This window comes from Burkholderia sp. MSh2 (genome assembly GCF_000731655.1).
GTDB classification, from domain to species: domain Bacteria; phylum Pseudomonadota; class Gammaproteobacteria; order Burkholderiales; family Burkholderiaceae; genus Burkholderia; species Burkholderia paludis.
The window spans coordinates 1-113,757 of sequence record NZ_JPGM01000026.1; the positions used below are offsets into that span (position 1 = coordinate 1).

Genomic DNA, 113,757 nt, shown 5'->3' on the forward strand with positions numbered 1-113,757 from the left:
CCGATGCCCGCCGCCAGCGCACTGCCGCCGGTCGCGCCATCGTTGTTGTAGTTGCCCTGCTGCGTGCCGCTGTCGTTCACGCTGTAATACTGAGCATGTGCGGGCAGCGCCGCGGCCGCCACCGCGATCGCCAGCGCGCAGATCGTCACCGGCTTCGCCCCGCCCTTTCCGCCGGCCCTCGTCAACTCCGATGCCACGACAAGCTTGCCCCGCGCCCGGTTCCACACAACGTTGTATACCTTGTTCATGCCTACTCCCCTACTAGATTCCTCGACCTCAACTCATTCATCAGCACACCGAATCGACCGGGCTCAGGCATATACCCGCTGCTTCGGTTACGTGCGCCATCTTCACTATCTCGGTGCTCGCTCCGCGCGAGAGCGGCCGTGCATCGCGCCGTCAGAGGATCTCGATCTCGACACGACGGTTCGGTTGCAGGCATTTCTCGAGCACGTCGTGCGGCTCGACGCGATCGCACGTCACGACCGGCCGCGCCGCACCTTCGCCTGCAGTCCTGATCTTCGAGCCGTCGAGGTCCTGCCGGATCAGCAGCGCGCGAACGGTACGCGCACGCGCCAGCGACAGGGCGGCGTTGTACGCGTCGGTACCCAGCCGGTCCGTGTACCCCGTGACGACGATCTCCCGGTAGCCCGGGAAATCACGCTTGATCGCTCCGGCAACCTGCACGATCTGTTCGCGCCCGGCAGGCAGCATGTCCGCCTCGTCCGCGCCATCGAAACGAAACAGGCCGTCGGAGCTGAGCGTGACCGCGTCGCCATGCCGCGCGGCTGCGTCCTGCGGCATCGGACGAACCTCGGGCGGATTCGCACGCAGCGCGCAATCGGGCTCCTTCCAGTAGGTCGCCGCCACGCGCGAGTGGTCATCGAAGCGGATCTGGTACTGGCAGGTCGCGACCTCGTTGTCGTGCCCGATGCGAAAGTCGAAGACGTAATTCCAGGTACGCACGAAGAACACGCCTTCGTCGAAATGCGGCGGCCCGATCAGCGCATAGATCTGATCCTTGCTCATGCCCGGCCCGATCTGCCGCAGGTTGGCAACGTTGACGAACGCCCCTTCCTTCATCCACGACGAATCGCGCGCCGGAAACGTCGGCGTGCCGTTCGCGCCCGGGCCAGCTGCGCCGCAACCCGCCAGCAGGCATCCCGACGTGATTAAGGCAATCATCAGCTTTATTTTCATGGTCGCTCCCAGCCCGAATATACGGAATTGCATGGTTCACCAACTCGGACTTTTTATATTCCAGGACCCGATATCGATTAATTCGAATTCGGCGCGTCCCGCTCGTCATTCAGGTTTTGCCAGCTCCCGCGATGCCGCCGGATCGGCACCCTCAGCCCGGACCCGCTCCGGCCGGAGAACCCAGCCCGACGGAAGATACAGACGTTTCCCGACCAGCCATTGACGACGCGAGAATTTGTCAGAATCTCGACCACATTTAACAAAATCAAAAACTCTCACCAATGCTCGAATGTAATTTCGTAATACAAATAAAGAAGCGCGGCAATCGCCAATTTATAGGAAGTGCATTCCAAATTAACAATCATTGGCAATTATCGAATTAACCCGCTGCTACGATTTGCGACTCTGTGTTGTCAGCCGGAAACGATGCGATGCGTATCGCCATCCTCGAAGACGAACCGACCCAGATGGAATATCTGGTTCACGCGCTCGAGCAACAGCTCGCGTCGTGTTCGCCCCCCCTCACCTGCGTGCGCTTCGGAATGGGCGAAACGCTGCGTCGCGCACTGCGCTCGGATACCTTCGACCTGCTGGTGCTCGACTGGAACGTGCCCGATCTCGACGGGCTCGACCTGCTGCAGTGGGTACGCAAATTTCGCGAAAGCAGCGTGCCGATCATCATGCTGAGTTCGCGCGGCTCGGAATGCGACGTCGTGCAGGCGCTCGCCGCGGGCGCCAACGACTATCTGGTCAAGCCGTTGCGGCCGCTCGAACTGGCGGCCCGCATCCGCAACCAGTTGCACCAGCTTCAGCCGCAAGCCCAGCAACGGCCGGTCGAACGCTTCGGCCACTGGGAATTCGATCGCACGAGTTCCATCGCACGGCTCACGCATGCGTCGAACGTCTCCGATATCGAGCTTACCGAGCGCGAGTTCCGGCTTGCGCTCGCGCTGTTCGGCAATCTGGGACAAACGGTGTCGCGCAGCTACCTGATGGAGCGCATGGGCATCAACGGCGAATCGCCGAGCCGCTCGCTCGACAGCCAGATCTACCGGCTGCGCACGAAGCTGGGCCTGCGCCCCGTGCACGGCGTGCGGCTGCAGACGATCTATGGACAAGGCTACCGGCTGGAAGCCGTCAACGAACACGCATCATGAACCCGTCATTCGCACGGCGCCGGCCGACCGTCCGGCGCAGCCTGCTTCGGCTCGTCCTGCCGCTTGTCGCCGCGCTCGGCTCGATGCAACCGTTCGCGCAGGAGCGCGTCCACGTCGTTCGGCAAGGCGACACGCTGTGGGACATCGCGGGTGAATACCTGCACTCGCCGTTGCACTGGCCCGACGTCCAGCAGCGCAACGGCGTCGGCGATCCGAAGCGGCTGCACCCCGGCACGGCGTTGCACCTCGATCCGGCGTTCTTCCGGCGCGCGGCGGATACGCGCGGGACGCCGGACACCGCGGTGAACGACGACGACGCATCGCGCCCGGCCGGCCGTGGCAGGAGCGCAGCGCCGGCACGGGCGACCTGGACGCAGGATCCGCTCGCGGTGGCCGGCGTCGCGGAGCTGTCGGGCGCGGCGCGCATGAAGCGTGGCGATGCCGCGCCGCGCCCGCTCGACGCGGGTACGCCGGTTCGCGCCGGCGACATTCTCGAAACCGACGAACGCACGTACCTCAGTTTCCGTCTGCGCGACGGCAGCACGCTCGTGATGCCGTCCAGCAGCACGGTGCGGGTCGTCGTCGCCAACGGGCAGGCGACGCAGCTGCAACTGCTCGACGGACGCATCGAGGCGCTCGTCGCAAAGCAGCACGGCCGCACGTTCGAGATCCGGACCCGGATGGCGACGCTCGGCGTGCGCGGCACGCATTTCCGCGTGCGCGACGAACACGGCGCGGTGACCGCCGAGGTGCTGTCCGGGGTCGTGGCGGTGTCGACACAAGGCAAACCGGAACTGGTGCTCGACGCACGGCAAGGCGCCGCGCTCGCGGGCGCCGGCGCGCTCGAATCCCGGGCCCTGCTGGCACCGCCGACGCTCGCCGAAAGCGCGGACGGCAAGCGCGTACTGATCGCGTCGGCGGTGCAGGGCGCACAAGGCTATCGCCTGCTGCTCGCCACCGACCCATCCTTCATTCACGGCGCGTACGAAGCCACCGCGCCGGATGGCCGGTTCACGCTGCCCGACGATCTGCCGGGCGGCTTCTACCATGCGCGGGCGAGCGCGTTCGATGCGCGCAACATCGAAGGCATGCCCGGCGAAAGCATCGTGCACGTACAAGACGACCGGCAAACGGACACGGTCGTCCAGACACGCGACGGACGCTACGAGATCCGCTGGCCGGCGCCGGACGGACAACGCTGCCTCTTCGAACTCGCGCGCTCGCCGGATTTCGCGTCGCCGGTCGTCACCGATCCGGCGGTATACGGCGCCGGCGCCGTCGTCGGCCCGCTTACGGTACCGGGGCGATACTACTGGCGCGCGCGGCTCGTCACGGTCGGCGACGACCGCACGCTCGCGTCCGGCTCATTCGACGTACCGCAACCCGCCGCCGCGCGTGACTGACCCGTGGGCCGCCGCTTCGTCGTCGAGTGCCTGCTGATCGCGCTGTTGATCCCGCCGTTGCTGTGGTGGCTGCACGGCGCGCCGGGCGTGAGGATCGTCGACGCGATGCTGTACGACCGGATCATGAGCCGCCGGCAGGTGGCACCGTCGCCCGACATCCTGATCGTCGGCATCGACGCGCGCAGCCTCGCGGCAATCGGGCCGTGGCCGTGGCCGCGCAGCGTGCATGCGCGCCTGCTCGACACGCTCGCGCGCGACGGCGCGGCCCGCGTGCTGCTCGGCACATTCCTCGACAGCGCGTCCGACGAGGACGACGACCGCCAGCTCGCGTCATCGATGGCACGGCTTCCCGTCTATCTCCCGATGCGCGTCGCGACCGGGCTTTCCGCCATCGCGGACGGCACACCGGCCTTCGTGCCGCCGCTGCCGCTCTTCGCGCGCAGCGCCGCCGGCACCGGTCACGCCAACGTGGCAGTCGACGGAAACGGGTTGTCGCGCTGGATGTTCATGCGCGAAGGCCCGCCGGGCCGGCTCGAGCCGTACGTCGGCGCGCGGCTCGTGGATCGCGCCGATGCCGAGCCGACCCCGCCTGCTGCTGCGGCAGCACCCGCCGCACCTGCCGCCCTTGTCACCTTTGCCGGGCTCGCTGTGCCAACGCCCCCCGTCGCGCCGGCCGCGCTCGCCGTGTCCGCGGATCACGGCGACCCGACGGCAAGCGGCGATGCGTGGATCCGCCAGGCACCGTTCGGCTTTCCGCTCGCGCAGCCGCTGCATGGATGGCGCACGGTGTCGTATCTCAGCCTGCTGCGCGGGCAGGTACCGGCGGCATTCGTGCGCGGCAAGCTGGTGCTCGTCGGCGCACTCGAGGATGCACGCCTCGAACGCCCCGTTTCCATCGGCACGCCGCACGGCGTCGCGTCGCTGTCGGGCATCGAGTTGCAGGCCGCCGCGATCGACGCGCTGCGACACGACCGCACCGTGCGCCCGCTGTCGCGTGCCGCGTTTGCCGGGTGGGCCTCGCTGCCCGTCTGGATCGCACTCCTGCTGTTCCTGCCGGCCGCGCGCTACGGCTGGGCCGTCGTGCTCACGATGTCGGGCCTGTGGCTCGTCGTGTGCCTGACGCTCGTCATCTGGGCGTACGTGTGGGTCCCGCCCCTGCCGACGCTGCTCGGGATCGCCGTCGCGTATTTTCTGTGGAGCTGGCGTCGCCTGTCGGCGTTCTTCCATTTCTTCGGCCGGCGCATCGCGCTGCTGAACGCGCTGCCGGCAGGCGCATTCGAACCGGCCGACCGGCCGCCGACGCACGCGTGGGATCACGTCGCGTCGCGGATGGCCGAGCTGGACGCCGCCATCGACCGGATCGCCCGCATCAAGACGATGCTCGACGTCAGCATCTCGCAGATGCCGGTCGCCGTCCTCGTTTGCCTCGACGACGGCACGATCACGCAGAGCAACGACGCGGCACGCCGCTTGCTCGAATCGCCCGGCGAGCCCGGCGCACCGCTGGACGGCCGCAACCTGTCGTCGGTGCTGCGCGGGTTCGACGCACCGGCGCCGCATGCCAGCAGCGCCGGCGTGCGATGGTTCGACACGCTGCAGCACGAGTACGTCACGCGTCGCGATCACGCGTTCAGCCCGCGCATCGCCGCGCTGGACGGTCACGGCGGCGAGCCGAGGCGCTGGATGGTCGCGTTGCACGACGTGACGAACGAGCACCGCCTCGAGCGCGAGCGCGAACAGTGGATCGGCTATATCTCGCACGACCTGCGCACGCCGCAGATCAACATCATCAGCCTGCTGAACCTGCATGCGGCCGGTGCCGCGCCGCCCGACGCGCGTGGGCTCGTCGACGGCGTGCGGCGCGAAACGGAGCGCTCGATCCGGCTCGCCGACAGCATTCTCGATCTCGTCACCGCGCGCTCGAGCCGGTATCGCTTCGAACTCGCGCCCGTTGCGTCGATCATGCTGGACGCGGTCGACCAGGTATGGGCAACCGCATCGGCCCGCGGCGTCGCGATCGACCTGCATATCGCCGACGACGACACCGCGCTGCATGCCGACGGCGCGCTGCTCACGCGGGCGTTCGTCAACCTGCTGCACAACGCGATCCGGCACAGCGCACCGGGCACCACGATCGATCTCTGTGCGGCGGTCGACGAAGACGCATCGCCGCCGCGCCTGCACGTTGCTGTGCGCGACGAAGGCGAGGGCATGGCGCCGGAACGGGCGGCCGGGCTGTTCGACGGCCCGGCCGGGCGGTTCGCCGCGCGTATGCAGGAGGACGGGCCGCTCACGCGCCACGAGATCCGCTCGCACGGCATGGGATTGGCGATCGTGGCCGAAGTCGTCGCACGCCACGGCGGCTGCATCACGGCGTTCAGCCGGCCGGGCCACGGGGCAACCTTCCTGCTCGCCTTTCCGCTACCCGGCGCCCCGGCGCGCTGACCGTCAGGGCCGAAGCCGGGACGCACGAACGGCGGACCTCACGAGGCAGCGTCATGCGCACGGGCCGCGCGTCGCCGCGCGCGCCGGGCCTGTCGTCGTCGCTCGTGGGCGAGAACCGGCGTCATTGCTTCTCCGCCCGCCCACGCCCCGCATCGGCCGCCTCGCCGGCCTGTTCCTGACGCTTGCCGGCCCGCTGTTCGGCGACACCTTCCGCTTCCGTCCTGCGGTCGCCCGTCACCTTGCCGAGCGCTTCCTTGAGCGAGCCCCTGACCTGCTTCAGCTTGCCTTCGATGCGATTCCTGTCCATGGTCGCCTCCTGCGAGCGTGGGAGAGGGCGGCGACATGGCTGCCCGCGCCGAATCGTCGCTGCGGACAGGATCGCAAGCACGCGCCGCGCGCGGCAGATGCGGATGCATCAGCGCGCGGGGTGCATTCGTACCGCCGGCGTCAGTCCTTGCCCTTCGCGCCGCCCTTCTCGCCGCGCGCGCCGTTCGCATCGACCGCGCCGACGATGCCGCGCTCGCGCGCCCACACGATCGCCTCGGCGCGGCTGTGCACGTCGAGCTTCGCGTAGATCGTCGCGACGTGATTGCGCACGGTGTTCGGCGCGAGCCCGAGGCGGCCGGCGATCTCCTTGTCGGCCAGGCCGTGGCACAGCAGGTCGAACACGTCGCGCTCGCGCGCGGTCAGGTCCGACAGCTGCGCGCCCGCGTCCGGCGCATTCGCGCGCCGCACGTTCGCGAGCTTCTCGATCAGCGTGCGGCTGAACCACGAGGCATCCTGCATCGCCGTCTCGATCGCATAGACGAGCTCCATCTCGGTGCGCTTGCGATCGCTGATGTCGAGCAGCGCGACCAGCACGCAGTCCCGCCCGTGAATCGCGACCGGGTCGGCCGACACGACGCAATCGCGTACGTCGCCGTCGCGCGTGCGGATCTGCACGTCGGCGTTGCGCACGCTGCCGTCGCGCGCGAGCCGGCCCTCGATGTGCCGCCACGCATCGCGCTCGGCCCACAGCCCGATCTCGTCCGCGGACTTGCCGAGCAGGTCGTCCTGCGCATGGCCGGTCATCGCGGCGAACGCGCCGTTGACGTCGAGCAGCTCGAAGCGGTCGGCCGTGACGATCGCGGTCGCGACCGGCGCCATCCGGAACGCCGTCGCGAATCGCTCCTCGCTCTGCCGCAGCGCGCGCTCGGCCTGCTTGCGCGGCTCGAGATCCATGAACGTGAACAGCATGCAGGCCTCGCCGTTCATGTCGATCGGTTGCCCGGCGACGACCACGGCCTTGGTGCCGCCGTCCGCGAGCTTCAGCACGGCCTCCATCTGCGGAATCGTCGCGCCCTCGCCGAGCCGCTCGATCGCGAGTTCGCGCCGCTCGGCCTGGTCGAGCACGTCGACCTCGTACACCGAGCGGCCGAGCACGTCGTCGCGCGCGTGGCCGGTCATGTCGAGAAAGCCCTGGTTGACCTTCACGTAGCGCAGGTCGTCGAGCCGGCAGATCGCGGCCGGCGCCGGGTTCGCGTTGAAGGTGCGCTCGAAGCGCTCCTCGGCGCTCGCCCATTCGGTTGCATCGTGCAGCACGAGCGCGAGGCAGTCGGGCTCGCCGGCCGCGTTCGTCAGCACCAGGCTGCGGATCCGGTGCACCCAGCTCACGGTCTCGTCGGCGGCCGATTCGACCTCGACCGTCACGTCGCTGAACGCCTCGCCGGCGATCACGCGATCCATCGGGTAGTGGCCGTCGCGCACCGGATGGTTGTTCCGGTAGCGCAGCCGGAATCGCGCGCGGTAATCGGTGACGGTCGCGCCGAGCGCCTGCAGCTCGGTCACGCCGTGCATCGCGAGCGCGGCTTCGTTGGCCCAGACGATCCGCTGGTCGGGCTCGACCAGGATCACGCCCTCGGTCAGCCCGGCGATGATCTGGTGCAGTTGACGCCGGTCGGTATGCGACTTGAGCGCCTGTTCGTTTACCTGTTCGTCCATCGAATCGTTCCGCGTGATCAACCTGGCGCGCCGGATGGCGCGCAGGGCGATGATCGCTTGCCGTGCGGGGGCACGACAGGCGCGAATGCACCAGCCGCCATAGTACATTCGCACGGCCCGCCCCATCGTTCGGCATCCCGCCGATCCCGCCAGGCGTCCGCTAGGCCTCCGCCGGGCGCGCCGCTGCCCGCCGCGCGGGCGGCAAATGCGCGCCGCGCCCCCGCCCGTCCCCTCCCGCCGCCCCGTGCAAACGCACTAGCCGGCCCGGTGAATTTGCGCGATGTCCGCACGCGTTCGCCCCGGTACGCTGGTCCTGCATCGGCGCTCATGCGCTGCCTTTCCAACCGCAGAGGAGAAGCACGATGAAGCTGCATCAGACACCCGATCCGACGCGGCCCGGGCCGCCTCCGGACAGTCCGCCCGAACCGCCGCCCGGCACCGAGCCGCCGGTTCCGCTGCCGCCCGACCTGCCGCGCCCGGACATCCCGCCGCGCGAGCCCGGCTACGACACGCCGATCGTGCGCTAGCCAGCCGGATCGCGGAACACGTCGCTCGAATCCATTCATTCAACCTGCCAAACGAGGGAGAACACACATGAACCAGAACCGGCATCTTTCGACGCTGCTCGCCGTCAGCACGGCTTTCCTGCTGAGTGCCGCGCCGCTCGCGAACGCGGTCGCGCAGGACGCATCGGCCGACAACGGCATGAAGGCCGAATCGAACCAGCCCATCACCGACACGTGGATCACGACCAAGGTGAAAAGCCAACTGGCCGCCACCGACGGCGTGAAGAGTCTCGACATCGGCGTGAAGACGGTCGACGGCGTCGTCACGCTCACCGGCGTGCTGCCGAGCCGGATCGCCGTGAAGAAGGCGATCGCCGTGTCGCGCGCGGTCAGGGGCGTGAAGCACGTCGACGCATCCGGCCTGAAGGCGAAGGCCTGACCTCCCGGCGCGGCGGCGGCCGCGCCTTCAATCCCTGCACGACAAGGAGCACACCATGAACGAAGACAAGATCAAGGGCCAGTGGAAGCAGCTCACCGGCAAGCTGAAGGCCAAGTGGGGCAAGCTGACCGACGACGACCTGACGGTGGCCGACGGCAATCGCGAGTATCTGGCCGGAAAGATCCAGGAACGGTACGGGATCGCCCGCGAGGAAGCCGAGAAGCAGCTGAAGGACTTCGACCGCGATCTGTAACGCCACCGGCCCCCTCCACCCGCCGCGGCGCCGCCGGCGTCGCGGCCATCGGGACGACACGACATGGGCAAATACCTGATCGCATGGCTGCTGGGCGTGCCGGCCGGGCTGCTGGTGCTGTTCTACCTGATCACGCACCTCTTCTGACCTGACGGCGCGCGCGCCTGCTCATCCCCGGACGCGGCAATCAGCCGTGCAGGCCGCCGCATCGCGGGCCGCCAAACGCCGAACGGGCAGGACGCGTGAGCGCCCTGCCCGTTCGGCTTGCCGCTTCGGCGGCGGCGCGCGTCGCGCCCCGCCGTCGCTGCATTACTTCGCGGCGTTCGCCGTCATCTTGAAGATGCCCTGCGCGTTGCCCGCATCGAAACGCAGGTCGGTCACCCAGCGGCGCTCGGCCTGGTCGAACGTGCGCTTGCGCGTGATGAACTCGTAGAACGAGCCCGGCACGTCGCGCTTCACCGTGCCGCCGTCGCGCGTGCGGAATTCGCGCTCGACGGTATCCGCGCGATAGGCGGTCTGGAACACGCGGCCCGAGCGCGAGCGCTCGACTTCCGGTTTCATCGGCCGGCCTTTCGCCTTCTCGTCGTCGGACAGCCTGAACACGTCGGCAACGCGGTCGGTCGCATGGTTGAACGCGTTGCCTTCGGTCGAGATCCACGCCATTTCGGCCGATTCCAGCAGCAGCGTCTCGTAGTCGAGTTCGTTCGGCAGGTCGTGCTGCCGCTCGAACGCGCCGACGATCTCCGGCAGCAGCGCGTGCGCGGCGTCGAGCGACAGCCAGCCTTCGCGTTCGACTTCCCACAGCAGCGCGACGGCCGCCGGTGACAGCGGGTCGCGCGACGTGCTCACGACGTTCGTCACGGCCTGCTGGAATTCCTTCGAGAAACGCTCCGGGTGCAGTTCGCTGACGAAGAACTGCGCGATTTCGTCCGGTGCGTCTTCATGGGCATACGCGCGGCCCGTCATGCCGAGCTTGTCGAGCGGGTAGCGGCCGTTCAGGCGGAAGCCGAGCGGGCGCAGGATGCGCGTGAACGCGGCTTCGCCCGGCGGCAGCGCGCCCGTGTGCGGCCAGCGCACCGTGCGCAGCGCGCCGTGGTCGAAATAGACCGAGCCGCCGTTCGCGATCGCGTCGGCCGTGTACGCGCGGCCGTTCGCCGAACGTTCGAGCAGCCCTTCGAACAGCGCCATGTTCATCGCCTGCGCGATTTCCGCGCGCGTCACGACGCCGTCTTCCCATTCCTCGAGGATGGCCGGCATGTTCAGGGTCGAGAACAGGGCGTCGGTCTTCGCCTGTCCCAGCAGCTTCGTCAGCAAGCTCTCGATATTCGGATTGCGCATCAGGATTCTCGTCTGGGGGACCGCCGGCAAACGTGCCGGCAACTTGTCGGCCGGCCGCCCAACGGGAGCCTGACCTTGCGTGGGGAGCATTATTCAAAGGGTTGCAGCCGGGCGTAAAGCGAGATTAAATTGACACGTGATGAGTTTTTGGAATTATTGACCGTCCCTCGGCCGTCCTCCGCCCCCGTGTGGTGCGGCCCCGTTCGTCAGACAGATCGAACATCATGCGCAAATTCAAGATCCCCAACATGGGCGCGCTCGTGGCCTTCGAGGCCGCCGCCCGCCACGAGAGCTTCACGCACGCCGCCAAGGAGCTGTTCCTGACCGAGAGCGCGGTATCGCGGCAGATCGCGACGCTCGAGGCCAGCCTCGGCGTGCGGCTGTTCGCGCGCGTGAAGCAGCGCGTCGTGCTGACGCGCGCCGGCAAGCTGTACGGCACGCAGGTGCGCCGCGCGCTGGAGGCGCTCGACCGCGACACGCTGTCGATCATCGCGCACGGCAGCGGCGGCGGCTACCTGGAACTCGCGGTGCTGCCGACCTTCGCGTCGCACTGGCTGATCCCGCGCATCAAGAGCTTCTACGACCGCACGCCCGACGTGCGCGTGAACATGGGCAGCCGCACCGACCTGTTCTCGTTCGAGGACACGCACTTCGAAGCCGCGATCCACTACGGCAAGCCGACCTGGCCCGGCACGTCGTCCGACTACCTGTTCGGCGAGGAGGTCGTGCCGATCTGCTCGCCCGCGCTGCTCGACAGGCCCGTCGAGCGCGTCGAGGATCTGCTCGGATACCCGCTGCTGCACTCGACGACGCGCCCCGGCGCGTGGGCGCAGTGGTTCGAGACGCACGGCGTCGAGGACATCCGCACGATGCAGGGCGTGCGCTACGAACTGCACACGATGCTGATCAGCGCGGCCGCGGCCGGGCTCGGGATCGCGCTCGTGCCGAAGTTCTTCGTCGAGGAGCAGTTGCAGCAACTCGGCCTCGTCGTGCCGTGCGACGCGGCGACGGTAGGCGATTCGGCGTACTACCTCGTGTACCCGACGGAGTTCAGCCACAGCAAGCCGCTCGAATCGTTCCGCGGCTGGCTGCTCGAACAGGCGAGCGCGTACGCGGCGCCGGAGCGCGATGCGGACGATGCAGGCGAGGTGGATGACGAGGACGTCGAGTAGCGGAACCGGGGCGGCATGCTGCCGCCCCCGATCCGGTCGGCGGCGGCAGCGCGATCGCCGCTCATCCGGCGCGACCGGGCATCGCGCGGGCGGCGTTCATCGCGTCGCCGCGCCGCAACGGCTTCGCGTCGGCGAGCCTGCGGACACCACCTTCACCAGGAACGCGCGATCCGCCGCCTCTTGCCCCGGGCAAACCGTTTCGAGGTCGCGAATCACGATCGTCGCGCGCCCTTCGAGCCGGCACACCCCGTCGGGCGGTGCGGAGGAAAGCCGCAGGTCGCGCAGCGCGTGCGTCGCGTGCGTTACATGTGCCACTTCACCGTGGCGGTCAGCGTGCGCGGATCGCCGGGCATGTTGTACAGGTCCGCGTTGCCGTGCGCGGCGATGAAGTAGCGGCGATCGAACAGGTTGTCGAGCGTGAGCGTCACGTCGACCTTCTTGCTGCGATAGCCGGCGCCCAGGTTGAACACCGTGAACGACGGCAGCGTGACGAGATCGCTTGCCGACGTGTAGCGCGCCGACTGGAACTGCATGCCGGCCGCCGCATAGAAGCCGTACGGCAGCTCGCGCTTCAGCCACAGGTTCGCGCTGTGGCGCGGCATCAGCCCCGGCGTGTTGTTCGACAGCGCGAGGCCGCCCGCCGTCGATTGCGCCGAGCCGTCGACCGTGCCGTTCAGGTACGCGTAGCCCGCGTACACCGACCACTTCGGCGCGATCTCGCCGGTGAAGCCCAGCTCCATCCCGTGTACGTGCTGCGTGCCGATCGGCAGCGCGTAGCCGGGATTCGCCGGATCGCCGATCTGCTGGTTGGTCTGGCGCATGTCGAACAGCGCGACGCTGGCCGTCGCCTTGCCGCCGAGATCGAAGCGCGACCCGACTTCGTACGCGGTGGTCTTTTGCGGCGCAAGCGCGGCGCCGTTCGCGTACGCGCCGGAGCTGATCAGCGTATCGGCGAGCGGCGAGAACGACTGGCTGAACGAACCGTACAGCGTCAGCCAGTCGAGCGGCTCGTAGATCAGCCCGACGCGCGGGCTCCACGCGTGATCGGTGCGGTCGAGATTGACATTCGACGACGTGTAGTCGTGGCGGATCTGGTTCAGGTAGTCGAAGCGCAGCCCCGCGAGCACTTTCCAGTGCTCGGTCAGCGAGATCAGGTCCTGCGCGTAGACGCCCGCGAGCCCGATGGCGGTCGACGCGTTCGTCTTCGCCCGCGCGCCGGTCGGCACGCCCGGCAGGATCACCGGCTGCGGATTGAACAGATCGTAGGTCGCGACCTTCGACACGCTGTAGATCGTGTCGAACTTCTGCTGCTGCGAGAGTTCGAGCCCGTACAGCAGCTCGTGGCGCATGCCGAACAGCGAGGTCTTCTGCGTGAGTTCGAACAGGCCGTCGATGCCGTGGTCGGTGCGCTGGCGCGTCGACTGGTCGAGCGTCACGACCGGGTGCGCGGCGGTCTTGATCGGCTCGTACGTGATGTAGTTCTTGCGCTCGAGCGAGAAGTCGTACGCGCGGATCGCACCGTGGAACGACAGCGAATCGCTGAAGCGATGGTCGAGCGACACCGTCGCGCTCTTCGCGGAGATGTCGTTGTACGAGCTGTTCGCCGCTTCGGCCGAGCCGTAGTACGTGTTGATCGGCACGTCCACCGGCCGGCCGAGATACGCGGGCAGGCCCTGGTCGGACGTGCGGCGGTCGTGCAGGTAGTCGAACTCGACGTTCAGCACCGTGTCGCCGTCGAGTTTGAACTGCGCGGACGGCGCGATCGCCTGGCGGTTGAGCCGGAACTGGTCGCGGAAGCTGTTCGAGTTCTCGGTCGCGCCGGTAAGGCGGAAGCGCGCCGCATCGTTCGCATTCCAGCCGAGGTCGAATTCGCCGCGCCGTTCGCCGCGCGTGCCGAGCGTCACGCCCACGTCGTTCACCGCGTTCGCGTCCGGCCGCTTCAGCACGCGATTCACGATGCCGCCCGCCGAACCGCGCCCGTACAGCACGGCCGCCGGCCCCTTCAGCACCTCGACGCGCTCGACGTTCGACAGGTCGCGGTAGTAGAGCGCGTCGTCGCGAATGCCGTCGACGTACTGGTCCGTGATGCTGTTGAAGCCGCGGATCGTGATCTGGTCGCGCTGGCCGTCGCCGACCGAAAAGCCGACGCCCGGCACGTTGCGCAGCGCGTCCTGCATCGACGTCGCGTTCTGGTCCTCGATCACCGCGTGCGGGACGACGTTCACCGTCTGCGGCACGTCCATCAGCGACATGTCGGTCTTGGTCGCCGCGCGCGAATGGCCCGCGTCGTAGGACGCATGCTCGGCGGCCGCGTTGACGGAAATCGCGGGCAAGGTCGCGGCGGCGTCGCTCGCCTGCGCAGATGCAGTACGGGCGCCGGCCAGCGACGTGGCGATCAGAAGCGCGTGACACGCGCGCTTGTTGAGTTTCATCGTGAACGTAAAGGCTGAAGAAAAATGGCGAACGGAACGAAGCGCATCCGGCCAACGCGCGCAGCACGCGGCGAACCGGCCGATGACGCCCTTTCCGTGAAGAAGACGGCGCACGCGGAGGATCGCTCCCCGGCGCGGGCCTGCCGGAAAACGGCCGGCGCGGGTTGAATACCGGCCGGCGCCACCGACGCGAAACAATCCGTGACATCGCGTCACGAATCGTAACGGAGCGAAATATTAAACGAGAATGATTCGTATTTTTAGTTAATTCTCGATATGTCGCCTGTCAGCAACGTGCAAGCGCGTGGCGCTCTGCATTCCTGACGAATGCCTTTCTGTTTCGCGTTCAAATACGCGCAGTTCGTAATTTAATCGAAAGAATTTGGCGGTCGTCACCGGGCGATGAATGCCGGACGACAATCGGGACACGACAGCGGAGGAGCAGGACAGGATCGCGAAGGATCCATCAAGACAGGCAGAAGACGTTCAGGCGGCCGGTTTGCGCCGGACCGGGCAACCCCGACCCGGCGCTCCGGGTAGCCGACCTCGCATCGGCGATGCGGCGGATCTTTCATGGTTCTTCACTACGTTTGCTCTCTCAGGCTCGCTTCATTTTTTTCTTCGCCGCGCCGAATCATTATCCGCGCAATTTGGCCGACGGGAAACGTTTGCGTGCGCCCGAAACACATGATGCCCATCATTTCGCAACATTCTTTCCGAATCCTTACGATACCTGTCGCACGGTTCGTGCCGATCTTGCATTCGAGACGGCGTTCCTTTTTAATGGAACTGGTTCCATGCGCCGATTCGGCCATGTTCGCGCGTGACGCGTCGTCGCGTGCGCGTCATCATGCCGATTCAGGATCGAGGATCGCTTCGCTCAGGATTCGCATCGCCCGTCCCTCCCGGACACCCCGTCAAACGAGACCGTCATGCCCGATTCCGCCTCCCTGCAGCAGCTGTTTCCCGCCTTTCAGGACATTCCCGCCGAGTACCGGCTCGCTTCGCCGATCCACCAGCGCGTGTCGCTCGTCGACGGCGAACTGCGGCCGTGGGACGGCGCGACCAAAACCGTGCTGTCGCCCGTGTGCGTGCGGCAGGCGGACGGCAGCGTCGAGCAGGTCGAGATCGGCAGCTACCCCGTGATGGGCGAGCCGGAAAGCGACGCGGCACTCGACGCCGCGGTGCGCGCGTACGACGCCGGCCGCGGCGAGTGGCCGACGATGAAGGTCGAGCAGCGCATCGCGTGCATGCAGGACTTCATCCGGCGGATGGTCGCGCAGCGCGAACTGGTCGTGAACCTGATCATGTGGGAAATCGGCAAGAGCCTCGCCGATTCGCGCAAGGAGTTCGATCGCACCGTCACGTACATGACGCAGACGATCGACGCGCTGAAGGAGCTCGACAACGCGAACTCGCGCTTCGTGATCGCGGAAGGCACGATCGGCCAGATCCGCCGCACGCCGCTCGGCGTGGTGCTGTGCATGGGCCCGTACAACTATCCGCTGAACGAGACCTTCGCGACGCTGATCCCCGCGCTGCTGATGGGCAACACCGTGGTGTTCAAGCCGCCGCAATACGGCACGCTGCTGTTCGAGCCGCTGCTCGACGCGTTCCGCGACGCATTCCCGAAAGGCGTGATCAACACGATCTACGCGCCGGGCGCGGTGGTCGTGCCGCACATGCTCGCGTCCGGCAAGATCAACGTGCTCGCGCTGATCGGATCGAGCAAGGTGGCCGACCACCTGAAGAAGCAGCACCCGAAGTCGCACCGGCTGCGCGCGATTCTCGGCCTCGACGCAAAGAACGCGGCGATCGTGCTGCCCGACGCCGATCTCGACCTCACCGTGAAGGAATGCCTGCTCGGCGCGCTGTCGTTCAACGGCCAGCGCTGCACCGCGCTGAAGATGCTGCTCGTGCACCGCTCGATCGTCGACGAGTTTCTCGAGCGCTTCACCGCCGCGCTCGAGCAACTGAAGATCGGCATGCCGTGGGAGCCGGGCGTCAGCATCACGCCGCTGCCGGGCATGCATCGCACGGCCTACATGACGGACGCGATCGACGACGCGAAGGCGAAGGGCGCGCAGGTCGTCAACCATTCGGGCGGCACGTTCAGCAAGACGCTGTTCTATCCGGCCGTCGTGTACCCGGTGTCCGAGGGGATGAAGCTGTACCGCGAGGAACAGTTCGGGCCGATCATTCCGGTCGCGCCGTTCGACGACGTCGACACCGCGCTCGACTACGTGACGACGTCGGAGCATGGCCAGCAGGTCAGCATCTTCGGTTCCGATCCGGCGCAGATCGGCGCGCTCGTCGATCCGCTCGTGAACCAGGTGTGCCGCGTGAACATCAACTGCCAGTGCCAGCGCGGGCCCGACGTGTTCCCGTTCGCCGGCCGCAAGGATTCGGCGGAAGGCACGCTGTCGGTGAGCGACGCGCTGCGCGCGTTCTCGATCCGCTCGATGGTCGCGGCGAAGCAGACCGACGGCAGCAAGCAGCTGCTCGATTCGATCGTGTCGGACCACTACTCGAAGTTCATCAACACGGGCTTCATTTTCTGACGCGGGGCCGGACGACGAAGGCCGCCGCACCCGCGCGTGCGGCGGCTTTTTTTGCGCCCGTGCGCGGCTAGGCCCGAACCGGGAAGGTCAGCGCATCGAGCGCCAGCGGCCCGCCGGTCAGCTGAACCGGGCCGTCGTCGCCGATCAGCACGGTATCCGAATGCCGGAAGCCGCCGACGCCCTCGATGTAGAGGCCCGGCTCGATCGTCAGGCACATCCCCTTCTCGATCGGCCGGTCGTAGCCTTCCGCGAAGAACGGCGCCTCGTGCGCGGTCACGCCCATCCCGTGCCCGGTCCGGTGCAGCAGCCGGTCGCCCATCCCCGCGCGGCGGAAATAGTCGTTGACCTTGCGGTCGACCTCGCTCAGCAGCGCGCCGGGCATCGCGGTGTCGAACGCGAGCCGGCGCCCTTCCGACATCACGTCGAATGCACGCCTGGCCGCGTCGGGCACGTGGCCGAGGAAGAAGGTCCGCTCGACTTCCGCGCCGTAGCCGTTCATCACCGCGTTCACGATCGACACGTGCGGGCCGCCTTCCTCCATCCGCATGTCGATGTTGCTGAAATTGTGCGGATCGTGCGACACGCTGCCGGGCTGGAACACCGCGACGATCCGCGTGGCCGACGGGTTCAGCGACGGATCGTCGGCCAGCAGCCGCTGCATGATGAAGCCGCGGATGCGCGACGACATCTCCGCCATCCCGAGGCCCGGACGCGCTTCGCTCAGCAGCAGGTCGTGCGCGTCGGTGGCGATCCCGCACGCATACACGTGGCGGGCGATCTCGTATTCGGACTTGATCATCCGCACGTCGTCGACGATGTCGATGCACACGCGCTCGCCCGGCGTCTGCGCATAGATCTGCAACGGACACACCGACTCGACGCCCACGCGCTCGCCCGGCCCGAACAGCGCCTTGAAGCGGTCGCTCCATTCCCGGCCGGCCGGCGCCGGGAATTCGAAATACGGCACCAGCTCGAGCTCGCCGATCGAGCGCGACCGCACGTGCGGCTGTTCGAGCTGCGGCACGACGAACTGCGGCGGCCCGCTGCGCGAGATGACCAGCACGAACGGCCGCTCGTGGACGATGTTCGCGAAGTTCGTCAGGTAGTAGATATTGTCCGGCGAGAACGCGACATAGCGATCGAGGCCGGCTTCCGCCATGCGCGCGCGCACGCGGTCGAGGCGCGCCTTGAGTTCGGCGGCGCCGGGCGGCGCGAACGTGGGTTCGAGTTTCATGCGTGATTTCTCCTGTGGGGAACGGTGACAACCAGCCGATCCGGACGTGCTTCGCCACGCCGCATCGGCCGGCAATTCGATTCGTTATCCTTGATGAATACGCCGCTTTCCTGCCGGCGAACGCCCGGCCTGCTATGCGCGCGGCAAGCGCCGGAAGCCGAGCAGCGCGACGAGGCTCACGACCGAGGCCGCGACGATGTACAGCGCGGGCGACGCCTTGTTGTGCGTCGTCGCGATCAGCCATGTGATGATCAACGGCGAGAACCCGCCAAACACCGTCGTCGGGATGTTGTACGACACGGCGAGCCCGGTGCTGCGCACCTCGGCCGGGAACACGCGCGCGGTGATCGCGGGCACCAGCCCCACCAGCACGCCCATCGGCACCGCGGCGAGCGCCTGCATGATCAGCAGGTTGCCGAGCGACGGATGCGCGATGACCCACGTGTAGAGCGGCAGCGTCAGCGCGGCCAGCGCCACGATCGCGGCCGCCACCAGCGCGACCGGCCGCCGCCCGACGTCGCCGGCCAGCCCCGCGAGCGGCGCCGCCGCGACCATCACGACGCCGGCCACCGTCGTGCTCATGAACGGCGCGGACATCGGCAGGCCGAGTTGCTTCACCGCGAACGTCGGCATGTAGACGAGGTTCATGTAGAACGAAGCCGTGCCGACGATCGTCACGCCGATCGCCGCGGCAAACGACGCGCGATGCTCGCCGAACAGGCGTCCGAGCACCTGCGCGACCGGCAGCGCGTCGGCCTGCACGAACGCGTCGGTTTCCGATACGTTGCGGCGGATGAAATAGCCGACCGGGCCGATCAGCAGCCCGACCGCGAACGGCACGCGCCAGCCCCAGCTTTCGAGCTGATGCGGGCTGAGCGACGTCGTCAGGATCGTGCCGATCGTGCCGCCCAGCACGATCGCCAGCATCGTGCTGGCCATCTGCAGGCTCACGAACAAGTGGCGGCGATGCGGCGGCGCCTTCTCCGCGAGAAACGCCACGGTGCTGCCGAATTCGCCCGACGCCGCGAAGCCCTGCACCAGCCGCGCCAGCACCAGGATCGTCGCGCCGCCCCAGCCCGCCTGCGCGAACGGCGGGGCCAGCGCGATCGCCGCGGTACCGGCCAGCATCAACCAGATCGTCAGCGTCATCGCCGCCTTGCGGCCGTAGCGGTCGCCGTAGAGCCCCATGACGACGCTGCCGAGCGGCCGCACGACGAACCCCACGCCGAAGGTCGCGGTGGCGAGCAGCAGCGACCCGACCGGGCCGGCCACCGGGAAGAACAGCTTCGCGATCACGCCGGCGAAGTAGCCGTAGATCACGAAGTCGAACCATTCGAGCGCGTTGCCGGCCGCGGCGGCCGCGACATCGCGCAGCGCGCCGGACCGCGCGGGCCGCCGCGACGCGGCGGCATGGCCGTCGAGCGCCAGCGCGCTGGCCGGATTCACGGCATCTTCCTTCATCGTCTGTCTCCTCCACCTGTCGGTCGCGGTGGTGCGGTGCTCATGTTCGATGCGCACCGTTACCGCGTCCAACGGATTTCCGGAATATGATCATCACCGGCGTGAATGACGCTGCGCGCCGGCGCACGGCCGGGGATGCGGCAGGCACGGCTCTCAGGGCAAATGCGGCCTTGCCCGACAGGCCCGTCGTGCGGAAACTGGCAGCCCTCATGGGCCGGCCGCCTGCGTCACGCCCGGCATGCCGGCCCCCGACACGGAGATCTGCGATGAAGGACGTGTTCCGCCTGCTCGACCTCAACCTGTTGCGCGTGTTCGCCGCATTGATGGCCGAAGGCAACGTCACGCGCGCCGCCGAGCGGCTGGCGCTGTCGCAGTCGGCGGTCAGCAATGCGCTGCGCCGGCTGCGCGAATCGCTCGGCGACACACTGTTCGAGAAGACCGTATCGGGCGTGCGCCCGACCGCGCGGGCGCGCGAGCTGTGGGTGACGATCCAGCCGCACTACGACGCGCTGAAGCAGGCGATCTCGCCCGACCAGTTCGACCCGCAGGACTATCGCGGCACGTTCACGATCGCGATGTCGGACTACACGGTCGAGCGCATCATGCCGCGTCTCGCGCAGTACATGAGCACGCACGCGCCGGCGATGCGGATCGAGGTCACGCAGTTCAGCGTCGCCGACCTGCCGGGCATGTTCGATCGCGGCGGCGTCGATCTCGCGATCGGCGGCTATCTGAACGACGCGAGCCCCAGCAGCGGCGTGCGCACGCACGAGATGTGGCCGATCCACTGGAGCTGCCTGATGCGCAAGGATCACCCGCTCGCGAAAGGGCCGCTCACGCTGAAGCGCTTTCTCGCGGCGCGGCATCTCGACGTCGGGTTCTCCGGCATGCGCGTGCCGGTGTACGACAGCCTGCTCGCCGCGCACGGGCTGCGGCGCAATCTCGCGCTCACGCTGAACGCGTACTCGCCGGCGCTCGCGATTCTCTGCGAATCGGATTTCATCGGCGTGCTGCCGACCACGCTGCTCGACCTGTCGCCCCATCGACAGGAACTGGTGTCGCGGCAACCGCCGGTGCGCATGCCCGCGCGGCCCTACTGCGTGATCTGGCATCAGCGCCGGGACAGCCATCCCGCGCACCGCTGGCTGCGGCAGACGATCGTGTCGCTGTTCACGCGCACGGCGGATCACCCGGGCGCTACCGCCCGCCCGCGGGCCCGGCGCGCGGCCCGATAGATACGGGAGCGCGCCGCCGCCGCATGACGCGCGCGCTAGACGTTCGACACCAGCAGCCGCACCCCGGCCACGCCGAACACGACGGCGAGACACGCCTCCATCGCGCGCCGCCCGCGCACGTACAGCCGGCGCGCGCCGTTCATCGAGAACACGAGCGCATAGCCGCCGAACACGAAGCAGCCGATCGCGAGGCAGCCCGGCACGACGGCGCCGTGCGACGCGCCCGCGCCGTTCGACGACAGCGCGACGATCGACACCCACACGAGGATCGCCTTCGGATTGGTCAGGTGCAGCATCGCGCCGCGCACGTAGAAGCGCGACAGCCGCTGCTCGCCCGTGGGGTTCAGCGACGCCGCCGCCTTGCGCGACAGCGCCGTGCGCCCCGACTTGAACGCGAGCCACAGCAGGTACAGCCCGCCGAACACCTTGATCGCGACGAGCAGCTTCGACCACGCGAGCAGCGCGGCCGACACGCCGAGCGCCGCCACCGCCGCCCAGAACATCGACCCCGACACGACGCCGAGCGCGAACACGAGCGCCGCCTTGCGGCCCTGGTTCGCGGCGACCGACATGATCGCGAGATTGCTCGGCCCGGGGCTGGCCGTACCGATGAAATAGGCCGTGTAGGCCAGCAGCAGGTTGGCCGAGAAGAAGGCGTGCATGCTCATGTCGAACCTCGCAGGGATGATCCGGAGATTGTTCGCAAACGCGCGCCGCCTGCCCATGGACAGTTGGCCGCCGATTCGCTGGGCCAGTTGAACGGATCGCGGATCGCGCCTCGTCGCATCGCGCGCGAAACCGTCTCGGTTTTGAAACACCTGTCACGTGCGCCGACGGTTTGCGCTGCTCCCAACGGCAGTCCGGCCACGCCGCATCCGGCCGGCCGAACGCCATGCGGGCGCAGACAAGCCCCGCTCGCCGCCGTCTTTCGGCCCTGCGGCGGGCAGACGCGTCACCCGGCCGATCACCGCGTTACGTTACATCCATGAAGCATTTCGCCTCGCCGAACCGCGCCGCGTGGCCGGCAGGCGTCGCGCCGCGCCTCTGGACGCGCGCCTCGATCGCGGCCGCAACCCAGTCCCGGCGGGACGCGCCGGCCCGCGCCGCGTCGCGGCTCAACAGTGCTCAACAATCGTTGCGCGGGGCTGGTACGGAACCTGCATTCCGTTCGGGAGAAAGCCGCGCGGCCCTCCGCGCGGACATGAACCCACCCCCGGGCGCGTCCACCGGATTCGCCCGAACGATCCGCGCAAGCAACGAGGCTCTTCATGGATGCGCTGCCCAATTCGTCCGACACGTCATTCCAGCTTTTTCTCGCGAAGCTGCTCGAAAAGCCGCTGCCCGACTGGACCGAAAAACAGCAGATGGAACTCGAGATGGCGCGAACACTGTCCACGGAAATGGTTCACCTCGCCGAGGACATGCGCGGCGGCACGCCGGATCTCGCGCGCTGCCTCGTGCTGCTCCGCTACGCGAAGGTGCTGGACTTCATGCTGACGTCGCTCGCCGCGCGTCGCGACATTCATCCGCAGACGCTGCGCACGCTGTTCCGGCTCGCGAACCTGAAGGTCGACGATGCGTATCCGGCCTGAGCCGGCCCGACGCATCGGCTGCCCAGGGCGGCCCGCCCCGAACGACGCCCATGCCCGGTGACCGCACCGCATGAGCACCCGGAACCGGAAGTCCCGGCGGGCCGGCGAACCCGGCGCGTCCGTGCAACGCCACGGGCGCGACGCGCGCCGGCATGCGGTGGCGGACGATCGCCGCGACGGCCACGACGTCGAACGGACGACGAGGCCACCGCCGGCCGGCGCCGACCACACATCGGCCGGTTGCGCCGGCCCGGGACGCACGCCGTGACCGCCGTCGACTTCGACAGGCTCTGGTCGGCCATCTGCGACACGCCCGCCTGGTCGGTGACGAAAGGCCAGGGCAGCTTTCTCACGTTCGAGTTCGGGCCGCCTGCGCTGCAGGTCAGGGAGCCGCTCGCCGGCTCGCCCGGCCTGTCCGCGGCGGCGTGCGACCGGCTCGCGTCGCGGCGCGTGACGGTCGCCGGCAACGGGCACCTGTGGATCTGCTACTGCCACTGGTCGATCGCGCTCGACGGCCACGCGCTCGCGCACAGCGAATCCCGCTCCGGCGACATCGCGGCCGCCGCGCAGCGGCTCGACGGCCAGATCCTGCGATCGGTCGCACCGCGCGCGCAGCCGGGGTCGTGGGCGTTCGACTTCGACCTCGGCGGAACGCTGACGACCTGGCCGTACGGGGGCGATCCGGCCGACGAACAGTGGCATCTCTACGATCGCCGCTCCGGCAACGTGCTGACCGCGCGCGCGGACGGCAGCTGGTCGTACGGCCCGGCCCACGCGCCGCCCGGCAGCGGGTCGCTCGGCGCGGCGTAGCCGTCGCGCGCGGGCCCGTTGCGCGTGCCGCCGCATGCCGCGCTGATCCCCGGCATCAGCGCGGAGGCCCGCCCGTCCCGGCAAACGGATGTACAATCGCGCGCCATGAACGCACTTCGCCGCTTCCTGCTCGGATCGGGCGTCGCGCGACAGCTTCTGTGGAGTTTCCTCCTCGTGACGGTGCTGTCCCGCGCGCTGATGTCGGGCGCCGTGATGCTCGATCCGGACGGTCCGGATGCGGGCTCGGTGGTGCTGTGTTCGGGCCGCGGCCCGCTGATCGTCAACGTGGCCGCGCTGGCGGCCCGCTTCGACGCCGGTGCGCCGATCACGCCCGCCAACGACGCGCTGGCGCTCGCCGACACGCTCAGGCATGACGCACATGGCGAGCCGGCGCCGTCCTCCGGAAGCGGCGACGGCCTGTGCGCATTCGGCGCCGCGCTGTTCACGGCGCTGGCGTCGGTCGCGCTGCTGGTGCTGCTGTTTCCCGCCGCCGCGCCGCGGCGTTTCCGGCTTCATTTCGACTGCATTCCCTTCGGGCGCTCGATCCTCGACGCCCGCCCGCCCTCGCGCGCGCCGCCGCTGTCCTGCTGACGGTTTCCCCCGGCGGTCCGCGCACGTCGACGTGCGCGCGGCCGCACGCCGTTCGTCTCATACGACCTGATTCAAGCGTTCACCCGAATGCCCGCGTCGCGCGGGCGACGCCGCCCTGCGCACCGTTCGCGCAGGGCGCCACGCCGCCTGTTCCCTCGATGCGCGCCATGCGGGCGTGACGCGCGTTGACGGCCACCGGCCCGCGCCGGCCCGGCCGTTCAACGAACCCGAGGAGCTGACACCATGTCGACCACCGTCGAGCGGACGATCTCGCCCGCCCGTTCCGCCCACGCCGGCTACCGCACGCTCTGGCGCTGGCACTTCTACGCCGGCCTGTTCGTCATGCCGTTCCTGGTGGTCCTCGCGATCACGGGAACGCTCTACTGCTTCCAGCCGCAGATCGAGCCGCTGCTGTACCCGCACCGGCTGGTCGTCGAGCCGCGCGCCACGCCGCGGCTCGCCCCCGACACGCTGCTCGCGAACGCGCGCACCGCGATGCCGGCCGGCGCGACGCCGGTTTCCGTCCAGGTCTCCACCGCGCCGGACCGCAGCGCCGAGTACGTGTTCCGGCTGCGCGACGGCAGCCGCGAGAGCGTGTACGTGAACCCGTACGACGGCAGCGTGCTCGGCACGCTGAGCGTCGAGAACCGCTTCATGCAGGTCGACCGGATGCTGCATCGCAAGCTGCTGCTCGGCAAGACGGGCGAGCTGCTGATGGAGCTGGCCGCCTGCTGGACCTTCGTGATGATCGGCACCGGCATCGCCCTGTGGTGGCCGCGCGGCGCGACACGCGTCGGGCAGGCACTGCGGCCCGACCTGTCGCTGCGCGGCCGGCCGCTGTGGAAAAGCGTCCACGCGTCGGCCGGCATCTGGCTCGCGGCCGGCACGATCGCGTTCATCCTGACGGGGCTGCCGTGGTCGGGCTCGTGGGGCAAGAACTTCAAGGCGCTGGCCGCGACCGTGAACCTCGGTGCGCCGGAAGGCGCATGGGGCGGCGCGTCGGTGCGTTCGACGCGCCCCGGCGCGGCATCCGCGCCCGCACCGGCCCAGGCCGCCGCGCCGGCCGGCCATCATCACGAATCCGGCGAGTCGATGCCGGGGATGGTGATGGACGACCTGCCGCTGCCGCAAACGCCGTGGGCGGTCGGCAACGTGCCGGTGCCGCATTCGCCGTCGGCGCCGACGGCCGCGCCGCTGTCGCTCGATCGCGCGATCGCGATCGTCGCGGCGCGCGGCGTGACGAGCGGCTACACGCTCGCGCTGCCGGCCGGCCCGGACGGCGTATTCACCGCATCGTATTTCCCCGCCGATCCGAAAGCGGAACGCACGATCTACATCGACCAGTACAGCGGCGCGGTGCTCAAGGACATCCGCTACGACGACTACGGCGCGGTATCGCAGGCCGTGTCGTACGGCACGTCGCTGCACATGGGCCGCTACTTCGGGCTCGCGAACCAGCTCCTGTGCGCCGTGCTGTCGCTCGGCCTGGCCGCGATGGCCGTGACGGGCACCGTGATGTGGTGGAAGCGCCGCCCGGCCGGCACGCTGGGTGCGCCGTCGCGCGAACGCGGCACGCCGCCGATGCGCGGCTGGATCGCGGGCCTCGTGCTGCTCGGCGTCGTGTTCCCGCTGATGGGCGCGACGCTCGTCGCGGTCTGGCTGATCGACCGCCTGCTGTTCGGCCGTGCGGCGCGCGCGGCAGCCTGAACCGCCGCGCGCCGGCGCACGCCGTGCGCCGACGCCGCAAGCCCGGGCCACCGCGTGGCTCGGGCTGGTCGCGCTCGTCCTCGCGCTGGTCGCGCCGCTGATCTCGCAACTGCGCGCGGCCGCGGCCGCCGACGGCATACCGACCGCGCCGATCTGCTCGGCGACCGGCGACACGCTCGTCGCACATACGGCCTCCCATGCGCCGTCCGATCCGCATGTGGACCGCTGCGGCTATTGCGGCCTGCTTGCCGGCCACCCGCCGCTGCAGTACGCGGTACGCCTGTCATCCCCCCCGGCCGTGCGGCACGCGCTGCCGGAGCCGCCCCGCCTCCTTGCCTGCCACCCGTCGAAGCGCTACGCGCTCGCCGCGCGCGGGCCGCCCTCCGCGCACGCCTGACGCACGTCGCGACCGAACCGCCGCACGCCGCGCCGGCTTCGTTCGCCCCGCCTGCCCGCCCTGCCCGATACCGAACCCGCGCGCATGACCACGCGCGGCCGAGGCCGTGCGCGGCGCACATCGTCGCCGTTTCACACTCACCATAACCATACGTACAACGACATGTTTCCCTCGACTCGCATTGCCGCCGCACTGTCCGGCGCGATCTCCGTCCTGTTCGCATCGGCCGCCTGCGCGCAAGCCGCCGCCGCGCCGGCCGACACGCCCGCTGCCACGCCGGCATCGGCGCTGCCCGCGATCACGGTCAACGCAACCCGCACGACCGACTCGCTGACGTCGAAATCGACCGGCGACCTGAAGCGCACGCTCGAGCAGACGGTCGGCTCGGTCGGCTTCGTCGACGCCGACAGCTACCGGAATACCTACGCGTTCACGCTGCGCGACGTGCTGAAGGACGTGCCCGGCGTGTTCGTCGAGAACCGCTACGGCCAGGAACTGCGGCTGTCGATCCGCGGCTCGGGCATTGCGCGCGCCTACCACACGCGCGGCCTGGAGATCCTGCAGGACGGCATCCCGACCAACCTCGCCGACGGCAGCGGCGACTACTACCAGATCGATCCGCTCGCGCTGCAGGCCGTGCAGGTCTACAAGGGCGGCAACGGCCTCGCGTACGGCTCGTCGACGCTAGGCGGCGCGATCGACTTCATCACGCCGACGGCCTATACGGCCGACGCGCCTAACATCGTGCGCGTGGAAGGCGGCAGCTACGGCACGGTGCGCACGAGCGCGCAGGTCTCGCGCGTGCTCGGCCCGCTCGACTTCCTCGCGAATTTCAGCGTGAACCACGCGGACGGCTATCGCGATCACGAGAAAGGCCAGTACGAGCAGTTCAACGCGAACGTCGGCTACCGGTTCAGCCCGACGGTCGAGACGCGCTTCTACGTCGGCGTGTACGTGGTCGACCAGCTGCTGCCGGGTACGCTGTCGCTGTCCGACGCGCTGAACAATCCGACCAAGGCCGCGCCGAGCGCGGTGTCGGGCGACCAGGCGCGCAACACGCGCACCGAGCGGATCGCGAACCGCACGACGGTGAAGCTCGATTCGGGCGAGCTGCAGTTCGACACGTGGGCGATCCACAAGAGCCTGTATCACCCGATCTTCCAGGCGCTCGACCAGGACGGCTGGACCTACGGCTTCGCGCCGCGCTATACGGGGCACCTCACGCTCGGCGGGATGCGCAACGACCTGATCGTCGGCGCGCGCTTCTTCGGCGGGCGCACGCAGGCGAACCAGTACGTCAACGTCAACGGCGACAAGGGCGCGCAAACGCTCGACTCGACGCAGACGGCGTTCAACTACGAGGCATACGTCGAGAACCGGCTGTTCTTCCTGCCGACCGTCGCGCTGATGACCGGCGTGAAGGCGCTGCACTCGGTGCGCGAGTACATCGACTACGGCGGGCTGCCGGGCGACGCGAACTACAAGTCGACGAACGCGAGCTACAGCGGCGTCAACCCGAAGCTCGGGCTGCTGTGGCAGCCGGACGCGAGCACGCAGGCCTATGTCGACATCACGCGCAGCCAGGACGTGCCCGACTTCACCGACCTCACGCAGACCTTCTCGGGCACGACGCGCTTCACGCCGCTCGCGGCGCAGCACGCGTGGACGCTCGAGTTCGGCACGCGCGGCTCGCGCGAGCGCGTGAGCTGGGACGTGACCGCGTACCGCTCGCTCGTGCGCGACCAGCTGCTGCAGTACACGACCAACCCGGACGTCCCGGCGTCGACGTTCAACGCGAACAAGACGGTGCTGCAGGGGATCGAGGCCGGCGCGACGGTCGAGCTGCTGCGCAACGTCACCGGGCGCGGCGTGGGCGACAAGATCACGCTGTCGGGCATCTGGAACCTGAACGACTTCCGCTTCAAGAACGATCCGCAGTACGGCAACAACCGGATCGCGGGCGTGCCGCTCAACGTGCTGCGCGCGACGCTCGGCTATGCACGCCCGAGCGGCTTCCACATCGCGGCGACGCTCGACTGGGTGCCGTCGGGCGCGTGGGCCGACGACGCGAACACGCTGCGCGTGCCGAGCTACGCGCTGCTCGGGCTGCAGGCCGGCTACGACTTCCACAACGGGCTGTCGCTGTTCGTCGACGCGCGCAACCTGACCAACAAGCGCTACGTCAGCGACATCAGCACGGTCGCGAATGCGCGCACCGCGAACACCGCGATCTTCTACCCGGGCGAAGGGCGCAGCGTCTTCGCCGGCATGCGGTACGCGTTCTGATGCGGCGGCCGGCGCGCGGCGCGCGGCCGCCAGGCCGACCGGCCATTTACACCGATTCCAAGGAAACCGAAACATGAAGTTCAGATTGATACTGCCCGCCGCCGTTCTCGCCGCCTTCGCACCGGCCGGGCAGGCACAGGAAAGCGACGCGGGCAGTACCGGCGCCACGCTGGCGCCGATCCGCGTCAACGCCCAGAAAGCGACGCCGCTCACGCAGCCGCTCGACACCGGCAGCCGGCTCGGGCTGTCGTCGCTCGAAACGCCCGCCAGCGTCGAGCAGATCGACCGCCGGACACTCGACACGCGCGGCGACAGCTCGATCGTCGACGCGGTGAGCCGCGCCGCCGGCATCAGCGAATCGCCGCACCCCGGCAACGGCGGCTCGGAGCTCGGCGCGCGCGGCTTCGTCGGCGCGTCGTCGGTCACCCAGCTCTACGACGGCGTGCGCCCGTACGGCGCGATCGGCGTGACCTTTCCGTTCGACACGTGGTCGGTCGACCACATCGACGTGCTGCGCGGCCCGGCGTCGGTGATCTACGGCGAAGGCGCGATCGGCGGCGTCGTGAACATCGTGCCGAAGAAGCCGACGCGCGGCCCGATCGAGAACGAGCTGCAGGTCGGCGGCGGCACGGAGCGCACGGCGCGCATCGCGTTCGGCAGCGGCGGCGCGATCAACGACAAGCTGTCGTACCGCTTCGACGTCAGCGGCAACCGCTCGTCGAACTGGGTCGACCGCGGCAATTCGCGCGACCTGTCGATTTCCGGCGCGCTGCGCTACGACGTGACGCCCGACCTGTACGTGACGGCGTCGTACGCCCAGGGCTTCCAGCATCCGATGCAGTATTTCGGCGTGCCGCTCGTGAACGGCGCGCTCGATCCGGCGCTGTACAAGAAGAACTACAACGTCGGCGACAGCGACATCGCGTTCCGCGACAGCTGGACGACGGTGTCGGCGAACTGGCAGCCGAGCGACAGCCTGAACGTGACGAGCACGCTGTACCGGATGAAGAGCAACCGCCACTGGAAGGACGCCGAGTACTACACGTACCTGCCGTCGAGCGGGCAGATCCAGCGCAGCAGCTACACGGAGATCTTTCACGACCAGGAACAGTACGGCAACGTGACCACCGCCACCGTGAGCAGCGCGCTGCTCGGGATGCGCAACACGTTCTCGGCGGGCTTCGAGTTCAACCATACGACGTTCCAGCACGACAACAATTCGCCGTACTCGGGCACCTCGGTCGTCGATCCGATCGACTTCGATCCGGGCAGCTTCATCAACGCGGCCGGCACCTACCCGAAGTACCGCAGCCAGTCGAACCAGTACGCGGTGTTCGCCGAGAACCGGCTCGCGATCACGCCGCGCTGGTCGGTGATCGGCGGGCTGCGCTACGACCACGCGAGCGTGAACCGCGACGATCTCGTCAACGGCGGCGCGTTCACGAAGGTGTTCGCGAACACGAGCTGGCGCATCGGCACCGTGTACGACGTGCAGCCGGGCCTCGCCGTGTACGGCCAGTATTCGGTCGCGGCCGACCCGATCAGCTCGCTGCTGTCGCTGAACGCGTCGAAGGCGAACTTCACGCTCGCGACCGGCCGGCAGATCGAGATCGGCGTGAAGCAGTCGTTCCTCGACGGCAAGGCCGAGTGGACGCTGGCCGCGTACCGGATCGTGAAGGACAACCTGCTGACGGCCGACCCCGCGAACCCGAACCAGTCGATCCAGGTCGGCCAGCAATCGTCGCGCGGGCTCGAGGCGACGGTCGGCGCGGAGATCGCGAGGGACTGGCGCGTCGACGCGAACGTGTCGGTGCTGCGCGCGAAATACGACGACTTCCAGCAGGCGTCCGGCGGCACGACGGTCTCGCGCGCGGGCAACGTGCCGGTGTCGGTGCCGCAGCGGCTCGCGAACCTGTGGGTGAGCTGGCGCTTCGCGCCGGACTGGACGGGCATCGTGGGCGTGAAGTACGTCGGCAAGCGCTTCGCCGATACGGCGAACCAGCTCACGATGCCGGCGTATACGACGGTCGACCTCGGGCTCAAGTGGAAGCCGCGCAAGGACACGACGGTCACCGCGCGGGCCTACAACGTGTTCAATCGCCGCTTCGTGGAATCGGCGTACTACAACCAGACGCAGTACCTGCTCGGCAACGACCGTCGGCTCGAACTGCTGCTGAACTACCGCTTCTGAACGGGGCAGGCACGATGAACGGGCATCCCGTCATCCCGGCTCCGCCGCGCGCTGCGCGCGGCGGGCGCGTTCGCCGGCCGTGATCGCGCCGTCATGAAGCGCGGAACGGCACACGCACGGCGCGGCGTCCCGGCGGGCGTCACGCTCCTGCTGGCGCTCGCGTTCGCGCTGCGCGCGCTGATTCCGGCGGGGTTCATGGCGGATCCGCGACCGGACGCGGACCCGTTCGTCCTGACGCTGTGCAGCGGGCACGGCCCGCTCGTCGTGTCCGTGCTGACGCTGACCGGCTACCCGGCTACCGGCGACGCCTCCCGCGCCGGCGCGCGCGCCGCGCCCGCCGCCGCGCGGCCCGATACCCGCGGCACGCCGCGACACGATGCGCCGTCGGCCCCGCCCGTCTGCCCGTTCAGCGCGGTGCTGTCGATCGCGCTCGTCGGCGCGGCCGCGTCGCTCGTACTCGTCCGTCGGCTCGTGCGTCCCGCCGGCGCGACGCCGGCGCCGGCCGCAACGCCCGTCCTCCCTTCGATCCGTGCCTGCCGGCACGCGCGCGCGCCGCCGGCCTGACGCCGCGCATCCGGCGCCGCGTCGCGAGCCGGGCGATCCGCACGCCCGCGCATCGTCGTCCGCGACCGGCACCGGACGCGCCCGCCGCATCGCATCCCGCGCCCCGTCAGGGCCGCGGTTTCATGAATGCCGGGTTCCGGCAGCCGATGCCCGCAGGCCGGCGCGCAAGGACGCAGCCGTCCGCGTCATGGGCATCGGCCCGTATCCGATCGAAGAGGTAGATCCAGCATGGCTACGATGGCGTGGCATTACACCGTCATGATGCATTTCGAGTCGATCATCATGAGTGAAATCATCCAGCCGAAGGCGCTCGACGTGGCGCCCGACGCAAAACCCGTCGCGTGGTTCTCGCGCAATCCCTACTGGGAGAAATCGGCGAACCGGCGCGCGATCGATCCGAAGAACGGCGATCGCATCGCACTGACGATGTGGGAGACGCGCCAGGCCGGCGGCGGCCTCGTGCGGTTCGGCATCGACGCGACGAAACTGCTGCAGGACCAGGTGCTCTGGCGCCGGGCGCGGATCGAGGACGACGCGCGCGAGTCGCTGGTCGCGGAAGGCGTGCGGCACGGCGCGGACCCGTCCGAGTGGTGCGGGTCGGTCAAGCCCGTGCCGGTCGAGCGCCTCGTCATCGAATCGCTCGACGATTCGTACCGGTGGCAGACCTTCAAATGGTAGACGCGGGCCGTGCCGCCTGCGCGCGGCGACGCCTGCGATGGCCCGGCCGCGATCGGGCCGCAAACCGGCCGGGATATCGCGCCCGTCGTCGCGCCGGTCAGTCTCCGGCGCGCGAATGAAACCTGAGCGGCTGTTCGTCCGACGGCGCGGGCGCGCCGTCGGTGCCGCACGCGCCGCAGGTGCTGCAGCCGTCGCCGCAGCCGGCGCCCGCGGCCGCGCCCGGCATCAGGCGCGCGCCGAGCCAGCGCAGCGCGCGCGGCCGGCCCGGCCGCGACAACGCGAGCGCGGCGGCGAGCTGGCCGCGCGCCGCGAGTGCCGGCGCGAGCTTGCGGAACATGAAGAGCACGCTGGCGGCGACCAGCAGCGCGATCGCCGCGTATTGCCAGACCAGGGCCGCGCTCACGTCAGCGCCCGCGCGATCTGGTAGGTGACGAACGACGCGGCGTACGCCATCGCGAACATGTAGCAGAACGAGATCGCGACGTTGCGCCAGGAGCCCGTCTCGCGGCGGATCACCGCGAGCGTCGACATGCATTGCGGCGCGAACGCGAACCAGGCCAGCAGCGACAGTGCGCTCGCGAGCGAGAAGTTGGCGGCGAGCGCGTGGCCGACGCTCGCGATGTCGGCGTCGCCGCCGCTCACCGCGTAGACCGTCGCGAGCGCCGCGACGGCCGTTTCGCGCGCGGCGAACGCGGGGATCAGCGACAGGCTGATCTGCCAGTTGAAGCCGAGCGGCGCGAACACGTACTGCAGGCCGCGCCCCATGTAGCCGGCGAACGTGTAGTCGATCGCGGGGCCGACCGCGCCGGCCGGCGGCGACGGGAACGTCGAGATGAACCACATCAGCACGGTGAGCGCGAGAATCACGCCGGTCAGCCGCTTCATGAAGATCGAGCCGCGCTCCCACAGGCCGATCGCCACGTCGCGCAGGCGCGGCAGGCGATACGACGGCAGCTCCATCAGCAGCGCGTGCTCGCCCTGCGGTCCGCGCAGCTTCTTCATGATCCAGCCCACCAGCATCGCGCCGCCGATGCCCGCCGCGTACAGCACGAACAGCACGACGCCCTGCAGGTTGAAGACGCCGAGCACGCGCTGCGACGGAATGAACGCGCCGATCAGCAGCGCGTACACCGGCAGGCGCGCCGAGCACGTCATCAGCGGCGCGACGAGGATGGTCGCCAGCCGGTCGCGCGGGTCGGTGATGCTGCGGGTGCCGAGCACGCCGGGAATCGCGCACGCGAAGCTCGACAGCAGCGGAATGAACGAGCGCCCGGTGAGCCCGACCGACACCATCATCCGGTCGAGCAGGAACGCCGCGCGCGGCAGGTAGCCCGACTCTTCCAGCACCAGGATGAACAGGAACAGCACCAGGATTTCCGGCAGGAAGCCGAGCACGGTGCCGAGCCCGCCGATCAGCCCGTCGGTGACGAGGCCGCGCAGCGGCCCGTCCGGCAGATGGGCGCCGGCCAGCGCGCCGAGCCACCCGAAGCCGTCGCCGATCGCGTCGGTGATCGGCTTGCCGATCGAATACACGGCCTGGAACACCAGGAACATCACGCCGGCGAGGATCACGAGCCCGAGCACCGGGTGCAGCGCCCAGCGGTCGATCCGGTCGTCGCGCACGTCGGTGGCGCGCGGCATCACGACGGCCGCGGCGAGCAGCGCGCGCACGCGGGCGTGGATCGCGTCGGGATCGTCCGTGGGCGCCTGTGCGGCGGCTTCGGCCTGACCGGCCGGCGGCGCGACCGCGCGGTCGAGCACCTCGACGAGGCTGCTCGCGCCGCCGCGCCGCACGGCCACCGTCTGCACGATCTGCACGCCCAGCTCGCGCGCCAGCACGTCGACGTCGATCCGGATGCCGCGGCGTTCGGCCGCATCCATCATGTTCAGCGCCAGCACGACCGGGCGGCCGAGACGCTGCACTTCCAGCACGAAACGCAGGTGCAGGCGCAGGTTGGTCGCATCCGCCACGCACACCACGAGGTCGGGCGGCGCCTCGCCCGGATGACGGCCGAGCAGCACGTCGCGCGTGATGCGCTCGTCGGGGCTCGCCGAATCGAAGCTGTACGCGCCGGGCAGGTCGAGCACCTGCACCTGCCGGCCCGACGGTGCGACAAAACGCCCCACCTTGCGCTCGACGGTGACGCCGGCGTAGTTCGCGACCTTCTGGCGGCCGCCGGTCAGCTGGTTGAACAGCGCGGTCTTGCCGCAGTTGGGGTTGCCTACCAGCGCGATGCGCAGTGCCGTGACGCTCATGACTGGCCGCCCTCCTGCACGCTCACGCTGACGCGTTCCGCCTCGGCGCGGCGCAGCGCGAAGCGGGTCGAGCCGACCTGGATCAGCAGCGGATCGGCGCCCCACGGCCCGCGCGCCACGACGCGCACCGGCTCGCCGCGCACGAAGCCGAGATCGCGCAGGCGCTGGGCGATGGGGTCGTCGGGCCGGGCGTCGTCGACATGGTCGACCAGGGCCGGTGTGTGTTGGGTGAGATTCGAGAGACGCATGGCGGGGGACACGACAGGAACAAAATGACAATCGTTCTCATTATATGTGCCCCGAGGGCAGCCGCGGCGTGAGAGCCGGCGCCGACGGCCCGGCGACGGATCGATCGAAGCGGGGATTTGACCGCGAGAGGCTACGCGTATTTTCGGGATGAGCGTTGAGGCACGCAGCGGGCGGGAGGAGGACGAAGGGTGGACATGAGGCAGGCAGGCGGGAAGCAGGCGGCGACACGCAGGCGCGGCGGCGTGCGGGCCCGCACGCCTGCCCTGCCGCGCTTACTTCGCCATCGTGCCCGGCGCCTTCACCGCGCACTGCGCGGTGATCTTCTCGCCGTCGCCGAACGTCAGCGTGAGCGGCACGGTCGTGCCGACCTTCAGCGGATGCTTCGGCTGCTCGAGCATCACGTGATAGCCGCCCGGCGCGAACGACAGCGTGCCGTTGGCCGGCACGGTCGCCTTGTCGACCATCACCATGTTCGACGTGCTGCCGTTCGATTGCGTCTGGTGCAGCATCGCCATGCCGAACGCGTCGCTGTCGACGTCCGTCAGGTCGATCGGGTTGGCGCTGCTGTTCTTCAGGTTGAAGTAGCCGCCGGACGGCAGCTTGCCGGGCATGCTGCGAATCCAGCAGTCGGAGACGGTAACCGACTGGGCCGGCGCGGCATGTGCGAGCGAAGACAGCGCGCCGGCGGTCAGCACGGCGAGCGCGGAGAAAGTGTATTTCGTGATGTTCATCGTCGATCCTCGATCGGACTGGGGGGGATGAAGCGGGCCCGCACGCGGGCCCTCGATGGTTGAGGCGGCGGAGGCGGCATCAGGACGGGCCGACCGTCGGCGCGGTATGGCCGAGCACCGCGGCGAGCGCGAGTATCGCGAGCATGACGACGGCCTCGATGCAGAGCGCCGCGTCGAAGCGGCGCTGCGCGGCGGGATAGCCGGGATCGTGCCGTTCGGCCCGCATGTGCAGCGCGGGCAGCACGACCAGCCGGTTCCAGCCGCCGAGCAGCGTCGCGAACGCGACGCATGCGAGCTTGACCGCGAGCACGCGGCCCCAGGCCAGCCCGAGCAGCGGCGCGCCGGTGTGCGCCGTATCCTGCAGCACGTTGTAGCCGCCGGTGGCGAGCACGACGACGAGCGCGCCTGTCGCGACGTACGAGAGCGCCGAGCAGAACGCGGCGCGCTGTTCGTCCGGGCCGTGCGCGCCGCGCACCGCGCGCAGCAGCAGGGCCGCGGCCGCGATCACGCTGCCGGCCCACAGCGCCGTCGCGAGCACGTGCGTCAGGTGGACGGCCTCGCGCCACGAGAAGTCGCCGGAATCGGCGGCGTGGCTCGCGGCGGCCTTGCCGGCGGCCCACAGCAGCAGCCCCGCGACGCACGGCACGAGATCGCGCCCGCGCGCGGCCGCGCTGGCCGCGACGAGCAGCGCGCCGGCACAGCCGATGCTCCACGCAAGGCCGAAGTGCGATTGCGTGAGCACGGCCGCGACGGCGGGCCCGGCTTCGCCGAGCGTCGAGCCGCTCATCACGGCGGCCTGCAGCCACAGGTAGCCGAACGCCGACAGCGCGAGCGCGGCGGCGAGCGCCGTGCGCGCGATGCGCAGCGCTCGGTGGTCGAACAACCCGGTGCGCCGGTCGATCGCGCCGCATGCGAACAGGCCGGTGGCGACGGCGAACAGGATGTCCTGCACGGCCGCCAGCGCGATCTGCGCGTCGACGAGCGCGTCCACCGTCACTTCACCGTGAACGCGTAGTGGCCCTGGGTGCGATGGCCGTCGGCCGCGACGGCGACCCACGCGACCGTGTAGACACCCGGCGTCAGCGGGTTCAGCGCGACGGACATGTGCTTCTTGTTCGACGCGTCGACCTCGGCCTTGCCGCTCGTGACGGCATGGCCCTGCGCGTCGGTCACGGCGATCGAGCTGAACGCGGGCTCGAGCCCGTCGTCGAAATCGATCGCGACGGTCTTCGGCGACCCGGACACGGTTTCGCCCGCGGACGGCGCCTGGTGGGTCGGATACGCGTGTGCGTGGGCGAGCTGCGCGCCGGCGAGCAGCAGCGCGGCGGCGGCGGCGCGCAGCGCGGTGGTGTTGATGGTCATGCGGAGTCTCCTTGGATCAGAACAGCGGCTTGCCGAGCGAACCCGGGAAGAGGTCGTCGAAATACAGGTGCGCGTCGAAGATCACGCCGACATGGTTGCCCGTCGCGCGGTTGACCGGAATCTGCGCCTCGACGCCGAATTGTCCGTAGCGGTTGAGCCACAGTACACCGGGATTGATCGTGCCGGTCGTCTGGCCCGAGCAGGCGCCCGCCGTGCAGGTGCTCATCGGCGCCTCGACGACGAAGATCATGTTGCTGAACGGTTGCGGCAGCCCGAGGTTCTTCACCTGCTGTTGCAGGTACGGGATGCTGTACTGCAGCGTCAGGCCCCAGCCGAACGAGTTCGGGCCCTGGTCGGACGACGCGGTGGTCAGGTTCGGGCCGAGTTCCGCGGTGATCGCGAACGGACGCAGGTAACCGAGCGACGTGGGCAGATCGCCGAAGCCCTTGCCGAAATAAACCGTCGGCGTGAAGGTCGAGTACGCATTCGCGATCGATTTCGCGCCGGTGCCGCCGATCTCGGTTTCGAGGCCGACCGACGCCATGAACTCGTGCGCGGCGTTGGTGTAGACGAGGTACTTCACGCCGAGCGTGACGTTGTCCCACCCCTTCGCGGAGCCGCCGTTCGGGTCGTTCTGCGACACGTACTGGCTGGCGACGCTGAACGCGAGGTTCTTCGTGATCAGCTTGTCCCACTCGTACGACACGGTATTGACGTTCATGTTGTTGCCGTTGTCGTCCGGCGACTTGATGTGCCCGAACTGCGTGTCGAATTCGTCGCCGACGCCGGGATCGTCGACGGTCAGCGTGGCGGGAAACACGCGGTCGCCGACCACGGCGTGCGCGTTCGCGAAGGAAGCGTGGGACAGGCTGGTGACGGCCAGCAGCGCGGCGCATGCGCGAAGCGCACGCCGATCGGTAATACGGGGCATGTTGTGTTCTCCGGTTGTCGTTCGATGTCGTCGCGCAGGTGTGCGACGAACGGCCGCCCGCTTCGGTGGCGAAGCGGCGGCGAGTCAGGCTGAAAGCTCAGACGAACGCGGGAGAACGCGGGGGCGCGCGCGATTGCGCGACGGTATGGACGACGCGGAAGCGCGCCGGGATCGAAGCCGACACGACCGGCCGCTGCGCGTCCGGGCGCGGCACGGCGAACGCGACGGGATGGCCCGGCAGCGCGGCGGCGTGGGCCACGAAGCTGCAATAGGGACACGCTTGCCAGTGCGCCTTCGCGCCATGCGCGGGCTTGCCGTCGCCGTGCGCGACCACCGCCTCGTCGACGCTCGCCGTGCAGTAGACGGCCAGCGCATCGACGAGCCGGTGACGCGACGCCATCATCTGCGAGACCGCCGGGGCGAGCGCCATCATCAGGATTGCGATCAATCCGATGAGGCTGCCGGGCTTGCGGAAACGGGCGACGTGCATGACGCGCGACGAGGATGGAGTGCGATGGAGGTGGAAGATTATGCCACGCTGAAATCGCGCTCAGGCGCCTGAATCATGCAGTAAGCAGACCGGATATTTCAGAAAGTAATACGAAAGAATTGAACTTCGGAGCGGCCCGCCGGGTGACGGGCGCGCTCCGTGCTCAGCGGTCGATGCGGCCCCACCTGCGCGCGTCAGGCGCGCGGGCCCGCGGCGCGGGCCGCCATCCATTTGCGGTAGCGGCGCGTCTGGCACTGCGCGGCCAGTTGCTGCGTGACCAGCGCGCGCAGCGGCGACACCTCGGGATGGGTGCGCCGGCCCTCGCCGAGCCGCGCGAGCTGGAACTTGACGACGGCCATGTTCGCCAGCGCGCCCAGCGCCTTGTTCTTCCAGCGGATCGGCACCAGCGCCGGCGCGCTGTCCTTGCCGGCCCGCCAGTCGCGCGGCAGGTTCGGCTCGATCGACAGCGCGGTCGCGATGCCGACCATCGCCACGCCGCTGTCGACCACCTGCTCGGCAACCGCGCGGCGGCGGATGCCGCCCGTGACCATCAGCGGCATCCGCGCAACGGCCGCGATGTCGCGCGCGAATTCGAGGAAGTACGCTTCGCGCGCCAGCGTGCGCCCGTCGCGCGCCTCGCCCTGCATCGCCGGCACTTCATAGCTGCCGCCCGACAGTTCGACGAGATCGACGCCGAGCGGATTCAGCAGCTCGACCACGCGCTTCGCATCGTCCGCGCTGAAGCCGCCGCGCTGGAAATCGGCCGAGTTCAGCTTGACCGCGACGGCGAACGCCGGCGACACCGTCGCGCGCACCGCCTTCACGATGTCGAGCAGCAGGCGCGCGCGATTCTCGATGCTGCCGCCCCAGCGGTCCAGCCGGCGGTTCGTCAACGGCGACAGGAACTGGCTCAGCAGATAGCCGTGCGCCGCGTGGATCTCCACGCCGGTGAAGCCGCTGCGTTCCGCGAGCTGCGCGGCGCGCACGAAGCGTTCCCGCACGTCGGCGATATCGGCTTCCGACATCTCCCTGGGCACCGGGAATTGCTTCGACAGCGCCCCGAGCGCGAGCGGCACGGCCGACGGCGCGAGCGTCGTCTGGCCGAGCGCGGCCTGCATCTGGCGCCCCGGGTGATTGATCTGCATCCACACGTGCGCGCCGCCCGAGCGGGCGACCTCCGCCCAGCGGCGGAAGCGGTCGAGATGCGCGTCGCTCTCGAGCACGACGCCGTTCGGCCCCGTCATCGCGCGGCCGTCCACCATCACGTTGCCGGTCAGGATCAGCCCGACCTGGCCGTCGGCCCACGCCTGGTAGAGGCGCAGCAGCGTGTCGGACGGCGCATGATCCGCATCGGCCATGTTTTCTTCCATCGCGGCCTTGGCCAGACGGTTCGGGATCACCGCCCCGTTGGGCAGTGTCAGAGGCGTAAACAGGTGCATGGTGGGCTCCCTCGATTGACGATGGCCCACGATAACTTTAAAGTCAACTTCAAGGTCAAGCCCCTTTGGAGTCCCCCATGAAAATCGGCGAACTGGCCCGCGCCAGCGGCATCGCGGCGTCGCGCATCCGCTTCTACGAAGCGAGCGGCCTGCTCGAACCGGCCCGCCGGCAGGCAAACGGCTACCGCGAATACGGATCGGAAGCGCTGACGCGGCTCGCGATCATCGACCGCGCGCAGCGCGCGGGCTTCGCGCTCGACGAAATCCGCGCGGTGCTGCCGCCCGATCTCGGCGCGTGGCCGCGCGACGAACTGCTGGCCTCGCTGCGGCACAAGGTCGACGAAATCGCGCTGCTCGAACAGCGCCTCGCGCAGAACCGGCAGCATCTCGAGGCACTGATCGACGAAATCGTGAACAAGCCGCCGAGCGAGGATTGCGCGGGCACCGCGCAGCGGATGCTCGACCGGCTGTGTGCGCAGGCCGACGAAGCGCCGCCGCCGCTGCCCGTGCCCGCCCCGCGACCGGCGCGCAAGCGCGCGTAACCGGCGACGTCGCGGCCCGCTCTCCCGACCGGGCCGCACTGCGGCGAGACGGGCCGAGACGGGCCCGGCCGGCCCCGCCCCCCGTTACTGCAACCAGATCCCCACATACGCCGACGACGCCCCCGCGCCGCCGCGCTCGACCAGCACGTAGCGCGTCAGCCCGTACGCGGTCTGGTAACGGTACGCCGACAGCACGGTACTGCCCGGCTGCCCGCCGAGCGACACGAGCGGCGTGCCCGTCAGCGCGCCCGTCACCTGCGCGGCCGGCACCGTGACCGTCTGCGACGCCGAGCCGCCGTTCGCGACGACGAAGGTCGCGCCGCCCTGCCCGTCGAACGACAGGTAGTTGCCGGTCGTCGTCGCGGGGCTCGTGCCGCCCTGCAGGCAATCCTCGTAGTAGCGCGTGAACGACACGCCGATCAGGTCGGACGCCTGCGTCACCGGCACCGCGTTGGCGGGCACCAGCACGTCGGTCGACTTCAGGTTCGACGGCCCCGTGCCCTGCCCCGGCAGCGACTGGCACAGCATCGCGACGGCCGGCAGGTTGAAATCGGTTGCGCTCGCATCGAACCCGCTCGCCGCCGCGATTTTCGCGCCCCACGTGTAGTTGCCGCCGACGCTCGTGAACGCCGACGAAACCTGCGGACTGCCGAACGACACCGTGCCCGCGATCCCGCCGCCCGACGAGCCGGAATCGAGGATCGAGCCGCTCAGGTTCGTCGTCGACGCGAGCGGCTGCTGGTAGTTGAAGTCGAGATAGCCGACCGTCGTGTTCGCCGCCGCCACCGACGATGCGAGCGGCGCCTGGGCGCCCACGCTGCCGACGGACGCGGCGCCGCCGCTGCCCGACGGCGTCGTCGAGAACGTCTGGCTGGTGCGCGTGTTCACGTAGGTGACGGACGGATTGGCCGCCGTCGGGCGGATCAGCCCGAGGTTGTCGAGCACCGCGTCGACGAGCTGGTGGTTCGCCTGGAACGGCGTCGCGACCGGATCGATGCTCGACCAGTCGACGCCGTACGCGGACGGCGGGAACATCGTGTTCAGGTCGGCGGTGATGTTCGCGTAGTAGCCCTTGAGCTGCGCCGCGTCGAGCGTCTGCAGCGAATCGGTCAGCGTCTTCGTGACGCCGCTCGCGGCGATCGTGCCGAAGAAGATGCCCGTCGTCAGCGGCGTCACGTTCATGTTCGCCGCGATGCCCGAGCCGACGTACGGCGACACGAGCAGGCCGTCGGCCGTCTGCGCCTCGATCAGGAACGGCGACGAGCAGTGGATGTTGCGCATCACGTAGGTGCCGTCCGCCGCGGACACGGCCGAGCCGCACTGGCTGCCGCTCGCGTCGTAGGCCGTGACGGTCACGTTGCCGAGCGGTGCGCCGGTCGCGACGGTGCCGCTCAGCGTCGTCGTCACGTTGCCGTTGTCGCCGTTCGACGACGACGGCGTGCCGCTGTCGCCGCCGCCGCATCCGGCCAGCGCGCCGAGCAGGGTCGTGCCGGCCAGCAGGCCGGCCAGGGTCTGTTGTTTCATCGTGGTCTCGCTCTTGTGGTTGTGAAGGGTTGTGAACGGCGAACCGGGTGCGACGACGTCGCCGCCGGCAAGCGATGGCGGTGCGCGAACGCAGGCGCGCGCGGCGGCAGGCACTTGCCGTGCGCGCGGCCCTGGCGTTCAGGCCGTCAGGCTGCGTGGGTCGGGCTGCGGGCCGGCCGTGCCGGGCCCGTCGGGCAAAAGTCGGAATGGCATGAAGACCCCGCGGTGTTGTTGTCGTATTGAGCGGGATCGTAGGGCCGGCGCGCGGGCCGGACAATCGCTCGACGGGCCGATGCGGCCATCAACCCGTGAGCGAGGGGCGCTCGCTTCGCGATTCAGCGCGCGGGCGCGGGCGCCAGGTTCAGCGCGGAGAAACGGATCAGTTCGGCGTTGTTGTCGAGGCCGAGCTTGCGCTTGATATTGGTGCGGTGCGCCTCGACCGTGTTCGCGCTGCGCCCGATCCGCTCGGCGATCTGCTGCTTCGTCAGCCCTTCGCCGATCATCCGCAGGATCTCGATCTCGCGCGGCGACAGCGCGGCGAGCGGCGTGGTCGGCTTCGCCACCTGGCCGCGCGCGCGGCGCAGCAGGTTCTGCTGCACTTCCGCCGGGAAATACGGCACGCCGCGCAGCACCGAGTCGATCGCATCGAGGATCACGCGGCTCACGTTCGCCTTGTTCACGTAGCCGAGCGCGCCGGCCAGCGCGGCCGGTTCCGCATACGCGGCATCCGAGTGCATCGAGATGCAGACCACGGCCGTGTCGGGGTACGTCTGCGCGATCGTCTCGATCAGCCGCAGCGCGAGCGTGTCGCCGAGCATCAGGTCGATCACCGCGATGCCGGGCCGGTGCGTGCGCACGGCGTCGAGGCCGTCGCGCGCGTTGCCGGCCTGCGCGACGACCCGGTAGCCGGGCACCGAATGCAGCAGCGTCGCGAGGCCCTCGCGGACGATCGGGTGATCGTCGACGAGCACGATGGTCTGGTTCATCGGTCAGTCCACTTCGACGGTCGTGCCGCCGGTTTCGTTGGTCAGGAAGCGCGCCTGCAGGCCGAGCAGTTGCGCGCGCGAACGGATGCTGCGCAGCCCGAGGCGCGACGCCGGCTGCGCGGCCGGATCGACGCCCGGCGCGAAGCCCGTGCCGTTGTCGTGGATCGACAGCCCGACGCGGCCGTCGATGTCGCGCAGCGCCACGTCGATGCGCGTCGCGCGCCCGTGCCGCAACGCGTTCGAGATCGATTCCTGCACGATCCGGTACAGGTGCAGCGACGCGTCCGGCGACAGCAGTTCGGTATCGTACTCGACACTCAGGTGGCAGCCGGCGGCGGCGATGCGGTCAACGTCGCCGCACAGTTCGCGCAGCGCGGCCGCGAGATCGTGCGGCGAACCGTCGAACGGCGACAGCCCGCGCGACAGCGTGCGGATCGTATGAATGCCGTCCTCGACGATCGCCGATACCTTGTCGATCACCTGCTGCTGATCGTCCGCGCCGTCGCGGCGCGACTGCGCGAGCGTGCTCAGCATCAGCGACGCCCCGGTGAGCTTCTGGCCGAGATCGTCGTGCAGCTCGCGGCCGATCTGCTGGCGCTCGCGCTCGCCCTGCCGCGTGAGCTCGCGCTCGGCGCGCAGTTGCGCGTCGAGCAGCGTCGACACCTGGTGCTGCGTGCTCTTGAGCGACACGGACTGCTGCGTGACGGTGTCGGCGAGGCGGCGCTGCGCAACCAGCAGCAGGTAGATGATGGTCGCGGCGGCGAAGCCGATCGCGCCGCCGAGCGCATAGCCGATCGTACGGATATGGCGGCCAATCGTGTCCTGGAAGTGGCCGGCCGGCACGGCGATGTCGAGCACGAACTGGCGGCCGGCGACGACGAACGTGCGGCGCTGGGCCATCGTCGCCGCGCCGGCCAACGCGGCGTTGTCGTAGGCGAACAGCATGCGGCGCCGGACGTCGGCGCTCTCGCCGGGTTTCGCGACCGAATGCAGCCGCAGCGATACGAACCGCCAGTCGTCCTCGGGCATCGCCTCGCGAATCAGCGGCTGGATATCCACGAAGATGCCGGCCGACCCGATCGCACGCGCCACGCGCTCGGCCGGCGGCGGCACCGTGCCGCCGCGATACACCGTCAGGCGCACGCCGAGCCCGGGCTGGCGATGCCCGTCGAGCTGCGCGACGCCGATACCCGACGTATAGGGCTCGCCCGAGCGGCTCGTGTCGCCCCCGATGTTCCAGTTGAAGTTCGTCGCGATGTCGCGGCCGCGGTAGATCGGTTCGGGCGGCTCGTTGTAGCGCAGCACCGCACGGTATGAATGCGGCGTGGTCGCCGGGAACACCGTGAACGACGGATCGTTCAGCAGCGTGCGGATCGACTGCTGGTAGCGCGCCGTATCGCCGGTCGCGACATAGTCGCAGTAATTGACGGATTCGAGCGCCGGAAAACGCTGCGCGACGTGCAGCGACGCGACGTATTCGTGAAACTGCCGGGGGCTCGGATCCCCGACCACCGACCACAGCCCGCGCACGCCGGACAGCACGTCCACGTAGCGCAGCAGTTGCACCTGGATCTTGTTGGCCGTATCCGTGACGAACTCGCCGAACTTCAGGTCCGCCGCCGCGCGGGCGCGCGCGTCGAGCTGGACCACGACCAGGTGCGTGACGCCGAGCAGCAGCATCAGGACGATCGCGGCGATCGCGAGCGGATGGCGGGAAGCGCGCCGGATCATGGCGGATAGCGTGGCGTGGTGATCGGGCGAACGCGCCGGGGCGGCCGCCGTGCGGGTCGATGGTCGTCACGCGTACCGCGGATCGGCCGCGCGTGGTCTCGCCGCATTCTTACCGACGCGCGGCCCGCTGGCAAGGCGGACGTCGGCGCGCGTGGCCGACGTCGCGCGTCATCGCCGCGCGCGTCTCGTCGATCCCGATCGACGTCGCGCGCCCGATCGTCATGCGGCGCATGCGGCCGTCCGGCGTGTTCGTCGCTTTGCGGCCCCGCTTGGCGGAACCCGTCAGACCGGATGCCCTGCCCTTTGCCGCACCCGCCGGCCCTTCGTCGATGAAGCGTTCGCCCGGCGCGCGCTGCCGCCTACGCCTTCCGCTCCATCGGCTCGCCGACGACGAAGCCGCCGCCCTGGAACCGCTGCGCGGGATCGTCGTGGTCGGCGGTCGGCGCCGTCACCGGGAACAGCTCCGCGAACTGCTCGGAACTGTCGCGCGGACGGAAGCCGAGGAAGCCGGCCTTCGTGTTGTCCCACCACTTCACCGGGTTGTCCGACGCGCCGTAGACGATCGCGTGCCCGACGCGATTCGTCAGCAGCGAACAGCGCACCAGCTCGATGAAGTCGCGATAGCTGAGGAACGTGACGAGCATGCGCGGGTTCTTCGGCACCTCGAACGATGAACCGATCCGCAGGCACACGGTCTCGATCCCGAAGCGGTCGAAGTAATAGCGCGACAGCGATTCGCCGAAGCACTTCGTCACGCCGTACAGGCTGTCGGGACGCAGCGGCGAATCGGCGTCGAGCACTTCCGTGACCGGATGGAAGCCGATCGCATGGTTCGAGCTCGCGAACACGACGCGCTTCACGCCATGCTTGCGCGCGGCTTCGTACAGGTTGTACGTGCCCGTGATGTTCGCCCCGACGAGATCGTCGAACGGCGCATCGACCGAAATGCCGCCGAGGTGGACGATCGCGTCCACGCCGTCGACCAGCTGCATCACGGCGGCCCGGTCGGCCAGATCGACCACGCGGGTTTCTTCATGCGCGGCCGCATCGCCCAGCGCCGCGATGTCGCTGACGCGCACGACATCGGCCCAGTCGGCGAGTGCGCCGCGCAGCTGGCGGCCGAGGTTGCCGGCCGCGCCCGTCAGCAGCAGGCGCCCGAACGGCTTGCGTGCCGCGGTGGATGAGGCGTTCATCGAATCTCCTTGAATCTGACCTGAAATCTGACTGAATCGGAAAACGTTTTCCAACTATACGCGGGAGCGGCGCCGAACGTCAATGGTCGAACCCGGCCGCAGCCATCCGCACTTTCCCGATATCCGCGGGTGGCCGCGTGCCGCCTTTTTCTGCCACAATCCGGCGTTATCGAACGAAAACGTTACCCTCCGATGAAAAAAGTTTCCCCGACGATCCGCGACGTGGCGGCGGAAGCCGGCGTGTCGGTCGCGACGGTATCGAAGTACGTGAACGGCACGCAGCGCTTTTCGCCGACCGTCGAGGCGCGGCTCAAGGAGGCGATCGACCGGCTCGGCTACCGGTCGAACCCGCTCGCGCGCTCGATGATCACCGGCCGCACGCGCACCATCGGCCTCGTGATCCTCGACATCAGCAACCCGCACTTCACGAACGTGGTGAAGGGGGCCAACCGCGTCGCGCTCCAGCACGACTACACGCTGCTGCTCGTCGACACCGAAGAGAGCCAGGCGCGCGAACGCTCGCTGATCGAGGCGCTCGCGCAACGCGTCGACGGGCTGATCGTCAGCACGCGGATGCCCGACGACGAGGCCGGCTGGATGCTCGATCTCAACAAGCCGCTGGTGCTGCTGCGCCGCAGCCCCGGCCTGCCGATCCCGAGCGTCGGCATCGACAACCGGCTGTCCACCTACATGCTCGCGCGCCACCTGCTCAATCTCGGCCACACGCGCATCGCGTATCTCGGCTTCGGCACCGCGCGCGTGAACGACGAACGCATCCAGGGCGCACGCGACTGCCTCGCCGAGGCCGGGCTCACGCTCGACGTGCACGACGCGCACGCGCCAACCGCCGAAGCCGGCGAGCGCGCGTGTTCGCGCGTGATGCTCGGGCCGCAGCGTCCGCAGGCGGTGATCTGCTACAACGACCTGATCGCGCTCGGCTTCATGAAGGAGGCCGCATCGCTCGGCTTCCGGCTGCCGCAGGACGTCTCGGTCGCCGGCATCGACAACGTGCCGTACGGCGAATACGCGGCGCCCGCGCTGACGACCGTCGACATCCAGAGCGAGAACATGGGCGAGCTTGCGATGCAGAAGCTGATCGACGCGCTCGCGGGGCGCACCGACGCCAGCTACTCGACGTTCGAGCCGCGGCTGATCATGCGCGCATCGACGGCCGCGGCCGGCTGAATTCCCGCCGCCTCAATGGAAAACGCGCCGCCCGAGGGCGGCGCGTTCGCTTGCCGGCACGCGCTCGCGCCGTCGCGCGATCACGCGATCACGCGTCGAGTCGCGCGGGCTTCATCTTCGGCGTGAGCGTGTGCATCACGGCCAGCGCGATCAGGTAGGCCGACGCGCCGATCGCGAACAGCACCCAGTAATGGCCCGTGCGCTGCAGCACCTGGCCGATCACTTCCGAGAACAGCACGCCGCCGATCGAACCGGCCATCCCGCCGATGCCGACCACCGACGCGACCGCGCGGCGCGGAAACAGGTCGGACGCCGTCGTGAACAGGTTGGCCGACCAGCCCTGGTGCGCGGCGGCGGCGAGGCCGACGATCAGCACCGCGACCCACAGGTTCTGCACCTGCGACACGAACGCGATCGGCAACACGCAGCAGGCGCAGATCAGCATCGCCGTCTTGCGCGCGCCGTTCACGCTCCAGCCCGCTCGCAGCAGCATCGACGACAGCCAGCCGCCGCCGATGCTGCCGACCGTCGTCAGCGCATAGATGCAGACGAGCGGCAGGCCGATGTGCTGCATGTCCATCCCGCGCGACTCGTTGAGCCACTTCGGCAGCCAGAACAGGTAGAACCACCACACCGGGTCGGTCAGGAACTTGCCGATCAGGAACGCCCACGTCTCGCGCTTGCGGATCAGTTCGCCCCAGCGCGGCGCGCCGGCGTTCGCGTTCGCCGCATCCAGCGCCTCGGCTTCGTCGCGCGGCTCGTCGTACTCCGCCGCAAGCGCGCGCGTGTCGGCCTGGCGATAGAGCACGAGCCACACCGCGAGCCACACGATGCCGATCGCGCCGATGATCACGAACGCCGCGCGCCAGCCGTAGGCCACCGCGACCGCCGGGATGATCGCCGGCGCGAACACCGCGCCGATGTTCGCGCCCGAGTTGAAGATGCCGGTGGCGAGCGCGCGCTCGCGGCGCGGGAACCATTCGGCCGTCGTCTTGATCGCGGCCGGGAAGTTGCCGCCCTCGCCGATCCCGAGCAGCGCGCGCACGAACGCGAAGCCCGTCACCGAGCCGACCGCCGCATGCAGCATCGCGGCGATGCTCCACACCAGCATCGCCAGCGCGTACGAGACGCGCGTGCCGAGCCAGTCGACGATGCGCCCGAAGCCGAGCAGGCCCAGCGCATAGAACGCGGAAAACGCCATCACGATGCGGCCGTACTGCACCTGGCTCCAGCCGATGTCGTGCTGGAGCATCGGCGCGAGCAGGCCGAGGATCTGCCGGTCCATGTAGTTGATGACCGTCGCGAAAAACAGCAGCGCACAGACGGTCCAGCGGTAGCGGCTGGCAGCAGCGCGCACGGCGCCCACGACGGCAGATTGCATGAATGTCTCCGTTGCGCGGCCGCGCCCGTCGCGCCGCACGATGTTCGTCGACCGGCGACCGGCGCCGGGGCGGGCGGCGGCACACCGTCGCGCAGGGCCGCTTCCGCCAATCAGTCTGGAAAACGTTTTTCAGAGGATAGGGCGTCTGCCGGCCCGCTGTCAGTCGGGGATTTCGATGAGTCATCTCAAAATTGCTCTCGCAAAAGAGACGACTGTTTCGCGACGCGGCATTAACCGTTTTTCCCGGAGTTTCCCGACGCGCGAGCGCGCCCGCCGAGACACGCGCCCGATTCCCGCCGGAACCGGGGGGCCGGGATGGTTTACAGTCGCCTCATGCGCCCCGACCCCGACGCCTGCCGCGACGCCCCGCGCTCGCGGAACCGCCGCCTTGACGGCATTGCGACGACGGGTGCGTATTGGCCGCACGGCATGTGCGGCGCTTTCATGGAGATGCCTGACGATGACGTCCGCCCACCTGATTCCGAGCCCGCTGGGCGACATCGCCGTACGCATTGAAGACGATGCACTGACCGGCCTGTACTTCGTCGGCCAGAAGTATTTCCCGCCGCTGGCGATCGCACGCGACGCGGATGCGCGCACCGCGTCGCCGCTCGCGCGGCAAGTCGCCGAAGAAATCGCCGACTATTTCAGCGGCGCGCGCGACACGTTCTCGGTGCCGATCCACCTGCGCGGCACCGCGTTTCAACGACGTGTGTGGAAGGAACTGCTCGCGATCCCGTTCGGCGAATTGGTGACGTACGGCGACATCACCGAGCGCGTCGGGTTGCCGATGAGCGGCGCGCGCGCGGTGGGCGGCGCGGTCGGCCGGAACCCGGTGTCGATCATGGTGCCGTGCCATCGCGTGATCGGCGCGTCGGGCAGCCTGACCGGCTATGCGGGCGGCATCGACCGCAAGCGCGCGCTGCTGTCGCTCGAAGGCGCGGGAATCGGGCGCGGCGCGCACCATCCGGCGCAGCAGGTGCTCGCGTTCTGAGCGGCAGCGTACGGCCGCGTCACGCGCTCAGTACGGGCCGGCGCGCTTCACGCTTCGCATACGCGCCCGGCGTCACGCGGAATTTCGCCTGAAACAGCGCGATGAACGACGACGTCGAGTCGTAGCCCAGTCGCGCGGCCACCGTGCCGATCGGCTCGCCCGCGTCGAGCAGCGGCAACGCCGCCAGCAGCCGCACGGCCTGCCGCCATTCCGTAAACGACAGCCCCGTATCCTGCCGGAACAGCCGCGACAGCGTGCGCCGCGTCGCACCGACCTGATGGCCCCATTCATCGAGCCCGCGCGGGTCGCCCGGGTCCGCATGCAACGCGCGCGCGATTTTCAGCAGGCGCGGATCGCGCGGCAGCGGCACCGTCAACGGCGCGCGCCGCATCCGCGCGATCCGGTCGGCGATCAGGCACACGAGCGCGCCGTCCGGCCCCGTCTCGTCGTAGTTCACCGGCAACTCCGCCGTGGCGATCACCAGCTCGCGCAGCAACGGCGTCATGCAGAGGATCGCGCAATCGTCGTGCGCGTCGTCCCGCGCAATCGCCGCGTCGAGATACAGGCTGTGAAACGCCACGCAATCGCGCGTCGACACCGCATGCGGCACCCGCGGCGGAATCCACATCGCATAGTGCGGCGGCAGCAGGTGCCGGCCCGACGGCGTCGACACCTCCAGCACCCCGCTCGTCGCATACATCAGCTGCGCCCACGGATGGCTGTGCGCGTCGACGCTCGCGTTGCCGGGAATCTCGAATGCGCGCACGTACAGCGGCCTCGGCAGGCGCGCCATCGGCGGCACCGCGTAAGGGTCACCCGATTGTCCCGCCAGCAACATAAGACGTCCTCCGAAGGTCATTGCATGCACGAGCGCGATGCTACCGTGGCGGCTCTTCTTTCACACGGCTTCCGCCCATGAGCGCTCATACCCGCACCACCCGCAAGACCGTCACCGCGATCCGTTCGACCAAAGGCATCGGCAGCCTCGTGTCGCTGACCGCCTACTCCGCGCCGATGGCGAAACTGGTCGACGAGGTCGCCGACGTGATCATCGTCGGCGACTCCGTCGGCATGGTGCTGTACGGGATGCCCGACACGCTGCGCGTCACGCTCGACATGATGATTGCACACGGTGCGGCCGTCGTACGCGGCGCCGCGCAGGCGTGCGTCGTCGTCGACCTGCCGTTCTCCACGTACCAGGAATCGCCCGCCCAGGCGTATCGTTCCGCCGCGCGCCTGCTCGCCGAAACCGGCGCGCAGGCCGTGAAGCTCGAAGGCGGCAGCGAGATGGCCGACACGATCCGCTTCCTGACCGAGCGCGGCATCCCGGTGATGGCGCACATCGGCCTCATGCCGCAGCAGGCCAACGCGACCGGCGGCTTCCGCGCCCAGGGCATGGACCCGCGCTCGGCCGCCCAGGTATTCGACGCCGCCTGCTCGGCCGAACGCGCCGGCGCGTTCAGCGTCGTCGTCGAAGGCACCGCCGAAGCGCTCGCGCGCCACCTGACCGAAACGCTCACGATCCCGACGATCGGCATCGGCGCATCGCCCGCGTGCGACGGCCAGGTGCTCGTGACCGAGGACATGATCGGCGCCTTCGACGCGTACACGCCGCGTTTCGTGAAGCGCTACGCCGACGCCAACGCGGTGATGCGCGACGCGATCCGGCAATACGCGCACGACGTGCGACAACGCGCGTTTCCGGAACCCGCGCATTGCTTCGGATACGGCAAGCCGCTGCAACTCGCGGCGAACGCGGAGACGGGCGCCGCCACTGCGTGACGCCGCCGCGCAGCCGACGCGGACATCGTGCTCACGCGCGCTTGCGCATCGCATGCGCGACCCGCGCGTTCGCCTCGAACTTCGCGCGATGCGTCGAGAAGAACGTCCGCACGTTGCGGACGTTCGACGCGCCGGTGAACAGCCGCCGCGCGAATTCGTCGTATTCGGCGACGTCGGCCAGATCGGCCACCACCACGAAATCCGGCCCCGGCGACACGCGGTAGCACTGCGTGACGGCCGGCTCCGCACACACGTACGCTTCGAACGCGTCGTAGTCTTCGGCGGTCTGCCGGTCGAGGCTGATCTCGATCAGCGCCGTGACCGTCGTGCCGATCGCCGCCGGATCGAGCACCGCGACCTGCCGGCGTATCACGCCGGCCTCCGTCAGCCGGCGCACCCGGCGCATGCAGGTGGGCGGCGACGACAGCGCGCGCTCCGCCAGTTGCAGATTCGACACCGACGCGTCGTCCTGCAGGATCGCAAGGATGCGCAGATCGAGATCGTCGAGGGTGATGCCGGCCATCGGCGGCTCCTTCCGGTCAACAAGTGAAATTTAATTTCAACATGATAGACGATATCCCATTCATTTCATTCATTGTCTTATTTTGAAATTTAATTCCATTCAGTGCGCCATACCATCGCTCTCACTGATCCAGACGGGACATTTACGGAGCGCGATATGTGTGGAATTGTTGGAGCGGTCGCCCAGCGGGACATCCTGCCGAACCTGGTCGACGGACTGAAGCGGCTCGAATACCGCGGCTACGATTCGTGCGGCGTCGTGGTCTACCGCGACCGGGCGCTGGCGCGCGCCCGCAGCGTCGATCGCGTCGCGAACCTTCAGCGCGAGATCGCCGAAGCGGCGCTGTCCGGCTACACCGGCATCGCGCACACGCGCTGGGCCACGCATGGCGCGCCCGTCACGCTCAACGCGCATCCCCACTTCTCGCCGAGCGACGCCAATGCGCGCATCGCGCTGTCGCACAACGGGATCATCGAGAACTGCGACCAGTTGCGCGCGGAGCTGCAGGCGCACGGCTACGTGTTCGCGAGCCAGACCGACAGCGAGGCGATCGCCCACCTGATCGACCACCTGTACGACGGCGACCTGTTCGATGCGGTCCGGCGCGCGGTTGCGCGACTGCGCGGCAGCTACGCGATCGCGGTGATGTGCCGCGACGAGCCGCACCGCATCGTCGGCGCGCGCGACGGCATGCCGCTCGTGGTCGGCGTGGGCGACGGCGAGAATTTTCTGGCGTCGGATGCGATCGCGTTGTCGGGCATCACCGATCGCATCGCCTATCTGGAGAACGGCGACGTCGCCGATATCCAGCTGCATCGCTACTGGATCGTCGACGCGGCCGGCCAGCGCGTCGAGCGCACGGTCCAGCGGGTCGCCGCGCACGGCGGCGCGGCCGAACTCGGGTCGTACCGCTACTACATGCAGAAGGAGATCTTCGAGCAGCCGCAGGCGGTGGCCGATACGCTGCTCGACGTTTCCTCGATCATGCCCGAGCTGTTCGGCGACGGTGCGTGGCGGGTGTTCAACGACGTCGATTCGGTGTTGCTGCTCGCGTGCGGGGGCAGCTATCACGCGGCGCTGACCGCGAAGTACTGGATCGAGAGCATCGCGAAGCTGCCGGCCAGCGTGGAGATTGCCAGCGAGTTCCGGTATCGCGACAGCGTGCCGAATCCGCGCACGCTGGTTGTCGCGGTGTCGCAAAGCGGCGAGACGGCGGACGTACTCGGTGCGGTGCATGTCGCCAAGCAAAGCGGAATGATGCATACGCTCGCGATCTGCAACGTCGCGACGAGTGCGCTGATGCGGGAATGCGCGCTGCAGCTCGTGACGCGGGCGGGGATCGAGATCGGAGTGGCGTCGACCAAGGCGTTTACGACGCAGCTCGTTGCGCTGTTTCTGCTGGCGCTATCGCTTGCGCAGGTGCGCGGACGCTTGAGCGACGATGCGGAGAAGGAACATCTGCGTGCGCTGCGGCACCTGCCCGATGCGATGGCCAAGGTCCTCGCGCTCGAGCCGCAGATCATGGCCTGGTCGGAGCTGCTCGCACGGCGCGACAACATGCTGTTTCTCGGGCGCGGGATGCATTATCCGATCGCGCTGGAAGGGGCGCTGAAGATGAAGGAGATTTCCTATATTCACGCGGAAGCGTATCCGGCCGGGGAGTTGAAGCATGGGCCGCTGGCGCTCGTCAGCAATGAAATGCCGGTGATCGCGGTTGCGCCGAACGACATGCTGCTTGAAAAGCTCCGGTCGAACATGCATGAGGTCAGTGCGCGGAACGGCCGGCTGTTCGTGTTCGCGGATGTGGACTGCGGGTTGGCGCCGGGTGAAGGGATCGAGGTGATTCGGCTCAATGAGTACTACGGGCCGCTTTCGCCGATCCTGCATACGGTGCCGATGCAGTTGCTGGCTTATCACGCGGCACTGGCCAGAGGGACGGATATTGATAAGCCGAGGAATCTGGCTAAGTCGGTGACGGTGGAGTGAGGGGGGTGGGGGCTCGGCGCTGCACTGCTGACGTGCATTAGTTTCGGTTACGAAGCCTCGATTCAGTTCCGGTTACGTGACTCTTTCCGGCCGCTGAGCCTTACCTCGCAAGGTGTAACCACAATTGATGTCCAAGGGGCGCTGGAGCATTTTCCAGCGCCCCTTGTTTGCGCATGGCACCGCGATTTCGCCTTCGTGAGGCGCCAGCTCCTAGAAACCGCCCTCGATGCCGATTTCTAACTGTTTCGTCCTCTTTGGCCTGCACCGGACCTTCGTTCACTACCACGGGGGCGAATTCGACGCTTGGCTCTGGCACGGAGTGCAGCATCGGTTCACGTGCGGTTGACCCTCGAAGTTGAGGCACGCTTGACCGAGCAGCGGTTATCGCAGAGCGTCATGGTGGCAGGAGCCCAGGTACCTGGGGAAGCTTACGCGCGGGCTCGGCGTGATGAGCATCGCTTCGGAACCGACAACTATTGGCCCGTTTGCGGATAGAGGGTGCAGTTATTGACGAAATCCCGGATTTGGCCCCGGACTGCCCGGATGTCTGCAGCCCCCGTGCTCCCTACTGCCCCGTCCGCAGCCACCCAGGCGGTGATGGTGTTCGAGACCAGCAGCTTCTGGATTTCCGCCGGCGAGAGAAGACGCTGTACCCAGACCGTCGACTGAACCACGCTAAAGCCATCGGCAGAGCCGCCCTTGCGCCGGGTTTGAATCGTCTGGTCGTCGAACGTGAAGAAGGACTGCGTAGCCCAGTCGTATTTTGCTTTGGCATCCTGAGGGCTGGTCACGATGCCCCCCATCATTTCCAGCTTGCCACCTGCACAATCGATGATGATACGGGCGCTGTAGCTTGTGTATTTCTGCTCAATCCGCAGATACGTCGCGCCGCGGGCCTGTTTCAATTCGGCAGTCGTTGGCTGCGCTCCCTCGTTCGCAAAGTGAAGCCTGCTGGCATCGGCTGCAGTCAGCCAGAGAATGTCATTGGGACGGACCGAGGCTGACGCCGAAAAAGCCAGCGCATCAACCCCCATTCGTTGTAGGTAAGCGACCAGCAAGCCGCTTACTTCCTGGCTGACTTCACTGCCAACGTCGTTCTGCGAGGAAAACTGATGGATGCCGAGACGCGTATTTCCGCCCGAGTAATAGCGTCCGAGACCGCCGGCAAACGCGTAGGCACACGCGCTCGCGCAGAAGCCGCGCGAGACCATCTCGCCACCGACATAGGTTGCGATGCCCGTGTCGAATCCCAACTTCCTGATGGCGTCGCCCAGTGACATGCCGCCCATGAGTGAGCCGCCTGGTGAATTGAACAGCACCATCCCACTCTCGATGTGATTCACGCGAACAAATTGCTCCAACTCGCGCGCACTGGTTGCCGTAATCTCTCCCTCTGCGTAGATTGGTATGCGCTCCCCGTGAAGTCCCATCCACACAATGACGGCTCCAGGGTTGTGCTTCGGAGCCGAGAACGTCATCGCATTTGCCGCACTACTTGCGATGCTGAAAAACAGCAAGACTAGTCGCAGTAATTTCATGGTCTCATGCCCCGACTTTCCATCGAATATTCGTCTCAACGATAGTGATTCTTTTCCCTAACGTGCCCTCTTCGTGGACGGTGAGGAGCGACGGTGTACATTTCGGATGGCCGATTCTGGTCGTCGCAGCCGTCGATTTAGCTTGATTAGTTTGTTTGGCTGCGAACCTGTAGCTGAACTCGTGCTCGACTTCGCCTCAGGAAGCAGAATCGTCCACCATGATATCGGTGGGACTGAATCGCCGATGTTGGCTTCATACTCACGCAACCGTGCCAGGCCCGGAAACTCGTCAATCGCCCGGGCTATGAGGCGGCGCGCAGAATCCTCGTCACCAGCAAGCCTATACAACTCAGCGATGGTGAGCGCCCCCGCTGCACCGAGAACGGTACCAACATTCAGTTTTTTGCCTCCATATCTACGTCGAATGTATGTGTCGAATATCGTTTCGCAGCGTTCTGCCCTCCAAGGCGGCAAATGACCTCCATAGACGTACAGAAAGAATCCTTCGGGGCATTCCGTGTCCAACTCGCTAATGAAATTGTCCATGCGTTTCCGAGAATGATGCCTTTCCTCTTTTGGCAGGAAGTGAGAGAACCAAAAATGAAGCGCAATTAGTGGCCGCCGTTGCTCAGGTTTTGCCAGTGACGGCAACAGCACCTCAATTTTTTCCGTGACGCCGCGAATGTCTGTGACTGGCGAAGCACTCAGCAGCGCCTGCTCGACTTGCTCTAAGAATCCATTCAAATACAAATAAGCAGACTGGACGGAATATCCCTCCGCATTATGTATCCACATACTTGGTGCAAGCGGCGCCCGCAATAGATTGGAGAAGTCGTCCATGTATGCGACTTCCTCGGATTCTGTCGTCGGGGCGCGAGAAATAAACTCGAGAATTACAGTGCGCGCAACGCGTGCTAGTCCCTCAAACGTCAAAAAGGGCATGCCATCCACGGTCATCAAATCGGTCAATGCCATCGGCGATGCCAGCAGTCGCGGTATCGACTTCAATGCGTGGACATAACCTGAACGGACGTTATACGCATTCTTCAGCGCAATTTCCAAGTCCCCCTTACCTGCTGGCGCTACTCGCCCCTCGGCTTCGCCCCGAAAAAAATCGCGACCAAGATGAGCCAAGGTAAATTCGCGAAACCTTCGGCTGATAGCAACATGTTCTGCCCCAAGGATTGCTTCGCGAACAGCGAGCGCGACATCAGTTGGCAACCCTTCGAGAGCGCGATCAACAGGCTGTCGTTTCTTCTGGTCGTAATCGTCCCACTCAGGGCTAAAATCATCGAACTCCTGCGCGAGCGATTCGATAGCGGCAACCAACAGGGCATACGCAAGGTCTAGGTCATCGGCCAGACGATGAGTTGCCGTCACGTACCGTCGAATCGCTTTCATTGCGCCAGAAAACGATTTGCGCTCGAGCTTGAGCAGGTCGTCCAAGAAGGTGGAGAGACGCGGGCCGGCCTGGACGTCGTACGGCAACGACATATCAAACATTTTTGATACGTATTGCTTAGGAAGTTTGGGAATACCCAATGGCGGCCGTTGGGCCGTGAGCAGGCGCATCGCCAAGTCGTGGTCTGGCGTCAACAGGCGCTGCAGGGAAAACGAAGATACAGCGGCAAAATCATGAATGAATGCATCTGGGCCGACTGACAGAATGACGCCTGCTGCGCGAACGTTCGGCTGGCGCTCGATAACCTCGCATACGAAGGTTTCGATGTCTCCCCAGCGCGCCGCTGGTGATAAATTCCCGGCCAGTGTCGCAATGCAATCGCCCGGCAATATATGGAAGTTCGAATACAGCACACCTCGATGAATCGTGTCGTACGTTTCGTTAGTGTTGAAGAACTTGCCGGTGCTGATTTGGAGCATTGTTTTATCCGTGGACTAGTGCCTGCGCCATGAATTCTTGGTGCACTCGTGACTCTGGTTGTTGCACGTAACAAACTAGCGGCCTAAATCATTTTCCCCATCGAGTTTGACCTTCCGCCGTACGCGAGGTGGCGTCAGTCGAGACAAGGGCGTCTGCCGCTCCGGCAACGTTGGCTGTGGCAACGCGACCTGCAGGCCCCGCAAGCGCTGACACGCACGTAGCGCCGCTACCAATGTCTCGATGGTGCCCGAACCGTCCCGCTCGAATCGCTGGTAGGTCCTCAATGGTATGCCGGCCGCCCCGGCAAACTCCAACTGCGACTTGTTCTGCCTGATGCGCTCAGCACGGACACGGTCGCCGATTGCTCGAGTTATCTCGAGGTCATCCATGCTATCGAAGCCGGATATTTCATAGATTTCCATAACTAGAATATGTGGATAACGTTTGCCAAAAATAATAACACGCCAAATATGGCGTGCAAAATGTGACTAATTGACAGTCAGAGTTTCTTAAGCTTAAAGTTACTAGGTCAAAACTACCGACGTCGATAGCCGACAACGACAAAAATGCCCGAGAGTAAACCTTACCGTGTGCTTTCGCTCGACGGCGGTGGCGTGCGCGGCCTGTACACCGCAGTTCTTCTTGCAGAACTGTCGCGTCGCTTCGCTGCGCAGGACCGTGCGGACCCGGCGCCCGACTTCGACCTGGGTGCCCAGTTCGACATGATTGTCGGGACGAGCACCGGCGCGATTCTCGCAGTTGCTCTGGCGGCAGGCGTCTCCCTTACCGAGGTCGCGCGGTTGTTTCGCGACGAGGCCGCAGGCATCTTCCAGCATCCGGTCCCCGAAGGTGGTATCGGATTGGTGAGCTGGATTTTGAGGCATCTGCGCAAGCCCGCGAACGCACCTGAGGCACTCTGGGTGGCGCTCGCCGACGTGCTCAAAAACGAGACGGTCAAGCAGATGTACGAGCGTCGCGGCATTGCACTTTGCATCCCAACCGTCAACGTCGAAACGAACAAGGCTTGGGTGTTCAAGACGCCGCACGACCTCAAGGAAAACCGCTTGCATCGTGACGATAACTACAAACTAGTCGACGTTTGTATGGCGTCGGCTGCGGCGCCAATTGTCTTTCCGCTGAAATCCGTCACAAAGCCGGAAGACGAGGCACAGGTGAACTGGTTCACCGACGGCGGCTTGTGGGCGAACAATCCATCGCTCGTCGCGTTGACCGAGGCGCTCACGATGGCCGAAGCGGAGCGGCCGATTGAATTGATGGCGGTCAGTACTTGTCCGCCTTTCAAGGGTAAGACGCTTCGTTATCGGGATGGGAGTCGTGGACTCCTCGGCTGGAAAGGCGGCCTTGGCATTGTGGAGGTTGCGCTCGACGCGCAGTCCTTCGCATACCACTACGTCACGAAGGCAGTTGCGGACACAGCGAATCGGCCCGTCCGCTATGTTCGCCTGATTGACCCCGATGTCCCCACCGGCCAGGCAAAGCATCTGAGTCTCGACAACCCCAGCCGGCAATCGCTGGAGTTACTGACCAAGCTCGCACACGACGCGGCGGACCTAAACATCTCTGCTGCTACCGCGCAGCAGAATCCTGAACAGCCGCTCATACGCGAGTTCTTCCGCGGTATTCAGCCACTTGTCGCATCGAACGCAGTCCAATCTGGAGAAAGTTAATGGCGAATGTTAACAAGCAACTTCTTGCCTTCTTTAAGTCTGAGGTTGCGCTCACCGAGGCGACGAAATCGGATATGCGTAACCGCCGACGTAGCTGCGAAGAACGGCTGCAGCGCGGATTGGAACGGAACGAAGACCCGGAAGTCGACAGGTTCGTCAAGCAAGGGTCATACGCGATGCACACGATGGTCCAGTCTAACTCCATCACGTCGGACATCGACAATGGTGTCGTCTTTCACGAAGACAAGCTTGTTGGCGACCGCGGCGGCAAGTTCAGTGCTTATGACGCTAAGTGCATGGTGCGCGACGCGTTGAACTACGACAAGGCATTCGAGCGTGAGCCCGAAGTGCTCAAGAACTGCGTCCGGGTTTTTTACAAGGACGGCTTCACTATCGACATGCCCGTCTATCGAGAAATCGGCAACGGTGACGACGTCAAGTATGAACTCGCGGCGGCTGACTGGAAGCATTCCGACCCGGAGGCGGTTACCGAGTGGTTTCAAAACAACGTGACGCAGAAGAGCCCGGATACGGTTGATGGGCGCCAGATGCGCCGAATGGTGCGCTTGCTGAAGGCATGGTCGAAGAGCCGCGCGTCGTGGTCGTTGCCCAGCGGCTTCGTGCTGTCGATTCTCACCAACGAGGTCTATCCGCATGGTGGCTATCCGGACCGTGAAGACCTGGCACTGTTTCAGACGGTGCAAAAGATGAGAAATCGACTAGTCTGGAATCTGACCGTAAGCCGGCCTGTCCCCGAGTACGAAAACGTGACGAAGTCGAATTCCGACGCCAACATGGTGAGTCTGCGTGACAAGCTTAACGAAGCAGTAGACCGTCTGGCTCCCCTTGCCGACGCCCATGCAGCGGACCTTGAAGCGCTCAAGGCGCTGAAGTGGTTCTTCTGCACGGAATACTTCGATGAAGAGATTGAATCGCTCGAGGAAGCCGCGAAAGCAAGTGCGAAGTTCGTTTCGACAGAGTCGCGTCAACCCTCCGGGCCGGTCGTGAAGTCGGGCGGCGAAGGGCGCTATGCCTGAGAGCGCGGTTGCGATGGAGCTTCCGGAGTCGGTCCGGGCGCCGACGTTCGAGAGTCTCGTCGAATGTTGGCCTGGCACATCGGAACTCACCGAGGCCGCACTGACGCGCCTATACCCCAACCGGCGGTTCACTCTGGGATGGCGGATTCCTGCGTCAGAATTGGGGCTACCGGAACCACTCATCGTTGCTCTGGAGCGGGAAGGAGCTTTCCGGGTGCCGCGCATTGCGGTCGAACGACGCCCGGCGCCGTGCGAGATGCCTCATCTCGAGAGCGATGGTGTGTTCTGTTTACTGCCGTCGTCTATGCCGATTAGGCTGCCTGTCACGGGGGAGTTGGCGGTTTATCTCGTGAAGGAAGCCGTCAAAGTCTATTCGGATGCGTTGACCGGTGCTAACCGGAAAGACTATCTCGACGAGTTCGGTACGTACTGGACGCTGGACTGCGCTGCAGGGAGTAGCGTCTACGTCTGGCTTGGCGATTTTGTGCAGACTCGCACGGTCTACACCGTTAACGTGGCGACGAGCGTGATGGTCGCCGACTCCGCCGAGTGCGTTGAAGACTGGATGAAGAAACTGGGGCATCAGGTCAAGCGTCAGAGCATCCGCAAAGCAACGTTCGTGCGCTTGAAGGAGCCGCTCTATCCGGAGGACTATCCGTCGAACTCTGCCGAGCTTCTCCGCCTCCTGTTCCATCGATGCCCGGACGCAGTGGAGATGGTCTTGACGTCAGTTCGCCTCGGCGAAGACGTCGTGGTTGTATGGTGTTTTGAGCATGACGGTCAGCCGGTGATGGGCGCGACCATCACGCGGGTCCAACATCAATTCCCCCACCCTCGCAATCGCGGCCAGACCTTCTTGTCTGGGCGCAACCGCGTGAGGGTTCCGGCAAACGTCCTGACGAACAGGCTGTCGCAAGCTAGGTTTCCGAGTAAGCGGGCATCTGTTGTCCGAGTTGACAGCGACTTTCTTGTCCGACGCACAGCGGGAGACGTCGCTGATGCGGTGAAGAACCTCAATGTGGTCGTGGTGGGTTGTGGCGCGTTAGGCGCGACGGTGGCGATGCTTCTAGCACAGGCCGGCGTGCGAAAAATGAGCCTCATTGACGGAGACACCCTCACTTACCAGAACATCGGCAGGCACATATTGGGCGCGTATTACATCGGGCGAAACAAAGCGGAGGCGTTGCGCGACGAAATCAATACGAGATACGTGGACTATTCAATTCTCGCATTTGCGTCGAAATGGCAGCTCGCGCGGGAACGCAACGCAAGGCTTTTCGAAAAGGCCGACCTCGTTATCAGCGCGACTGGTGACTGGATTTCCGAGGCTGAACTGAACGCTTTGCTCGAGGCTGCGGAAGTTCCACCGACCATCTTCGCGTGGCTCGAACGATATGGGGTTGCAGGTCACGCCACTTTCGTGTCAGCTGACTCATCGCTGCAGTGGGCACTGAACGAGTATGGTGAAGCGATGTGCCAGGTGGCAAAGGTACCGGGTGACACGCCGCGAGAGGCGGCATGTGGTGCGTTCTATCAACCATTTTCGGCGGCAGCCTCAGCTGAGGTTGCCGCGATGACTGTCAGTTTGGCCATTGCAGCGGCGACGAGCGAGGTCACGACGGGGCAAACATGGACGTGGGTTGGACAGTACGAAAATCTATTGAAGACGGGCGCCGAAATTAAGCCTTTCTGGCGCCCGCTGGTCTTCGACGGCCCTGGCTTCCAGAAGGTGTACCGGCATCAACTCATCCCACCATCGAATGAGGCTGTTAGCCAGCAATGAGTAAGTGTTATCTGACAGCCTTCGGGCACGTCGAGTTGAGTGACGACGTGCTAGATACGCTTTACTGTCATCGTCAATTAAAGGCCACGTCAAGCGAAGCGGGTGGGCAACTGTTCGCGCGCTTCGATACAAACACGATGGTCATTTTGCGAGCGACTGAGCCGACGGTAAGGTCACGGCGCGGAAGGACGTTTTTTTGGCCTTCCCGACGCGACGAGCAGAAGGAGATAAGAGCGCTGTTCGCCGAAGGACTGCACTACGTGGGCGACTGGCACTCTCATCCTGAGCCCTTTCCAGAGCCATCTTCGGCAGATATCGCCAAAATGGAAGGGATATACAGCGAATCGCAGCACGAGTTGAACTGCATGGTGATGCTCATTGTGGGTACGAGCGAGGCCGCCGCCGGGATTTGGTTGGGTAGCGTCTCGGATGACGGAGTGCAGCCTGCCAGGCTAGTCGACTGAGTCCGGCGTGCCCTCCCTGCGGCTAACGCGCCCGTTATTCGAACGCGCTCGAGTGGCAGAGGCGGCGAGACGTAGCAGCAATAGCGAACCAGGAATAAACGACGTGGAACTGAGTCATCAAGGGCGCGGCCTACTGAAAAATCTCCAGCATCTCTTTGTCGGCAATCATGCTCGAGAAGAAGATGTAGTACCCACGGGCGAGTCTACTGCGAGCTACATCGCGACCGCGTTTGTCGTCTGACCATGATATTGGTGTCGCCGCTGGGCTGGATGCTCAGCGCCGCGACAAGCTCTCTTCTGCGGCGCAAGGTGCCAATGGAATACCGCCAGCGCGGGCGCAACTGGGCGCCATTGAAAGGAGCGTGCCTGTTCTCGGCTTTTGCGGCCTTTGGTGGCACGCTGTACGGCGCTGCCGGCACGATGCATTGGGTGCCAACGGTGCGCGAAGCAGCAACTCCAGCGATTGCGTATGCAATGAGCCATACCGCTACCGATTCGCGAGCGCACATTCTTCTCGCAAAATTCGGGACTGTGCCCCCGGCTGGAGCGGCGCCTGCAACATTAAGCGAAGTGGACGTCCGTCGCGCGGTCCAACGACAATTGATTTCCCGTGGATATCTGCGTGGGCAAGCGGATGGAAATATTGGGCCTCGCACGGTTGCGGCGATAGTGCGCTACGAGAGGCACGAACACCTGAGTTCGGCAACGTCGATGAAGGACCTCATGGTGTACATGGAGCAGCATTAGGGGGTAGTCACTCGTCCAAAACACTGCTCTTGAAACATCGTAACTTGTGCGCACTACGCGTCACTTGGGAGAAGTCCCGGAATGAAGGAGTCGACGGAAAGCAAGCTTCGCGGCCCCGCTGTTTGGCCGGCGAGAAAGGACGGAGCGAGCGACAATTTCGCTTGGAGACTGTTCCGTGTTCGAGACGAAAGGCGAGACCGATATCACACGCTTGCGGTTGGCACGCAGGAATCGGGGGACAGCGGGCGTGAGCGCATCGACCTTGTCGCATTTCGAGTTGACACCGACCGATTCGGTGATTCGAGTGCTCGAGAAGAGGTGTGCTCGATGTCTGCCCACCGCTCGTTCGGATTGACGCTGACAAATGGCTTTGTGATTGTCGAGCAAGAGTCTTTGCGCGGTCTCAATATCGGAAGCTTATGCTTTAACGAAATCGTGAAGTGGGCGCGCCGGGTCGCGCCCGAGGACCACGTGATGCCTATTCAGTTACTCGGGAGTCACGTTGGCGCGTATGGAAGGCGAAATCTCGAGCGCCGCCATCGCTTCTACCAGCGATTCGGGCTAACGTTCGAATTTGAGAGTGGGGACGTGCACCCGCTGGCGAGCGGCGAGTCTAAAGACATGGTAGGACGGGACCTTATCAGCCATTCGATGGCCAAGTTTCCGAACATCGTAGAGGTTGACCTATTGGCCACGCTCCAAAGCCTCGCGATGGCACGGGAAGAACTGGAGGATGACGTGCGTGGCCTGAAAGATGGCATCGCCAGTTTGCTTGCCGAGCGACGCCGGCGCAGCGACGTAGTCATGCGTGTGGCTCGGCTACTCCGGTTGCCGGTCATGGTGGCTTTCCTTGCGGTCGGCGCGATTCTCGCGCGCCCCGGTCACTTCGGGCTGCACCTATAACGCTTGCGTGCTCATTGGACATCGGCCATAAGGGAAGCGCCAGTGCGGGTCCCACTGGCAACGTACGTAACCGAAACTGTTGGAAAAGCGAGTGTTCGGATGTTGACGGCGGTCACGCAAACATACGTATGATTTGACATCGCCGGGTCGGCCACGCAAGCCATTGATTTGCCGAGAGAGTTCGGACGTAACCAAAACCAGTGGTGACGCGTAACCAGAATTAATGTACCTCGGCAGAACTGGACCACGATGTTCAAGCTGATGCCTGACACACCGCCGGTGCGAGCGTACATCGACCGCGTCCTTGCACGCCCGGCAATCCGTCGCGCGCAGGCGGCGGATGACGCACTGGCGGCGAAGCAGGACAACGCGAAGACGGCGGCGGCCAGGTAGCGCGAAAGCGCGACGCACGGCGGAGCCGGATGCACGCTCCGCCAGCCGCCAGTCCCCGTAAAACCGTCACGCGCCTCCCCGTCAGAACACCGTATGCACCCCGACCCGCGCCACCGTCTGGCTCGCGGAACTCGAAGCCCCGTCCGGATCGAGCACCCCGTTGATCTGCGCATTCGCGCCGCTGTTCGCCCGCTGGTAGTCCGCGGACACATAGACCATCGTCCGCTTCGAAAACAGGTACTGAAGCGCCACGCTGACCTGGTGCGCATGGTCGTTGCCCACCGCCTCGTTGCCCTTCATGTACATGTACTTCGCGCCGAGCACGACATCCGGCCTGACCCGCCACAGCCCGCCGGTTTCCGCCATCCACACGCCGGCATCGTTGAACGAATTGCGCACGGTGGTCACCAGCGCATTCGCGGTCACGACACCGAAGTCGTAATGCATCCCCACGCCCCAGTTGCGCACGCTGGTGGACGGCACGCCGGGCGCGGGCCCGTACTTCTCGTTGGTATAGGCCGCGCCCGCGCCGAACGGCCCCATCTCGTAGTTCACCCCGGCGCTGACCGCGTTGTCCGCCCCGACCGATCCAGCCACGCCGCCGAACGCATACATCGCGCCGCCCGAGAAACCCGCCACCGTCGGCGAACTGTACTTGACCGAATTCGCGATCGGCTTGCTGCCGGCGGTGCGGTCCCAGTCGAACGCACCGGTCGGATTGTCCGGAAGCGCGAGGCGCTGGAACGGGCCGTTCCGGAAGCCATACAGCCCCGAGATATCCCGTGAGATCGTGTTGCCCTTCGAAAAGAGGGAATCCACCATGAAGTCATACTGATTGCCCAGCGTGATGCTGCCGAACCGGTCGCTCGCGAGGCCGACGTACGCATTGCGGCCGAAAATCCCGGTTCCGACGATACTGCCGTTCGCCATCGAGAACTGGTTCACGAGCGCGAAGATCGCGCGATACCCGCCGCCGAGATCCTCCGTGCCGCGAAAGCCGAACAGATTGGGCGCGAAGATGCCGTCGTCGAACTTGACGTTCTTTCCTCCGCCTTCGTTGCTGACATAAGAAATGCCCGCATCGATCAGACCGAACATCGTCACGCTGCTCTGCGCCCACGCGCCCTGCGCCACGGCAAGCAACGCCACCGCTCCAAACCCGAGTTTCATTTCGTCTCCGTCTTTTTTATGTCAATGCGAGCCCGCCTTCCGCTGCGTGGCGAATGCCCGCTCCATGCTCGATATGCAAACTGCATCGATCAGGCCGATAAACCGGCACCTTAAACACGATCAGTCATACTGATTAATTGATACGAAACACATCGTCCAAACCCGAACCGCGTTGCCTTTCCGCCCCGGAACGCGCGAATCACGCGCCGCGAACGACGACCCTCGCAGCGGCATCCACCTCGACCGCCACGGCCTCCAGCGCCGCGCCGGCACAAGGTCCGTCGATACACACCCCATCATCGAACCGGAACAGCGCGCTGTGATGGGCGCACATCAACACCTGCGACCGATAACAGGAAACACGCCCCGGCTCGAAATCGAGCGGCACCGAGAAATGCGGGCAACGGTTCACATACGCCCATGCCTGTTCGCCGCGTCGCACGACGATCACGGGACGCCCGATGCATGCGTCGTCGAGGACCCGCGCGCCGCCGTCAGGCACGTCGGACAATCGGCAGAGTGGTTGCGCTTCCATCGCTCACACCCGCTGCTCGGGGTTGCCGAGGCTCCAGTCCCACGGACGCACTTCCACGCGCGCGAACAGCCCCTCCTTCACGTACGGGTCGTTGCCGACGAACCGCATCACCGCCTGAATGTCGTCGGCCTCCACGACGAGCAGCGTTCCGTTCATCGTGTCGCCCTGCGGGTCCAGCGTCGGGCCGCCGAGCCGCACGACCACGCCGTGCTGCGCGCCGGCGCGCAGGTAACGCCGATGAATCGGCCGCACGCGGTCGCGCACGTCGCGCATGCCCGGCTGGTCCGTCGCAAATACCGCAAAGAATCGCGCCATGTCGATCAGCTCCGGTCGAGGGCGAACGTGTGGCGATGCCGCACGGAGCAGCGCACGCGCGAACCCGGCGTGCGGTCGAAGCCGGCGATGCGTCGCCCGGCCGGCCCGGCATCGCGGTCACGATGGTCATGGTTCATGTGTATCTCCATCGACGCGTCGAGCCGCTCACTGCGGCGCGCGTCCCTCCCAGGCATGCTGAAGCAGCGCGCGAATCGCCGTGCGCTCGATCGGCCGTGGATTCGCATACGGATTGCGGCACGCAAGGTCGGCCGCTTCGTCGAGGCCCGTCTCGGGCATCCCGAGATCGGCGAGCGCCGGCGCGATGCCGAGCCGCGCGTTCAGCCCGAACAGCAGCGGGCCCGCCTCGGCCGCCTCTCGTCCGCCCAACGCGCGCGCGACACGGCGCAGCGCATCGGGTGCGGCCGCATGGTTGTAGTGCGCGGTATGCGGCAGCATCGCCGCATGCGTCTGCGCGTGCGGCAGGTTGAAGGTGCCGCCGAGCGTGTGGCAGAGCTTGTGGTGCAGCGCCATGCCGACCGCGCCGAGACAGGTTCCCGCGAGCCATGCGCCGTACAACGCGCGGCTGCGCATCGCGCGGTCGGCCGGATCGCGCACCACGCCGGGCAACGCTTCGCCCAGCGCGCGGATCGATTCTTCTGCCATCAGGCTGATCACCGGGTTCGCGTCTTCCGCATACAGCGCCTCGACGGCATGGGCCATCGCATTGACGCCGGACGCCGCCGAAATGCCCGGCGGCAGCGACAACGTCAGCGACGGGTCGTAGAGCACGGTGCGCGGCAGCACGCGCGCGTCGCGCCCGGTGCGTTTCAGCCGGCCTTCCGTGAGCCCGAAGATCGGCGTCATCTCCGAGCCGGCGTACGTCGTCGGCACGGCCAGGATCGGCAGCGACGATTCGAGCGCGATGGCCTTGCCCAGCCCGATCGTCGAACCGCCGCCGATCGCGACGCAACAGTCCGCGCCCCGTTCGGCGGCCATCGCGCGAGCGGCGCGCGCAACCTCGACCGGCACGTGCATGACCGCCTGCGCACAGATGCCGGCCGCACGCTCGCCCAGGATCGCCTGCACGCGCTCGGCCAGGGGCTGCTGCTCGGGCGTCGACAGGATGAGCGCGCGGCGGGCGCCGAGCGTCGCCAGCTCGTCCGGCAGCCTGTCGAGCGCGCCCCATTCGAACACCACGCGCGAAGGGCTGCCCTGATAGACGAAGCGATCCATGACGAGCCTCAGCGCTTGAAGTGCGGCGGCACGTTGCCGTCGACGTTGACCCACACCGAGCGCGCTTCCGTGTAGTCGTGCATCGCCTCGAAGCCCATCTCGCGGCCATAGCCCGACTTGCCGACGCCGCCGAACGGGCTGCCCGGGTTGACGCGCTTGTAGCAGTTGATCCAGCACATGCCCGCGTGGATCCGCGATGCCATCCGGTGCGCACGCGAGAGGTCCTTCGTCCAGAGGCCGCTGCCGAGCCCGTATTCGGTCGCGTTCGCGATGTTCAGCGCTTCGTCGTCGCTGCCGAAGCGCAGCACGGTGACGAACGGGCCGAACACTTCCTCCTGCGCGACGCGGTCGGCCGCGCTTCGCGCCTCGATGACCGTCGGGCGCACGTAGTAGCCATTGGCGAGCGCCGGGTCCTGCGGCGCGCTGCCGCCGGTGAGCACGCGGCCGCCCTGCTCGCGCGCCACGTCGACGAACGACAGCACGCGCTCGAGGTGCTGCTTCGAGGTCAGCGGGCCCATTTCGGTATCGGCGTCGAGCGGGTTGCCGACGCGGATCGACGCGGCGAGCGCGACGAATCGCTCGAGGAACGCATCGGCGATACGTTCGTGCAGCACGAGGCGCGAGCCCGCGATGCACGCCTGCCCCTGGTTGTGGAAGATCGCCCACGCGGCGCCGTTGATGGCCGCATCGAGATCCGCGTCGTCGAAGACGATGTTCGCCCCCTTGCCGCCGAGTTCGAGCTGCACGCGCTTCAGGTTGCCCCGCGACGCCTCGACGATGCGGCGGCCGGTCGCCGTCGAGCCCGTGAACGCGATCTTGCCGACGCCCGGGTGTTCGGCGAGCCGCTGGCCGGCCGTATGGCCGTAGCCGGGGACGATGTTGACGACGCCGGCGGGAAACCCGACCTCGGCCATCAGCTCGACGATGCGCAAGGTCGACAGCGGCGTGATTTCCGACGGCTTGAGCACCACCGTGTTGCCGGCGGCCAGCGCCGGGCCCATCTTCCAGCTCGTGAACATCAGCGGAAAATTCCACGGCACGATCTGGCCGACGACACCGATCGGCGCACGCTGCACGTAGTTCAGGAAGCCGGTTTCGACGGGTATCACCGAGCCTTGCAGCTTGTCGGCCATGCCGCCGAAGTAGCGGAAGCAGGCCGCCGTGCGCGGTACGTCGAGCGCACGCGAATCGCGGATCGGGTGGCCGGTGTCCAGCGATTCGAGTTGCGCGAGTTCTTCCGCGTTGGCCTCGATCGCGTCGGCCAGGCGCAGCAGCAGCCGGCCGCGTTCGGCGGCCGGCAAGGCCGACCACTTGGGAAACGCGCGGGCCGCCGCGTCGACGGCGAGATCGACGTCCGCGGCGGTGGCCGCCGCGATGCGCGCGATGACCGATCCGTCGTGCGGATTCAGCACGTCGATCGTGCCGCGCTCGACGGCGTCGACGAAGCGCCCGTCGATGAAGAGTTGGGTTTGCATGAATCGTCCTCGGTATGGGCTGAAACGGAACCGCAAGCGCAGCTCAGAACGCGATCGGATACGGCGCAAGCTCGCCGCTCTCGTAGCGCCGCGGCAGGTCGGGCGTGGCGTTCTCCCAGACCAGCAGCATCGAGCGCTTCGTGGAGTAGCCCTGATGCCGGATGTCGGCTGGCATCGCGCAGATGTCGCCGGCGCGCATCGTGACGCGCGCCCGCGGCGCGCCGGTGTTCTTGTCGCCGATGTCCCACACGATTTCATCGGACAGTTGCAGGAACCACTCGACGCGGTCGTTGCCATGGAACACCGGCAGGATGAATTCCTCGGTGGTCGGGCAGAACAGGCTGCGCCCGCACACGGACGTGACCGACGGATTCCACGTGACGTCCGAGCGCGACAGGTACTTGAACAGGTTGAACGCGTGCAGCTCGCCCTCGAAGCCCGGCTCGGCATGCACGTCCGGCTCGTCCTGCGCGACGTCGAGGAACGCGCGGTTGACCGGCAGGTCGTCGCGCAGCGGCGAGTCGCCTTCGAGGCCCGGCATGCGGCGCGTCGCGATGCGCGTGCGCTCGATCGCCGCGCCGTTGTCGCCGTGCTTGCGCCCGAATGCCGAGCCCGTTTCCTCGGGCGCCGCGAACGGATCGAAGCCCGCGTTCGTCCAGTCGTGCAGCATCGCCTTGAAGGTCGCCATGATGGTGGGCGTCTCGAAGGTCTCGGTGTAGTCGACGCCGGCGTCCTTCAGGATGCCGTTGAAGGTGCCCGCGTAGATGTCGACCTTGCCGTAGTGATTGCGCGTGCCGAACACGTGGTCGAAATTCACCCAGCCGTAGAAGAAGCCCCATGCCACGTCGCGCATCATCGCGCGCAGGAAGGCGTCCGCCGGGATCGCGTGGGTGCGCGTCCGGCCTTTCGCGGGCCAGCTGATCGTCACGAAATATTCGTCGCGCCGGAACGCGAACTCGCCGAGCCGGAAGCCGCGGTAGCCGGTGACGGCATCGGCTTCGGTCGACCGCACCAGATCGGCGGCGAAGCGTGTGGAAGGGTCGAGGGTTTCGAGGGTGGCCATGACGTGTCTCCTGGGATAGTCGAATGAGGTCGGACGAATCAGTGCAGGCAGATGTCGGCCCACTTCTGCACGGACAGCTCGCCAAGCATGGTCTGCACGAGCGCGACGCCCGGCCGGCTCGCGGCGAAGCGGTATGCGCAGCCGGCCGGCAGCAGCGCCTGATGGCCCTTGCGCAGCACGACGTGCCCCATCGGGCGGCCGGCCGGCTGCGTGCCGGCGCTGACGGTGCCCTGCCCTGACGTCGGCGGCGTATCGAGCTTGATGAAATCGATCCGGACTTCGCCGTCCATCAGGATCGCGAACTCGTCGTGCGCGCAGGCGAACCACGGCGATTCGCCGTCGGTTCTCAGCACTTCGATCACGTATTCGAGGTTCTTGCCGGCGACGACCTTTTCATAAGGGGCCGACTTCGACGCCACCTCGAAGACGTTCGAGAAGGCGTAGTGCTGCGCGCTGCCGCTGGTGATTTCGATCTCGCCCTTCCGGTAACTGTCGAGCGAGCCAAAGACGGTGTGGAATGCCGTGTCGGTCATTGCTGTCTCCTGAGTTGAACTGCTTGTTGGATTCAACTCTAGGGGCAACGAACCATCGCAACAAGGCAACGGACGGCGATTACGGCATTCGCGTTTCGCGAATAATCGCGCGGGTCAGCGCACCCAGCCGCGCTCCAGCAGCGGACGATCCCACGGCGATTCGTCGCCGATGTATTCCGCGAGGAATTCGACCAGGGCCTTCACCTTCAACGCCTGGCGCTGCGTGGCCGGATAAACGGCGGCAAAGCTCAGCGGCGCGAGCTGGTAGTCGGTGAGGATCGGCACCAGCCGGCCCGCGACGAGCGCGTCGCTCGCCACGAGCGTCGGCAGGCAGACCACGCCGCCGCCGGTCAGCGCGTACTCGCGCAGCAGGTGCACGGAGTTCGAGCGGATCATGCCGGGCAGCTCCATTTCGACGACCTCGTCGCCGCGCGTCATGGTCCAGCGGTTGCGGGACGGATAGCCCGAATACAGCGCGGTGGTGTGCTGCAGCAGATCGCGCGGATGTTGTGGCGCAGCATGCGCGGCGAGGTAGGCGGGCGATGCGCAGAAGAGACGCCGGACCGTGAACAGCCGCCGCTCGATCAGCGATTCGGAAATCGGCGGGAAGATCTGGAAGGCGATGTCGAACCCTTCCTCGACGGGGTCCACCACGCGATCGTTGACGATGACGTCGATCTGGATGCCGGGGTAGCGCCGGTTGAATTCCATCAGCGGCGCGCCGAAGTGATCGAGCGCGAAGCCGGGCAGCATCTGGATGCGCAGCCGCCCGGTCGGCGTGGCGCGCAGCTCGCGCATCTGGTCGGTCAGTTCGTTGACGCGCCCCACCACCTCCGCGCACTCGCGATAGAACGCCTCGCCCACTTCGGACAACCGCACGTGGCGCGTGCTGCGATGGAACAGCGGCGCGTTGACGAACTTCTCGAGCTGCTGGATGCGGTTCGTCACCACGGAGCTGGTCACGCCGAGCTGCCGCGCCGCCTCGGCGAAGCTGCTCGCCTCCGCCACCCTGACGAATGCCTCGATGCTCAGAAACCGGTCCATGCCGCGCCCTTTATCGCCAGCGATACCGGCAGTCTACCCGTGCCGGCAACGGGCTGTGTCATGCGGGAGGCGTCACAGTGTCCCCCGCGCGATGTCAATCGATGACAATGCCGACGACACCCGATGACGCCGCCGCGCACGCGCGAGCCCTACCGCGGCTGCTTGCCTGCCGCCAGCTCCGGCGGCACCGCCACGCGGCGCTGCAGCACGGCCGGCGCGGTTTCCTTCAGCAGCAGGCTGACCAGGATACCCAGCATGACCGCGCACATCGGCAGCCACAGAATGTTCTGGATGCCGAAGTGTGCGGCGACGTAGCCGCCCATCGCCGGCGCGATGCCGCCGCCGAAAATCTCGCCGACGCCGACCACCACGCCGATGGACGTCGACACGAGCCCCGCGGGCGCGGCTTCGGTCGCCACCGGGCCGGACAGCAGCGACACCAGGCCGAGCGTGCAGAACGACGCGGCGAACAGGACCCCGAACAGCGCGAGCGGCTGCGGGCCGAGGCCGCGGAACACGTAGAGCATCGCGGCCGTTCCCGCGAAGCCCGCGATGCTGGCGAGGCGACGGCCGATCAGGTCGGACAGGCCCGGCAGCCCGAACTGCCCGAGGAAGCCGCCGAAGCCGATCGCCGACACGACGAGCCCCATCTTCTGCGTGCCGAGCGACAGGTAATCGGTCAGGTACAGCGGCAGCAGCGCGCCGAGCACGAACACGCCGGTCATCGCGCAGCACAGGGCGGCCATCGCCACGAGGATGTTGCGGCTCCTGAGCACGTGGCCGAGCGAGGCGGGCGCCTGTTCCGCCGCGACCGCCTTCGTCACCTTCGGCTCGCGGATCACGCAGAACATCGCCGCGCCGAGGATCAGGCCGGGAATCGCCACGAGCGCGAAGACCCAGCGCCACGACATGACGCCGAGCAACTGGGTGGCGATGATCGGCGACAACGCCAGCCCGAACAGCGCGAAGCCGCTTTGCTGCAGGCCGAGGTTCAGGCCGCGCCGGCGCGGATGCGACGCGTCGGCCGTCGCGGCGAAGCTCGTCGGGCAGAACGAGCCCTCCGCGACGCCCATCAGGCCGCGAATCGCCATCAGGCCGAGCAGGCCGCCCGCGAGCCCCGAGAAGCCCGACAGCAGCGAGAACGCGACGATCGCGGGAATCAGCACCTTCCTGCGCCCGATCCTGTCCGAGATGCCGCCCATCAGCGCCGCGAAGATGCCCCACGACAGCCCGAGCACGCCGATGCAGTTGCCGACGTCCTGCGCGTTCAGGTTCAGGTCCTTCATGATCGAAGGGAACAGCGGCGCGATGAGCCAGCGGTCGAGGCCGACCAGCCCGAAGCCGAGCGCCAGCAGCGCGACCGCCTTCCACTCATAGGAGGTATCCCACTCGTTTGCTTTCATTTCCGTCTCCGTGAACGCAGGTCCGCCTGCGCGCGCCGAAGCGCCTGCGCATGAGCCAGGTTCGATGTCGTTTGGGTGCGACGCGAATCGCGAGGAAGTGCCGGCCGCCGTTCGGGTTCGAGGCGTCGAGTCCGGTCAGCCGACGCCGCCAAGATAGGGGGAACGCCGGCCGTCGGGTATCGAACAACCGGCGAACGCGCCATTCGCGAAATGCGAATAATCGGGAGGGATGGGCCGGAAGCGCCTGCAAGGAAGCGCGGAGCGGGAGGGCGACGCGTTGAAACGGCGCGCGTTCGCGCGTTACGGGGGATTCCCTCATGGACATCGGGAAATCCGCGGCCGCCGCCCGTGCGAAGCGGGTAACGTCCGGCGTTTGCGCAGGCGGCGGCCGGCCGGGGCGGCTAACGGGGCCGACTCATCCGTCGCCGCCCACCGGCGCGCGCCCCTCTCTTGCGCGGCCCTTCCTGCCGAACAATGCCGCCAGCGCATTGCGGTCCGCTTCCAGCTGAATCCGCATGTGCTGGAGGAACACCCGCGCGTTCTCCGACAGCGGCGTGCCCGGCCGAAACACCAGCACGCCCGTGAAAGCGACCTCGATATCGAACGGCCTGACGACGAGCCCGCGCCGCACGAAGTCGAGCGCGACGAGCGGGTGGGCGAGCCCCACGCCCACCCCCGCCAGCGCGAGTTCGCAGACGGTATGCGAGTACGGCGTCTCCACCAGCGGCTTCAGCACGACACCGCGCCCGCGCAGCTGGGTCTCGAGCCGCAATCGCGTGCTGTCCTCCGGATTCAGCGCGATGAACGGCGTCTGCGGCAGATCCTCGGCGCGGATCAGGCTCCTGGCCGCGAGCGGGTGCCCCGCATTCATCACGGCCACCGCCGGAATGCTGACGAACGCCGAGTGCTCCAGCCCGGCCATCGACATTTCGTCGGACATCAGCCCGAAATCCACCTGCCCCGCCGACACCTTCTCGTGCACCTCGCGGGAGCTCATCACCTGCAGCGAAATCTGCACGTCGCGCGCGGCCGCATCGAACGATGCGATCACGCGCGGCAGGAAGCCGGTGCCGAGCGCGGGCAGCGACGCGATCGCGAGGCGCCCCAGTCCGTACGAACGCAGGCTGCGGATCCGGTGCTCGATCACCTCGAAGCCGAGAAAGTAGCGGTCCACGTCGCGCATCAGCGCCACGGCTTCCTGCGTCGGCACGAGGCGGCTGCGCACGCGCTCGAACAGGCGGAACCCGGCCATGCTCTCGAGCCGGCGGATCGACTGGCTCACCGCCGGCTGCGAAATCTCCAGCACGCCGGCCGCCTTGCTCGTGCTCCCGGCGTTCATCACCGCCCGGAACACCTCGATATCCCGCACGCTCATCTATAACTCCGGCTTATCGACCTAATTATTTCCGATGTTGCTTCAATCCGGCGCGAAAGTAAAACTTCATCGCATCCAACCTGCCAGCCACGGAGTTCCGACCCGCATCATGACCACCACCACCCCGCTTCCCCCGCAACCGTTCCGCAGCCTGTCGCCCGCCGTCATGCGCGCGTCGACCGTCGTGTTCGATTCGCTCGACGATTTCGCGCGCCGCAAGGAGCGCCAGCCCGACGGCTACAGCTACGGCATCACCGGCACGCCCACCGCGCGCGAGCTGGAACGCCGCATCGCCGCGCTCGAAGGCGGCGCGCACTGCGTACTGGCGCCGTCCGGGCAGGCCGCGCTGATGACGGCCGTGATGGGCTTCGTCCGCGGCGGCGATCATCTGCTCGTGTCCGCCGCGTGCTACGGGGCGCTCAAGACCTTCGCGCAGAAATGGCTCGCCATGTTCGACGTGGAAGTCGAACTGTACGAACCGGCGATCGGCGCCGGCATCGAGCGATACGTGAAGCCGAATACGCGCATGATCTGCATGGAATCGCCGGGCACGGTGACGATGGAGATGCCCGACATTCCGGCGATCGTCGACGTCGCGCGCCGTCGCGGCGTCATGACGATGATGGACAACACGTGGGCCAGCCCGCTCGCGTTCCGTCCGCTCGAACACGGCGTGGACCTGAGCGTCGAAGCGGCCACCAAGCTGTTCGGCGGCCACTCCGATCTGCTGCTCGGGGCGATCAGCATGAACGATTTCGGCTACTACGAAACATTGCGCGAGACGCAGAGCATCCTGGGCCAGCAGGCGAGCCCGGACGACTGCTTCCTCGTGCTGCGCGGCCTCGAAACCCTGAAGGTGCGCTTCGATGCGCAAAGCGCGGCGGCGCTGCGCGTCGCGCAGTTCCTCGAATCGCATCCGGCCGTTCACAAGGTGCTGTTCCCGGCGCTGCCGTCCGACGCGGGGCACGCGATCTGGAAACGCGATTTCTCCGGCAACGGCTGCCTGTTCTCGCTGATGCTCGAACCCGCGCCGGAAGCGGCGTTCACCGCTTTCTTCGATGCGCTGCGGTGTTTCGCGATCGGCGCGAGCTGGGGCGGCGTCCACAGCCTCGCCGCGTACTACCCGGCGGCGCTGCAGGCGCAGCGTTCGTTCCCGCTGACCGACCGGCCCATCGTCCGCCTGTCGATCGGGCTCGAGGCGCCCGAGCTGCTGATCGACGATCTGTGCGCCGGCCTCGCGGCATTCACCGACGCCAGGCACCGCACGGCGTGACGCCGTGATCGCGCAACCCACAGCCCCCCAAGGAGACATCATGAGAAAAGTTACCCCACTCGCGCTGGCCAGATGCCTGGCCGCATTCGGCATGACGGGCCTGCTGGCGCTGTCGAGCGTCGATGCGGGCGCGGCGGACCTGCTCGCGGCCGCGCGGGCCAGCGGCACGCTGCGCGTGGCGAACACGCAGAGCAGCCCGCCGTGGACGCTGCTGGACGATCACAACCAGCCGGCCGGCTATGACGTCGAAGTCGCACGCGAAGTCGGAAAGCGCATCGGCGTGAAGCAGGTCGTCTTCATCGCCGACGCATACAAGAACTTCGTCGAAGGGCTCAAGTCCGGCAAATACGATCTCGTGATGAACGACCTGACGCCGACGGCCGAGCGCGGCAAGCAGGTCGATTTCGCGAGGCCGTACGGCGTCGAGGATTTCCGCATCTTCGTGCGTGCCGACAACGCGAACATTCACGGGCAGGCCGACCTGAAGGGCAAGCGGGTCGGCGTGACCACCGGTTCGACCAACGAGGCATGGGCGCGCGCGCACCTGAAGGACACCGACATCCGCGCGTACGACAACGGCGGGCTCGTGTTCAACGACCTCGGCAGCGGCCGCCTCGACGCGGTCATCATCTCCCACTTCGGCGGGATGAAATACGCCAACGTGAATCACCTGCCGGTCAAGGAAGTCGGCGAGCCGCTGATCTACCAGCTGTCCGCGCCGGCGCTCGCGAAGGGGCAACCGGCCCTCCTCGCCGCCGTCGACAAGGCGATCGACGACATGACGGCCGACGGCACGCTCGAACGGCTCGCGAAACGCTGGGTCGGCCCGGGCTACGACATGCTCGGCAGCATCGCCAGGGCGAAGGCCCAGAAGGAGTAACGCATGTTCGATCTCTTCATGCGGTCGCTGCCGCTGCTCGAAAGCGCGGTGACGATGACCGTGTTCCTCGGCCTCGCGTCGTTCGCGCTCGGGTCGGCGCTGGGGCTCGCCGTCGCGCTCGCGCGGGTGTCGTCGATCCGGGTGCTGCGCGGCATCGCGTTCGCGTACGTGTCCGTCTTTCGCGGCACGCCGCTGCTCGTGCAGATCCTGCTGATCTATTTCGGGCTGCCGCGCTACGGCATCACGCTCGATCCGGTGCCGGCCGCCCTGCTCGCGCTGACGCTCTTTTCCGCCGCCTACCTCAGCGAGAACTTCCGCTCCGGGATCAACGCGGTCGATCGCGGCCAGTGGGAGGCCGCGCATTCGCTCGGCATGAGCTACTGGAAGATGATGTGGCGCGTGATCCTGCCGCAAGGGCTGCGCATCGCGATTCCGCCCGTCGGCAGCCGCATGATCGCGCTGATCAAGGACACGTCGCTGGCGTCCACGATCACCGTCGTCGAGCTGACCCGCGTGGCCGACCAGGTCGGCGCATCGACCTTCCGCTACCTGGAGATGTTCCTGATGGTCGGCCTGATCTACTGGGTCATCAACCAGATCCTGACGATCGTCCAGACAATTTTCGAAGGCCGGGTGTCGAGGCGTTTCCAATGAATACCACCATGCATACCATCGTCGTTCAGGGGCTGACCAAGTCCTTCGGCGCCAACGCGGTGCTGCGCGGCGTCGACTTCAGCGTTGCGCGCGGGGAAGTCGTCGTCCTGATGGGGCCGTCCGGCTCCGGCAAGACCACGCTCCTGCGCTCGCTGAATTTCCTGGAACTGCCCGATGCGGGCACGGTGTCCGTGTGCGGCATCGGGATCGAGCGCACCGGCGGCGGCGCGCTGTCGCGCGACGAGCGCAAGCGCGTCAACGCGATCCGCCGGCGCACGGCCATGGTGTTCCAGTCGTTCAACCTGTTTCCGCATCGCACCGCGCTGGAAAACGTCATCGAAGGGCTCGTGAGCGTCAAGGGCATGAGGAAGGACGAAGCGGCCGAACGCGGCCTGCGCCTGCTCGATCGCGTGGGCCTCGCGCACAAGGCCGGCGACTATCCCGCGCGACTCTCCGGCGGCCAGAAGCAGCGCGTGGCCATCGCCCGCGGCCTCGCGATGGAGCCCGAGGTGATCCTGTTCGACGAACCGACCTCCGCGCTCGATCCGGCGCTGCGGGAAGACGTGCTCGCGGTGATGCGGGAGCTGGCCGGCAACGGGATGACGATGCTGGTCGTCACGCACGAAGTGCGGTTTGCGCAGGACGTCGCCGATCGCGTGGTGTTCATGGAGAACGGCGTGGTCGTCGAGGACACGACACCCGCCGAGTTCTTCACGGCCAGCACCCATCCGCGCGTGCGCCAGTTCCTCAATCTCATCGAAACCTGACGCACGCGTGGCCGGCGGCGCCGCCACCGGCGGCCACGCTGCCCAATTAATCAGTTAAACGAAACATATCGAACCAAGGAGACGCAAATGAACCGCCGGCAATTCTTCCCCGTGTTTGCCGCGCCGCTCGCCGGCGCGCTGCCCTCGATCGCGCGGGCGGCCAGGGCAAGGGACCGCGTGATCGTGATCGGCAGCGGCATCATGGGCGCATCGATCGCCTATCACCTCGCGCGGCGCGGCGCCGAGGTCACGCTCATCGAGAAGGATGCGCCGGCATCCGGCACCACGCGCAATTCGTTCGCGTGGATCAATGCGAACAACAAGGCGCCGTATTCGTATTACGCCCTGAACTACGAAGGCATCCTCGGATGGCGCCGCCTTCAGCTCGAAATCGGGCCGTCGCTGCAGATTCAATGGGGCGGCGGCATCGCGTGGTGCGGCGCGGACCGCAAGCAGATCGACCGGCTCCACGACACGACTGCCCAGCATCAGCCGTGGGGCTATCCGATCCGCAACATCACGCGCGACGACCTCGAGCGCCTGGTGCCCGGCGTGCACGCCGGCGAGTTCGGCACGGGCTGGCATTCGACCATCGACGGGACGCTCGACCCGGTGGCCGCCACGCTGGCGCTGGTCCAGGCCGGCATCCGTGCCGGCGTCACGCTGACGAAAGCCGACGTATCGACGATCGATTTCGACGGCGATCGCGCAACCGGCGTGACCACGAACAAGGGGCCGTTCTTCGCGGATCACGTCGTGATCGCGGCCGGGAACGACTCCACGCGGCTCGGCGCGCAGGCCGGCATTCCTGTCCCGCTCCGCATGTCGAAGGGCATTCTTGCCCACAGCACGCCGATGCCGCCGCTCGTGCATCAGGTCCTGATGCCGCCCGGCCTCGACATCAAGCAGAACCCCGACGGGCGCATCGTCGCCGGCTCGAACTTCGGCGACACCGGCACGCTGGCGCCCACGCCGGAACTCGGCGCGAAGCTGCTCCAACGCGTCACCGACGTGCTGCCGGAGACCCGGGGCATCGAACTCGACTACATGACGCTCGGCTATCGTGTGCTGCCGCGCGACGAATATCCGATCATGGGCCGCGGCCGCCAGTACCGGAACGTTCACGTCGCCGCGATGCACAGCGGCATGACGTCCGCGCCGGCCATCGGCCAGTTGTTCGCGATCGAGGTGCTCGACGGCGTCGAGACGGCGCAGCTTCAGGATTTCCGCCCGCAACGCTTCTATTCGTGAATCCGCCGCCGGCCGGCCGGCCTGGCCGCGCCGGCCCCGGCAGGCGCACGATCTCGCCGCAAGAAAATCGAATTCTCCCATTCCACACATTGCGAAAACGTTATTCCATATCAAGCTGAACCGACAGCCAACTTTGGATCCTTTTTCCCGCCTGTCCCCCGTATCATTTCTTCCATTCCGAAAGAAAAGAGCAAGAGAAGGACATGAGCGAACCCACCCCGCTGCACTACCTCGACTACGCCGCCACGACGCCCGCGGACCCGCGCGTGATCGAAGCGATGACCGCCTGCCTCGGCTTCGACGGCATCTTCGGCAATCCCGCGTCGAATTCTCACGCCGCCGGCCGGCTGGCGCGCGACAAGGTCGAGCGCGCACGCGCACAGGTCGCCGCGCTCATCGGCGCGGACGCCGACGAGATCGTCTGGACGTCCGGCGCGACCGAATCGAACAACCTCGCGCTGAAGGGCCATGCGGAAACCGCGACCGGCAAGCGCCACCTGGTCACGAGCCGCATCGAGCACAAGGCGATTCTCGACACGATGGCGAACCTGTCGACGCGCGGCATGTCGGTCACGCTGCTGACGCCCACGCGCGACGGCGAAATCACGCCCGATGCGGTGGCCGCCGCGATCGGCCCCGATACGGGCCTCGTGTCGCTGATGCTCGTGAACAACGAACTCGGCACGCTGACGGATATCGGCGCCATCTCCCGCATCGTGCACGCCGCGGGCGCGCTGCTTCACGTCGACGCCGCGCAGGCGCTCGGCAAGACGCCGATCGACGTGCGCGCGCTCGGCATCGACATGCTGTCGATGTCCGCGCACAAGGTGTATGGCCCGAAGGGCATCGGCGCGCTGTTCGTGCGCCGCGACATCGCGGCCCGGATCGCCCCGCAGATTCACGGCGGCGGCCACGAGCGCGGCCTGCGCTCGGGCACGCTCGCGACGCATCAGATCGTCGGCATGGGCGTGGCCTGCGAACTCGCCGCTGAAAAGCTCGCCGGCGAAGCCGCGCGGATCGCGGCGCTCGGCGCGCGCCTGACGAACGCGCTGGCCGCGCTCGGCGACGTCACGCAGAACGCAGCCGCGGCGCGCCGCATTCCGCACACGCTGAGCCTGACGGTGAATGCGCCCGGCTTCTTTCCGTTCATGCTCGGCGAGGCGCTTGCGGTGTCGTCGACCTCCGCATGCAACTCGACCAGCGGCGCGCCTTCGCACGTGCTGACCGCGATCGGCCTCGATGCGGAAACCGCCGGCCGCACCGTACGCGTGAGCTTCGGCCGCTTCACGACGGAGCAGGACGTCGATGCCGCGATCGCCGGTTTTCGCAACGCGATCGAGCAGTGTCGCGCGACGGCCGCGAACGGGTTTTCCGCTTCACGGCAGATCACGCCGGCCGACCTGAAGGCGATCCGCAATGCCGGCTTCCGTTCGGTGATCTGCAACCGGCCCGACGGCGAAGGCGCCGATCAGCCGGCGTTCGACGAGATCGCCGCCGCGGCCCGCGAACTGGGCCTCGACGCGCGCTACCTGCCGGTCGAGCGCGACCGGATCGGCGACGCGGAAGTCGATGCGTTCGGTGCGCTGGTCGATACGCTGCAGAAGCCGGTGCTCGCGTACTGCGGAAGCGGCAGCCGCGCCGGCATGCTGTGGAATCGCTGGTCCGCGCGGCGCATGGCCGCCACGCCGGCCTGAACCGGGACACCGTCCGTCACGTCATGCCGCGCCGCCCGCGTTCGCGCACGAAGCCGATGCGTCGATGCTTCAATGCGCTGCCGGGCGGCAACATAGAATGAAACCGCATCGGCAGCGCACGGCGTCTTCCACACGCCATCGCGCGCCATGCGCATCCGGCGCCCTCCAGCCGCACGCAACCGACAGGCGACGCCGCGACGATGCGCGGCCGCGCCGCTACCTCGGATATTCGAGCAGCAAAGCCACCCAGTCGGACGTCGCGGCGCCGTAGCGCGACGCGATGTCGTCGAGCACCCCGGGCAGCACCGCATCGCCGCGCCGCCCTTCCGGCACGACGATGCGTGCATGCGCGGCGCCTGCCGGCTGCGTCCGCAGCCGCAACCCGTGCCGCGATACGATCTCGCGCGCGTCGGCCGTCGCGACGACCCCGCTGCGCCACGTCCGCGCCCACGCATCGGCGGTCAGCGCCACCGGCAACTCGTCGAACCCGTCGTCGACCGGCAGATCGAACGTCTCGTAGCGCCAGAACGCCACCCGGTTCGCCAGCGCCGCCATCGTCGTGCGCGCGCTCAACGCGAACCGGCGGCCGTCGTGTCGATCGCTCCACGCCTGCACGCCGATGTGTCGCGCGGTCTCGCGCGCCGCCGCGGGCCCGGCCAGCGCGCTCACCAATGCAAGCGACGCCGGCAGCGACGCCGACACGCCGCTCGTCGTCATCACGTTGCCGTCCATCACGTAGCGGCGATCGTCGATCCAGGTCGTATCGGCAAAGCGGCGGCGCAGACCATCGCGCGAATACCAGTGGGACGTCGCGACACGGTGGCGCAGCAGGCCGGCGTTCGCGAGCACCTCCGCGCCGTCGCAGATCGCCACCATCGTCGCGCCGCCGGCGGCCTGCTTGCGCAGCCACGCCAGTACCGCCGGGCTGTCCGCGCGATGCAGCGCGGGCACGACGACCGCATCGGCCCCGGCAGGCGTCGCGGCATCGAACCGTTCGAAGGTCGTGTCGGCCAGCATGCGCAGCGCGGGCATCAGCTCGACGGCCCCCGCGTCGGCCGACACGGCGACGACATCCACCGCGCCGGACGCCTTCAGGATCGAATAAGGGACGATGAAATCGGTCGTCTCCGTTCCCGCGTTGTCCGCGACGATCGCGACGAGCGGCCGCGCGCGCCCGTCCTTCGGTGCGGCCGTGGCCCGTGCCGCAGCCGGTGCGTCCACCGTCGCGGCGTACGCGATCGCCGCCGTCCATGCCCACACGCCGGCCAGCGCGCACGCAAGCAGCGCCGCCCATGCGCGCCGCGCATTCCGTCCCGTTCCCGTTCGCATCGCCCGCCCCGCGTCATTCGATTGCACGTCCGGGAAATTACAAGGATCATGCTCGCGGTCACAAGGACAACTCCACCGCACTTCCCGCCATGCCCCAGCCCCCGCAACCGGTACGCGACGTCGTGATCGTCGGCTTCGAAGGCGTCCAGTCGCTCGACATCACCGGCCCGATGGAAGTGTTCGCGGTCGCGAACCGTTACCTGCCGGATCATGCGACGCCGTACCGGCTGACGCTCGCGTCGCAGGACGGAGGCGGCCTCGTCACGCATGCCGGCCTGCGGCTCGCGGGCCCGACCGCGCTCGCGGCGCTGCCCGCGCGGCTCGACACGATCGTCGTCGCCGGCGGCAGCGAAGCGGCGCTGCGGCATGCAGCGTCCGACGCGGGCGTGCTGCCGTGGCTGCGGGCGCGCGTCGCCGACACGCGGCGCATCGCGAGCATCTGCACCGGCGCGTTCGTGCTCGCCGCGGGCGGCTGGCTGGACGGCCGGCGCGCGACCACGCACTGGAACCAGTGTGCGACGCTGCAGGCGCTGCGCCCCGCGATTCGCGTCGAGCCCGACGCGATCTACGTCAGCGATCCGCCCTTTCATACCTCGGCCGGCGTGACGGCCGGCATCGACCTGTGCCTCGCGCTCGTCGAGGCGGACTGCGGCACGCCGACCGCCGTCGCCGTCGCGCGCGAACTCGTCCTTTTCATGCATCGCCCCGGTGGGCAGGCGCAGTTCAGCGTCGGACTCGGCACCCTGGCCGGCGCAACGCCGCGCATGCGCACGCTGCTCGCCGAGATCGCCGACGATCCGACCGGCGATCTCGGCGTCGCCGCGCTGGCCGCGCGCATGCACATGAGCGAGCGGTCGTTTGCGCGCAACTTCCTCAGGGAAACCGGGCGATCGCCCGCGCAATTCGTCCTGGCGGCGCGGGTCGAGCGCGCGAAGGCGCTGCTCGAACGGGCCGACTGGCCGCTCGAACGAATCGCCGAGCGGTCGGGATTCGGCAGTGTCGACGCGCTGCAGCGCGCGTTCGCGAAGCAGGTGGGCGTATCGCCGCGCGACTATCGCGCACGCTTCGGCGCGCGACGCCACGGGCAGCCGGCAGCGTAAGCCGTCCGCAACGGCACGGCGCGCGAAGAAGCTGCGGGGAAAGGTTCGCATCGGGCTACCGGGCCGAATGCGCCCGGCGCCGACACGCGTTGGCCGCGTGGAGATCGGTAGAAATGAATCGGACGGCGGCCGCCGGCGCACATCGTCGCGCCGGCGGCCGGCCGTCATGCCGCTACACCGTTACGTCACTCGTCCTGCTGTTCCTGCTGCGCCTGCACCTGCCGCTGCTGGATGAACTGCCGCACGTCGCTCAGCGTCACGCGGCCCGTGTGCTTCGAGTCGATCTCGTCGAAGTGTTTCGACACGAACCCGAGCCCGCTGCTCTGCGCCTGCGCCTTCGTCACCGCCGCGCCGTTGCTCAGCACCGTATTGGCGCCGAGCCGTGCGTCGACGCGCTGCTGCGCCTGCTGCTGCAGCGTCGAGCCGGTCGACGGCAGCACCGGCGCCACCCGCGTGGCGGGAAAGAACGGACCGTCGACACCGCGCCCGCCGTGCGGCAGCTTCACCGGCGCCACCGCCTGCGGCGGCAACGCATGGGCACTGCTCATCACGGCACCGAGGACGATCAACGGAGACATACGCCGCATCAAATTGATTAGGGACATGATCACTCGCATTCAATGGATGAATTGAGGGTTCCTCTGACAAGGAGTCCGTCGCTCAGGGCGCCGCCGCCAGCGTCGTCGCGGCCGTCGCGCCCGGGATGCTGCCGGTCGGCACGCTGGCCGGGTTCTCGTCCGGCCACGGCGGCGGCAGCGTGTGCAGCGTCAGCGCCGTCGGAATCCGCTTGCCGTGATAGAACGTCCTCAGGTCCCGCTTCATCTGCGGCCGGGCGACGTCGTCCAGGTAGATCATGTGGCCGCCCTGGAAGAAGTTCACCTGCAGCTTCGGATTCAGGCCCGTCACCGTCTGCAGCCGCGCGAGTTGCTTCTCGGTGTTGAAGAACGGCGTCGCGAGATCGTGGAAGCCGTTCTCCGAGAGCACGCGAAGCTGCGGGTTGAGCTGCAGCGCGCCGAGCAGATCGGGGATCGTGTCGGGCATCGGCTGGCCGTCGTGCGTGAAGTCCCAGACGCCGATGATGTTGTCGTTCAGCGGCAGGTACGTCGCATTCGGCGCGGTGTAGCCGAGGTAATCCGGCATCTGCGTCGCGAGCGCGTTCGTGAACGGCTGCGAAATCAGGATGTCGGACGGATCGCCGTCGCTCTGCAGGCGCGGATCGGAGTTCGGCAGCGACACGCGTCCGTCATACCGGCCGATCGTCGTGCCGGGCAGGAGGCTCGTGCCGAACGGGTTCGCGTTGAAGTAGCCGCTCAGCGCCTGTTGCGTGAGGCTCGACGGGATCGACCACAGCCTGAGCGTCGCATTGCTCGGGAACACCGGCGTGCCGAGCGCATCCGGAATGCCGAGCTGGCTCAACACCCACGACTGCGAGTACTTCTGCAGCTGGCTGTAGATCAGCGTCGTGAACAGTTCCGTCTGCAGTGCGTACAGTCCCTGGTTCACCGGGGCCGGCGACACCTGGTTGAAGTACGCCGCGACCGCCGCGTAGCCGGGCAGGTAGCCCGCCACGGTATCGGTATCGAGCAGCAGCCCTTCCGTCGACTGCGTGATCGCCACCGCTTCCGTCGCATCCGCGAAGTAGTTCAGGATCGCCGACTGCAGCACGATGCCCGTCAGGTGCACGCCGGCGGATTCGAGCGCGAGCGCGAGCATGTCGGTACGAGGCGTGCCGTACGATTCGCCGTACAGGTAGATCGGCGACGTGCTGCGGCTGTTCACGTTCAGGTAGCGCTGGATGAAATCGCGCATGATGTTCACGTCCGCGTCGGAACCCCAGTATTTCTGGTTGGTGTTCGGCAACACGGCTTCCGACAGCCCGGTTCCGGGCGGGTCGATGAACACGAGGTCGGTGGTGTCGATCAGGCTGTCGGCGTTGTCGACGATCGGATAGTTCGGCCAGTTGTTGCCGAACAGCGGATCGGGCGTGGCCACGCGCGTCGGCGCGAACGAGCCGAGACGCAGCCAGATCGACGACGAGCCGGGGCCGCCGTTATAGACGAACGTGACGGGGCGCGGCTTGCCGTTCTTGCTCGGCGCGGTGTACGCGACATACGACATCGACGCTTCCGCGTTGCCGTTCGCGTCCTGTGCGGTCAGGTGGCCGGTGGTCGTCGTGTAGTTGACGGTCGTGCCGCCGTTTTTCCACTGGTAATGCATGACCGCCGCTTTTTCGGACACCTGCGCGGCGGCCAGGCCGTCGGTCGCATTCATCGAATACGCGACCGGGTCGACGTAAGGCTGGTTGGCCGGCGTCTGGTTGCCGGCCGCTTGCGCACTGGCCTGCTGGCTCGCGGTGGCCTGCGCGAGGCTCGACGCGCCGACGGACGACGAATCGTCGCCGCCGCATGCCGCGAGCGCCAGTGTCATGACGGTCAATGCACCTAGCCCGGCCCACCGGCCGTGACGACCACGGCGGCTGCCGGTACTGCTCCTGTCTGGTTTCATCTCTATCCTTGTGCTGGTTCGGATACCACTTCACAAAGGCCGCCAACGCCTGCGACACGCGCAGGCCGACCCGCCACTCGCGTTGCACGGTCGGCAGTCGGCGGTTGGGGATGGGACTTCTCGGAGACTGAACTTGATACAGACACAGCAAACTGCTGGCGAGAATGGTGCTCGGACGCGCCCCCTGCAGTTTGAACAACTTTTATATAACCAAAATTTACAACAACATCAAAATAGGCGGTGCTGCGCTGCGTTGTCAAAGATCATTCGGATATTAAAAATCCCGCAATGATGCTAACGGCCGGCAGTGTCTGCCAATTGAAAGAAAGGCGGATTATTCGCGATTCGGGCGCCTCATTCGCAATGCTGCGCCGAATACCTTACTTTTTTCGCACCGCCAGGCGGCCTTTACTGCCTTGACGCGGCACGCCGAAAGCCTTCAGATCGACAGGATTTTTCTTTCATTTTAATTATCCTCTATCAATTAATGCAGCACGAAGGCGCGCATAGTCATTCACGCGGAGATTCGATTCAATCCGGTCATTCTTCAATCGCAACAACAGCCCGGATCGCGTCGCCCATAAAATACCGATTACGCCAATTCGAAATGATTTCGGCGGAATTATTTACCCGGATTCCCACGGGCTTTGCCCGGCGAGGCGAGGAGCGAAGGGCGGCGTGCCGCGCGAACGCCCCTCGCCCGCGTTCACGCCGTTACCAGCGCCAGCCGCCCGGCATTGCGATGTCGATCAGCACCGGATCGTGATCCCGCGAAAGCTGACGAGATAGACGCATGCCAGGAAGCCCAGCGTGACGATCGTCAGTCCCGCGGGCATCGTTCTGCTGAAATGGCCGATATTTCCAACAAGCCGGTAGACGCAGAGCACGAAGATGATCGACGTGATGGCGAAGATCGTGCTCTTCGCATTCTTGAGCGAGAAAAGCGCGATCGCGTTCGTGGCGTCCGCTGGCAGGAACATCCACGCAATGGCGACAACCAGGCATGTGACGACAACGGTCGAGACCGCTTTGAGAATCACGGCGGTCGCCTTCATTGCTCGGCCGGGACGGTTCTGCAACCGGTATCGAATTTCAGAATGATCGGTTTGCCAGCTTGATGCGTTTGGGGCGACTGTAGACCATGAAGTCGCCACCACGATTGTGCGCCGACCTCCAGTCGCAGTACGTCTTGTCATGAACTGGCCGGTAGACATCCTTCGCCAGGAACTTCCGAAAGAAGCTGGTGCGTTTGTCGATCGGCTTGTTGACCTCCTCGCCCGCGGGGAGATAACGCCATTCTTCAATCGTCGAGTTCCCGACGCTCAAGTTACTGCTTTTGAAAAAATCGTTGACCGCCGTGGCAAGGGACAGAACCATCCCGTTCCTGTTCCAGTGGCCGAGGTATTGGCTCTTGGAAAGCGAATCGTCGTTGAACGAATAGCTGTCCTTGATGCAGACATAGACGCGGGTAATCCGAACGAGAGGCTCGAGACAGAATGTGTCTCGCATCCCGCCACGAACGTCCTTGACGAAATCGCACCGCGATCACACGAAGAGGGTCGCCAACCGCCCATCGATACCGTCGCAGATTGTCGGTCCATGTCAGTCGCTCCGGCATGATTGGCCTGCCGGCCCCAAAAGGGCAGTTGCAGCACGTCACCGACGAGATGCGCGTGTACGGCAGCGACGGTTCTGCCGGGCGGGTCAGGTCAACCTCGTCTTTGACAAGGAGCACTTCCGCCTCTTTTGCGCCCACATCGGTCGGCCCCACGACCGACACGACACATCGGCCAGGTAACTGCGTGCTCGGTCATGCAGCATCTCCCCATGCCCGCCGACCCGACAATGCCGTTCGAAATGAAGGCTTGTCGAAAGCGATTCGCTCGGCTAGACTGCCCTTCGTCTTTGGGGAGTAGCCTGCTTTCCATCCCCGGAAAGCGAACGCGTCAACACACTCGGCCTGCGGCCGTGGCGCGTTCGGCCTGATCGGCTTGGCGAGACCATGGGCGCATCGCGTCGTTCCTGGTCGGACGTCGGCGGATGCGCCATGGTTCGTCAGCGTCCGACCACGGAGTCCCCATGTTCCCCGCCGCCGTCTCCCCCTGCACCGCCGCCTGCGGAGGTGCCGCATGACCTTCATGTTTCTCGAACTGGCGTTCATGCTGGTCGTCATCCTCATCGCCGCCGAAGTCTTCACGAATGCGCTCGAACACCTCGGCGAACGCCTGAAGATTTCCGAAGGCGTCACCGGTTCGCTGTTCGCCGCCGTCGGCACCGCGCTGCCCGAAACGATGGTGCCGCTGCTCGCGCTGGCCGGCGGCACGGCAAACCGGGCCGTGAACGAGGAAATCGGCGTCGGCGCGATCCTCGGCGCGCCGCTGATGCTCGCGACGCTCACCACCTTCCTGATGACGCTCGCCGTGATCCGTTCGCGCGGGCTGCGCGGCACGATCGCGCCCGAACGGACCGGCTTCGTGCGCGACCTGAATTACTTTCTCGCCGCGTTCTCGCTGGCCACCGCCGCGATGTTCGTCCCGCATCACGCGTGGGCCGTGCGCGCGCTGCTCGCCGCGATGCTGGTCGGGATCTACGTGCTGTATGTGGTGATGACGTTCCGCGCGTCGAACCGGCTCGTCGATGCCGGGCACGGCACCGAAGCGCCGCACACGATGTTCCTGTCGCGCCTCGGCGTGCCGACCAACCTGGCGACCATCGCGCTGCAGTTGCTCATCGGCCTCGCGCTGCTGGTCGGCGGCGCGAAGGGTTTCATTCACGGCGTGGAAGGCGTGTCGAATGCGCTCGGCATCTCGGCGCTGCTGCTGTCGCTGATCATCGTGCCGATCGCGACGGAACTGCCGGAGAAGGTCAACAGCGTGCTGTGGATCCGCCGCCGGAAGGACACGCTCGCGTTCGGCAACATCACCGGCGCGATGGTGTTCCAGGGCACGCTGCTGCCGGCGATCGGCATCATGCTGACGCCGTGGGAGCCGCGCCCCGAAGTGCTGACCGGCGTGATCGTCACGCTCGCGGCGGCCGCGTGGCTGCGCTTCAATGCGCGCACGCGCGGCCTCGCGATCTGGGCGCTGCTCGCGAACGGCGCGGGGTATGCGGGGTATCTGTTCCTGACGTTGAGCCGCTGAGCGTCCCCAGCCGCCGCGATCCCGCTGACGCGGCGCGACCGCAGCATGCCGGCGCGAAGGATGCGCCATCGCCTCGATCGCCCGCGCCGCGCCAGGTGACGACGCCGGCTACGCCGCCAGCCCGTCCGCCGCCAGCGCGGCCTGCACCGCCGGCCGCGCCCGCACCCGCTCGTACCACGCACGCAGGTGTTCATGGCGGGTGAGGTCGATATCCGCGTTGTACACCGACCGCATCCATTCGGCCTTGCCCCAGCCCGTCAGCGCGAACAGGTACGCATCGGCGACGGTGAACGTGTCGCCCGTCAGGAACGTCTTGCCGGCGAGCTGACGGTCGATCCACGCGAAGCGGCTGTCGAGCTTGGTTCTCGCAGGATCGACGTACTTCCCCGCCTGCACCGCGTAGAGCAGCGGAATGAAACCCTTGTGGATTTCCGCCGTGAGGAAGTTCAGCCACTCCATCAGCCGATAGCGGTCGAGCGTGCCGTATGCGGGAGCGAGCCCGGTTTCCGGCCGCCGATCCGCGAGATACTGCGCGATCACCGGCCCTTCGCGCAGCAGCGTGCCGTCGTCGAGTTCGAGCAGCGGCACGTAGCCCAGTTCGGTCACGTCGTAGTAGTTGCGGCCGTCCTCGACGAGATGCTTGCGCGCGTCGACCTTGACGATCTCCGCGTCGAGGCCGCCTTCGCGCAGCACGATGCAGATGGCCTGCGAACAGCTTCCGGGAGCGTGGTAGAGCTTCATGTATTTCCTTCGTGGGTTGTCCGTGTATCGATTCGCCGCGACGCGGACGCTAATATCTCGCATTGGCGCACGGCTGAGAAGACGGCAGTCGTTTGTGCCGTAGTCACAAAAAATTTACCGATCAGGATTTAGCACGATGAAAACGAGTGCGACAGGATGTTCCGTTGAAGAAGCGATGCGCCTGCTCGGCGGCCGCTGGCGGCTGCTGCTGGTGTCGTATCTGCTCGACGGGCCGCGGCGCTTCAGCGACCTGCGGCGCGACATGCCGGGCATCTCGCAGCGGATGCTGACGCTCGACCTGCGCGCGCTCGAGGACGCGGGCCTCGTGCGGCGCACCGTCTACCCGGAAGTGCCGGTGCGGGTCGAATACGATCTGACCGCGGACGGCGACCGGCTGCGGCCCGTGGTCGACGTCATGCGCGAATTCGGGCTGTGGCTGAAGGCGCGCGACGCCGATGCGTCGTGCGATGCCGGCGCGATGCCCGACACCGCGCGCACCCTCGAAACGGCCAGCCACGCTGGCCGGTAATTCCCGACAACCCCCAGGCAGGAACCCCGTACATGGAACTTCACGCCACCGTCGGCGCGGCGACGTCCGATCTCGACGACGACGACAGCTTCGCCAACATCTACTGCCTCGACGCGGAGCAGAACTATTGCTTTTCGCTGTTGCGCTTTCCGGACGATTCCCAGATCGAAGTGATGGTGCGCGACCAGCTCAACTGGCGCGTCGAGGATCTGTCGGTGCGCCTGACGGACGATACGATCGACGTCGAACTCGAACCCGACGTCGCCGCGCAGCTCGACGGCCAGACCCGCTACGTGATTCATCTCGCGCCGGGCGACTACGATCCGGTCAGGCTGCGCGCGGCGCTGAAGGAAATCTTCGTCGGCAAGAGCGGGTATCGCGACGAGCGCACCCGCGACTAGCGGCTCATCCGCACCACCATCGTCGCCTTCGCGATGGCCTCGCCGTGCGCGACGTAGCCGACGACCGCCGGCGTCGCGTCGCGATCGACGGGCAGCTTCGCCGCCCTGAGCGCCGTCAGCGTGATGACGTAGCGATGCGTCTCGCCCGTCGGCGGACACGGGCCGAGATAGCCCGCTCGGCCGGTGTCGTTCTTCATCGCGACGGCGCCCGCCGGCAATCGCGCGGCGTCGTTGCCCGACCCGCGCTCGATGCCGCCGGCCGACGCCGGAATGTCGGCGACGACCCAGTGCCAGAATCCCGACCCGGTCGGTGCGTCGGCGTCGAACATCGTCAGCAGGTAGCCTTGCGTGCCTTCCGGCGCATCGCGCCATCGTATCGACGGCGAAACGTTCCGGCCGTGGCAGCCGAAGCCGTCCGATATCTGTGCGTCGTCGAACGCGCGGCCGGCAAGTTCCGCGCTTTCGATCGAGAAATCGCCGGCGCGCGCCGTTCCGGCGACAATCATCGCGACGCAAAGCGCGAACCCGGGCTTGAATATTTTCATCGTCTGTCTCGCCGGCAAGCAGGAATGGAGCGGCCATTCTTGCAATCGCGCCGGCCTCGAACAAGACCAGCGGCGGTACCGGTATCGCGACTACCCGGCAGTGCCTGTCCTGTCCCGCTCGCGGAAAAAACCCGATGCCGGTACATTGCTGCCCAGCGGGGGCCGGCCCCGGCCGGCTCCGTATCGTTCACGTCCTTCTTCCTCACCCCGATCATGACGCCTCCCTCGCGCCTCCGTTCGCTGCTCCGCCGCTCCGCGCTGCTGCTCGCCGCCTGCGCATCGCTGGCCCCCGCCGCACATGCGGCCGGACCGCTGCTCACGTTCAAGGTCGACGACACCGTCACCGCCCGCGTCGAGCGCGCCGACGGCCAGCACCTCACGGTCCGCTTCCTGCCGAGCGGGAAAACGCAGACGCTCGACGTGACCGTCACCGACGAGGACGGCCACTACCACCTCGCCGCCGACGACTACAACTTCGACGGCCACCGCGACCTCGCCGTGTACGCGATGCTCGGCATGGTCAACGAGAGCTACGGCATCTACCTGTACGACCCGGCCCGCCAGCAGTTCGCGCCGCTGCAGATGCCGGCGGCCAACATGCCGCACGGCAACTGCGACGACCTGATCAACGTGCAGGCGAAGCCGAAGGAGCGCACGCTGTACAGCTCGTGCCGCGGCGGCCCGATCTGGTACACGGATGCCTACCGTTTCGACGCCGGCGGAAAGATGTACCTGTACCAGTCCAGCGAAGCGATTCCGGACGACCTGCGCGACCTGCTCGACGGCGACAGCGGCCCGTCGTCGATGCTGCTGACCTACGACGAACACGGCAAGCGCGTGTCGCGACGCCCGCAGGCGTACGACGCCGGCAAGGTCACGTTCAAGGTGCGCCCGGCCCGCCTGCCGCTGCACGACACGATGGCCGACACGCCCGCGCGCCGCTACGTCGTCGCGGGCGACACGGTCGAGCTGATCGACGCGAGCGACGATTTCCAGTGGCTGAAGGTGCGCTATCGCAATCCGCATGCGGGCGCGGTGCAGGGCTGGGTCAGCGCGAAGGAAGCGATGGGCGGCTGATGTACGCGGCGGCGTTGCAGCCGCCGTTTCCCACATATTGAGCGCGTGACGTCCCATTAATAGGGATACCTGTTCAAATGTTGACGCACCGCGCGCCACGGCTCTAACGTTCGCCCCAACGCCATTCGCTCCGGCCGCCCCGTTCACGGGCGCCGGTCGCGCACAGAACACAGGAGACAACCGTGGCCCCTTCCGCGTCGCGCACCCGCGCCAACCCGCCCGAGCCATTGCCCGCGCATGCCGGCACGCCATCCGGTTCCGCCGTTCGCGCGGAAGCGGCACACGCGACGCCGAGCCGCAAGCGGCTGCTGATCCTCGCGCTGCTGTTCGTCACGGTCGTGATCAACTATCTCGACCGCAGCAACCTGTCGATCGCCGCGCCCGCGCTGTTCAAGGAGCTGAACATCGATCCGGTTCGCGCGGGCCTCGTGTTCTCCGCGTTCGGCTGGACCTATGCGCTGATGCAGATTCCCGGCGGCTGGCTCGTCGACAAGGTGTCGCCGCGCGTGCTGTATGCCGGCGCGCTCGCGCTGTGGTCGGCCGCGACGCTGCTGCTGGGCTTCGCGGGCTCGTTCGTCGGGCTGATCGTGCTGCGCCTCGCGGTCGGCGCGCTCGAAGCGCCCGCCTACCCGATCAACAACCGCGTGGTGACGACGTGGTTCCCGACCCGCGAACGCGCGAGCGCGATCGGCGGCTACACGTCGGGCCAGTTCGTCGGCCTCGCGTTCCTCACGCCGGTGCTCGCGTGGCTGCAGGTGCATCTCGGCTGGCACATGGTGTTCGTCGCGACCGGTCTCGCGGGCATCGCGTGGGCCGCGATCTGGTACGCGGTGTACCGCGAGCCGCGCACGTTTCGCGGCGTCAATGCGGCCGAGATCGCGCTGATCCGCGACGGCGGCGGGCTGGTCGACCTGGAAGACCGCGTCGCGGCGCGCGGCGCGCGCACGCCGTCGACGTGGCGCGACCTCGGCATCGTGCTCGGCCGGCGCAAGCTGTGGGGCATCTATCTCGGCCAGTTCGCGCTGAACTCGACGCTGTGGTTCTTCCTCACGTGGTTTCCGACCTACCTCGTCAAGTATCGCGGGATGGACTTCATCAAGTCGGGCTTCCTCGCGTCGCTGCCGTTCCTTGCCGCGTTCGTCGGCGTGCTGTGCTCGGGCGTGCTGTCGGACTGGCTGATGCGGCGCGGCGCGTCGCAGGGTTTCGCGCGCAAGCTGCCGATCATCTCGGGGCTGCTGATCTCGACCTGCATCATCGGCGCGAACTACGTCAGTTCGACGGGCTGGGTGATCGCGTTCATGACGATCGCGTTCTTCGGCAACGGCTTCGCGTCGATCACGTGGTCGCTGGTGTCGGGGCTCGCGCCCGCGCGGCTGCTCGGCCTCACGGGCGGCATGTTCAACCTGATCGGCAACCTGTCCGCGATCGCGACGCCAATCGTGATCGGGCTGCTCGTGAACGGCGCGGACTTCTCGCGTGCGATCACCTACATCGCCGCGATGGCGCTCGTGGGCAGCCTGTCGTACGGGCTGCTGGTCGGCAAGGTCGAGCGCATCGACGCGTGAGCCGCGCGCGGGCGGCGCGCGCATGCCGCGCCACCCGCCGCCCGCCGGCCCTTCCGTCAGAACCGCAGGAAGCCCTCGCGCGCAAGCGCGTGCGGATTGCCGGCCACGTAATCGAGCGCGCACGCATCGGTATCGATGCCGACGGTCAGCAGCGTTTCCCAGCGCTCGGTGTCGGGCATCGACAGGTCCGGATGGAAACACACGATGGCCCGGTCGCCGGCCGAGCCGCACATCGCCGCCGCGCGCTCGCGCAGGTCGGCGCCCGTCATCCCGCCGACGACCGCGTTCAGGTGCGCGAAGCGTTCGCGCGTGGTCGAGCTGTCGGGCATGCAGTCGCCGCCGCTCAACGCGCGGTCGAGGAAGTGGTTCGTATGCAGCAGCCAGCCGTCCGGACGCGGCACGACCACCGCCATGCCCGACGGGCTCAGTTCGATGCTCGCCGCGCGCGGGGTCTCGTCATGCCGCGTGAACACGGTCAGCACCGTCGACGCGCTCACGCGCGCGGTGCGCGCGAGTTCGATCGCCTCCTGCACCGTCGTCGCGTCTTCGAGCATGCGCCGCGCGATCGCATGCACGGGCACGCCGGCGCTGCCGTCGTCGCTCGCGTGATGCAGGATGTTGAAGTGCAGCCCGAGCCCCGCGCTGTTCACGCCGAGCTTCGCGAGCATCCCGAATTCGGCGAACAGCTTGACGGTGCGGCCGTGCGGCGCGGCGAACCGCATCAGCAGCCCCTGCGGTGCGAGGCTGTCGTGCCAGTCCCACGTCTGCAGCGTGCGCGGCGCGTGCGGGCCGGCCGGCGCGTAGACGGTCGTCGAGCACTCGCCTTCGGCCGACGCGGGCGCGCTGGCGAGAATCTCGGTGCGCGCGTTCAGGCAGGCGAGCTGCCAGCGCGGCAGGTCCACGCCGTCGGCGATCGCCTCGATCTCGGCGGCGAGGCGCGGGCACCAGGCATCGAGCGCGGCCAGGCTCGCCTCGCCGATCGCCCGCGCGCGCTGCGGCGCGATGCCGAGCCTCGGGAAGAACGCGAGATACAGCGCGACCGTCTCGCGGATCTCCGGCGCGAAGCGCTCGCCGGTCAGGCGGCCCCGCTCGCGCGGGTCGGCAAGGTCGGTCACGAAGGTGTGCAGCTTCAAGGTCAAGTCTCCTGTGTCGAAAGAAATCCGGGCCCCGACGGCCCGGAGCGTGATGCGCGGCGGCGCCGGTCGGACGGCGCACGCGGCGCTCAGAACGTGTAGATGAACTGCATCCCGGCCAGGTCGTTGCTGCGCGAGTACGTGCCGTTGTTCTTCAGGAACACCGGATGGTTCGCGGCGTCGTGGCGGTATTCGAGCTTCACGGTGATCTGCTGCGTCGGGTAGAACAGCAGGTCGGCCGTGATCGCATAGCGCTGCGCCCCCTTGCATTCGGTGCCGTTCGTCGACGAGCCCTGGAAGCACGACGGATCGATGCCGAAGCCGCTCGTCCCGTTCACCGACGGGTTGCCGCCCGCGAGCCCGTACTGGATGTTCGTGCCGCCGCCGCCGTTGGCCGTGTCGTTCAGGTAGTCGAAGCGCAGCGTCGCGCCCATCCGCCCGATCCACGAGGTCGTCCACTTCGTATGGCCGAGCAGCGACATCCCGTACCAGCGCGCGGTGCCGCCGTTCCATGCGCCTTTCTGCAGCTCGCCGTAGTCGACCTGCGCGTTCACCTGGGTCTTGTCGTGCGTATAGGTCATGTCGGCCTCGACGTACTTGTAGAGGCCGGTCGGCGACGAACCGTTGCACTGGTAGCCGTAGCCGCCCGCCTGCGCGCACGGCGAGAACAGCGATTGCCGGCCCAGCATCCCGGAGATGCCGAAATCGTAGGCCGTCGACGTCGCGTTGTCGAAGCGCGCGGTGATCGTCGGCGTCCAGTTGGTCTTCGTCGTGTTGTTCGCCGCATTCGCGATCGCGCCGGCCGTGCGCAGCACCTCGTTGCCGATCACCACCTGCCAGAAGCGCGTCATGGCCGCGTTGGAGCCCTTCAGCCCGACGCCGATCAGGTTGCCCGGCTCGCTGAAGTCGTACAGCAGCCCGTGCGTGAGCGTCAGCATCTGGTTCGACGGCTGCACTTCGTAGCCGGCGAGGCTCGGCATCATGCCGATCTCGAAGGTCCGCGTCGTGCTCAGCGGCACGGTGACCTGCGCCTGCGTGACGATGTTGTTGCCGATGCCGCCGTGCGCATTGCTGAACACGTTGCCGAAGCCGCGGTTCGGCTGGATCACGATCTCCGCCGACGGCGCCATCGGGCCGACGCCGAAGGTCTTCTTGATGTCGAGGTAGATGTCGCCGATCGTGCTGTTGTAGTAGTCGTACGCGCCCGGATCATGGTTCAGGAACTGAAAGCCGGACGTGCGCTGCGCGCGGTTGAACAGGTACACGGGATCGACGTAGCCGGTGATGCTCAGGCCCGCCAGCGGGCCGGTGGTCGCGGCCTCCTGCAGCGAATCAACCTTCAGCGACGCATTCGCGATCTGCTCGCGCATCTGCTGCAGGTCGTCGTTCGTGAACGCCGGCGCCGAATCGGCTGCCGGTGCGACGGCCGTGGCCGTGCCGAGCGGGCCGGCCGTGCCGGGCGACGCGGCGGCCGCCGCGGCTGGCGCCTTCGCGGCCGCCATGCTCGCGCGCAGTTCGTTCACCTGCTGCTGCAGCGCGGCGACCTGCGCCTGCAGCGCCTTCATCGTGCCGGCGTCGGTCGCCTGCGGAGTGTGTGCGCATGCCGCAGCCGCTTCGAACGCGAGCAGGCACAGCGCCGTCATGTGTTTGATGGTCATGTGGTGGGTGATCGTCGGGACGAGCGCGCCCCCGCCCGCCGCGATCGGCGGCGGGACGCGCGAAGGATGGGCGGGAAGGCGGCCGGCTTACTCGGTCTTCAGCTTGGTCCAGAGACGGTTCTGCAGGCGCATCAGCTCGGGCGGAACCGGCTTGCTGAGGCTCAGCCGGCGGATCACGTCGGCGGGCGGGAACACGGCCGGATCGCTCGTCACCTCGGCGCGCACCAGCCGCTTCGACGACGGCACGGCCGACGGGTACGACGTGTCGTTGGTCAGGTTCGCGCTTTCCTTCTCCGACAGCACGAAGTTGACGAACTTCAGCGCGGCGTCGGGATGCGGGGCGTCCTTCGGCACCGCCATCATGTCGAACCACATCGCGCTGCCCTCGGTCGGGATCACGTACTTGATGTGATACGGCTTCTTCGCGGAAGCGGCCGCGATCCGCGCGGAGTTCACGTCGCCCGACCAGCCGAGCGCGAGGCAGATGTCGCCGCCCGCGAGATCGTTGATGTAGCTGCTCGAATTGAACTGCGTGATGTACGGCCGCACCGATTTCAGCAGTTCGTATGCGGCCTGGTAGTCGGCCGGGTTGGTCGTGTTCGGATCCTTCTTCAGGTAGACGAACGCCATGCCGAACGCATCGACCGGCGAATCGAGCACCGACACGCCGCAATGCTTCAGCTTCTGCGCATACTTCGGATCGAACAGCAGCGCCCAGCTGTCGAGCGGCGCGTCGTTGCCGAGCGCGGCCTTCACCTTCTCGACGTTCATCCCGAGGCCGTCGGTGCCCCACGTCCACGGAATGCCGTACTGGTTGCCCGGATCGTCCTTCGCCAGCACCTTCATGATTTCCGGATCGAGCAGCCCGTAGTTCGGCACCTGGCTCCTGTCGATCTTGCGGTAGATGCCGGCCTGCAGCTGCCGCGCCCAGAAGATGTCGGACGGCACGACGACGTCGTAGCCCGACGTGCCCGACAGCAGCTTCGCCTGCAGCGTCTCGTTCGAATCGAACTCCTGGTAGACGACCTTGATGCCGGTCGCCTTCTCGAAGTTCGCGATCGTCGCCTTGCCGATCGAATTGCCCCAGTTGTACACGTTGACGACGTCCGCCGCGTGCGCGACGGGCGCGCCGGCCCATGCGAGCCCGCCGAGCGCGAGCGCCGTGCACGCCGTTTTCAGATGCCTGCTCCAATCCCCTGCCATGGTTTCCTCCGTGGATTTCATGATCCGTCCGTCACGAACGGTGTGTGCTTCGGTCCGGAAAAATGTAGCCAGAGGAAATTGGCCGGTCTGCCCTGCCGATAGGGGGACACGCCGCACAATCGACACATTCGACACATTCGACACATTCGGCACATTCGGCACATCCGGCGCACCCGGCGCTGGCCGGACGCGCCGGCCGGCGCGCGGCGCAAGCCGCCTGAAAGCCGGCGGCGCCGCATCGCCGGCCGCCCCCGCTCAGGAGGCCTGCACGCCCGTCCGCGCGCCGAAGTCGTCGCCCACGTGGGTGACGCGGCCGTCCATCATCGTCAGCGCGACGTCGATGCGGCCGATGTCGTACTGGCCGACCTCGAACAGGTCGTGCTCGAGCACGACCAGATCCGCGCGTTTGCCGGGCGTGAGCGAGCCGACCTCGTGCTCCATCCCGAGCTGGTACGCGCCGTGGATCGTGTACGCGGCGATCAGTTGCGGAATGCTCAGGCGCTCGGCGAGATCCGGGAACACCGGGGCATCGGGCTCGCCGGCAAGCTGGCGCGTATGGCCCGACTCGATGTGCTCGAGCGGCTTGTGCTGGCAGCGGCACTGGCACGCGAGGCCGTCCATGCCGATCGACACCGTCACGCCTTCGTCGAGGAACGTGCGGAACTTGTACATGTTGCTCCAGCGTTCGTGCCCGTAGTGGTCGCGCAGTTGCTCGGTGTACGCGTCGACCACGCCCCATTGCAGCTGCGTGTTCGCCATCACGCCCGCGCGGCGAAAGCGCGGGATGTCGTCCGGATGCGTGAGGAACGCGTGCGTGATCACGTGGCGCCGGTCGCGCGGCGGGTTGGCGCGGTTGACCGCGTCGAAACCGTCGAGCGCCATCCGCACCGCCGCGTCGCCGACGCAGTGGACCATCACGTTCGCGTTCGCGCGATCGGCCTCGACCAGATAGCGGTTGAACGTCTCGGCCGGCATCGTCGGCGCGCCGCAGGTGTCGGGGCGGTCCGCATACGGTTCGAGCAGGTACGCGGTGTGGTTCGCCTCGGTGCCGTCGAGAAACAGCTTCAGCGCGCGCGCCTTCACGAGCGGCGAATCGTACTGCTCGCGGTAGCGGACGAGCGTGCCGACCGGATCGTCGATCTCGCCGATCACCGCGACGCTGCCCACCACGCGCAGCTTCAGGTCGCCCGCGCGCTCCATCGTCTGCAGCGTCTCGTACAGCAGCGACTGGTCGCCGCTCGGATCGAAGAAGCCCGCGTCGAACACGGTCGTCACGCCGGCCGCGCACAGCTTCTTCTGCCACGGCGGAATCGATTTGAGGTACAGGTCGATGCCGGTCGGCAACAGGCCGGCCGCGCTGATCCGCTGCATCAGCAGCGAGTAGGCGGCGCCGTCGACGATCAGGCCGGTCGGCTCGCCCGTGCGCGCATCCTTCTCGAACCAGCTCGCGCCTTCCTGCACGGGCGGCGTCGACGCATCGATGCCGGCGATCTCCAGCGCCTTCGAGTTCACCCACATCGAATGGAAATCGGTCGACAGCAGGCACACGGGGCGATCCGCGCAGATCGCATCGAGCGTCTCCTTGCGCAGCAGCGCCGGCGGAATCGTCGCCTGCACCCAGCCCATCCCGGTGATCGCCGGCTCGTCCGGATGCGCGTCGACGTACGCGCGCAGCGCGGCCAGCACCTTCTGCGGATCCTCGTGGTTCACGAACGCCTGGAACGCGAACGCGGTCGTCTCGAAGTGCCAGTGCGATTCGACGAAGCCCGGCAGTACGAGCCGGCCGGCCGCGTCGACCACCTTGGTCCGCGCCCCGACGTACGCCTGCACGGACGCCGTATCGCCGACGTGGACGATGCGGCCGTCGCGCACGGCGACCGCCTGCGCCCACGGCCGGTGCGGATCGACGGTGTAGACCTTCGCATGGGTGAGAACGAAATCCGCCGGCGTCGCGGCGGCGTGCGTCGGTTGCATCTGCATGGGCTGTCCTTTCGGGTGATCTTTCGGGAGATCGGGTTTTCGAAGTGCTTTCACTATAGGCAGACGATTCGCGCCGGTCTGCCCCCCCGCCGAGGGGGCCCGGGCGCGTTCCGGGCGCCGCGCGCGCGTTCCTGTCGTCGTTTTGGGGACAACGCGCGAAATCCGCCGGGTGAATCCGGTGAATTCCCGGCTGACGCATGCGCGGCGTTCGCGTAACGTCGCGCTGTCCCCTGCCTTCCTCGCCCGACCATGCGACTTCTCCAGCCCGACCCGGCCGCCCGCGGCCACTACCTGATCGGCGTGCGCCCCGACACGCTCGGCGCGACGCTCCGCGCGGTCGGCACGCCGGATTTCGTCGGCGCGGTCACGGAGTTCGTCAACGACAGCATCGACGCCGACGCCGTCCACCTCGAACGCTGGCGCGCCGACACGGGCAGCACGTCGGGCTTCGTCGTCGAATGGCTCGGCAGCGGCAGCCTGCGCTTCGCGGCCGATACGCTGCGCGTGATGGATGTCTACTACCAGGACTACTGCCAGGTCGACCCGCTGGTTGCGCCGCTGCGCGGCAAGGCCGGCACGCTGCTCGTGCAGCGCCATGTCGACGGCATCGCCGACGGCGAATTCCGCCGGCGGATCTTCGACGAGCCCGGCATCGGGCAGGAATGCCTGCTCGTGCACGGCAGCGCGCACCTGCAGTACGCGCTCGGGCTCGCGCGCACGGTCGGGCGCGCCGCGTTCACGACGGACGAACTGTTTCACTTCCGGCAGATGGTCGACCTGCTGTTCCCGATGTTCGAGCTGCATGCGCGCACCTGCGCGGCGCGGCGCGTGGCGGCGGTGTCGGTGAATGCCGCATCGCAGGCGGGGTTCGACGCGCGCCTCGAACGGCAGGACGTGCAGTTGTCGCGCCGCGAGCACGAGATCTGCCGGCTGCTGCTGTGCGGGCGCTCGGTGCCCGAGGCCGCGCAGCAGCTCGACGTCAAGCTGTCGACGGCCGAATCGTACGTGAAGCGCGCGTTCGCGAAGCTCGGCGTGCGCACGCGCCGCGAGCTGTTCGACTGGGTGCTCGTCGACTGCTGAACGCGCGGCGCGCGGCCGGCGGCGGGCCCGCCGCACCGGTCCTAGGCGGCCAGTGCGGCCGCCTTGATGTTGAACGCGCGCAGCAGGTCCTCGCAGAACGCGTCGACGATCGGCTTGTCGCTCGCGCTGCGCTTCATCGCGAGATGCAGCGGCACGTCGAAGCTGAACGTCGCGCGGCCGACCGCCTTCACGAGCCCGCGCTGCTCGAACGGTTCCGCGTAGTGCGCGGGCAGGTAGCCGAGATGGCCGCCCGACAGGATCAGGATCGTCGCGGCCTCGATGCTGTCCGCGCTCGCGGTCACGCGCCGCTCGGGCAGCGGATACTGCTCCTCCGGCACCGGATAGGTGCGCCACACCCAGTCGTGACGCTGCAGCTCGTCGGCCGTCACGGGCCGCGACGCGTGGAACAGCGGATGCCCGCGGCCGCAGTAGATCACCTGCTGCTCGGTGAACAGCGGCGTGTAGAGCAGCCCCGGCACGCGATGCCAGAAATAGCCGATCGCGAGATCGAGCTGGTTGTTCACCAGGCTTTCCTCCAGCTCCTGCGGCGACGCGACCTTCATCGCGAACGTGACGGCCTGGTCGCGCTTGCGGAACGCGCCGATCGCGTCGGCCACCCGCGCGTTCTCGACCAGCGGCGCCTGGCCGATCAGGCCGATCGACAGCGTGCCGACCAGCTTGCGGTCGATGTCGCGCACCCGCGCGACGAATTCGGACGTCGCCGCGACGAGCGTGCGCGCGGTGGCCGCGAAGCGTTCGCCCTTCGACGTCAGGCGAAAGCCGCCGCGGCCGCGATCGCACAGCTTGAAGCCGACGCGCGCCTCGAGCGCCGACAGCTGCGTGCTGATCGTCGACTGCCGCACGCCGAGCGACGCTTCGGCGGCCGTGATGCCGCGTGCGTCGACGACGGCCAGAAAGACCCGGATGAGCCGGAGATCGAGATCGGTGGTATTCGAGAACATGCTTCCAGCCGCTGCGCGTATGCGCGTTACCCGGCCGGCCCGCGCGACGTGCATCCCGCGCCGCGCCGGCCGCCTGCGCCGATGAACCGAACCGGACGCGCGCCGCCATCGGCAGCGGCGCGCGTCGCAACCGTCATTCGGGCGCCACCGGAAGCGCGCGCCCGATGCCGTGCTCGACGCCGAACACCGCGGGCCGCAGCCGCTTGTAGCAAAGGAACGCCAGCGCGCACAGCCCGATCGCCGCGAGCAGCGCCGACTGCGTGCCCGCGCGCTCGATCAGCGAGCCGCCCGCGACCGAACCGATGCCGTAGCCGAGCGCGACGCAGCCCGGCGACAGCACGGCAGACTTGCCGATCAGGTCGTATTGCGGAATCGTCGCGTAGATCAGCAGCGCGCCGCCGGTCCAGCAGCCGATGAACACGATCGCGCCGAGCGTGAACGTCGCGACCGACGCCGGCAGCGCGAGCAGCACCGCCGCGACCGCGCAGCCGCCGAGGTTCACGAGCGTCCAGCGGCGCAGGCCCGCGCCGGCGCCGAGCTTCGGCATCGCCGCGCAGATCACGAGGCTCGCGACGTTCGCGACGCCGAGCACGAGCGACACCGACTTGCCGCTCAGGCCCGCATCGGTGCCGATCTTCTCGAGAAAGGTCCACACCACGCCGACGCCGCCGTACAGCGCGAGCTGCGCGCACAGCACGAGCATCGCGCCGTTGCGGTCGATGCGGCCGCCGACGCCGGCCGGCGTCGGCGCGGCCATCGTCTCGCCGCGGCGAAACAGCGGCGTCGCCAGCACGAACGCGCCGAGCACGCAGGCGACGAAACCGAACACGCCGTGCGCGCCCCACGCCTCGCTCAGCATCGGGAAGATGCAGGCAAGCAGCACCATGCTCCACGCCACCTGCCCCATCAGCATGATCCCGAGATTGCGTTCCGGCGCGCGCGAGTACGACAGGTAGCGCAGCGCGATGCCGTTCAGCCCGCCCGAGCCGACGCCCGCGATGAACTGCAATGCGGAATACGCGACGAGCCCGTGCGTCGCGAGCGTGCCGAGGTTCGCGCCGGCCGCGAGCGTCACCGCGCCCGCGAGCACGAGCCGGACCGGCTGGCGGCCGAGCACGAACGCGACGAGCAGCGTGCCCGTCGATTCGCCGAGCACCTCGATGAAGCTCGACAGCCCGAGCGCGGCTTCGCCGAAGCCCCAGTGGCGCTCGACCTGCCCGACGATCGCGGGCAGGCCGAGGAAGACCGTCGGCCCGAGGATGCCGAGCAGCAGCATCACGACGACGAACCGCGCGCTCTCCTGACGCGCTTCATCCTGCAGGTTCACTCCATTCATGGGTTGTCTCTCTCCGTGTCCGCCGTGCGGACCGTCTCCTCTGGGGAGTGTTCTTCGTCCGGCGGCGGCCCGACCCGGGCCGCCGCGCCGCCGTTACATCGGGAAGCCCATCGCCTTGAGGCCGCTGATCCACGCGCGCTTCCAGCCGCCTTCGGCATCCGCGCCGTCGAACGCATGGAACGTGATCTTCGCGGCGACCCAGCGCATCGGCTCCGGCGGGATGTAGCTCGGGCTCTGGTTCGCGATGTCGAGCTTGCGCTCGGGGCTGTCGCGGTCGAACAGGATGTTCAGCCCCATGAATGCGCCGAACCGGCTCGCCGCGACGCCGAAGCCCGTATAGCCGGCGACGAACACGGCCTTGTCGCCGAGATAGCGCTTCGCGAACACCGAGCCGCGCGAGCAGTAGTCGATCGGCCCGCCCCACGCGTGCGAGAAACGCACGTCGGCCAGTTGCGGGAAGGTGCGGTAGAACGCTTCCGCGAGCCGGTAGTAGGTTTCGCGCCGGCCGTCCTGGTGCGGCTCCGGGTCGCCGTCGAAGTGATAGCTGACGAGGCCGCCGAAGATGATGGTGTTGCTTTTCGTGAGGCGGAAATAGTTCAGCTGCGTGCGCGTGTCGTACACGCCCTGGCGATTCTTCCAGCCGATCCGCGCGAGCTGCTCGTCGGTGAGCGGCTCGGTCGCGAGCACGTGATCGCGCACCTGCATCACGCGGCGGTTGATGTCGGGAATCCCGACCTTCGCGGTGCCGCTGCCGAACACGACGCGCGGTGCGCGCACGCTGCCCTTCGGCGTCTTCACGAACACCGTGCCGCCTTCGTCGGTCACGGTCACGAGCGGCGTATGCTCGTACAGCTTCACGCCGAGCGACAGCGCCGCGCGCTTCAGCCCCCACGCGAGCTTCGCCGGATGCACGATGCCGCTCCGGTTACGCGACCACAGCGCACCCGCGAACAGCGGTGAATTCAATTGTTCGAGCGTTTCCTCGCGGTTCAGCAGCACGACGTCGTGGCCGTACTCGCGATGCAGGTCGTAATCGCCCTTCAGATGCGCGATATGCGCGGGATCGACCGCGACCGTCATCTCGCCGTTCCACTCGATATCGGCGTCGATGTCGTAGCGCTTCAGCGCTTCCTCGAAGCCGTCGAGGTTGTGATGGCCGAAGGCCTCGAGCTGCGCGATGTCGTTCGGGAACACGCGCACCGCGTTCGGCAGCCCGTGCATCACCGACGTCGAGATGATTCCGCCCGCGCGGCCCGATGCGCCATGCGCCACCTTGCCGGCTTCGATCAGCACCACGTTCAGGTGCGGCATCTGTTCCTTCGCCTGCACCGCCGACCACAGCCCCGTGAAGCCGCCGCCGACGATCAGCAGGTCGGCCGTCACGTCGGCGACGAGTTCCGGCTCGGCGGCCGGCGCGGCCGGGTTGTCGAGCCAGTACGGGAACAGCTTCGTGTTCGCGAGCGCCGCCTCGGCGCCCAGTGCGACCGGCGCGCCACGCATTGCGTGCGCCTGCACCGGCGCTGTCTCTCTTGTTTTGACTTCCATTTCCATGATCCCAGCCATCACACGCGGAAACGAAACCGCCGCCGCTCGCGCGTCACACGGACGACGACGCCACGGCGGCGGCTTCGGGCATCACGACTTCTCGAGCAGCACGTAGAACTTCTTCGCGTCCTCGATCGTCTCCCAGCGGCCCGCGAAGCCGGCCGGCAGCAGGTAGCCCTGGCCCGGCGCGAATTCCTTGCGGTTGCCTTCGACGTCGGTCAGCGCGATACGGCCCTCGACGAGCCACACCGCTTCGTCGGCCGCGGTTTCCGGAAACTCCACCGAGCCGACCTTGCCTTCCCACCAGCCGATGATGTAGTTGCCGCTCTTGCCTTCCGCCGCGCGCCAGTCGCTTTCGTCCATCCCGAAGTCGAGCTTCGTGAATTCGCCGATGCCTGCGCCGAGCGGCAGGATGTCCTTGATCAGTTTGGTCATCTGGATCTTTTGTCTCTCGATTGAAAAATGCAGGGACAAAGTTACTCATTTACACTGCCCCGGTATGCCCCCCTTCGGGGGGGACAAGCGGTGTTTTCCGCGGCGGGACAGGTCGCAAGGACACCTGCCGGTATTTCCCCCTAATGACGTTTTTCGTTGCCGACGCTACAATCCGCCGGCCTTTCACCGGGGAACCGCATGCTGCTCGACGTGAACCCCTTCCACCGCGACACCGACCGCTTCAACGTGTCGTTCAAGGCGCTGGGCGAGCTGATCGAGACGGTCGGCACGCCGCACTTCGTGCCGCGCCTCACGCAACTGCTCAATGAAGTGGTGCCGCTCGACGTCGCACATGTCGAACGCTCGCGCGTCGACGGCTCGCTACCCACCGGCTACCGATGCGAATGGATCGGCAGCAGCGGCATCGGCGCCGCGTCCGCCGAAATTTCCGACGTGATGACGCTCTACTACGAGCGCTTTCTCGACAGCGACCCGCTGTTCGCGGGGCTGCGCGGCAAGACGGGCACGATGCTGGTGGTGCGCGACATCGCGGCGATCCCGCCCGGCGAATTCCGCCAGCGCCTGTTCGACGACGTGCAGATCGGGCACGAATGCGTGCTCGCGCGCGGCACGCGCTATTCGCAGCATTCGATCGCGCTGGAGCGCGGCCGCGACCGGCCGCCGTTCACGCTCGCCGAAATGAACCGCTTTCGCAGCATCAGCGACGTGCTGTTCCCGCTGCTCGAACTGCACGCGTCAACCACGGCCGCGCGGCGCATCGCGCACCCGACGCCCGACGTCCACCCGCTCGCCCGGTTCGACGCGCGAGTCGCGGCCGACGGCGTGAAGCTGTCGAAGCGCGAATACGAAACCTGCAAGCACCTGCTCTCCGGCAAGACCGTGCCGGAGACGGCCGAGATCCTCGGCGTGCGCGTCGCGTCGGCCGAGTCGTACGTGAAGCGCGCGTTCGCGAAGCTCGGCGTGCGCACGAAGCGCGAACTCGCCGCATGGGGTTCGGCCGCGACCGCGCTCCCTGCCGCCGGATCGCACGACGGCGCGCTGCCGAACGGTCGGCCCACGATCTCCGGCTGACCCGGCCGCACCAACGTCCCGCCTTCGGTTGCGCCGCGTCGATGCGGCCGCGCCACTTGCATCGAGACCCGTCGATGTAAACGTTGCGACTTCAAAATCTTCACGCGGACGTTCTCCTCTACCATCGGCCGATCGCTTTACGTCAGAAAAAAGGAGACGGCCCATGCCCCGCGAACTGAACCAGCCGATGGGCGGCAACGAGATGCCGCGCTTTGGCGGCATCGCCACGATGATGCGCCTGCCGCAAGCCGAAACGACCGACGGCCTCGACGTGTGCTTCGTCGGCGTGCCGCTCGACCTCGGCACGTCGAACCGCTCGGGCGCGCGCTTCGGCCCGCGCCAGATCCGCACCGAATCCGTGCTGCTGCGCCCGTACAACATGGCCACGCGCGCCGCCCCGTTCGATTCGCTGCAGGTCGCCGACATCGGCGACGTCGCGACCAACCCGTACGACCTGAAGGACTCGGTGCGCCGCATCGAAGAGGCGTACGACGCGATCGTCGCGAACGGCTGCCGGCCGATCACGCTCGGCGGCGACCACACGATCGCTTGGCCGATCCTGCGCGCGCTGCACAAGAAGTACGGCAAGGTCGCCGTCGTCCACGTCGATGCGCACGCGGACGTGAACGACACGATGTTCGGCGAGAAGATCGCGCACGGCACGCCGTTCCGCCGCGCGGTGGAAGACGGGCTGCTGCAATGCGACAAGGTCACGCAGATCGGCCTGCGCGGCACCGGCTACCACGCGGACGATTTCGACTGGTGCCGCCAGCAGGGCTTCACCGTCGTGCAGGCGGAGGCATGCTGGAACACGTCGCTCGCGCCGCTGATGGCTCAGGTGCGCGAACGTGTCGGCGACACGCCGGTCTATCTGAGCTTCGACATCGACGGCCTCGATCCGTCGTTCGCGCCCGGCACCGGCACGCCGGAAATCGGCGGCCTCACGGTGCAACAGGGCCTCGAGATCGTGCGCGGGATGAAAGGCCTGAACATCGTCGGCGCGGACCTCGTCGAAGTCGCGCCGCCGTACGACCCGACCGGCACCACCGCGCTCACCGGCGCGAACCTCGCGTTCGAGATGCTCTGCGTGATGCCGGGCGTCGCCTACCGCTAACCCGACCGACCTCGACAGGATGAACCGCATGTCTACCGCCGAACTTTCCCGTTCCACCGCCACCTTCGTGCTGCCCGCGGCGCACATCGCCGGCCGGCCCGTGCGCGCGCATGCCGACGCGCCCGGCGCGCCGATCTTCAACGCGTCGACCGGTGAGGCGATCGGCTGGCAGGAATTCGCGACGGCCGCGCACGTCGACGCCGCGGTGCGTGCCGCGCGCGACGCATTCGCCGGCTGGCGCGACACGCCGCCGGCCGAACGCGGCCGCATCCTCGCGACGATCGCCGCGCGCGTCGAAGCCTCGCGCGAGCGCCTTGCGGCGCTGCAGATGCAGGTGAGCGGCAAGCCGCCGTTCGAGGCCGAAGCCGATGTCGGCGACGTCGCCGCGACGTTCGCGTACTACGCGACGCTGTGCGAAGACCCGGCGCTGTTCGCGGCCGAACCGGTCGCGCTGCCGAGCGACGCCGTCACGGCCGAACGCTTCCACGACGCGGTCGGCGTCGCCGCGCTCGTGATGCCGTGGAACTTCCCGACGGTCACGACCGCGTGGAAGCTCGCACCCGCGCTCGCGGCCGGCTGCGCGGTCGTGCTGAAGCCGTCCGAACTCACGTCGCCGGCCGAGCATGCGCTGCTCGACATCGTCGCCGAGGCCGGCGTGCCGGCCGGCGTCGTCAACGTCGTGAACGGCGGCGCCGAGGTTGGCGCGGCACTGACCGCGCATCCGCTGATCGACAAGATTTCGTTTACCGGCAGCACGGCGGCCGGCCGCAAGGTCATGCAGGCCGCCGCCGTCGACATGAAGCGCGTGACGCTCGAACTCGGCGGCAAGTCGGCGCTGATCGTGCGCGACGACGCCGATCTCGATCTCGCGGTGTCGCTCGCGGTCGCCGGTGCTTTCACGAACGCGGGGCAGATGTGCTCGGCCACCGCGCGCATCCTCGTGCACGACAGCGTGTACCGCAGCTTCATGGCCGCGTTCGAGACGGCCGTGCGCGCGCTCGTCGTCGCGCCGCCCGCCTCGGCACAGGTCGCGATGGGGCCGCTGATCTCGGCCGCGCAGCGCACGCGCGTCGAGGCGATGCTCCGGCACGGCATCGATGCGGGCGCACGCGTCGCCTTCAGCGGCCGGGTGGCGGATGCCGGCGGCGCGGGCTTCTTCATGGCGCCCGTCGTGATCGCCGAGCCGGCGGCCGACAACCCGCTTTGGACCGACGAGGTGTTCGGCCCCGTCGCGTGCGTGAAGTCGTTCCGCACCGACGACGAAGCGATTGCGCTCGCGAACGACACCCGCTACGGGCTCGTCGCGACCGTCGTGACGCGCGACGCGGGTATCGCGAAGCAATTCCAGCAGCGCGTGCGCGCGGGGCTCGTGTGGATCAACGCACCGCAGCTCATCTATCCGCACGTGTGCTGGGGCGGGTTCGGGCTCAGCGGGATCGGCCGCGAACTCGGCATCGCGGGGCTGCGCAGCTATCAGGAACTGCGCCACGCGATGCGCGCGATCGACTGATGGACTGATCGACTGACCAGTGCGGCCGTTCAGGCCGTTCGCGGCGCCGTGTCTCGTGCATGGCGCCGTTTTTTTCTTCATTGGTTTCCGGGGGGCGAGCCTCGCGTTTGGCGTTTGGCGTTTGGCGTTTGGCGTTTGGCGTTTGGCGTTTGGCGTTCGGCGTTCGGCGTTCGGCGTTCGGCGTTCGCCGTTCGCCGTTCGCCGTTCGTAAGCTTGCAGACGCTCGAACACCCCTCAATGCGACAACGCCGCGGAATGATCGTGCTCACGCAGGCCGCCCGGAATCGCGCACTGCGCGAGCCCACCCGCATCGATCCACGCGCGCGTGCGTTCCGCGGCCTGGTCGATCAGTTGTGCGCACCGCGAGTAATCGTATGACGATACGTCGAGCGGACAGAGCGGCGGCACGACATGGATTTGCGCACGCGCCGCATACAGCTCCAGATCGCGCACCAGTTGCCGCGCGATCACGAGCGTGAGTGCGTGCGTCGCATGCGCGATCGCGCTGCGCGGCGGTACGCGCAACGCGCAGGCGAACCCGGCCGGCAGCACGACGATCCGCTTGACGCCGAGCGCGATCGCAACGGAGATCGGCGTATTGTTCGCGACGCCGCCGTCGACGAGTTCCACGCCGCCGATGCTGACCGACGGAAACACGCCGGGAATGGCCGCGCTGGCCTGCACGGCATCCACGACGGGGCCCGCGGACAGCACGACTTCCTGGCCGTTCAGCACGTCGGTTGCGACGACGTGGAGCGGCAACGCGGCCTGCTCGATCCGCCGGTACGGCAGGTTCTGTTCCAGCAGCAGGCGCAGCGCATCGGCTTCGACCAGATGGGGCCGGTTGCGCAGCAGCATCGCGACGAGGCTGCGCATCGAGAACGGCATCACGTCCTGACGGCGAAGCCTGCACCACAGCGCGGCGAGCATCGCGACGCCGTCCGCGTCCGGCCGGCCGGCGAAATAGGCGGCATTGATCGCGCCCGCCGACGCGCCGACCACGCAATCGGGCCGTTCGCCGCTCGCGACCAGCTCGCGGAGCATGCCGACCTCGATCGCGCCAAGACTGCCGCCGCCGGCAAACACGAAGGCGGTCGAGGGAGTGGAATCGGACGTCACGGTGCGCCCTCCTGCGGTTGGCTGCGACAGCGCGTTCTCCATCATGGATCGTACGCCGCCCCGGATGTCCTGATGAAAACCCTGCCGGCACGCGGCCCCGGGCGGTCGACCCGCGCCGCGCTCCCCGCATCCCGCCATGATCCCGATTTGGGGACAGTGACGTCGTTCGCCGCGCCGTTTCCGGATCGCATCCATACGGGGCCTCGCGCGAAGACCGCGCCCTTTTTGACCTCGATCAAGAGAATCGCGCATATCGGCGCCCGCAAACGTGTGCCGGCCGTGAATCACGCGCGATACGCGGAATCACGGGTTCAGTCGTCCGGACGATCGCCGTTATTGCATCAACACCCGCCGACGGCCATGGCGTTGCGACGCATCGGGAGGCCTCGAACCGCATCCGGCACGCGACGAACCGGGGCCGAGCGGGCATGGAGCGGGACGACCGGGCGTCCCGCGCGCATTTCGACAACACATGCAGCGGCGCAAGTCGCGGACGAGGTAATCATGTTCGTAGCCATCGGGTGGATCGTCGTGATCGGGTCGGTGATCGGCAGCTTTATCGGCGTAGGCGGCCATGTGCCGGCCTTGCTGCAACCGTTCGAACTGCTGTGCATTTTCGGCGCCGCGCTGGGCGCGTTCGTCGTCAGCAATCCGGTCACGACGCTGAAGAAGACGATCAAGAGCCTGCCCACCTGCTTCAAGGGCGGCGGCTATACGAAACAGCAATACGTCGAACTGATCGCGCTGCTGTACGAGCTGCTGCAGAAGGCGCGCAAGGACGGCATGATGGCGCTCGAGGCCGACGTCGACGCGCCCGAACAAAGCCCGCTGTTTCAGAAGTACTCGCATGTGCTCGAGGATCATCACCTGCTCGACTTCATCGTCGACTATCTGCGGATGATGTCGAGCGGCAACGTGAACGTGCTGGAGATGCAGGACCTCATGGATGAAGAACTGCATACGCACCATGCGGAGGCGTCGGTCGCGGCCAATGCGATCCAGAAGATGGCGGACGGCCTGCCGGCGTTCGGCATCGTCGCCGCGGTGATGGGCGTCGTGCATACGATGGGCTCGGTCGGCGCGCCGCCCGCCGTGCTCGGCAAGATGATCGCCGGCGCGCTCGTCGGCACGTTCCTCGGCATCCTGCTCGCGTATGGCTTCATCGGTCCGCTCGCGGATCTGCTCAATGCGAAGGGCCGCGCCGCGGCCAAGCCGTTCCAGTGCGTGAAGGCCGTGCTGCTCGCGTCGATGAGCGGCTACGCGCCGGCGGTGGCGGTGGAATTCGGCCGCAAGGTGCTGTTCACGGCCGATCGCCCGAGCTTCAAGGAGCTTGACGAGGCCGTCCGCGCAACGAAGTCGCCCAAGCCCGCGTAACGGAGGCGTCATGGCCGACAGTCGCTCCAACCCGTCGAAGCAGTCCGTCCCGGCATCGCTCGTCGTCGTGCGCCGCAAGCGAGGCGAGGAGCACGACGCCCACCACGGCGGCGCATGGAAAATCGCCTACGCCGACTTCGTCACGGCGATGATGGCGTTCTTCCTGCTGATGTGGCTCCTCGGCTCGGTTTCGAAGTACGACAGGCAGGGGATCGAGGATTACTTCAACACGCCGCTGTCGACGCTCCTGTCCGGCGGCAAAGATGCACAGGCGCCTCGTCCGAGCGTCGTGCAAGGTGGCGGCCGCGACCTGTCGGACCCGGCGCCGGCCATCGACACCAACGCGCAACCGGCGCCGGCCAGTTCGCCCGCGGCACTCGCCGGCATCGTCGATACGCAAAAGCTCGAACGCCTGAAGGAAAAGCTGACCGCGGCGATTACGCACAGCCCGTCATTGCGCGCGTACCAGGACCAGATCCGGATCGCGATCACGCACGAGGGCTTGCGCATCGAGATCGTCGATACGCTCAAGCGCCCGATGTTCGCGTCGGGCAGTTCGCAACCCGAAGCGTATGCCACCGCCATCCTCACCCAGATCGGTACGGCACTCGACGACGTCGAAAACCGCGTGTCGATCGCGGGGCATACCGATTCGACGCCGTATCCCGACGGCCCCGCCGGCTATTCGAACTGGGAGCTCTCCAGCGATCGAGCGAACGCCGCGCGGCGCGCGCTCGTCGCCGGCGGATTGCGGGAAGAGAAGCTGCTCCAGGTGCGCGGGCTCGCGGATGTCCTGCCGCTCGACCGGAACGTCGCGGACGAGCCGACCAATCGCCGCATCAGCATCCTCGTGATGAACAATGCCGCCGAGCAGGCGTTCTTTCGGGACGGCGGCAGGACGACCGTGGACGAAGCGGCCGGCGCCCGGGCCGCCGTGCTGCCGGCGGCGCTCGCGCGGCCGCATTAGGCGCGAACGCAGCCACGCAAGCGGGCCGGACGGGTCCGACGGGTCCGGCCGCCGCGCACATCCTCGCGCCCGACTGCGCATCTCCCCCGCTTCATGGTCGCGTTCGGAACGGCCGGGCGCGACATCGACCGGCCCGCGAGAGTGTTCGGGCCGCCGACGGCGCCGTGTCTCGCGCACGACGCCGTTTTTCTGCCCATCCGATATATTCCGTAGAATATATCGACACCTGCACTTCCGGAGATTCACCATGCCCCGCACGCCGACGGACCGCGCCCCGCAGCGCGCCGCACGGGAACAGCCGCTCGCGCGCAAGATCAGCGCGCTCAGGCCGCTGTCGAGCGACGCGCGCGCGCAGCAGGTCACGGATGTCGTCGACGCGTTCCGGCGGCTGCGCGGCAGCATCGTGCGCTTCATCCGGATGTTCCCGGCCGCGCACGCCGACGGCACGCCGGACGACGCGCTGCCCGCCATGGGGTTTCGCGAACTGCTGTCGACGCTGGAAGACGCGGCCCGCACCGCCCGCTTCACGCGCCTGCCCGAACTCGAACGGGCGATCGAGCACGCGCGCCGCCTCGAACGCACCCGCGACGACGTGTTCTCCGATTCGTTCAGCAACGACCCGGCCGCGATGCGCGACGCGGTGGCCGCGCTGGAGCGTGCCGACGTGCTGCTCGTCGGGCTGTGCGTCGAATCCGTGATGGCGCGTCACGCGCCGCCATCCCTCCCCGTTTCGCCGGCGGCGCCCGGTCCGTCCGCACCGCCCCGCACCGAGCGCGCGACCGTGCCCTGCTGAGCGCGCCGCTGCTCGCTTTCCCCGGAATTTCGAGCGTTATATTCCGTGGTATATTTCGCGAATCTTTCGCGCATCCGTCTCCGGCTCGACCGCGCCGGATCGAGGTCAACATGCACGCCCCGCCTTTTCGCCTGGCCCGCACGGCGGATCTTTCGTCGCCGGGCGGTCATCCGTCCGCGTCGACCGGCACGCGGGTCGACGCATGCTGCGCGCCGTCCGCCGCGCAACAGGCCGAGCTGAAGCGCCGCGCGCGCCTGTCCGAACTCGATTCGCACCTGCACTGCTCGATCATCGGCACCTGCCTGACCACGCACGAACTGCGCAAGCTCGTGCCGAAATTCACCGACCTGGATCGCCAGCACGCCACCGACCTCGACATCCACCACGCGGCCGTCGAACTCGCGATCGAAGGCGCGGCCGGCGGCAAGGCGTTGCACAAGGCGCTCGACGAGCGCTACGCCGGCGCGATCCGCCTGTTCGACAAGGCACACGATGCCGACGCGCTGCTCGCGCTGTGGCAGGACGCGCTGAAGAACGGCGACATTCCGCCCGCCTACTGGGCGCTGATGACGCATCCGCGCACGACGATGGGCGTGCGCCAGGCCGCGTTCGGCGACCTGCACATGCTGTCGCACCTGGTCGGCGCGGCCAATCGCGCCGATATCCGGCGGCTCGTCGCGCTGGAGGAAGAGAATGCGGCGCTGCACGCGAAGATCGAACGGCAGCAGGCGCGCCTGCACGAGATGAGCGCGCAGCGCGACGCGGCGCTGCAGGAACGGGACGCCCTCGCCGCGCGCCAGAACGCGCAGCCGTTGGCGGCTGAAAGCGTATTGCGCGACGAAGTACACGAACTGCGCGAGGCGCTGGCCGCGCGCGACGAGCGGCTCGCGCTGCACACGAGCCGGCGCGAGGCGGCCGAGCAGCGGATCGTCGCGGAACAGGCGAGCGCCCGCGCGATGCGCGCGCGGCTCGACGACCTGACGACGATGGTGAAGACGCTGCGCGCCGAAGCGAGCGCGATCGAACAGGCGGTGCAGGCGTCGACGGAGAGCCCGGCCGAACGCGCGATCGATCCGCTGTCGATCCTGCAGGGCATGCGCGTGGTGTACGTCGGCGGGCGCCCGGGCTCGAACCGCGCGATCACGCGGATCGTCGAAGCGGCGGGCGGCGACGTGACGCTGCACGACGGCGGCATCGAGGATCGCAAGGGCCTGCTGGCCGCGGCGCTACCGGGCGCGCAGATGGTGGTGTTCCCGGTCGACTGCATCGACCACGATTCGATGAACCAGCTCAAGCGCATCTGCGAACGCCACCACATCGCGTACTATCCGCTGCGGACGGCCAGCGTCGCCAGCTTCGTCGAACTGATCGGGCGGCTCGATGCGCAGGCGCGCAATGTCATGACGCCGGATGCCGCCGCGGGCGACACGCCGCGCTTCTGCCTGCGGCACGGCTAGGGCCCAGGGCCCGATTCGCTGCGACGCGTTCGCCGTTGCGCGGCCCCTCG

At 67.6% G+C, this 113,757-nt stretch carries 104 protein-coding genes, 2 pseudogenes and 1 riboswitch; of the genes and pseudogenes, 51 read left to right on the forward strand and 55 right to left on the reverse strand.

The window, feature by feature from the left end:
- Positions 1 to 248: ESPR domain-containing protein (locus tag GQ57_RS43745; RefSeq protein WP_034198497.1), on the reverse strand; the 248-nt coding region annotated here is incomplete at its 3' end.
- Positions 249 to 399: 151 nt separating this feature from the next.
- Complete coding sequence (bamE, locus tag GQ57_RS17135) at positions 400 to 1,200, reverse strand: outer membrane protein assembly factor BamE domain-containing protein (RefSeq protein ID WP_034198498.1); 801 nt, start codon at positions 1,198 to 1,200, stop codon at positions 400 to 402.
- A 431-nt stretch (positions 1,201 to 1,631) separates the two neighbouring features.
- On the opposite strand from bamE, the gene GQ57_RS17140 reads away from it, so the two are divergent.
- Genes GQ57_RS17140 through GQ57_RS17150 form a run of 3 tightly spaced genes read left to right on the forward strand, consistent with a single transcriptional unit; the run spans position 1,632 to position 6,205 of the window.
- Positions 1,632 to 2,357, forward strand: a complete 726-nt coding sequence (locus GQ57_RS17140) for a response regulator transcription factor (protein ID WP_031402554.1) — start codon at positions 1,632 to 1,634, stop codon at positions 2,355 to 2,357.
- Positions 2,354 to 3,760, forward strand: a complete 1,407-nt coding sequence (locus GQ57_RS17145) for a FecR domain-containing protein (RefSeq protein WP_031402553.1) — start codon at positions 2,354 to 2,356, stop codon at positions 3,758 to 3,760. The genes GQ57_RS17140 and GQ57_RS17145 overlap by 4 nt, the downstream gene beginning before the upstream one ends.
- A 3-nt stretch (positions 3,761 to 3,763) precedes the next feature.
- Positions 3,764 to 6,205: a CHASE2 domain-containing protein gene (locus tag GQ57_RS17150; RefSeq protein WP_034198499.1), complete on the forward strand. Its 2,442-nt coding sequence runs from the start codon at positions 3,764 to 3,766 to the stop codon at positions 6,203 to 6,205.
- A gap of 121 nt (positions 6,206 to 6,326) precedes the next feature.
- Here the strand turns inward: GQ57_RS17150 and GQ57_RS17155 are convergent, their stop codons facing one another.
- Both GQ57_RS17155 and GQ57_RS17160 read right to left on the reverse strand, forming a co-directional pair.
- A complete protein-coding gene (locus GQ57_RS17155) occupies positions 6,327 to 6,512 on the reverse strand; it encodes a CsbD family protein (protein WP_031402551.1) in 186 nt (61 codons plus the stop codon).
- A gap of 140 nt (positions 6,513 to 6,652) precedes the next feature.
- Complete coding sequence (locus GQ57_RS17160) at positions 6,653 to 8,185, reverse strand: helix-turn-helix transcriptional regulator (RefSeq protein ID WP_034198551.1); 1,533 nt, start codon at positions 8,183 to 8,185, stop codon at positions 6,653 to 6,655.
- A gap of 362 nt (positions 8,186 to 8,547) precedes the next feature.
- Here GQ57_RS17160 and GQ57_RS43385 point away from each other — a divergent pair, with 362 nt between their 5' ends.
- The 3 genes from GQ57_RS43385 (at position 8,548) to GQ57_RS17170 (ending at position 9,383) form a co-directional block, all read left to right on the forward strand.
- Complete coding sequence (locus tag GQ57_RS43385) at positions 8,548 to 8,712, forward strand: hypothetical protein (protein WP_174923264.1); 165 nt, start codon at positions 8,548 to 8,550, stop codon at positions 8,710 to 8,712.
- 67 nt (positions 8,713 to 8,779) lie between these two features.
- The gene (locus GQ57_RS17165; RefSeq protein ID WP_031402549.1) at positions 8,780 to 9,130 is read left to right on the forward strand and encodes a BON domain-containing protein; all 351 of its coding nucleotides are present in this window, start codon (positions 8,780 to 8,782) and stop codon (positions 9,128 to 9,130) included.
- A 55-nt stretch (positions 9,131 to 9,185) separates the two neighbouring features.
- Positions 9,186 to 9,383: a CsbD family protein gene (locus GQ57_RS17170; protein WP_031402548.1), complete on the forward strand. Its 198-nt coding sequence runs from the start codon at positions 9,186 to 9,188 to the stop codon at positions 9,381 to 9,383.
- Positions 9,384 to 9,692: 309 nt separating this feature from the next.
- Here the strand turns inward: GQ57_RS17170 and GQ57_RS17175 are convergent, their stop codons facing one another.
- Positions 9,693 to 10,721, reverse strand: coding sequence for a DUF1338 domain-containing protein (locus tag GQ57_RS17175; RefSeq protein ID WP_031402547.1), 1,029 nt, complete (start codon positions 10,719 to 10,721; stop codon positions 9,693 to 9,695).
- A 224-nt stretch (positions 10,722 to 10,945) separates the two neighbouring features.
- Between GQ57_RS17175 and GQ57_RS17180 the strand changes: the two genes are divergently transcribed.
- Positions 10,946 to 11,893, forward strand: a complete 948-nt coding sequence (locus tag GQ57_RS17180) for a LysR family transcriptional regulator (RefSeq protein ID WP_031402546.1) — start codon at positions 10,946 to 10,948, stop codon at positions 11,891 to 11,893.
- Positions 11,894 to 12,195: 302 nt separating this feature from the next.
- Here GQ57_RS17180 and GQ57_RS17190 read toward each other — a convergent pair whose 3' ends face one another.
- Complete coding sequence (locus GQ57_RS17190; RefSeq protein WP_034198500.1) at positions 12,196 to 14,325, reverse strand: TonB-dependent receptor; 2,130 nt, start codon at positions 14,323 to 14,325, stop codon at positions 12,196 to 12,198.
- Positions 14,326 to 14,882: 557 nt separating this feature from the next.
- On the opposite strand from GQ57_RS17190, the gene GQ57_RS41790 reads away from it, so the two are divergent.
- Together GQ57_RS41790 and GQ57_RS17195 are read left to right on the forward strand one after the other, a co-directional pair.
- Positions 14,883 to 15,152, forward strand: a complete 270-nt coding sequence (locus tag GQ57_RS41790; RefSeq protein WP_152603284.1) for a hypothetical protein — start codon at positions 14,883 to 14,885, stop codon at positions 15,150 to 15,152.
- Positions 15,153 to 15,257: 105 nt separating this feature from the next.
- Positions 15,258 to 16,886, forward strand: coding sequence for an NADP-dependent glyceraldehyde-3-phosphate dehydrogenase (locus GQ57_RS17195; protein WP_031402544.1), 1,629 nt, complete (start codon positions 15,258 to 15,260; stop codon positions 16,884 to 16,886).
- Positions 16,887 to 16,953: 67 nt separating this feature from the next.
- On the opposite strand, the gene GQ57_RS17200 is transcribed toward GQ57_RS17195, so the two are convergent.
- Together GQ57_RS17200 and GQ57_RS17205 are read right to left on the reverse strand one after the other, a co-directional pair.
- Positions 16,954 to 18,120: a M24 family metallopeptidase gene (locus tag GQ57_RS17200; protein ID WP_034198501.1), complete on the reverse strand. Its 1,167-nt coding sequence runs from the start codon at positions 18,118 to 18,120 to the stop codon at positions 16,954 to 16,956.
- A 132-nt stretch (positions 18,121 to 18,252) separates the two neighbouring features.
- Positions 18,253 to 19,581 (reverse strand): MFS transporter, encoded by a 1,329-nt coding sequence (locus GQ57_RS17205; protein WP_034198552.1) that lies wholly within the window; start codon positions 19,579 to 19,581, stop codon positions 18,253 to 18,255.
- 266 nt (positions 19,582 to 19,847) lie between these two features.
- Between GQ57_RS17205 and GQ57_RS17210 the strand changes: the two genes are divergently transcribed.
- Positions 19,848 to 20,816 (forward strand): LysR family transcriptional regulator, encoded by a 969-nt coding sequence (locus GQ57_RS17210; RefSeq protein ID WP_034198502.1) that lies wholly within the window; start codon positions 19,848 to 19,850, stop codon positions 20,814 to 20,816.
- Between the two features lie 35 nt (positions 20,817 to 20,851).
- Here GQ57_RS17210 and GQ57_RS17215 read toward each other — a convergent pair whose 3' ends face one another.
- The gene (locus GQ57_RS17215) at positions 20,852 to 21,484 is read right to left on the reverse strand and encodes a LysE family translocator (protein ID WP_034198553.1); all 633 of its coding nucleotides are present in this window, start codon (positions 21,482 to 21,484) and stop codon (positions 20,852 to 20,854) included.
- A 600-nt stretch (positions 21,485 to 22,084) separates the two neighbouring features.
- Here GQ57_RS17215 and GQ57_RS17220 point away from each other — a divergent pair.
- The 9 genes from GQ57_RS17220 to GQ57_RS17265 all read left to right on the forward strand — a co-directional run bounded on the left by GQ57_RS17220 (position 22,085) and on the right by GQ57_RS17265 (position 31,632).
- Positions 22,085 to 22,408, forward strand: coding sequence for a hypothetical protein (locus GQ57_RS17220; protein ID WP_031402539.1), 324 nt, complete (start codon positions 22,085 to 22,087; stop codon positions 22,406 to 22,408).
- A gap of 264 nt (positions 22,409 to 22,672) precedes the next feature.
- Complete coding sequence (locus GQ57_RS17230; RefSeq protein ID WP_152603285.1) at positions 22,673 to 23,218, forward strand: hypothetical protein; 546 nt, start codon at positions 22,673 to 22,675, stop codon at positions 23,216 to 23,218.
- Between the two features lie 105 nt (positions 23,219 to 23,323).
- Entirely contained in the window at positions 23,324 to 23,809 is a 486-nt protein-coding gene (locus tag GQ57_RS17235; protein ID WP_034198554.1) for a hypothetical protein, read from the forward strand.
- A gap of 243 nt (positions 23,810 to 24,052) precedes the next feature.
- A complete protein-coding gene (locus GQ57_RS17240; RefSeq protein ID WP_034198505.1) occupies positions 24,053 to 25,516 on the forward strand; it encodes a PepSY-associated TM helix domain-containing protein in 1,464 nt (487 codons plus the stop codon).
- Positions 25,494 to 25,913: a DUF2946 family protein gene (locus GQ57_RS17245; RefSeq protein WP_052001354.1), complete on the forward strand. Its 420-nt coding sequence runs from the start codon at positions 25,494 to 25,496 to the stop codon at positions 25,911 to 25,913. Before GQ57_RS17240 ends, GQ57_RS17245 begins: the two co-directional genes overlap by 23 nt.
- Before the next feature lie 162 nt (positions 25,914 to 26,075).
- Positions 26,076 to 28,199 carry a TonB-dependent receptor family protein gene (locus tag GQ57_RS17250; protein ID WP_034198506.1) on the forward strand — a complete coding sequence of 708 codons (2,124 nt, stop codon included), beginning with the start codon at positions 26,076 to 26,078 and terminating at the stop codon, positions 28,197 to 28,199.
- A gap of 73 nt (positions 28,200 to 28,272) precedes the next feature.
- Complete coding sequence (locus tag GQ57_RS17255) at positions 28,273 to 30,390, forward strand: TonB-dependent receptor (RefSeq protein WP_034198507.1); 2,118 nt, start codon at positions 28,273 to 28,275, stop codon at positions 30,388 to 30,390.
- Positions 30,391 to 30,483: 93 nt separating this feature from the next.
- Positions 30,484 to 30,954 carry a hypothetical protein gene (locus tag GQ57_RS17260; protein ID WP_034198508.1) on the forward strand — a complete coding sequence of 157 codons (471 nt, stop codon included), beginning with the start codon at positions 30,484 to 30,486 and terminating at the stop codon, positions 30,952 to 30,954.
- 282 nt (positions 30,955 to 31,236) lie between these two features.
- Positions 31,237 to 31,632 (forward strand): hypothetical protein, encoded by a 396-nt coding sequence (locus GQ57_RS17265; protein ID WP_152601923.1) that lies wholly within the window; start codon positions 31,237 to 31,239, stop codon positions 31,630 to 31,632.
- Positions 31,633 to 31,729: 97 nt separating this feature from the next.
- On the opposite strand, the gene GQ57_RS17270 is transcribed toward GQ57_RS17265, so the two are convergent.
- The 9 genes from GQ57_RS17270 to GQ57_RS17310 form a co-directional block, all read right to left on the reverse strand.
- A complete protein-coding gene (locus GQ57_RS17270; RefSeq protein WP_031402530.1) occupies positions 31,730 to 32,035 on the reverse strand; it encodes a DUF6587 family protein in 306 nt (101 codons plus the stop codon).
- Complete coding sequence (gene feoB, locus GQ57_RS17275; protein WP_034198509.1) at positions 32,032 to 33,888, reverse strand: ferrous iron transporter B; 1,857 nt, start codon at positions 33,886 to 33,888, stop codon at positions 32,032 to 32,034. Before feoB ends, GQ57_RS17270 begins: the two co-directional genes overlap by 4 nt.
- On the reverse strand, positions 33,885 to 34,136 hold the full coding sequence (locus GQ57_RS17280; RefSeq protein WP_031402528.1) for a FeoA family protein: 252 nt from the start codon (positions 34,134 to 34,136) through the stop codon (positions 33,885 to 33,887). Before GQ57_RS17280 ends, feoB begins: the two co-directional genes overlap by 4 nt.
- A gap of 273 nt (positions 34,137 to 34,409) precedes the next feature.
- A complete protein-coding gene (locus GQ57_RS17285; protein ID WP_031402527.1) occupies positions 34,410 to 34,868 on the reverse strand; it encodes a copper chaperone PCu(A)C in 459 nt (152 codons plus the stop codon).
- 79 nt (positions 34,869 to 34,947) lie between these two features.
- Positions 34,948 to 35,859 carry a CopD family protein gene (locus GQ57_RS17290; protein ID WP_152603286.1) on the reverse strand — a complete coding sequence of 304 codons (912 nt, stop codon included), beginning with the start codon at positions 35,857 to 35,859 and terminating at the stop codon, positions 34,948 to 34,950.
- A gap of 2 nt (positions 35,860 to 35,861) precedes the next feature.
- Positions 35,862 to 36,230, reverse strand: a complete 369-nt coding sequence (locus tag GQ57_RS17295) for a copper resistance CopC family protein (RefSeq protein ID WP_031402525.1) — start codon at positions 36,228 to 36,230, stop codon at positions 35,862 to 35,864.
- A gap of 16 nt (positions 36,231 to 36,246) precedes the next feature.
- Positions 36,247 to 37,161, reverse strand: a complete 915-nt coding sequence (locus tag GQ57_RS17300; RefSeq protein ID WP_031402524.1) for a hypothetical protein — start codon at positions 37,159 to 37,161, stop codon at positions 36,247 to 36,249.
- Between the two features lie 97 nt (positions 37,162 to 37,258).
- A complete protein-coding gene (locus GQ57_RS17305; protein ID WP_031402523.1) occupies positions 37,259 to 37,651 on the reverse strand; it encodes a DUF2946 domain-containing protein in 393 nt (130 codons plus the stop codon).
- 194 nt (positions 37,652 to 37,845) lie between these two features.
- Positions 37,846 to 39,090, reverse strand: coding sequence for an NADH:flavin oxidoreductase/NADH oxidase family protein (locus tag GQ57_RS17310; RefSeq protein ID WP_034198510.1), 1,245 nt, complete (start codon positions 39,088 to 39,090; stop codon positions 37,846 to 37,848).
- 77 nt (positions 39,091 to 39,167) lie between these two features.
- Here GQ57_RS17310 and GQ57_RS17315 point away from each other — a divergent pair, with 77 nt between their 5' ends.
- Positions 39,168 to 39,632: a MerR family transcriptional regulator gene (locus GQ57_RS17315; RefSeq protein ID WP_031402521.1), complete on the forward strand. Its 465-nt coding sequence runs from the start codon at positions 39,168 to 39,170 to the stop codon at positions 39,630 to 39,632.
- A gap of 84 nt (positions 39,633 to 39,716) precedes the next feature.
- On the opposite strand, the gene GQ57_RS17320 is transcribed toward GQ57_RS17315, so the two are convergent.
- The 4 genes from GQ57_RS17320 to GQ57_RS17335 form a co-directional block, all read right to left on the reverse strand.
- Positions 39,717 to 41,156: a carboxypeptidase-like regulatory domain-containing protein gene (locus GQ57_RS17320; protein ID WP_034198511.1), complete on the reverse strand. Its 1,440-nt coding sequence runs from the start codon at positions 41,154 to 41,156 to the stop codon at positions 39,717 to 39,719.
- A 335-nt stretch (positions 41,157 to 41,491) separates the two neighbouring features.
- Positions 41,492 to 42,142, reverse strand: coding sequence for a response regulator (locus tag GQ57_RS17325; protein ID WP_034198512.1), 651 nt, complete (start codon positions 42,140 to 42,142; stop codon positions 41,492 to 41,494).
- Positions 42,143 to 42,145: 3 nt separating this feature from the next.
- Positions 42,146 to 43,873, reverse strand: coding sequence for a sensor histidine kinase (locus tag GQ57_RS17330; protein ID WP_034198513.1), 1,728 nt, complete (start codon positions 43,871 to 43,873; stop codon positions 42,146 to 42,148).
- 359 nt (positions 43,874 to 44,232) lie between these two features.
- Entirely contained in the window at positions 44,233 to 45,066 is an 834-nt protein-coding gene (locus GQ57_RS17335) for an NAD-dependent epimerase/dehydratase family protein (protein ID WP_034198514.1), read from the reverse strand.
- An 82-nt stretch (positions 45,067 to 45,148) separates the two neighbouring features.
- Between GQ57_RS17335 and GQ57_RS17340 the strand changes: the two are divergent.
- Positions 45,149 to 46,251 (forward strand): annotated as a pseudogene (locus GQ57_RS17340) (LacI family DNA-binding transcriptional regulator).
- An 88-nt stretch (positions 46,252 to 46,339) separates the two neighbouring features.
- On the opposite strand, the gene GQ57_RS17345 reads toward GQ57_RS17340, so the two are convergent.
- Positions 46,340 to 47,632, reverse strand: a complete 1,293-nt coding sequence (locus tag GQ57_RS17345) for an MFS transporter (protein ID WP_034198557.1) — start codon at positions 47,630 to 47,632, stop codon at positions 46,340 to 46,342.
- 460 nt (positions 47,633 to 48,092) lie between these two features.
- Here GQ57_RS17345 and GQ57_RS17350 point away from each other — a divergent pair, with 460 nt between their 5' ends.
- On the forward strand, positions 48,093 to 48,626 hold the full coding sequence (locus GQ57_RS17350) for a methylated-DNA--[protein]-cysteine S-methyltransferase (protein ID WP_034198515.1): 534 nt from the start codon (positions 48,093 to 48,095) through the stop codon (positions 48,624 to 48,626).
- Positions 48,627 to 48,645: 19 nt separating this feature from the next.
- On the opposite strand, the gene GQ57_RS17355 is transcribed toward GQ57_RS17350, so the two are convergent.
- Positions 48,646 to 49,464, reverse strand: coding sequence for an AraC family transcriptional regulator (locus tag GQ57_RS17355; RefSeq protein WP_034198516.1), 819 nt, complete (start codon positions 49,462 to 49,464; stop codon positions 48,646 to 48,648).
- 77 nt (positions 49,465 to 49,541) lie between these two features.
- Between GQ57_RS17355 and panB the strand changes: the two genes are divergently transcribed.
- On the forward strand, positions 49,542 to 50,408 hold the full coding sequence (gene panB / locus GQ57_RS17360) for a 3-methyl-2-oxobutanoate hydroxymethyltransferase (RefSeq protein ID WP_031402512.1): 867 nt from the start codon (positions 49,542 to 49,544) through the stop codon (positions 50,406 to 50,408).
- Positions 50,409 to 50,439: 31 nt separating this feature from the next.
- On the opposite strand, the gene GQ57_RS17365 is transcribed toward panB, so the two are convergent.
- A complete protein-coding gene (locus GQ57_RS17365; protein ID WP_031402511.1) occupies positions 50,440 to 50,931 on the reverse strand; it encodes an Lrp/AsnC family transcriptional regulator in 492 nt (163 codons plus the stop codon).
- Between the two features lie 156 nt (positions 50,932 to 51,087).
- Here GQ57_RS17365 and glmS point away from each other — a divergent pair, with 156 nt between their 5' ends.
- Positions 51,088 to 52,917 (forward strand): glutamine--fructose-6-phosphate transaminase (isomerizing), encoded by a 1,830-nt coding sequence (gene glmS / locus GQ57_RS17370; RefSeq protein ID WP_034198517.1) that lies wholly within the window; start codon positions 51,088 to 51,090, stop codon positions 52,915 to 52,917.
- A gap of 473 nt (positions 52,918 to 53,390) precedes the next feature.
- Here glmS and GQ57_RS17375 read toward each other — a convergent pair whose 3' ends face one another.
- From GQ57_RS17375 to GQ57_RS44375, 3 genes are all read right to left on the reverse strand, one after another.
- A complete protein-coding gene (locus GQ57_RS17375) occupies positions 53,391 to 54,455 on the reverse strand; it encodes a hypothetical protein (RefSeq protein ID WP_034198518.1) in 1,065 nt (354 codons plus the stop codon).
- Positions 54,456 to 54,512: 57 nt separating this feature from the next.
- Positions 54,513 to 56,336 carry a hypothetical protein gene (locus GQ57_RS41800; RefSeq protein WP_152603288.1) on the reverse strand — a complete coding sequence of 608 codons (1,824 nt, stop codon included), beginning with the start codon at positions 56,334 to 56,336 and terminating at the stop codon, positions 54,513 to 54,515.
- 75 nt (positions 56,337 to 56,411) lie between these two features.
- Positions 56,412 to 56,759: a helix-turn-helix domain-containing protein gene (locus tag GQ57_RS44375; protein WP_034198520.1), complete on the reverse strand. Its 348-nt coding sequence runs from the start codon at positions 56,757 to 56,759 to the stop codon at positions 56,412 to 56,414.
- Positions 56,760 to 56,927: 168 nt separating this feature from the next.
- Here GQ57_RS44375 and GQ57_RS17390 point away from each other — a divergent pair, with 168 nt between their 5' ends.
- From GQ57_RS17390 to GQ57_RS39570, 7 genes and pseudogenes are all read left to right on the forward strand, one after another.
- The gene (locus GQ57_RS17390; RefSeq protein ID WP_157641576.1) at positions 56,928 to 58,025 is read left to right on the forward strand and encodes a CBASS cGAMP-activated phospholipase; all 1,098 of its coding nucleotides are present in this window, start codon (positions 56,928 to 56,930) and stop codon (positions 58,023 to 58,025) included.
- A complete protein-coding gene (locus GQ57_RS17395; RefSeq protein ID WP_034198521.1) occupies positions 58,025 to 59,062 on the forward strand; it encodes a cyclic GMP-AMP synthase DncV-like nucleotidyltransferase in 1,038 nt (345 codons plus the stop codon). Before GQ57_RS17390 ends, GQ57_RS17395 begins: the two co-directional genes overlap by 1 nt.
- A gap of 349 nt (positions 59,063 to 59,411) precedes the next feature.
- On the forward strand, positions 59,412 to 60,845 hold the full coding sequence (locus GQ57_RS17400) for a ThiF family adenylyltransferase (protein WP_160257529.1): 1,434 nt from the start codon (positions 59,412 to 59,414) through the stop codon (positions 60,843 to 60,845).
- A gap of 47 nt (positions 60,846 to 60,892) precedes the next feature.
- Complete coding sequence (locus GQ57_RS17405; RefSeq protein WP_160257530.1) at positions 60,893 to 61,309, forward strand: Mov34/MPN/PAD-1 family protein; 417 nt, start codon at positions 60,893 to 60,895, stop codon at positions 61,307 to 61,309.
- A gap of 243 nt (positions 61,310 to 61,552) precedes the next feature.
- Positions 61,553 to 62,056: a peptidoglycan-binding domain-containing protein gene (locus GQ57_RS41805; protein WP_152603289.1), complete on the forward strand. Its 504-nt coding sequence runs from the start codon at positions 61,553 to 61,555 to the stop codon at positions 62,054 to 62,056.
- 81 nt (positions 62,057 to 62,137) lie between these two features.
- Positions 62,138 to 62,959: a hypothetical protein gene (locus GQ57_RS17410; RefSeq protein ID WP_152603290.1), complete on the forward strand. Its 822-nt coding sequence runs from the start codon at positions 62,138 to 62,140 to the stop codon at positions 62,957 to 62,959.
- A gap of 237 nt (positions 62,960 to 63,196) precedes the next feature.
- Positions 63,197 to 63,352, forward strand: a pseudogene (locus tag GQ57_RS39570) (glutathione S-transferase); the annotation flags it as partial.
- Between the two features lie 81 nt (positions 63,353 to 63,433).
- Here GQ57_RS39570 and GQ57_RS17415 read toward each other — a convergent pair.
- The 11 genes from GQ57_RS17415 to GQ57_RS17460 all read right to left on the reverse strand — a co-directional run bounded on the left by GQ57_RS17415 (position 63,434) and on the right by GQ57_RS17460 (position 73,498).
- Positions 63,434 to 64,522, reverse strand: a complete 1,089-nt coding sequence (locus GQ57_RS17415; protein WP_034198524.1) for a porin — start codon at positions 64,520 to 64,522, stop codon at positions 63,434 to 63,436.
- 199 nt (positions 64,523 to 64,721) lie between these two features.
- Entirely contained in the window at positions 64,722 to 65,057 is a 336-nt protein-coding gene (locus GQ57_RS17420) for a Rieske (2Fe-2S) protein (protein ID WP_031402071.1), read from the reverse strand.
- Positions 65,058 to 65,060: 3 nt separating this feature from the next.
- The gene (locus GQ57_RS17425; RefSeq protein ID WP_031402070.1) at positions 65,061 to 65,372 is read right to left on the reverse strand and encodes a YciI family protein; all 312 of its coding nucleotides are present in this window, start codon (positions 65,370 to 65,372) and stop codon (positions 65,061 to 65,063) included.
- A gap of 5 nt (positions 65,373 to 65,377) precedes the next feature.
- On the reverse strand, positions 65,378 to 65,509 hold the full coding sequence (locus GQ57_RS44155) for a hypothetical protein (protein WP_268810878.1): 132 nt from the start codon (positions 65,507 to 65,509) through the stop codon (positions 65,378 to 65,380).
- Positions 65,510 to 65,537: 28 nt separating this feature from the next.
- Positions 65,538 to 66,605, reverse strand: a complete 1,068-nt coding sequence (locus GQ57_RS17430; RefSeq protein WP_034198525.1) for a maleylacetate reductase — start codon at positions 66,603 to 66,605, stop codon at positions 65,538 to 65,540.
- 8 nt (positions 66,606 to 66,613) lie between these two features.
- Positions 66,614 to 68,080, reverse strand: a complete 1,467-nt coding sequence (locus tag GQ57_RS17435; RefSeq protein ID WP_034198526.1) for an aldehyde dehydrogenase family protein — start codon at positions 68,078 to 68,080, stop codon at positions 66,614 to 66,616.
- Between the two features lie 43 nt (positions 68,081 to 68,123).
- Positions 68,124 to 69,143: a hydroxyquinol 1,2-dioxygenase gene (locus tag GQ57_RS17440; RefSeq protein ID WP_034198527.1), complete on the reverse strand. Its 1,020-nt coding sequence runs from the start codon at positions 69,141 to 69,143 to the stop codon at positions 68,124 to 68,126.
- A gap of 38 nt (positions 69,144 to 69,181) precedes the next feature.
- Positions 69,182 to 69,676 carry a hypothetical protein gene (locus GQ57_RS17445; protein WP_031402066.1) on the reverse strand — a complete coding sequence of 165 codons (495 nt, stop codon included), beginning with the start codon at positions 69,674 to 69,676 and terminating at the stop codon, positions 69,182 to 69,184.
- Between the two features lie 114 nt (positions 69,677 to 69,790).
- Positions 69,791 to 70,720, reverse strand: coding sequence for a LysR family transcriptional regulator (locus GQ57_RS17450; RefSeq protein ID WP_031402065.1), 930 nt, complete (start codon positions 70,718 to 70,720; stop codon positions 69,791 to 69,793).
- Positions 70,721 to 70,869: 149 nt separating this feature from the next.
- Positions 70,870 to 72,123, reverse strand: coding sequence for an MFS transporter (locus tag GQ57_RS17455; RefSeq protein WP_034198528.1), 1,254 nt, complete (start codon positions 72,121 to 72,123; stop codon positions 70,870 to 70,872).
- Positions 72,124 to 72,538: 415 nt separating this feature from the next.
- On the reverse strand, positions 72,539 to 73,498 hold the full coding sequence (locus GQ57_RS17460; protein ID WP_034198529.1) for a LysR substrate-binding domain-containing protein: 960 nt from the start codon (positions 73,496 to 73,498) through the stop codon (positions 72,539 to 72,541).
- Between the two features lie 109 nt (positions 73,499 to 73,607).
- Between GQ57_RS17460 and metC the strand changes: the two genes are divergently transcribed.
- The 6 genes from metC (at position 73,608) to GQ57_RS17490 (ending at position 80,017) form a co-directional block, all read left to right on the forward strand.
- A complete protein-coding gene (gene metC / locus GQ57_RS17465; protein WP_034198530.1) occupies positions 73,608 to 74,771 on the forward strand; it encodes a cystathionine beta-lyase in 1,164 nt (387 codons plus the stop codon).
- A 40-nt stretch (positions 74,772 to 74,811) separates the two neighbouring features.
- Entirely contained in the window at positions 74,812 to 75,651 is an 840-nt protein-coding gene (locus GQ57_RS17470; RefSeq protein ID WP_034198531.1) for an ABC transporter substrate-binding protein, read from the forward strand.
- A gap of 3 nt (positions 75,652 to 75,654) precedes the next feature.
- A complete protein-coding gene (locus GQ57_RS17475; RefSeq protein ID WP_031402060.1) occupies positions 75,655 to 76,305 on the forward strand; it encodes an amino acid ABC transporter permease in 651 nt (216 codons plus the stop codon).
- Positions 76,302 to 77,072: an amino acid ABC transporter ATP-binding protein gene (locus tag GQ57_RS17480; RefSeq protein ID WP_031402059.1), complete on the forward strand. Its 771-nt coding sequence runs from the start codon at positions 76,302 to 76,304 to the stop codon at positions 77,070 to 77,072. Before GQ57_RS17475 ends, GQ57_RS17480 begins: the two co-directional genes overlap by 4 nt.
- 87 nt (positions 77,073 to 77,159) lie before the next feature.
- On the forward strand, positions 77,160 to 78,323 hold the full coding sequence (locus GQ57_RS17485; RefSeq protein ID WP_052001358.1) for an NAD(P)/FAD-dependent oxidoreductase: 1,164 nt from the start codon (positions 77,160 to 77,162) through the stop codon (positions 78,321 to 78,323).
- A 203-nt stretch (positions 78,324 to 78,526) separates the two neighbouring features.
- A complete protein-coding gene (locus GQ57_RS17490) occupies positions 78,527 to 80,017 on the forward strand; it encodes an aminotransferase class V-fold PLP-dependent enzyme (RefSeq protein ID WP_034198532.1) in 1,491 nt (496 codons plus the stop codon).
- A gap of 216 nt (positions 80,018 to 80,233) precedes the next feature.
- Here GQ57_RS17490 and GQ57_RS17495 read toward each other — a convergent pair whose 3' ends face one another.
- Entirely contained in the window at positions 80,234 to 81,346 is a 1,113-nt protein-coding gene (locus tag GQ57_RS17495; RefSeq protein WP_081896684.1) for a DJ-1/PfpI family protein, read from the reverse strand.
- 89 nt (positions 81,347 to 81,435) lie between these two features.
- On the opposite strand from GQ57_RS17495, the gene GQ57_RS17500 reads away from it, so the two are divergent.
- On the forward strand, positions 81,436 to 82,446 hold the full coding sequence (locus tag GQ57_RS17500) for a GlxA family transcriptional regulator (RefSeq protein ID WP_034198533.1): 1,011 nt from the start codon (positions 81,436 to 81,438) through the stop codon (positions 82,444 to 82,446).
- Between the two features lie 185 nt (positions 82,447 to 82,631).
- On the opposite strand, the gene GQ57_RS17505 is transcribed toward GQ57_RS17500, so the two are convergent.
- The 4 genes from GQ57_RS17505 to GQ57_RS17520 form a co-directional block, all read right to left on the reverse strand.
- On the reverse strand, positions 82,632 to 83,063 hold the full coding sequence (locus GQ57_RS17505; protein WP_052001359.1) for a hypothetical protein: 432 nt from the start codon (positions 83,061 to 83,063) through the stop codon (positions 82,632 to 82,634).
- Positions 83,064 to 83,106: 43 nt separating this feature from the next.
- Positions 83,107 to 84,951 carry a S10 family serine carboxypeptidase-like protein gene (locus GQ57_RS17510; RefSeq protein WP_031402053.1) on the reverse strand — a complete coding sequence of 615 codons (1,845 nt, stop codon included), beginning with the start codon at positions 84,949 to 84,951 and terminating at the stop codon, positions 83,107 to 83,109.
- A gap of 749 nt (positions 84,952 to 85,700) precedes the next feature.
- Positions 85,701 to 86,006 (reverse strand): hypothetical protein, encoded by a 306-nt coding sequence (locus GQ57_RS17515; RefSeq protein ID WP_052001360.1) that lies wholly within the window; start codon positions 86,004 to 86,006, stop codon positions 85,701 to 85,703.
- 37 nt (positions 86,007 to 86,043) lie between these two features.
- A complete protein-coding gene (locus GQ57_RS17520; protein ID WP_052001361.1) occupies positions 86,044 to 86,460 on the reverse strand; it encodes a DUF6402 family protein in 417 nt (138 codons plus the stop codon).
- A 386-nt stretch (positions 86,461 to 86,846) separates the two neighbouring features.
- Positions 86,847 to 87,015: riboswitch (yybP-ykoY riboswitch) on the forward strand.
- Between the two features lie 65 nt (positions 87,016 to 87,080).
- Here GQ57_RS17520 and GQ57_RS17525 point away from each other — a divergent pair.
- Complete coding sequence (locus tag GQ57_RS17525; protein WP_031402050.1) at positions 87,081 to 88,091, forward strand: sodium:calcium antiporter; 1,011 nt, start codon at positions 87,081 to 87,083, stop codon at positions 88,089 to 88,091.
- Between the two features lie 108 nt (positions 88,092 to 88,199).
- Here GQ57_RS17525 and gstA read toward each other — a convergent pair whose 3' ends face one another.
- Positions 88,200 to 88,832, reverse strand: coding sequence for a glutathione transferase GstA (gene gstA, locus GQ57_RS17530; protein ID WP_031402049.1), 633 nt, complete (start codon positions 88,830 to 88,832; stop codon positions 88,200 to 88,202).
- 136 nt (positions 88,833 to 88,968) lie between these two features.
- On the opposite strand from gstA, the gene GQ57_RS17535 reads away from it, so the two are divergent.
- A complete protein-coding gene (locus GQ57_RS17535) occupies positions 88,969 to 89,361 on the forward strand; it encodes a winged helix-turn-helix transcriptional regulator (protein ID WP_031402048.1) in 393 nt (130 codons plus the stop codon).
- 32 nt (positions 89,362 to 89,393) lie between these two features.
- On the forward strand, positions 89,394 to 89,762 hold the full coding sequence (locus GQ57_RS17540; RefSeq protein WP_034198534.1) for a hypothetical protein: 369 nt from the start codon (positions 89,394 to 89,396) through the stop codon (positions 89,760 to 89,762).
- On the opposite strand, the gene GQ57_RS17545 is transcribed toward GQ57_RS17540, so the two are convergent.
- Positions 89,759 to 90,307: a YbhB/YbcL family Raf kinase inhibitor-like protein gene (locus tag GQ57_RS17545; RefSeq protein WP_235215080.1), complete on the reverse strand. Its 549-nt coding sequence runs from the start codon at positions 90,305 to 90,307 to the stop codon at positions 89,759 to 89,761. The two genes, GQ57_RS17540 and GQ57_RS17545, sit on opposite strands and share 4 nt — an antisense overlap.
- 213 nt (positions 90,308 to 90,520) lie before the next feature.
- Between GQ57_RS17545 and GQ57_RS17550 the strand changes: the two genes are divergently transcribed.
- Both GQ57_RS17550 and GQ57_RS17555 read left to right on the forward strand, forming a co-directional pair.
- Positions 90,521 to 91,384, forward strand: coding sequence for an XAC2610-related protein (locus GQ57_RS17550; RefSeq protein WP_034198535.1), 864 nt, complete (start codon positions 90,521 to 90,523; stop codon positions 91,382 to 91,384).
- A gap of 182 nt (positions 91,385 to 91,566) precedes the next feature.
- Positions 91,567 to 92,949, forward strand: coding sequence for an MFS transporter (locus GQ57_RS17555; RefSeq protein ID WP_034198536.1), 1,383 nt, complete (start codon positions 91,567 to 91,569; stop codon positions 92,947 to 92,949).
- A gap of 56 nt (positions 92,950 to 93,005) precedes the next feature.
- Here GQ57_RS17555 and GQ57_RS17560 read toward each other — a convergent pair whose 3' ends face one another.
- From GQ57_RS17560 to GQ57_RS17575, 4 genes are all read right to left on the reverse strand, one after another.
- Positions 93,006 to 94,082: a C45 family autoproteolytic acyltransferase/hydolase gene (locus GQ57_RS17560; protein ID WP_034198537.1), complete on the reverse strand. Its 1,077-nt coding sequence runs from the start codon at positions 94,080 to 94,082 to the stop codon at positions 93,006 to 93,008.
- Positions 94,083 to 94,171: 89 nt separating this feature from the next.
- Positions 94,172 to 95,740 (reverse strand): DUF3138 family protein, encoded by a 1,569-nt coding sequence (locus GQ57_RS17565; protein WP_034198538.1) that lies wholly within the window; start codon positions 95,738 to 95,740, stop codon positions 94,172 to 94,174.
- 87 nt (positions 95,741 to 95,827) lie between these two features.
- Positions 95,828 to 96,943: a polyamine ABC transporter substrate-binding protein gene (locus GQ57_RS17570; protein WP_034198539.1), complete on the reverse strand. Its 1,116-nt coding sequence runs from the start codon at positions 96,941 to 96,943 to the stop codon at positions 95,828 to 95,830.
- 255 nt (positions 96,944 to 97,198) lie between these two features.
- Positions 97,199 to 98,923, reverse strand: a complete 1,725-nt coding sequence (locus GQ57_RS17575) for an amidohydrolase (protein WP_031402040.1) — start codon at positions 98,921 to 98,923, stop codon at positions 97,199 to 97,201.
- A 249-nt stretch (positions 98,924 to 99,172) separates the two neighbouring features.
- Between GQ57_RS17575 and GQ57_RS17580 the strand changes: the two genes are divergently transcribed.
- A complete protein-coding gene (locus GQ57_RS17580) occupies positions 99,173 to 100,003 on the forward strand; it encodes a helix-turn-helix transcriptional regulator (RefSeq protein WP_034198540.1) in 831 nt (276 codons plus the stop codon).
- A 41-nt stretch (positions 100,004 to 100,044) separates the two neighbouring features.
- Here GQ57_RS17580 and GQ57_RS17585 read toward each other — a convergent pair whose 3' ends face one another.
- From GQ57_RS17585 to GQ57_RS17600, 4 genes are all read right to left on the reverse strand, one after another.
- On the reverse strand, positions 100,045 to 100,965 hold the full coding sequence (locus GQ57_RS17585) for a LysR family transcriptional regulator (protein WP_031402038.1): 921 nt from the start codon (positions 100,963 to 100,965) through the stop codon (positions 100,045 to 100,047).
- Positions 100,966 to 101,098: 133 nt separating this feature from the next.
- Complete coding sequence (locus tag GQ57_RS17590) at positions 101,099 to 102,301, reverse strand: MFS transporter (RefSeq protein ID WP_034198541.1); 1,203 nt, start codon at positions 102,299 to 102,301, stop codon at positions 101,099 to 101,101.
- Between the two features lie 93 nt (positions 102,302 to 102,394).
- Positions 102,395 to 103,852 (reverse strand): NAD(P)/FAD-dependent oxidoreductase, encoded by a 1,458-nt coding sequence (locus GQ57_RS17595; protein ID WP_034198542.1) that lies wholly within the window; start codon positions 103,850 to 103,852, stop codon positions 102,395 to 102,397.
- Between the two features lie 84 nt (positions 103,853 to 103,936).
- Positions 103,937 to 104,281 (reverse strand): cupin domain-containing protein, encoded by a 345-nt coding sequence (locus GQ57_RS17600; protein WP_031402035.1) that lies wholly within the window; start codon positions 104,279 to 104,281, stop codon positions 103,937 to 103,939.
- 198 nt (positions 104,282 to 104,479) lie between these two features.
- Here GQ57_RS17600 and GQ57_RS17605 point away from each other — a divergent pair, with 198 nt between their 5' ends.
- The 3 genes from GQ57_RS17605 (at position 104,480) to GQ57_RS17615 (ending at position 107,997) form a co-directional block, all read left to right on the forward strand.
- Positions 104,480 to 105,373, forward strand: a complete 894-nt coding sequence (locus GQ57_RS17605) for a helix-turn-helix transcriptional regulator (protein ID WP_034198543.1) — start codon at positions 104,480 to 104,482, stop codon at positions 105,371 to 105,373.
- A gap of 163 nt (positions 105,374 to 105,536) precedes the next feature.
- Positions 105,537 to 106,487 carry an agmatinase gene (gene speB, locus GQ57_RS17610; protein ID WP_031402033.1) on the forward strand — a complete coding sequence of 317 codons (951 nt, stop codon included), beginning with the start codon at positions 105,537 to 105,539 and terminating at the stop codon, positions 106,485 to 106,487.
- A gap of 28 nt (positions 106,488 to 106,515) precedes the next feature.
- Positions 106,516 to 107,997 carry an aldehyde dehydrogenase family protein gene (locus tag GQ57_RS17615; RefSeq protein ID WP_034198565.1) on the forward strand — a complete coding sequence of 494 codons (1,482 nt, stop codon included), beginning with the start codon at positions 106,516 to 106,518 and terminating at the stop codon, positions 107,995 to 107,997.
- A gap of 234 nt (positions 107,998 to 108,231) precedes the next feature.
- On the opposite strand, the gene GQ57_RS17620 is transcribed toward GQ57_RS17615, so the two are convergent.
- Positions 108,232 to 109,158: a patatin-like phospholipase family protein gene (locus GQ57_RS17620; protein WP_052001363.1), complete on the reverse strand. Its 927-nt coding sequence runs from the start codon at positions 109,156 to 109,158 to the stop codon at positions 108,232 to 108,234.
- Positions 109,159 to 109,620: 462 nt separating this feature from the next.
- On the opposite strand from GQ57_RS17620, the gene motA reads away from it, so the two are divergent.
- From motA to GQ57_RS17640, 4 genes are all read left to right on the forward strand, one after another.
- Positions 109,621 to 110,490 carry a flagellar motor stator protein MotA gene (motA, locus tag GQ57_RS17625; protein WP_034198544.1) on the forward strand — a complete coding sequence of 290 codons (870 nt, stop codon included), beginning with the start codon at positions 109,621 to 109,623 and terminating at the stop codon, positions 110,488 to 110,490.
- A 10-nt stretch (positions 110,491 to 110,500) separates the two neighbouring features.
- The gene (gene motB, locus GQ57_RS17630; RefSeq protein ID WP_034198545.1) at positions 110,501 to 111,457 is read left to right on the forward strand and encodes a flagellar motor protein MotB; all 957 of its coding nucleotides are present in this window, start codon (positions 110,501 to 110,503) and stop codon (positions 111,455 to 111,457) included.
- 247 nt (positions 111,458 to 111,704) lie between these two features.
- A complete protein-coding gene (locus tag GQ57_RS17635; protein ID WP_031402028.1) occupies positions 111,705 to 112,250 on the forward strand; it encodes a hypothetical protein in 546 nt (181 codons plus the stop codon).
- A 110-nt stretch (positions 112,251 to 112,360) separates the two neighbouring features.
- Positions 112,361 to 113,707, forward strand: a complete 1,347-nt coding sequence (locus GQ57_RS17640; protein ID WP_031402027.1) for a DUF2325 domain-containing protein — start codon at positions 112,361 to 112,363, stop codon at positions 113,705 to 113,707.
- Positions 113,708 to 113,757: the final 50 nt, after the last annotated feature.

Coding starts and splice junctions, on each gene's coding strand:
- GQ57_RS17255 (WP_034198507.1), top strand. CDS start 28,273: ATGAAGTTCAGATTGATACTGCCCGCCGCCGTTCTCGCCGCCTTCGCA.
- GQ57_RS17235 (WP_034198554.1), top strand. CDS start 23,324: ATGAACGCACTTCGCCGCTTCCTGCTCGGATCGGGCGTCGCGCGACAG.
- GQ57_RS17165 (WP_031402549.1), top strand. CDS start 8,780: ATGAACCAGAACCGGCATCTTTCGACGCTGCTCGCCGTCAGCACGGCT.
- panB (WP_031402512.1), top strand. CDS start 49,542: ATGAGCGCTCATACCCGCACCACCCGCAAGACCGTCACCGCGATCCGT.
- glmS (WP_034198517.1), top strand. CDS start 51,088: ATGTGTGGAATTGTTGGAGCGGTCGCCCAGCGGGACATCCTGCCGAAC.
- GQ57_RS17375 (WP_034198518.1), bottom strand. CDS start 54,455: ATGAAATTACTGCGACTAGTCTTGCTGTTTTTCAGCATCGCAAGTAGT.
- GQ57_RS17475 (WP_031402060.1), top strand. CDS start 75,655: ATGTTCGATCTCTTCATGCGGTCGCTGCCGCTGCTCGAAAGCGCGGTG.
- GQ57_RS17615 (WP_034198565.1), top strand. CDS start 106,516: ATGTCTACCGCCGAACTTTCCCGTTCCACCGCCACCTTCGTGCTGCCC.
- GQ57_RS17160 (WP_034198551.1), bottom strand. CDS start 8,185: ATGGACGAACAGGTAAACGAACAGGCGCTCAAGTCGCATACCGACCGG.
- GQ57_RS17450 (WP_031402065.1), bottom strand. CDS start 70,720: ATGGACCGGTTTCTGAGCATCGAGGCATTCGTCAGGGTGGCGGAGGCG.
- GQ57_RS17365 (WP_031402511.1), bottom strand. CDS start 50,931: ATGGCCGGCATCACCCTCGACGATCTCGATCTGCGCATCCTTGCGATC.
- GQ57_RS17140 (WP_031402554.1), top strand. CDS start 1,632: ATGCGTATCGCCATCCTCGAAGACGAACCGACCCAGATGGAATATCTG.
- GQ57_RS17485 (WP_052001358.1), top strand. CDS start 77,160: ATGAACCGCCGGCAATTCTTCCCCGTGTTTGCCGCGCCGCTCGCCGGC.
- metC (WP_034198530.1), top strand. CDS start 73,608: ATGACCACCACCACCCCGCTTCCCCCGCAACCGTTCCGCAGCCTGTCG.
- GQ57_RS17325 (WP_034198512.1), bottom strand. CDS start 42,142: ATGAACCAGACCATCGTGCTCGTCGACGATCACCCGATCGTCCGCGAG.
- GQ57_RS17195 (WP_031402544.1), top strand. CDS start 15,258: ATGCCCGATTCCGCCTCCCTGCAGCAGCTGTTTCCCGCCTTTCAGGAC.
- GQ57_RS17305 (WP_031402523.1), bottom strand. CDS start 37,651: ATGCACGTCGCCCGTTTCCGCAAGCCCGGCAGCCTCATCGGATTGATC.
- GQ57_RS17585 (WP_031402038.1), bottom strand. CDS start 100,965: ATGTTCTCGAATACCACCGATCTCGATCTCCGGCTCATCCGGGTCTTT.
- GQ57_RS17280 (WP_031402528.1), bottom strand. CDS start 34,136: ATGCGTCTCTCGAATCTCACCCAACACACACCGGCCCTGGTCGACCAT.
- GQ57_RS17595 (WP_034198542.1), bottom strand. CDS start 103,852: ATGGAAATGGAAGTCAAAACAAGAGAGACAGCGCCGGTGCAGGCGCAC.
- GQ57_RS17240 (WP_034198505.1), top strand. CDS start 24,053: ATGTCGACCACCGTCGAGCGGACGATCTCGCCCGCCCGTTCCGCCCAC.
- GQ57_RS17170 (WP_031402548.1), top strand. CDS start 9,186: ATGAACGAAGACAAGATCAAGGGCCAGTGGAAGCAGCTCACCGGCAAG.
- GQ57_RS17445 (WP_031402066.1), bottom strand. CDS start 69,676: ATGACCGACACGGCATTCCACACCGTCTTTGGCTCGCTCGACAGTTAC.
- GQ57_RS17605 (WP_034198543.1), top strand. CDS start 104,480: ATGCTGCTCGACGTGAACCCCTTCCACCGCGACACCGACCGCTTCAAC.
- GQ57_RS17330 (WP_034198513.1), bottom strand. CDS start 43,873: ATGATCCGGCGCGCTTCCCGCCATCCGCTCGCGATCGCCGCGATCGTC.
- gstA (WP_031402049.1), bottom strand. CDS start 88,832: ATGAAGCTCTACCACGCTCCCGGAAGCTGTTCGCAGGCCATCTGCATC.
- GQ57_RS17285 (WP_031402527.1), bottom strand. CDS start 34,868: ATGAACATCACGAAATACACTTTCTCCGCGCTCGCCGTGCTGACCGCC.
- GQ57_RS17440 (WP_034198527.1), bottom strand. CDS start 69,143: ATGGCCACCCTCGAAACCCTCGACCCTTCCACACGCTTCGCCGCCGAT.
- GQ57_RS17345 (WP_034198557.1), bottom strand. CDS start 47,632: ATGCAATCTGCCGTCGTGGGCGCCGTGCGCGCTGCTGCCAGCCGCTAC.
- GQ57_RS17515 (WP_052001360.1), bottom strand. CDS start 86,006: ATGAAGGCGACCGCCGTGATTCTCAAAGCGGTCTCGACCGTTGTCGTC.
- GQ57_RS17620 (WP_052001363.1), bottom strand. CDS start 109,158: ATGGAGAACGCGCTGTCGCAGCCAACCGCAGGAGGGCGCACCGTGACG.
- GQ57_RS17435 (WP_034198526.1), bottom strand. CDS start 68,080: ATGCAAACCCAACTCTTCATCGACGGGCGCTTCGTCGACGCCGTCGAG.
- GQ57_RS17490 (WP_034198532.1), top strand. CDS start 78,527: ATGAGCGAACCCACCCCGCTGCACTACCTCGACTACGCCGCCACGACG.
- GQ57_RS17320 (WP_034198511.1), bottom strand. CDS start 41,156: ATGAAACAACAGACCCTGGCCGGCCTGCTGGCCGGCACGACCCTGCTC.
- speB (WP_031402033.1), top strand. CDS start 105,537: ATGCCCCGCGAACTGAACCAGCCGATGGGCGGCAACGAGATGCCGCGC.
- GQ57_RS17580 (WP_034198540.1), top strand. CDS start 99,173: ATGCGACTTCTCCAGCCCGACCCGGCCGCCCGCGGCCACTACCTGATC.
- GQ57_RS17180 (WP_031402546.1), top strand. CDS start 10,946: ATGCGCAAATTCAAGATCCCCAACATGGGCGCGCTCGTGGCCTTCGAG.
- GQ57_RS17510 (WP_031402053.1), bottom strand. CDS start 84,951: ATGAAACCAGACAGGAGCAGTACCGGCAGCCGCCGTGGTCGTCACGGC.
- GQ57_RS17590 (WP_034198541.1), bottom strand. CDS start 102,301: ATGAATGGAGTGAACCTGCAGGATGAAGCGCGTCAGGAGAGCGCGCGG.
- GQ57_RS17525 (WP_031402050.1), top strand. CDS start 87,081: ATGACCTTCATGTTTCTCGAACTGGCGTTCATGCTGGTCGTCATCCTC.
- GQ57_RS17550 (WP_034198535.1), top strand. CDS start 90,521: ATGACGCCTCCCTCGCGCCTCCGTTCGCTGCTCCGCCGCTCCGCGCTG.
- GQ57_RS17210 (WP_034198502.1), top strand. CDS start 19,848: ATGAAGGACGTGTTCCGCCTGCTCGACCTCAACCTGTTGCGCGTGTTC.
- GQ57_RS17310 (WP_034198510.1), bottom strand. CDS start 39,090: ATGCACCTGTTTACGCCTCTGACACTGCCCAACGGGGCGGTGATCCCG.
- GQ57_RS43385 (WP_174923264.1), top strand. CDS start 8,548: ATGAAGCTGCATCAGACACCCGATCCGACGCGGCCCGGGCCGCCTCCG.
- GQ57_RS17495 (WP_081896684.1), bottom strand. CDS start 81,346: ATGCGAACGGGAACGGGACGGAATGCGCGGCGCGCATGGGCGGCGCTG.
- GQ57_RS17505 (WP_052001359.1), bottom strand. CDS start 83,063: ATGCGAGTGATCATGTCCCTAATCAATTTGATGCGGCGTATGTCTCCG.
- GQ57_RS17600 (WP_031402035.1), bottom strand. CDS start 104,281: ATGACCAAACTGATCAAGGACATCCTGCCGCTCGGCGCAGGCATCGGC.
- GQ57_RS17455 (WP_034198528.1), bottom strand. CDS start 72,123: ATGAAAGCAAACGAGTGGGATACCTCCTATGAGTGGAAGGCGGTCGCG.
- GQ57_RS17540 (WP_034198534.1), top strand. CDS start 89,394: ATGGAACTTCACGCCACCGTCGGCGCGGCGACGTCCGATCTCGACGAC.
- GQ57_RS17220 (WP_031402539.1), top strand. CDS start 22,085: ATGGATGCGCTGCCCAATTCGTCCGACACGTCATTCCAGCTTTTTCTC.
- GQ57_RS17300 (WP_031402524.1), bottom strand. CDS start 37,161: ATGCCCCGTATTACCGATCGGCGTGCGCTTCGCGCATGCGCCGCGCTG.
- GQ57_RS17635 (WP_031402028.1), top strand. CDS start 111,705: ATGCCCCGCACGCCGACGGACCGCGCCCCGCAGCGCGCCGCACGGGAA.
- GQ57_RS17520 (WP_052001361.1), bottom strand. CDS start 86,460: ATGCGAGACACATTCTGTCTCGAGCCTCTCGTTCGGATTACCCGCGTC.
- GQ57_RS17545 (WP_235215080.1), bottom strand. CDS start 90,307: ATGAAAATATTCAAGCCCGGGTTCGCGCTTTGCGTCGCGATGATTGTC.
- GQ57_RS17410 (WP_152603290.1), top strand. CDS start 62,138: ATGAAGGAGTCGACGGAAAGCAAGCTTCGCGGCCCCGCTGTTTGGCCG.
- GQ57_RS17205 (WP_034198552.1), bottom strand. CDS start 19,581: ATGAAGGAAGATGCCGTGAATCCGGCCAGCGCGCTGGCGCTCGACGGC.
- GQ57_RS17200 (WP_034198501.1), bottom strand. CDS start 18,120: ATGAAACTCGAACCCACGTTCGCGCCGCCCGGCGCCGCCGAACTCAAG.
- feoB (WP_034198509.1), bottom strand. CDS start 33,888: ATGAGCGTCACGGCACTGCGCATCGCGCTGGTAGGCAACCCCAACTGC.
- GQ57_RS17295 (WP_031402525.1), bottom strand. CDS start 36,230: ATGACCATCAACACCACCGCGCTGCGCGCCGCCGCCGCCGCGCTGCTG.
- GQ57_RS17420 (WP_031402071.1), bottom strand. CDS start 65,057: ATGGAAGCGCAACCACTCTGCCGATTGTCCGACGTGCCTGACGGCGGC.
- motB (WP_034198545.1), top strand. CDS start 110,501: ATGGCCGACAGTCGCTCCAACCCGTCGAAGCAGTCCGTCCCGGCATCG.
- GQ57_RS17335 (WP_034198514.1), bottom strand. CDS start 45,066: ATGAACGCCTCATCCACCGCGGCACGCAAGCCGTTCGGGCGCCTGCTG.
- GQ57_RS17430 (WP_034198525.1), bottom strand. CDS start 66,605: ATGGATCGCTTCGTCTATCAGGGCAGCCCTTCGCGCGTGGTGTTCGAA.
- GQ57_RS17460 (WP_034198529.1), bottom strand. CDS start 73,498: ATGAGCGTGCGGGATATCGAGGTGTTCCGGGCGGTGATGAACGCCGGG.
- GQ57_RS17145 (WP_031402553.1), top strand. CDS start 2,354: ATGAACCCGTCATTCGCACGGCGCCGGCCGACCGTCCGGCGCAGCCTG.
- GQ57_RS17640 (WP_031402027.1), top strand. CDS start 112,361: ATGCACGCCCCGCCTTTTCGCCTGGCCCGCACGGCGGATCTTTCGTCG.
- GQ57_RS17415 (WP_034198524.1), bottom strand. CDS start 64,522: ATGAAACTCGGGTTTGGAGCGGTGGCGTTGCTTGCCGTGGCGCAGGGC.
- GQ57_RS44155 (WP_268810878.1), bottom strand. CDS start 65,509: ATGAACCATGACCATCGTGACCGCGATGCCGGGCCGGCCGGGCGACGC.
- GQ57_RS17155 (WP_031402551.1), bottom strand. CDS start 6,512: ATGGACAGGAATCGCATCGAAGGCAAGCTGAAGCAGGTCAGGGGCTCG.
- GQ57_RS17175 (WP_031402547.1), bottom strand. CDS start 10,721: ATGCGCAATCCGAATATCGAGAGCTTGCTGACGAAGCTGCTGGGACAG.
- bamE (WP_034198498.1), bottom strand. CDS start 1,200: ATGAAAATAAAGCTGATGATTGCCTTAATCACGTCGGGATGCCTGCTG.
- GQ57_RS17265 (WP_152601923.1), top strand. CDS start 31,237: ATGAGTGAAATCATCCAGCCGAAGGCGCTCGACGTGGCGCCCGACGCA.
- GQ57_RS17350 (WP_034198515.1), top strand. CDS start 48,093: ATGACGTCCGCCCACCTGATTCCGAGCCCGCTGGGCGACATCGCCGTA.
- GQ57_RS17395 (WP_034198521.1), top strand. CDS start 58,025: ATGGCGAATGTTAACAAGCAACTTCTTGCCTTCTTTAAGTCTGAGGTT.
- GQ57_RS17570 (WP_034198539.1), bottom strand. CDS start 96,943: ATGGCAGGGGATTGGAGCAGGCATCTGAAAACGGCGTGCACGGCGCTC.
- GQ57_RS17190 (WP_034198500.1), bottom strand. CDS start 14,325: ATGAAACTCAACAAGCGCGCGTGTCACGCGCTTCTGATCGCCACGTCG.
- GQ57_RS17500 (WP_034198533.1), top strand. CDS start 81,436: ATGCCCCAGCCCCCGCAACCGGTACGCGACGTCGTGATCGTCGGCTTC.
- GQ57_RS17355 (WP_034198516.1), bottom strand. CDS start 49,464: ATGTTGCTGGCGGGACAATCGGGTGACCCTTACGCGGTGCCGCCGATG.
- GQ57_RS44375 (WP_034198520.1), bottom strand. CDS start 56,759: ATGGAAATCTATGAAATATCCGGCTTCGATAGCATGGATGACCTCGAG.
- GQ57_RS41805 (WP_152603289.1), top strand. CDS start 61,553: ATGATATTGGTGTCGCCGCTGGGCTGGATGCTCAGCGCCGCGACAAGC.
- GQ57_RS41790 (WP_152603284.1), top strand. CDS start 14,883: ATGCGGCGGATCTTTCATGGTTCTTCACTACGTTTGCTCTCTCAGGCT.
- motA (WP_034198544.1), top strand. CDS start 109,621: ATGTTCGTAGCCATCGGGTGGATCGTCGTGATCGGGTCGGTGATCGGC.
- GQ57_RS17470 (WP_034198531.1), top strand. CDS start 74,812: ATGAGAAAAGTTACCCCACTCGCGCTGGCCAGATGCCTGGCCGCATTC.
- GQ57_RS17215 (WP_034198553.1), bottom strand. CDS start 21,484: ATGAGCATGCACGCCTTCTTCTCGGCCAACCTGCTGCTGGCCTACACG.
- GQ57_RS17575 (WP_031402040.1), bottom strand. CDS start 98,923: ATGCAGATGCAACCGACGCACGCCGCCGCGACGCCGGCGGATTTCGTT.
- GQ57_RS17535 (WP_031402048.1), top strand. CDS start 88,969: ATGAAAACGAGTGCGACAGGATGTTCCGTTGAAGAAGCGATGCGCCTG.
- GQ57_RS41800 (WP_152603288.1), bottom strand. CDS start 56,336: ATGCTCCAAATCAGCACCGGCAAGTTCTTCAACACTAACGAAACGTAC.
- GQ57_RS17260 (WP_034198508.1), top strand. CDS start 30,484: ATGAAGCGCGGAACGGCACACGCACGGCGCGGCGTCCCGGCGGGCGTC.
- GQ57_RS17315 (WP_031402521.1), top strand. CDS start 39,168: ATGAAAATCGGCGAACTGGCCCGCGCCAGCGGCATCGCGGCGTCGCGC.
- GQ57_RS17480 (WP_031402059.1), top strand. CDS start 76,302: ATGAATACCACCATGCATACCATCGTCGTTCAGGGGCTGACCAAGTCC.
- GQ57_RS17565 (WP_034198538.1), bottom strand. CDS start 95,740: ATGACCATCAAACACATGACGGCGCTGTGCCTGCTCGCGTTCGAAGCG.
- GQ57_RS17425 (WP_031402070.1), bottom strand. CDS start 65,372: ATGGCGCGATTCTTTGCGGTATTTGCGACGGACCAGCCGGGCATGCGC.
- GQ57_RS17250 (WP_034198506.1), top strand. CDS start 26,076: ATGTTTCCCTCGACTCGCATTGCCGCCGCACTGTCCGGCGCGATCTCC.